Annotated in this window: 97 protein-coding genes and 2 tRNA genes; 64 read left to right on the top strand and 35 right to left on the bottom strand. The window is 72.9% G+C overall.

Translation table 11 applies throughout. The features are described from left to right. Positions 1-77: 77 nt before the first annotated feature. From ACFY0O_RS21345 to ACFY0O_RS21325, 5 genes are read left to right on the top strand one after another with little or no spacing between them, the layout of a single operon-like run. Positions 78-1,820 (top strand): lipid II flippase MurJ, encoded by a 1,743-nt coding sequence (locus ACFY0O_RS21345; RefSeq protein ID WP_388948643.1) that lies wholly within the window; start codon positions 78-80, stop codon positions 1,818-1,820. After that, on the top strand, positions 1,810-2,592 hold the full coding sequence (locus tag ACFY0O_RS21340) for a polysaccharide deacetylase family protein (protein WP_388948641.1): 783 nt from the start codon (positions 1,810-1,812) through the stop codon (positions 2,590-2,592). The genes ACFY0O_RS21345 and ACFY0O_RS21340 overlap by 11 nt, the downstream gene beginning before the upstream one ends. Continuing rightward, complete coding sequence (locus ACFY0O_RS21335; RefSeq protein WP_388948638.1) at positions 2,589-3,749, top strand: glycosyltransferase; 1,161 nt, start codon at positions 2,589-2,591, stop codon at positions 3,747-3,749. Before ACFY0O_RS21340 ends, ACFY0O_RS21335 begins: the two co-directional genes overlap by 4 nt. A 51-nt stretch (positions 3,750-3,800) precedes the next feature. Next, the gene (locus ACFY0O_RS21330) at positions 3,801-4,556 is read left to right on the top strand and encodes a lipopolysaccharide biosynthesis protein (protein WP_388948635.1); all 756 of its coding nucleotides are present in this window, start codon (positions 3,801-3,803) and stop codon (positions 4,554-4,556) included. Further along, positions 4,553-5,695: a GNAT family N-acetyltransferase gene (locus ACFY0O_RS21325; RefSeq protein ID WP_388948633.1), complete on the top strand. Its 1,143-nt coding sequence runs from the start codon at positions 4,553-4,555 to the stop codon at positions 5,693-5,695. Before ACFY0O_RS21330 ends, ACFY0O_RS21325 begins: the two co-directional genes overlap by 4 nt. A gap of 5 nt (positions 5,696-5,700) precedes the next feature. On the opposite strand, the gene ACFY0O_RS21320 is transcribed toward ACFY0O_RS21325, so the two are convergent. Beyond that, a complete protein-coding gene (locus tag ACFY0O_RS21320) occupies positions 5,701-7,167 on the bottom strand; it encodes a glycoside hydrolase family 26 protein (protein ID WP_388948630.1) in 1,467 nt (488 codons plus the stop codon). A gap of 292 nt (positions 7,168-7,459) precedes the next feature. Between ACFY0O_RS21320 and ACFY0O_RS21315 the strand changes: the two genes are divergently transcribed. From ACFY0O_RS21315 to ACFY0O_RS21295, 5 genes are all read left to right on the top strand, one after another. Continuing rightward, a complete protein-coding gene (locus tag ACFY0O_RS21315) occupies positions 7,460-8,710 on the top strand; it encodes an ATP-grasp domain-containing protein (RefSeq protein WP_388948627.1) in 1,251 nt (416 codons plus the stop codon). 162 nt (positions 8,711-8,872) lie between these two features. Further along, a complete protein-coding gene (locus ACFY0O_RS21310) occupies positions 8,873-10,135 on the top strand; it encodes an NAD(P)-binding domain-containing protein (protein ID WP_358897266.1) in 1,263 nt (420 codons plus the stop codon). Positions 10,136-10,147: 12 nt separating this feature from the next. Beyond that, positions 10,148-10,474, top strand: a complete 327-nt coding sequence (locus tag ACFY0O_RS21305; protein ID WP_388948625.1) for a hypothetical protein — start codon at positions 10,148-10,150, stop codon at positions 10,472-10,474. A 14-nt stretch (positions 10,475-10,488) separates the two neighbouring features. Next, entirely contained in the window at positions 10,489-12,576 is a 2,088-nt protein-coding gene (locus tag ACFY0O_RS21300; protein WP_388948622.1) for a SpoIIE family protein phosphatase, read from the top strand. A gap of 113 nt (positions 12,577-12,689) precedes the next feature. After that, positions 12,690-12,866 carry a hypothetical protein gene (locus ACFY0O_RS21295; RefSeq protein ID WP_388948619.1) on the top strand — a complete coding sequence of 59 codons (177 nt, stop codon included), beginning with the start codon at positions 12,690-12,692 and terminating at the stop codon, positions 12,864-12,866. Between the two features lie 39 nt (positions 12,867-12,905). Here ACFY0O_RS21295 and ACFY0O_RS21290 read toward each other — a convergent pair whose 3' ends face one another. Further along, entirely contained in the window at positions 12,906-13,346 is a 441-nt protein-coding gene (locus tag ACFY0O_RS21290) for a DUF6299 family protein (protein ID WP_388948616.1), read from the bottom strand. Positions 13,347-13,533: 187 nt separating this feature from the next. Here ACFY0O_RS21290 and ACFY0O_RS21285 point away from each other — a divergent pair, with 187 nt between their 5' ends. Beyond that, positions 13,534-14,145: a DUF4352 domain-containing protein gene (locus tag ACFY0O_RS21285; RefSeq protein ID WP_388948613.1), complete on the top strand. Its 612-nt coding sequence runs from the start codon at positions 13,534-13,536 to the stop codon at positions 14,143-14,145. Positions 14,146-14,202: 57 nt separating this feature from the next. Then, positions 14,203-14,697, top strand: coding sequence for a DUF5949 family protein (locus ACFY0O_RS21280; protein WP_388948612.1), 495 nt, complete (start codon positions 14,203-14,205; stop codon positions 14,695-14,697). 80 nt (positions 14,698-14,777) lie between these two features. Here ACFY0O_RS21280 and ACFY0O_RS21275 read toward each other — a convergent pair whose 3' ends face one another. Next, complete coding sequence (locus ACFY0O_RS21275; RefSeq protein WP_388948609.1) at positions 14,778-16,034, bottom strand: cytochrome P450; 1,257 nt, start codon at positions 16,032-16,034, stop codon at positions 14,778-14,780. Positions 16,035-16,127: 93 nt separating this feature from the next. Then, positions 16,128-17,297: a low temperature requirement protein A gene (locus ACFY0O_RS21270; RefSeq protein WP_388948607.1), complete on the bottom strand. Its 1,170-nt coding sequence runs from the start codon at positions 17,295-17,297 to the stop codon at positions 16,128-16,130. Between the two features lie 220 nt (positions 17,298-17,517). Between ACFY0O_RS21270 and ACFY0O_RS21265 the strand changes: the two genes are divergently transcribed. From ACFY0O_RS21265 to ACFY0O_RS21220, 10 genes are all read left to right on the top strand, one after another. After that, the gene (locus tag ACFY0O_RS21265) at positions 17,518-18,924 is read left to right on the top strand and encodes an MFS transporter (RefSeq protein WP_388948604.1); all 1,407 of its coding nucleotides are present in this window, start codon (positions 17,518-17,520) and stop codon (positions 18,922-18,924) included. 329 nt (positions 18,925-19,253) lie between these two features. Next, entirely contained in the window at positions 19,254-21,524 is a 2,271-nt protein-coding gene (gene pflB / locus ACFY0O_RS21260) for a formate C-acetyltransferase (RefSeq protein WP_388948602.1), read from the top strand. A 158-nt stretch (positions 21,525-21,682) separates the two neighbouring features. Beyond that, positions 21,683-22,519: a pyruvate formate-lyase-activating protein gene (pflA, locus tag ACFY0O_RS21255; RefSeq protein ID WP_388948599.1), complete on the top strand. Its 837-nt coding sequence runs from the start codon at positions 21,683-21,685 to the stop codon at positions 22,517-22,519. A gap of 67 nt (positions 22,520-22,586) precedes the next feature. Beyond that, positions 22,587-23,687 carry an MFS transporter gene (locus tag ACFY0O_RS21250; RefSeq protein WP_388948597.1) on the top strand — a complete coding sequence of 367 codons (1,101 nt, stop codon included), beginning with the start codon at positions 22,587-22,589 and terminating at the stop codon, positions 23,685-23,687. After that, positions 23,684-26,002 (top strand): molybdopterin oxidoreductase family protein, encoded by a 2,319-nt coding sequence (locus tag ACFY0O_RS21245; protein WP_388948595.1) that lies wholly within the window; start codon positions 23,684-23,686, stop codon positions 26,000-26,002. Before ACFY0O_RS21250 ends, ACFY0O_RS21245 begins: the two co-directional genes overlap by 4 nt. Positions 26,003-26,009: 7 nt before the next feature. Then, a complete protein-coding gene (locus ACFY0O_RS21240; protein WP_045946573.1) occupies positions 26,010-26,609 on the top strand; it encodes a 4Fe-4S dicluster domain-containing protein in 600 nt (199 codons plus the stop codon). Beyond that, complete coding sequence (locus ACFY0O_RS21235; protein WP_388948592.1) at positions 26,606-27,271, top strand: ubiquinol-cytochrome c reductase iron-sulfur subunit; 666 nt, start codon at positions 26,606-26,608, stop codon at positions 27,269-27,271. Before ACFY0O_RS21240 ends, ACFY0O_RS21235 begins: the two co-directional genes overlap by 4 nt. Next, a complete protein-coding gene (locus tag ACFY0O_RS21230) occupies positions 27,268-27,636 on the top strand; it encodes a hypothetical protein (protein ID WP_358894622.1) in 369 nt (122 codons plus the stop codon). The genes ACFY0O_RS21235 and ACFY0O_RS21230 overlap by 4 nt, the downstream gene beginning before the upstream one ends. A 2-nt stretch (positions 27,637-27,638) precedes the next feature. Further along, a complete protein-coding gene (locus ACFY0O_RS21225; RefSeq protein ID WP_388948589.1) occupies positions 27,639-29,066 on the top strand; it encodes a NarK family nitrate/nitrite MFS transporter in 1,428 nt (475 codons plus the stop codon). A gap of 109 nt (positions 29,067-29,175) precedes the next feature. Beyond that, complete coding sequence (locus ACFY0O_RS21220; protein ID WP_388948587.1) at positions 29,176-29,403, top strand: hypothetical protein; 228 nt, start codon at positions 29,176-29,178, stop codon at positions 29,401-29,403. Between the two features lie 13 nt (positions 29,404-29,416). Here the strand turns inward: ACFY0O_RS21220 and mscL are convergent, their stop codons facing one another. From mscL to ACFY0O_RS21185, 7 genes are all read right to left on the bottom strand, one after another. Beyond that, positions 29,417-29,917 carry a large conductance mechanosensitive channel protein MscL gene (mscL, locus tag ACFY0O_RS21215; RefSeq protein WP_388948585.1) on the bottom strand — a complete coding sequence of 167 codons (501 nt, stop codon included), beginning with the start codon at positions 29,915-29,917 and terminating at the stop codon, positions 29,417-29,419. 123 nt (positions 29,918-30,040) lie between these two features. Then, positions 30,041-30,493: a hypothetical protein gene (locus tag ACFY0O_RS21210; protein WP_388948583.1), complete on the bottom strand. Its 453-nt coding sequence runs from the start codon at positions 30,491-30,493 to the stop codon at positions 30,041-30,043. A gap of 277 nt (positions 30,494-30,770) precedes the next feature. After that, positions 30,771-31,328, bottom strand: a complete 558-nt coding sequence (locus ACFY0O_RS21205; RefSeq protein ID WP_388948581.1) for a carboxymuconolactone decarboxylase family protein — start codon at positions 31,326-31,328, stop codon at positions 30,771-30,773. 145 nt (positions 31,329-31,473) lie between these two features. Beyond that, positions 31,474-32,307, bottom strand: coding sequence for an S-methyl-5'-thioadenosine phosphorylase (locus ACFY0O_RS21200; RefSeq protein WP_358894616.1), 834 nt, complete (start codon positions 32,305-32,307; stop codon positions 31,474-31,476). A 77-nt stretch (positions 32,308-32,384) separates the two neighbouring features. Further along, positions 32,385-32,696, bottom strand: coding sequence for an FmdB family zinc ribbon protein (locus ACFY0O_RS21195; RefSeq protein ID WP_344151301.1), 312 nt, complete (start codon positions 32,694-32,696; stop codon positions 32,385-32,387). Between the two features lie 67 nt (positions 32,697-32,763). Next, positions 32,764-34,095: an MFS transporter gene (locus ACFY0O_RS21190; RefSeq protein WP_388948579.1), complete on the bottom strand. Its 1,332-nt coding sequence runs from the start codon at positions 34,093-34,095 to the stop codon at positions 32,764-32,766. 416 nt (positions 34,096-34,511) lie between these two features. After that, a complete protein-coding gene (locus ACFY0O_RS21185) occupies positions 34,512-35,972 on the bottom strand; it encodes a potassium/proton antiporter (protein ID WP_388948577.1) in 1,461 nt (486 codons plus the stop codon). A 281-nt stretch (positions 35,973-36,253) separates the two neighbouring features. On the opposite strand from ACFY0O_RS21185, the gene ACFY0O_RS21180 reads away from it, so the two are divergent. After that, positions 36,254-39,157, top strand: coding sequence for a penicillin acylase family protein (locus tag ACFY0O_RS21180; protein WP_388948575.1), 2,904 nt, complete (start codon positions 36,254-36,256; stop codon positions 39,155-39,157). On the opposite strand, the gene ACFY0O_RS21175 is transcribed toward ACFY0O_RS21180, so the two are convergent. Next, on the bottom strand, positions 39,158-39,784 hold the full coding sequence (locus tag ACFY0O_RS21175) for a 5-formyltetrahydrofolate cyclo-ligase (RefSeq protein WP_388948572.1): 627 nt from the start codon (positions 39,782-39,784) through the stop codon (positions 39,158-39,160). It lies immediately after the preceding gene. Between the two features lie 94 nt (positions 39,785-39,878). Here ACFY0O_RS21175 and galU point away from each other — a divergent pair, with 94 nt between their 5' ends. The 7 genes from galU (at position 39,879) to ACFY0O_RS21140 (ending at position 45,424) form a co-directional block, all read left to right on the top strand. After that, on the top strand, positions 39,879-40,781 hold the full coding sequence (gene galU, locus ACFY0O_RS21170; RefSeq protein WP_358894612.1) for a UTP--glucose-1-phosphate uridylyltransferase GalU: 903 nt from the start codon (positions 39,879-39,881) through the stop codon (positions 40,779-40,781). A gap of 4 nt (positions 40,782-40,785) precedes the next feature. Beyond that, positions 40,786-42,129 carry a gephyrin-like molybdotransferase Glp gene (gene glp / locus ACFY0O_RS21165; RefSeq protein ID WP_388948569.1) on the top strand — a complete coding sequence of 448 codons (1,344 nt, stop codon included), beginning with the start codon at positions 40,786-40,788 and terminating at the stop codon, positions 42,127-42,129. A 181-nt stretch (positions 42,130-42,310) separates the two neighbouring features. Then, positions 42,311-42,790: a cyclic pyranopterin monophosphate synthase MoaC gene (moaC, locus tag ACFY0O_RS21160; RefSeq protein WP_079427710.1), complete on the top strand. Its 480-nt coding sequence runs from the start codon at positions 42,311-42,313 to the stop codon at positions 42,788-42,790. A 104-nt stretch (positions 42,791-42,894) separates the two neighbouring features. Further along, a complete protein-coding gene (locus ACFY0O_RS21155) occupies positions 42,895-43,395 on the top strand; it encodes a molybdenum cofactor biosynthesis protein B (RefSeq protein ID WP_388948895.1) in 501 nt (166 codons plus the stop codon). Positions 43,396-43,412: 17 nt separating this feature from the next. Next, on the top strand, positions 43,413-44,033 hold the full coding sequence (locus ACFY0O_RS21150; RefSeq protein ID WP_388948566.1) for a GNAT family N-acetyltransferase: 621 nt from the start codon (positions 43,413-43,415) through the stop codon (positions 44,031-44,033). Positions 44,034-44,187: 154 nt separating this feature from the next. Beyond that, positions 44,188-45,222 (top strand): hypothetical protein, encoded by a 1,035-nt coding sequence (locus ACFY0O_RS21145; protein WP_388948564.1) that lies wholly within the window; start codon positions 44,188-44,190, stop codon positions 45,220-45,222. Between the two features lie 128 nt (positions 45,223-45,350). Next, positions 45,351-45,424: transfer RNA gene (locus tag ACFY0O_RS21140), tRNA-Ala, on the top strand. Here the strand turns inward: ACFY0O_RS21140 and ACFY0O_RS21135 are convergent. Beyond that, complete coding sequence (locus ACFY0O_RS21135) at positions 45,406-45,630, bottom strand: hypothetical protein (protein ID WP_388948561.1); 225 nt, start codon at positions 45,628-45,630, stop codon at positions 45,406-45,408. The genes ACFY0O_RS21140 and ACFY0O_RS21135 overlap by 19 nt on opposite strands. Before the next feature lie 187 nt (positions 45,631-45,817). After that, positions 45,818-46,384 (bottom strand): hypothetical protein, encoded by a 567-nt coding sequence (locus ACFY0O_RS21130; RefSeq protein ID WP_388948560.1) that lies wholly within the window; start codon positions 46,382-46,384, stop codon positions 45,818-45,820. Between the two features lie 94 nt (positions 46,385-46,478). Here ACFY0O_RS21130 and ACFY0O_RS21125 point away from each other — a divergent pair, with 94 nt between their 5' ends. After that, complete coding sequence (locus tag ACFY0O_RS21125; RefSeq protein ID WP_388948557.1) at positions 46,479-47,816, top strand: CoA transferase; 1,338 nt, start codon at positions 46,479-46,481, stop codon at positions 47,814-47,816. A 230-nt stretch (positions 47,817-48,046) separates the two neighbouring features. Here ACFY0O_RS21125 and ACFY0O_RS21120 read toward each other — a convergent pair whose 3' ends face one another. Beyond that, entirely contained in the window at positions 48,047-48,556 is a 510-nt protein-coding gene (locus tag ACFY0O_RS21120) for a GNAT family N-acetyltransferase (protein ID WP_388948555.1), read from the bottom strand. A gap of 38 nt (positions 48,557-48,594) precedes the next feature. Here ACFY0O_RS21120 and ACFY0O_RS21115 point away from each other — a divergent pair, with 38 nt between their 5' ends. Further along, complete coding sequence (locus ACFY0O_RS21115; RefSeq protein WP_388948553.1) at positions 48,595-49,398, top strand: exodeoxyribonuclease III; 804 nt, start codon at positions 48,595-48,597, stop codon at positions 49,396-49,398. On the opposite strand, the gene ACFY0O_RS21110 is transcribed toward ACFY0O_RS21115, so the two are convergent. Next, positions 49,380-50,087: a MerR family transcriptional regulator gene (locus ACFY0O_RS21110; RefSeq protein ID WP_388948551.1), complete on the bottom strand. Its 708-nt coding sequence runs from the start codon at positions 50,085-50,087 to the stop codon at positions 49,380-49,382. The two genes, ACFY0O_RS21115 and ACFY0O_RS21110, sit on opposite strands and share 19 nt — an antisense overlap. Before the next feature lie 221 nt (positions 50,088-50,308). Between ACFY0O_RS21110 and ACFY0O_RS21105 the strand changes: the two genes are divergently transcribed. From ACFY0O_RS21105 to ACFY0O_RS21090, 4 genes are all read left to right on the top strand, one after another. Then, positions 50,309-51,940, top strand: coding sequence for a flavin-containing monooxygenase (locus ACFY0O_RS21105; protein ID WP_388948892.1), 1,632 nt, complete (start codon positions 50,309-50,311; stop codon positions 51,938-51,940). Further along, entirely contained in the window at positions 51,937-52,890 is a 954-nt protein-coding gene (locus ACFY0O_RS21100; protein ID WP_388948548.1) for an alpha/beta fold hydrolase, read from the top strand. Before ACFY0O_RS21105 ends, ACFY0O_RS21100 begins: the two co-directional genes overlap by 4 nt. Next, a complete protein-coding gene (locus tag ACFY0O_RS21095; protein WP_388948545.1) occupies positions 52,887-53,774 on the top strand; it encodes an SDR family oxidoreductase in 888 nt (295 codons plus the stop codon). The genes ACFY0O_RS21100 and ACFY0O_RS21095 overlap by 4 nt, the downstream gene beginning before the upstream one ends. 102 nt (positions 53,775-53,876) lie before the next feature. Further along, positions 53,877-54,056, top strand: a complete 180-nt coding sequence (locus ACFY0O_RS21090; protein ID WP_388948543.1) for a hypothetical protein — start codon at positions 53,877-53,879, stop codon at positions 54,054-54,056. Positions 54,057-54,242: 186 nt separating this feature from the next. Here ACFY0O_RS21090 and ACFY0O_RS21085 read toward each other — a convergent pair whose 3' ends face one another. Next, on the bottom strand, positions 54,243-57,506 hold the full coding sequence (locus ACFY0O_RS21085) for a S41 family peptidase (protein WP_388948541.1): 3,264 nt from the start codon (positions 57,504-57,506) through the stop codon (positions 54,243-54,245). Between the two features lie 246 nt (positions 57,507-57,752). On the opposite strand from ACFY0O_RS21085, the gene ACFY0O_RS21080 reads away from it, so the two are divergent. Continuing rightward, entirely contained in the window at positions 57,753-58,331 is a 579-nt protein-coding gene (locus ACFY0O_RS21080; protein ID WP_388948890.1) for a TetR/AcrR family transcriptional regulator, read from the top strand. Positions 58,332-58,468: 137 nt separating this feature from the next. Next, positions 58,469-60,679 (top strand): MMPL family transporter, encoded by a 2,211-nt coding sequence (locus tag ACFY0O_RS21075; RefSeq protein ID WP_388948539.1) that lies wholly within the window; start codon positions 58,469-58,471, stop codon positions 60,677-60,679. Positions 60,680-60,785: 106 nt separating this feature from the next. Here the strand turns inward: ACFY0O_RS21075 and ACFY0O_RS21070 are convergent, their stop codons facing one another. Then, the gene (locus tag ACFY0O_RS21070) at positions 60,786-61,217 is read right to left on the bottom strand and encodes an SsgA family sporulation/cell division regulator (RefSeq protein WP_388948536.1); all 432 of its coding nucleotides are present in this window, start codon (positions 61,215-61,217) and stop codon (positions 60,786-60,788) included. A gap of 176 nt (positions 61,218-61,393) precedes the next feature. On the opposite strand from ACFY0O_RS21070, the gene ACFY0O_RS21065 reads away from it, so the two are divergent. The 4 genes from ACFY0O_RS21065 to ACFY0O_RS21050 are packed head-to-tail and all read left to right on the top strand — an operon-like array spanning position 61,394 to position 65,192. Continuing rightward, positions 61,394-62,449: an energy-coupling factor ABC transporter permease gene (locus ACFY0O_RS21065; protein ID WP_388948533.1), complete on the top strand. Its 1,056-nt coding sequence runs from the start codon at positions 61,394-61,396 to the stop codon at positions 62,447-62,449. 1 nt (position 62,450) lies between these two features. After that, positions 62,451-63,212: a cobalt ECF transporter T component CbiQ gene (gene cbiQ / locus ACFY0O_RS21060; protein ID WP_388948531.1), complete on the top strand. Its 762-nt coding sequence runs from the start codon at positions 62,451-62,453 to the stop codon at positions 63,210-63,212. Continuing rightward, complete coding sequence (locus ACFY0O_RS21055; protein ID WP_388948528.1) at positions 63,200-64,006, top strand: energy-coupling factor ABC transporter ATP-binding protein; 807 nt, start codon at positions 63,200-63,202, stop codon at positions 64,004-64,006. Before cbiQ ends, ACFY0O_RS21055 begins: the two co-directional genes overlap by 13 nt. A gap of 28 nt (positions 64,007-64,034) precedes the next feature. Further along, positions 64,035-65,192 (top strand): serine hydrolase domain-containing protein, encoded by a 1,158-nt coding sequence (locus ACFY0O_RS21050; protein ID WP_388948526.1) that lies wholly within the window; start codon positions 64,035-64,037, stop codon positions 65,190-65,192. Between the two features lie 37 nt (positions 65,193-65,229). On the opposite strand, the gene ACFY0O_RS21045 is transcribed toward ACFY0O_RS21050, so the two are convergent. From ACFY0O_RS21045 to ACFY0O_RS21035, 3 genes are all read right to left on the bottom strand, one after another. Continuing rightward, a complete protein-coding gene (locus ACFY0O_RS21045; RefSeq protein WP_388948523.1) occupies positions 65,230-65,709 on the bottom strand; it encodes a YbaK/EbsC family protein in 480 nt (159 codons plus the stop codon). Positions 65,710-65,870: 161 nt separating this feature from the next. Beyond that, positions 65,871-67,517 carry a penicillin-binding transpeptidase domain-containing protein gene (locus ACFY0O_RS21040; RefSeq protein ID WP_388948521.1) on the bottom strand — a complete coding sequence of 549 codons (1,647 nt, stop codon included), beginning with the start codon at positions 67,515-67,517 and terminating at the stop codon, positions 65,871-65,873. A gap of 81 nt (positions 67,518-67,598) precedes the next feature. Further along, positions 67,599-69,365: a dolichyl-phosphate-mannose--protein mannosyltransferase gene (locus ACFY0O_RS21035; protein WP_388948518.1), complete on the bottom strand. Its 1,767-nt coding sequence runs from the start codon at positions 69,363-69,365 to the stop codon at positions 67,599-67,601. A 68-nt stretch (positions 69,366-69,433) separates the two neighbouring features. On the opposite strand from ACFY0O_RS21035, the gene rsmI reads away from it, so the two are divergent. The 13 genes from rsmI (at position 69,434) to ACFY0O_RS20970 (ending at position 86,254) form a co-directional block, all read left to right on the top strand. Further along, positions 69,434-70,330 carry a 16S rRNA (cytidine(1402)-2'-O)-methyltransferase gene (gene rsmI / locus ACFY0O_RS21030; RefSeq protein ID WP_358894591.1) on the top strand — a complete coding sequence of 299 codons (897 nt, stop codon included), beginning with the start codon at positions 69,434-69,436 and terminating at the stop codon, positions 70,328-70,330. 161 nt (positions 70,331-70,491) lie between these two features. Beyond that, positions 70,492-70,983, top strand: a complete 492-nt coding sequence (locus ACFY0O_RS21025) for a hypothetical protein (protein WP_388948515.1) — start codon at positions 70,492-70,494, stop codon at positions 70,981-70,983. Between the two features lie 9 nt (positions 70,984-70,992). Then, positions 70,993-71,889, top strand: coding sequence for a TatD family hydrolase (locus tag ACFY0O_RS21020; protein WP_388948512.1), 897 nt, complete (start codon positions 70,993-70,995; stop codon positions 71,887-71,889). Positions 71,890-72,745: 856 nt separating this feature from the next. Continuing rightward, a complete protein-coding gene (locus ACFY0O_RS21015; protein ID WP_388948887.1) occupies positions 72,746-74,056 on the top strand; it encodes a ubiquitin-like domain-containing protein in 1,311 nt (436 codons plus the stop codon). After that, a complete protein-coding gene (rsmA, locus tag ACFY0O_RS21010) occupies positions 74,053-74,979 on the top strand; it encodes a 16S rRNA (adenine(1518)-N(6)/adenine(1519)-N(6))-dimethyltransferase RsmA (RefSeq protein WP_388948510.1) in 927 nt (308 codons plus the stop codon). The genes ACFY0O_RS21015 and rsmA overlap by 4 nt, the downstream gene beginning before the upstream one ends. Further along, a complete protein-coding gene (locus ACFY0O_RS21005) occupies positions 74,976-75,899 on the top strand; it encodes a 4-(cytidine 5'-diphospho)-2-C-methyl-D-erythritol kinase (protein ID WP_388948507.1) in 924 nt (307 codons plus the stop codon). Before rsmA ends, ACFY0O_RS21005 begins: the two co-directional genes overlap by 4 nt. 345 nt (positions 75,900-76,244) lie before the next feature. Then, on the top strand, positions 76,245-77,567 hold the full coding sequence (locus ACFY0O_RS21000) for an acyltransferase family protein (protein WP_388948504.1): 1,323 nt from the start codon (positions 76,245-76,247) through the stop codon (positions 77,565-77,567). Between the two features lie 28 nt (positions 77,568-77,595). Continuing rightward, positions 77,596-79,395: an ABC-F family ATP-binding cassette domain-containing protein gene (locus ACFY0O_RS20995; RefSeq protein ID WP_358894586.1), complete on the top strand. Its 1,800-nt coding sequence runs from the start codon at positions 77,596-77,598 to the stop codon at positions 79,393-79,395. A gap of 177 nt (positions 79,396-79,572) precedes the next feature. Next, positions 79,573-81,192 carry a PQQ-binding-like beta-propeller repeat protein gene (locus tag ACFY0O_RS20990; protein WP_388948501.1) on the top strand — a complete coding sequence of 540 codons (1,620 nt, stop codon included), beginning with the start codon at positions 79,573-79,575 and terminating at the stop codon, positions 81,190-81,192. A gap of 41 nt (positions 81,193-81,233) precedes the next feature. Beyond that, entirely contained in the window at positions 81,234-82,949 is a 1,716-nt protein-coding gene (locus ACFY0O_RS20985; RefSeq protein WP_388948498.1) for a PQQ-binding-like beta-propeller repeat protein, read from the top strand. Positions 82,950-83,069: 120 nt separating this feature from the next. Further along, a complete protein-coding gene (locus ACFY0O_RS20980) occupies positions 83,070-83,798 on the top strand; it encodes a response regulator transcription factor (protein WP_388948884.1) in 729 nt (242 codons plus the stop codon). Between the two features lie 97 nt (positions 83,799-83,895). After that, on the top strand, positions 83,896-84,855 hold the full coding sequence (gene galE / locus ACFY0O_RS20975; protein WP_388948497.1) for a UDP-glucose 4-epimerase GalE: 960 nt from the start codon (positions 83,896-83,898) through the stop codon (positions 84,853-84,855). Between the two features lie 511 nt (positions 84,856-85,366). Further along, positions 85,367-86,254: a DNA-binding response regulator gene (locus ACFY0O_RS20970; protein WP_388948495.1), complete on the top strand. Its 888-nt coding sequence runs from the start codon at positions 85,367-85,369 to the stop codon at positions 86,252-86,254. On the opposite strand, the gene ACFY0O_RS20965 is transcribed toward ACFY0O_RS20970, so the two are convergent. Continuing rightward, positions 86,213-86,710: a MarR family winged helix-turn-helix transcriptional regulator gene (locus tag ACFY0O_RS20965; RefSeq protein WP_388948493.1), complete on the bottom strand. Its 498-nt coding sequence runs from the start codon at positions 86,708-86,710 to the stop codon at positions 86,213-86,215. The two genes, ACFY0O_RS20970 and ACFY0O_RS20965, sit on opposite strands and share 42 nt — an antisense overlap. A 145-nt stretch (positions 86,711-86,855) precedes the next feature. Between ACFY0O_RS20965 and ACFY0O_RS20960 the strand changes: the two genes are divergently transcribed. Beyond that, positions 86,856-87,725 (top strand): trans-aconitate 2-methyltransferase, encoded by an 870-nt coding sequence (locus tag ACFY0O_RS20960; RefSeq protein WP_388948491.1) that lies wholly within the window; start codon positions 86,856-86,858, stop codon positions 87,723-87,725. Positions 87,726-87,727: 2 nt separating this feature from the next. Then, positions 87,728-88,096, top strand: coding sequence for a VOC family protein (locus tag ACFY0O_RS20955; RefSeq protein WP_388948881.1), 369 nt, complete (start codon positions 87,728-87,730; stop codon positions 88,094-88,096). Between the two features lie 86 nt (positions 88,097-88,182). Here ACFY0O_RS20955 and ACFY0O_RS20950 read toward each other — a convergent pair whose 3' ends face one another. Both ACFY0O_RS20950 and ACFY0O_RS20945 read right to left on the bottom strand, forming a co-directional pair. Then, positions 88,183-88,857 carry a TetR/AcrR family transcriptional regulator gene (locus tag ACFY0O_RS20950; RefSeq protein ID WP_125603004.1) on the bottom strand — a complete coding sequence of 225 codons (675 nt, stop codon included), beginning with the start codon at positions 88,855-88,857 and terminating at the stop codon, positions 88,183-88,185. Beyond that, a complete protein-coding gene (locus ACFY0O_RS20945) occupies positions 88,854-89,834 on the bottom strand; it encodes an acyl-CoA desaturase (protein WP_388948487.1) in 981 nt (326 codons plus the stop codon). The genes ACFY0O_RS20950 and ACFY0O_RS20945 overlap by 4 nt, the downstream gene beginning before the upstream one ends. Positions 89,835-90,274: 440 nt before the next feature. Between ACFY0O_RS20945 and ppc the strand changes: the two genes are divergently transcribed. After that, a complete protein-coding gene (ppc, locus tag ACFY0O_RS20940; protein WP_388948879.1) occupies positions 90,275-92,968 on the top strand; it encodes a phosphoenolpyruvate carboxylase in 2,694 nt (897 codons plus the stop codon). A gap of 73 nt (positions 92,969-93,041) precedes the next feature. Here the strand turns inward: ppc and pth are convergent, their stop codons facing one another. From pth to ACFY0O_RS20910, 6 genes are all read right to left on the bottom strand, one after another. Next, entirely contained in the window at positions 93,042-93,632 is a 591-nt protein-coding gene (gene pth, locus ACFY0O_RS20935; RefSeq protein WP_388948484.1) for an aminoacyl-tRNA hydrolase, read from the bottom strand. A gap of 126 nt (positions 93,633-93,758) precedes the next feature. Beyond that, positions 93,759-94,343 carry a 50S ribosomal protein L25/general stress protein Ctc gene (locus ACFY0O_RS20930; protein WP_388948481.1) on the bottom strand — a complete coding sequence of 195 codons (585 nt, stop codon included), beginning with the start codon at positions 94,341-94,343 and terminating at the stop codon, positions 93,759-93,761. Between the two features lie 189 nt (positions 94,344-94,532). Next, the gene (locus ACFY0O_RS20925; protein WP_042815924.1) at positions 94,533-95,510 is read right to left on the bottom strand and encodes a ribose-phosphate diphosphokinase; all 978 of its coding nucleotides are present in this window, start codon (positions 95,508-95,510) and stop codon (positions 94,533-94,535) included. A gap of 134 nt (positions 95,511-95,644) precedes the next feature. After that, on the bottom strand, positions 95,645-97,093 hold the full coding sequence (gene glmU / locus ACFY0O_RS20920) for a bifunctional UDP-N-acetylglucosamine diphosphorylase/glucosamine-1-phosphate N-acetyltransferase GlmU (protein WP_388948478.1): 1,449 nt from the start codon (positions 97,091-97,093) through the stop codon (positions 95,645-95,647). Positions 97,094-97,215: 122 nt separating this feature from the next. After that, positions 97,216-97,286, bottom strand: a tRNA-Gln gene (locus ACFY0O_RS20915). Positions 97,287-97,297: 11 nt separating this feature from the next. Beyond that, positions 97,298-98,158, bottom strand: coding sequence for a hypothetical protein (locus tag ACFY0O_RS20910; protein ID WP_388948475.1), 861 nt, complete (start codon positions 98,156-98,158; stop codon positions 97,298-97,300). Between the two features lie 131 nt (positions 98,159-98,289). Here ACFY0O_RS20910 and ACFY0O_RS20905 point away from each other — a divergent pair, with 131 nt between their 5' ends. Next, positions 98,290-99,564 (top strand): sensor histidine kinase, encoded by a 1,275-nt coding sequence (locus ACFY0O_RS20905; protein ID WP_388948473.1) that lies wholly within the window; start codon positions 98,290-98,292, stop codon positions 99,562-99,564. 33 nt (positions 99,565-99,597) lie between these two features. On the opposite strand, the gene ACFY0O_RS20900 is transcribed toward ACFY0O_RS20905, so the two are convergent. Next, positions 99,598-100,137: an SUKH-3 domain-containing protein gene (locus ACFY0O_RS20900; protein ID WP_388948470.1), complete on the bottom strand. Its 540-nt coding sequence runs from the start codon at positions 100,135-100,137 to the stop codon at positions 99,598-99,600. A gap of 5 nt (positions 100,138-100,142) precedes the next feature. Continuing rightward, positions 100,143-100,724, bottom strand: coding sequence for a YwqJ-related putative deaminase (locus ACFY0O_RS20895; RefSeq protein ID WP_388948468.1), 582 nt, complete (start codon positions 100,722-100,724; stop codon positions 100,143-100,145). Between the two features lie 229 nt (positions 100,725-100,953). Between ACFY0O_RS20895 and ACFY0O_RS20890 the strand changes: the two genes are divergently transcribed. From ACFY0O_RS20890 to ACFY0O_RS20880, 3 genes are all read left to right on the top strand, one after another. After that, a complete protein-coding gene (locus ACFY0O_RS20890; RefSeq protein ID WP_358894570.1) occupies positions 100,954-101,967 on the top strand; it encodes an SMI1/KNR4 family protein in 1,014 nt (337 codons plus the stop codon). Positions 101,968-101,974: 7 nt separating this feature from the next. Next, positions 101,975-104,599, top strand: coding sequence for an SUKH-4 family immunity protein (locus ACFY0O_RS20885; RefSeq protein ID WP_388948465.1), 2,625 nt, complete (start codon positions 101,975-101,977; stop codon positions 104,597-104,599). Positions 104,600-104,743: 144 nt separating this feature from the next. Then, entirely contained in the window at positions 104,744-105,631 is an 888-nt protein-coding gene (locus ACFY0O_RS20880) for a cellulose-binding protein (RefSeq protein WP_388948463.1), read from the top strand. A 264-nt stretch (positions 105,632-105,895) separates the two neighbouring features. On the opposite strand, the gene ACFY0O_RS20875 is transcribed toward ACFY0O_RS20880, so the two are convergent. Both ACFY0O_RS20875 and ACFY0O_RS20870 read right to left on the bottom strand, forming a co-directional pair. Then, positions 105,896-106,726: a hypothetical protein gene (locus ACFY0O_RS20875; RefSeq protein ID WP_388948460.1), complete on the bottom strand. Its 831-nt coding sequence runs from the start codon at positions 106,724-106,726 to the stop codon at positions 105,896-105,898. 75 nt (positions 106,727-106,801) lie between these two features. After that, positions 106,802-108,391 (bottom strand): MFS transporter, encoded by a 1,590-nt coding sequence (locus ACFY0O_RS20870; protein ID WP_388948457.1) that lies wholly within the window; start codon positions 108,389-108,391, stop codon positions 106,802-106,804. A 387-nt stretch (positions 108,392-108,778) separates the two neighbouring features. On the opposite strand from ACFY0O_RS20870, the gene ACFY0O_RS20865 reads away from it, so the two are divergent. Both ACFY0O_RS20865 and ACFY0O_RS20860 read left to right on the top strand, forming a co-directional pair. Next, on the top strand, positions 108,779-109,555 hold the full coding sequence (locus tag ACFY0O_RS20865) for an ABC transporter ATP-binding protein (protein ID WP_388948454.1): 777 nt from the start codon (positions 108,779-108,781) through the stop codon (positions 109,553-109,555). Then, positions 109,552-112,125: an ABC transporter permease gene (locus tag ACFY0O_RS20860; RefSeq protein ID WP_388948451.1), complete on the top strand. Its 2,574-nt coding sequence runs from the start codon at positions 109,552-109,554 to the stop codon at positions 112,123-112,125. Before ACFY0O_RS20865 ends, ACFY0O_RS20860 begins: the two co-directional genes overlap by 4 nt. A gap of 458 nt (positions 112,126-112,583) precedes the next feature. On the opposite strand, the gene ACFY0O_RS20855 is transcribed toward ACFY0O_RS20860, so the two are convergent. Further along, entirely contained in the window at positions 112,584-114,050 is a 1,467-nt protein-coding gene (locus ACFY0O_RS20855; protein ID WP_388948448.1) for a DUF2079 domain-containing protein, read from the bottom strand. Positions 114,051-114,125: the final 75 nt, after the last annotated feature.

The following is a 114,125-nucleotide window of genomic DNA, read 5'->3' as shown; positions in this document are numbered from 1 at the left end:
CCGCCGGGGCGGCTGGCCCCGGTCCGTCCGGACCCGGTGCCGCCCGGGAGGACGCCGGGCGTCGGGCGGGGGCGGCCGTGCCCGCGCGGCGGCGTGGGGCCGCCGGGCAGCCGGGGCCCGGGAGCCCCGCGCGGCGGCGTGGGACCGGCGGGCAGTCGGGGCCCGGGAGGCCGAGCGGCAGCGGTACGGCTCCGCTCGGACGGTTCCTCGCCAAGGCCGCCGCCGTCACCGCCGGACTCACCGCCGCCGGAGCCCTGTTCGGCCTCGTCCGCGACCAGACCATCGCGCACCTCTTCGGCGCCGGCCACGACAGCGACGCCTTCCTCATCTCCTGGACCGTCCCCGAGATGGCCTCGACCCTGCTGATCGAGGACGCCATGGCCCTGCTGATGGTGCCCGCCTTCAGCCACGCCCTGGCCCGGCGCGCCGCCAGCCGCGCCGGGCTCACGCGCAAGGAGGCCCGCGCGGCCGACCCCGTACGCCTGCTCGTCGGGGCCACCCTGCCGCGCCTGATGGTCTTCCTCGCCGCCGTAGCCTCCGTCCTCGTCCTCGCCGCGCCCCTGGTCGTCGGCGTCCTGGCGCCCGGCCTGCCCGATCCGGAACTCGCCGTCCAGTGCACCCGGATGACCGCCCTGACCGTCCTCACCTTCGGCGTCGCCGGATACTTCAGCGCAGCCCTGCGCGCCCACCGGTCCTTCCTGCCGCCCGCCGCGATCTACGTCTCGTACAACGTCGGCATCATCGGCACCATGGTCGCCCTCCACACCCTGTGGGGCGTGCGGGCCGCCGCCGCCGGGGTCGCCGTCGGCGGACTGCTGATGGTCCTCGTCCAGCTGCCCGCGTTCATCCGCAACGTCGGCTTCGGACCGCCCCGCCCCCGGCGGGCCCCGCGCAGCCAGCGCGACCGCGACCGGCCCACCCTCATCGCCTTCGCGATGATCGCGCCCGTCATCTCCTTCGCCGTCTTCCGCCAGTCCCAGGTCCTCGTCGAACGGTTCCTCGCCGCCTCCCTGCCCCCCGGCGCCATCTCGCACCTCAACTACGCGCAGAAGGTCGCGCAGATGCCGATGGTGCTCTCCCTGATGATCTGCACCGTCACCTTCCCCGTCGTCGCCCAGGCCATGGCCGGCGGTGAACGCGAGAAGGCCCGCCGGCGCGTCGAACAGGACCTCGCCCTCGCCTCCCTCGCCGTCCTCCTCGGCACCGCCCTGGTCATCGGCTACGCCCCGCAGATCATCGAAGTCCTCTTCGAACGCGGCGCCTTCACCCACCAGGACACCGTCACCACCGCCTCCGTCATGCGCGTCTACGGCCTCGGCCTGCTCGGCCACTGCCTCGTCGGCGCCCTGTCCCGGCCCTTCTTCTCGACCGCCCGGCCCACCTGGTTCCCGGCGCTCGCGATGGGCGCCGGGCTGTTCGTCAACATCGCCGCCGGAGCCCTCTTCGTCGGCTGGTGGGGCACCTACGGCATCGCCGCCGCCAACGCCGCCGGCATCACCGCCACCGCCGCGTTGCTCCTCACCGGCATCGGCTCCCGCATCATCGCCGTCCAGGCCCGCCGCGTGGCCGTCAGCATCGGCCGGCTCGCCGTCGCGGCCGCCTCCGCCTGCGCCACCGGCTGGCTCGCCGGCCCGATGATCCCCGACCCGCTGCTCAGCGCCGCCCTCGGCTGCCTGCTCGTCCCCGCCATGTTCGGGGCCACCGGCATGGCCATGAGGGCCATCGAGATCACCGCCCTGCCCGGCCAGATCGCCCAGCTCGCCGCCCAGACCGCCGTCCAGATCACCCAGCTCACCCAGAGGTTCCGCAATGCCCGCTGACACCGACACGGCGCCCGCCGCCGTGACGGCCCACGCCCGCCGGACCGCATCGCCGTGGGTCCTGATGTACCACTCCGTCGCCGAGTTCACCGACCCCGCCGAAGACCCCTACGGGATCACCGTCACCCCCGGCGCCCTGGAAGCCCAGCTGCTGTGGCTGGGCTCCCGCGGGCTGCGCGGGGTGTCCGTCGGCGAACTCCTGCGCGCCCGCGCGAACGGCCGCGACCACGGCCTCGTCGGCCTCACCTTCGACGACGGCTACACCGACTTCCTCACCCGGGCCCTGCCCCTGCTGCGCCGCCACGCCTTCACCGCCACCCTCTTCGTCCTGCCCGGCCGGCTCGGCGTCGACAACGTCTGGGACCCGCTCGGCCCCCGCAAGTCCCTCCTCACCGCCGAGCAGATCCGCGAGGTCGCCGCCGCCGGGCAGGAGATCGGCTCCCACGGACTGCTCCACCAGGACCTCACCGCCGCTCCCGACGACGTCCTCCAGCAGGAACTGCGCGGCAGCCGCGAACTCCTGCGCGAGATCACCGGCACCCTCCCCGACGGCTTCTGCTACCCCTACGGCCACCTCGACGCCCGCGTCGTCGACGCCACCCGCGCCGCCGGCTACGGGTACGCCTGCGCGATCTCCCCCGGCCGCCTCGCCGGCCGCCACGCCCTGCCCCGCACGCACGTCAGCCAGGCCGACGGAGCCGCCCGGATGCGGATCAAGGAGCTGCGGCACCGGGCGCGCGAGCTGCGGCGGAAGGTGCCGGTGCTGCGGTGAAGGCCCTCCACGTCATCACCGGACTCGGAGTCGGCGGCGCGGAGCAGCAACTGCGGCTGCTGCTGCGCCACATGCCGATGCAGTGCGACGTCCTGACCCTCACCAACCCGGGTCCGGTCGCGGAGGGGCTGCGCGCCGACGGGGTCCGCGTGGTCCACCTGGGCATGCGCGGCAACCGCGACCTGGGCGCGCTGCCCAGGCTCGTCCGGTTCATCCGGCGCGGCCGCTACGACCTCGTCCACACCCACCTGTACCGGGCCTGCGTCTACGGCCGTCTCGCCGCCCGGATCGCCGGTGTCGGCGCGACGGTGGCCACCGAACACTCCCTGGGCGAGGCCGAGATCGAGGGCCGCCCGCTGTCGCGCGGGGTCCGCTCCCTCTACCTGGCCAGCGAACGCCTCGGCGCCGCGACCGTCGCCGTGTCGGACACGGTCGCCGCCCGGCTGGAGGGCTGGGGGGTGCCGGCCGCCCGGGTGCACGTGGTCCCGAACGGGATCGAGGCCGCCCGCTTCCGCTTCGACGAGGGCGTGCGCCGCGCCACCCGTGCCCGGACCGGGCTGCCCGAACGGGCCTTCGTGGTCGGCGGGGTCGGCCGGCTGGTGCCGGGCAAGCGGTTCGACGTCCTCGTGCGGGCCGTCGCCGCGCTGCCGGGGGCGCACCTGCTGCTGGCCGGGGACGGGCCGGAGCGGGCCGCGCTGCGGAGCCTGGCCGCCGAGCTGGGCGCGCAGTCGCGGATCCACCTGCTGGGGGAGCGGGACCCGCTGGGCGACGGCCCCGACGGGCGCACCCCGGGGATCGCCGCGCTACTGGCCGCCATGGACGTGTTCGTGTCCCCGTCGCGGGAGGAGGCGTTCGGGCTGGCCGTGGTCGAGGCGCTCGCGGCCGGGCTGCCCGTGCTGCACGTCACCTGCCCCGCCGTCGACGACCTCCCCGCGGCGCAGGCGCCGGGGGCGCGGCGGATCGGCACCGGCACCGCGGAACTGGTCGGCGCGCTGCGCGGGCACATGGAGGCGGGCGCGCGGCGGCTGCCGGCGCCGCCGGTGGTGCGGCGCTACGACATCGCGCGGAGCGCGCAGCGGCTGCTGGACGTGTACGGGCTCGCGCTGGCGGCGCCCGTGCCGGTGCCTGCGGCGCGGGCGGATTCCGTCGACGGCTGATCCCTCCTTTTCCACCGAGTCACCCCCTTCACCAGAAAGTGAGCACCGCTCATGACCGACACCGCCGACCACAAGAAGTCGGACCACAAGAAGTCGGACCACAAGAAGTCCGACAAGCCCGACCGCCGCTCCGGCAGGAAGCGCAGGCTCCTGCCGCCGCCCGCCTGGTGGCCGCTGCCCGCCTGCGCGCTGCTCGGACTGGCCGCGGGCGGCGCGTACGGGGTGCTCAAGGCGCCCGACTACGCGGCCACCAGCTACGTCGTCGCCGTGCCGAACGAGACCACCGAGCCGGCCACCGCCCAGGGCTTCGCCCAGGCCTACGGCCGCATCGCCACCAGCAGCTCCACCCTCGCCTACGCCCAGCCCCGCGCGGGCATCGGCGCCCAGCAGCTGCGCACCCGGGTCCGCGCCGAGACCTCCCCCGACTCCCCGATGATCGCGATCACCGGCACCTCCAAGAGCCCCTCCGAGGCCGCCGACATCGCCAACGCCGTCGCCGACGCCCTCTCGCTGAGCAGCAACCAGGCCGCCAAGAACACCGGCGTGCAGCTGCTCCTGTTCAGCCAGGCCGTCGCGCCGACCGAGCCCGCCTCCCCGTCCGCCGCGATCAGCGCCGCCGTCGGACTGTGCGCCGGCGGGCTGCTCGGCGGGCTGTGGCTGCTGGCCCGGCCCGGCCGCCGCCGGCCCGAGGAGCAGGAGGCGGCGGAGCGCCCGGTGGTGGAGGAGTACGCCTCCCTGCCCGCCCAGGGCGAGCACGCCGAGCTCGCCGAGCGCTCCGAGACCAAGGAGAAGGAGTCCGTGCGATGACGAAGGGCTCCACCGGGGCCCTGACGGTGACGCTGTGCCGGGACTCCCGGCAGTTCGCGGCGCTGGAGGAGTCCTGGAACCGGTTGGTCCGGGAGTGTCCCACCGCCACCCCCTTCCAGAGCCACGCCTGGCTGCACTCGTGGTGGCTGTCGTACGGCAAGGACGGGCGGCTGCGGATCCTGCTCGTGCGGCGCGGGCAGGACCTCGTGGGGGCGGCCGCGCTGATGCTCGTGCACCGGCCGCTGCCGCGGCTGGTGCCGCTGGGCGGGCCGATCACCGACTACTTCGACGTCCTCGTGGCGCGGGAGCACGCCGAGCAGGTCGTGCCCGCCCTGGCGCAGGGGCTGCACCGGGCCGCCCGCAGCGCCGTGGTCGACCTGCGCGAGGTACGGCCCGGGGCGGCCGCCGACGCCGTGTTCGAGGCCTGGCCGGGGGTGTCGAGCCGGCTGACCGACTCCACCTGCATGGAGCTGCCCGCGCTCCCGTTCGACCAGCTCGTCAAGCGGATGCCGGCCTCCGGTGCCCAGCGGGTGCGGGCCAAGCTGCGCAAGACCGACGCCGCCGGGATCGAGGAGCACGAGGTCACCGAGGAGGAGGTGCCGCAGGCCGTACGGACCCTGCTGCGGCTGCACGAGAAGCAGTGGCGCGGCCGCGGGGTGACCCCCGAACACCTGCGGCCCCGCTTCGCCGAGCACCTGACCCGGGCCACCCGGCGGATGGTGCGGGCGGGGGAGGGCCGGCTGACGGAGTTCCGGCTGGACGGGGAGGTGGTGGCGTCCAACGTCACCCTGCTGTCCGCGGCGCTGAGCGGCGGCTACCTGTACGGGGCGGACCCGGACCTGCGGGAGCGGAAGGTCGACGTCGCGACGCTGCTGCTGCGCTACGAGGCCGGGCGGGCGCTGGAGGAGGGCCGGCCGGTGGTGAGCTTCCTGCGCGGCAACGAGCCGTACAAGAACCACTGGCGTCCGGAGACGGTCGTCAACCAGCGCCTGCTGTTGTCCACGCACGCGCTCGCGCCCCTGCTGCGGCTGCACGAGTCGCAGGTCACGGGGCGCGAGCGGGCGGTGGGGGCGCTGCGCGAGGCGCTGCCGGCCGCCCGGGACTGGCGGGCGCGGCTGAACGAACTGCGGGTGCGATGACCCGGCTAGAAGGGCCAGAACCCGGAGTCCCCGCCCCAGCCGCCGAAGGTGATGCAGACCGACTGCTTGCCCATCAGCTTCGAGAGCCAGTCGCCGAAGTCGAGCGGCAGGCACCACTGCTTGCTGTTGACGGGCTGCTGGGGCTGCGGCTTCGGTTCGGGCTTCGGCGTCGGCTGCGGCTTGGGCTCCGGCTTCGGCTGCGGCTTCGGCGGCTGGGACGCGGACGGGGCGGGCCGGGTGGGCAGGGGCTGGGGCTCGGGTGCGACCGGGGTCGGCTTCGGGGTCGGGGTGGGGGACGGGGACGCCTCGGGGGTGGGTGTGGGCGTGGGGACCTGCGGGGTCGGGACCTGGGGGGTGGGGATGGCCGGCGTGGGGACGACGGACGTCGGGACCACCGGGGTCGGGACCACCGGGGTCGGGACCACGGGCGTGGGCACCACGGGGGTCGGGACCACCGGGGTCGGGACCACGGGGGTCGGGACCACCACCGGGCCCTGGTCGGTCAGTGCGTCGCGGAAGGCCTTGGAGGACATCGGGTTCTGCTTGCACTGCCAGACGCCGTGCGGGCAGTAGTCGGTGATGGTGTGGTACAGCGGGTGGTGCTGGTCGATCCACTGGAGCATGCGCCGCACGTACTCCGGGTTGTCCCCGTTGCGGAACAGCCCCCACTCCGGGAACGAGATCCGCTTGCCGTGTGCTTTCGCGAAGTCGACGTGCTGCTGGAGTCCGTACGGCTGCCTGACGTGGTCGTCGAAGGTCCGGCCGGGGCCCTGGTCGTACGAATCCATGCCGATGACGTCGACCACGTCGTCGCCCGGGTAGCACTCGGTCCACGGGATCGCGTCGGTCCCCCGGTTGGGCGTGAAATCGAACTTGAAGCGCTGCCCGGGGACGGAGCGCATCGTGTTGACGACCCGGTTCCAGTACGCCTTCCAGTGCTCCGGGTCGGGGCCGCAGCGGTGCGTGTACGTGGTGCCGTTCATCTCCCAGCCGAGCACGACCACCGTGTCCGGGACGCCCAGCTCCACCAGCCGCTCGGCCAGCGCCCGGAAGTGCCGGTCGTACTCGCCCCGCGCGCCCGCCCGGATCAGCTGGGCCACCTGCCAGTCGGGCACCCGGCCCTCGTTGCGGGCCTGCATGGGGACGTTGAGGACGAACATCCGGTCGTCCTCGGCCCGCCGCCAGCGCGCCCAGTCCTCCAGGAACGGGACGCGGCCCTCGATGCCGGCCCAGGAGTCGCCCGGCAGGTAGGTGTGCCCGACCCGGATCTCCCGGCCGCCCAGCCAGCGCGACAGGAAGGGGATGCGGGCGACGCCGGCCGCCCCGTAGTCGAGATAGGCGCCGAACGCGGTGTCGGAGCCCTTGGCCGGATCGTCGTCCGGCGGCGCCGCGAGCGCGGCGCCGGTGGCGAGCAGCCCGGCCGTGACCGTACCGACGCAGGTGCTCACCAGGCGGTGGTGTGGTCTGGGCATGTCGTCTCCCGAGCTCTGCCGAACCGGTGTGCTTGCCACAGACGTTAGACATCACATCTGACGAACGGCCTGTCAGGTGGCCGCCGCCTAGGCCATTCGCAGCTGCGCATCCATCCTGTTTGGTCCGACTAGGTGAAAGTCCGTTTGTATGTACGCGTTCGACGGCCAAGTGCCCGCAGTTCTGCTCAGACTCGATCGCAATCCGTTCCACCACGGAACCCTGGGCGCCGTCAGATCCCTCGGCCGCCGGGGCGTGGAGGTCCATGCCGTCGTCGAAGCCGGAGGAGGTCCCGTGGGTCGCTCGCGGTACCTGCGCGCCACGCACCCCGGGCCGGCCGGCGGACTGGACCCGGAGGCGCCCGAGGCGCTCCTGGAGTGCCTCGTCGGGGTGTCGGAGCGGATCGGCCGGCCCGCCGTGCTCGTCGCCATGGACGACCTGAGCGCCATCGCCGTGTCACGGGTGGCCCCGATGCTGACGGACCGATTCCGGATCCCCCATCAGCCGGACGACCTGCCCGCCCGGGTCGCGGACAAGGCGGAGCTGTCGCGGCTGTGCGCCCGCTGGGACGTCCCGCACCCGGAGACGGTCATCCCGCAGAGCGCGGCCGAGGCGGCCCGGGCCGCGTGGACGCTGGGGCTGCCGGTGGTCGCCAAGTGGAGCAGGCCGTGGCTGCTGCCCGCCGGGACCGGGCTGCGCAGCACCACGCTGGTGGACAGCGCCGCCGGGGCGCGGGAGCTGTACGCGCGCTCCGCCGAGGCCGGGAGCCCGCTGCTGCTCCAGCGCTTCCTGCCCGCCGGGCCCGACACCGACTGGTTCTTCCACGGGGCCTTCGGGCGGGGCGGGCGGCCGCTGCTGGCCGGGTCGGGCCGCAAGGAGCAGGCGTGGCCGGTCCGGGCGGGGCTGACGGCGGTGGGGCGGTGGCTGGCCGACCCGGCGGTGGAGGAGTCGGGGCTGCGGCTCGCCGAACGGCTCGGCTACCAGGGGATCCTGGACCTCGACTTCCGCCGCGACGAGCATGGCGAGGCCCGGCTGGTGGACTTCAACCCGCGGCCGGGGGCGCAGTTCCGGCTGTTCGCGGACGACGCGGGACTGGACGTGGTCCAGGCGATGTACCTGGACCTGACGGGGCAACGGGTCCCGGAGCCCGCGGGCGGTCCCGGGCGGGTCTTCGTGGCGGAGAACTACGCCCTGCTGGCGTCGGTGCGCGGGCGCTCGCTGCCGCGGCTGAGGGGCGCGGGCGCACGGGTGGAGGCCGCCTGGTTCGCCGCCGACGACCCCGCGCCGTTCCTGGCGATGCTCTGCGCCCTCCTGGGCCGGGGCCTGGGCAAGGGCGTGCGCCTCCTGCGCGGCGTCCCGGCCCAGGGGCGGCGCACCGTCCGCGCCGTGCGGGCCCCGCGCCAGCGCGGCGGCGGCGGGCGGGCGCGCGGGGACGGCCTCCCGGAGGCCGGCCCGGCGGTCGTCCGGCAGGGCGCGCCGGCGGTGCCCGCGCCCCCGGGGTCCCCGCAGGCACCCGCGGAACCGGACGAGCTGGTGTCGCGATGACCGGGCCACGGGCGCCCCGGCGACCGGGTGACGGGTGCCTCACGGGACCCGGGACGTAGTGGTGCACGCCGGGGTGACGGTGCTCCGGTGACCTGGTGACGGGCCGTCACGCTACGGCGTGGCGGTGGTCGTGCTGGAGGAAGAGGAGCGGCCGTGAGGCGGATGGACGATCTCGTGGTGGTCGGCGCGGGCCCGTACGGGCTGTCGATCGCCGCGCACGCGGCGGCGGCCGGGCTCGGCGTACGGGTGCTGGGCCGGCCCATGGCCTCCTGGCGCGACCACATGCCCGAGGGCATGTACCTCAAGTCCGAGCCCTGGTCCTCCAACCTCTCCGCCCCCGGCGGCCGCCACACCCTCGCCGAGTACTGCGCCGGCCTGGGCCTGGCCGCGGAGCACGGCAGCCCGCTGCCCATCGGCACCTTCAGCGCGTACGGGCTGTGGTTCGCCCGCCACGCCGGCCTGCCCGAGGTGGAGGAGGTCACCGTCACCGAGGTCGCCCCCGAGGGCGACGGCTTCCGGGTGAGCACCGCCGAGGGCCCGCCGCTCCTCACCCGCACCGTGGCCCTCGCCGTCGGGGTGATGCCGTTCACCCACTACCCCGAGGCCCTGCGCGACCTGCCCCCGGCCCACTACTCGCACAGCAGCGGCCACCGCGACCTGTCCCGCTTCGCCGGGCAGGACGTGGCCGTCCTCGGCGCCGGGCAGGCCGCGCTGGAGACCGCCGCCCTGCTGGCCGAGTCCGGGGCCCGGCCCTGCCTGGTGGCCCGGCGGTCCCGGCTGAACTGGAACACCGTCCCGCAGCCGCTGCGGCGACCGGCGCTGCGGGCCCTGCGCGACCCGCACAGCGGGCTCGGCACCGGCTGGCGGAGCTGGGTCTGGTCGGAGCTGCCCTGGGCGGTGCGCGGGCTGCCCGCGCCGACGCGGGAGCGGATCGCCGCCACGGCCCTGGGGCCGGCCGGGGCGTGGTGGCTGCGGGACCGCTTCGAGCGGCGGGTGCCCGCGCTCATGGGGCACCGGCTGCACCGGGCGGTGGCGGTGGGCGGCCGGACCCGGCTCGGGCTGACCACGGCCGCGGGGGAGTCCGTCGTCCTGGACACCGCGCACGTCATCGCCGCCACCGGCTTCACCCCGCGCCTCGCCCGGCTGGAGCTCCTCGACGCGGGGCTGCGGGGCGCGCTGGCGACCGTGGGGGAGGGGGACACCCCCGAGCTGAGCCCCGGTTTCGAGTCGTCGTGGCCGGGACTGTTCTTCGCGGGGCTGCTGACGGCTCCCTCATTCGGACCTTCCATGCGATTCGTGCACGGTGCGGGCTTCACGGCGGGGAGACTGGTGAAGGGAGTCCGCAAACGCCTCGGCGTGCGGGGCCCGGCCGGTCCGGGCGTCCGCCGGACATCCGGAGACGTAGCTACGCTGAGATCCACCTGAGAGGGGTCCGCGATGGACGCGGAGCGAGCACAGGGCGGCCGTGGCTGGGTGCGCATCCCCGCCAGCCGGGGAGAGCAGCCCCCGCCGGCGGCCACGGGCAAGCCGCACGGGCAGGGACAGCACGGGGCGTACGGCGGCGGCCAGAACGGCGCGTACGGCTCGGGTCAGGGCGGCGCGTACGGCTCAGGCCGCCACGGCTCCGGACCGTACGCCGGGGACCCGGCGGAGATCTACCTCTCCCTCGTCAAGCGCTGGCGGGAGGCCGGGCGCACCCTTCCGGGGCATCCTGACGAGGAGTGGGAGCGGCTGATCTCGCAGCCGTGCTGGCCCGGCCGTTAGGTGGTGTGTGTCTGGTGGCAGCGGCGGAGCGGGACGGCCGGGGGCAGGGCGCGCCCCGCCCCCTGACGGGCCCCGGGGAGCGGCTCGCGCTCAACGGCATGGGCAGCTTCGAATGGGACCTGGACAGCGGCACCCTCGTCCTGGACGAGGCCGGGCTGTCGGTCTTCGACTTGGAGCCCGACGAGTTCGACCACACCCCCCGGGGCCTCGGCCTGCGCATCCCGGCCGACGACTCGGCCCGCCTCCAGGACACCGTGGACGGAGTGCTCGGGGGCGGCGGGGAGACCTACGGCTCGTACTTCACCGTCCGCCGGCGCGACGGCCGCGACCAGTGGACCCACACCCAGGGCCGGATCCTGCGCGACGCCGACGGCAGGGCCCTGCGGATCGTCGGCATCGTCCGCGACGCCACCGCGGAGCTGGCCCACGCCACGGTGCTGCGGAAACTGGAGAACGCCCGCATCCAGCAGGCGGCCATCGTCCAGCGCACCACCGAGGCGCTGTCGCGGGCCGTGACCGTCGACGACGTGACGGCCGCCCTCACCGGCGCCGGCGCCCTGGAGCGGCTCGGGGCGGACGGGCTGGCCCTGGGCCTCGTCGAGAACGACGCCATCAAGATCATCGCGCTGAGCGGGGAATCCCTGGAGATCCTCGACGAACGCAAGTTCACCCGGCTGGACGGCTCCCTGCCCCTGTCGCAGGCCGTGATCACCCGCCAGGCGCGCTTCGTCACCTCCCTCACCACCCTCGCCGACGAGTTCCCCCTGCTGGCCGACTACCTGCGCCGCATCCGCTTCGACGCCGCCGCCTACCTGCCGCTGATCGCCCAGGCCCGGGCCATCGGCGGGCTCGTGCTCTTCTACCGGCGGCGCACCGAGTTCAGCCCCGAGGAGCAGAACCTGTGCCTGGGCCTGGCCGGCATCGTCGCCCAGTCCCTCCAGCGGGCCCTCCTCTTCGACCAGGAACGCGAGTTCGCCACCGGCCTCCAGGCCTCCATGCTCCCGCGCCGCATCCCCGAGATCAGCGGCGGGGAGATCGCCGTCCGCTACCACTCCGCGTGGAGCGGACGGGAGGTAGGCGGGGACTGGTACGACGTCATCTCCCTGCCGCGCGACCGCGTCGGGATCGTGGTGGGCGACGTACAGGGCCACGACACGCACGCCGCGGCCATCATGGGCCAGCTGCGCATCGCCCTGCGCGCCTACGCCGGCGAGGGGCATCCCCCGTCCACCGTCCTGGCCAGGGCCTCCCGCTTCCTCGCCGAACTCGACACCGAACGCTTCGCCACCTGTATGTACGCACAGGTGGACCTGGAGACCGGAGGCGTACGGGCGGTCCGCGCGGGCCACCTCGGCCCGCTGATCCGGCACACGGACGGCCGTACCGGCTGGCCCAACGTGCGCGGCGGCCTGCCGCTGGGGCTGGCCTCGGCGTTCGGGGAGGAGGAGTTCCCCGAGACCCGGCTGGACCTGGTGCCCGGCGAGACGCTCGTCCTGTGCACCGACGGCCTCGTCGAGGAGCCCGGCTCCACCATCACCGCCGGCATGGACGCGCTGGCCCACGCCGTGCGCAGCGGCCCGCAGAGCCCCGGGGAACTCGCCGACCACCTCTCCGACCGGCTCTGGGAGCGCTGGGGCTCCGGCGACGACGTCGCCCTGCTCGTCCTGCGGCGCGCCCCCGACCCGGGCACGCACCGCGCACCCCGGATCCACCAGTACGTCCACCAGGCCGACCCCGAAGGCCTCTCCGAGGCCCGCTACGCCCTGCGGCAGGCCCTGCGCGACTGGGGCATGGGCGAACTGGCCGACGACGTCGAGCTGGCGGCGGGGGAACTGCTGGTCAACGCACTGCTGCACACGGACGGCGGGGCCGTGCTGACCATGGAGGTGCTGCCGGAGCCGGTGCGGCGGATCCGGCTGTGGGTCAAGGACCGCTCCAGCGTGTGGCCGCGCCGGCGCACCCCCGGCGAGGCGGCGACCACGGGGCGCGGGCTGCTGCTGGTGGACGCGCTGGCCACGCACTGGGGGGTGGAGTCCCGGGGCGACGGCAAGGCCGTGTGGTGCGAGTTCGACGCGGACGGAGCCCCGCGCGGCACGGGGTGAGCGCGCAGCTCCGTGACCGGACGGTCACCCCGGGTTGTGGGGAGCGGGGAGCGGAGTCATGATTCGGCCATGAAACCGAAGCGTGGTCTTCCGCGCGGCCGTCGGAACGAGCCGTGCGCCGCCTGAGCAGGGGCACCGTCACGGGCATCGTGATAACGCTCCTGGTGCTGCTCCTGGCGGCCGGGGGGCACGCGGTCGTGGACCGGACGACCGGGCGGCCGCACAGCGGGCCCGGCTGCCAGGCGGTCGCGTTCATGTCGATGACGGGTGTCGCGCCGGAGTGCCGGTAGCGGCGGCTACCGGACCCCGCCCGCGGACCGTCATCCGCGCTACGGGTGGTCGACGACCACCTCGATGTCCTGCCGGTCCTGTGCGACCGTGCTGAGCGCACGCGGCATCAGCCCGGCCATGTGGATCTCCTGGAGCTCCGCGACGGCGCGCGCCGGGCCCTCGTGCAGGCCGGCCGTCAGCGGGCTCACGGCCTTCCAGTGGTGCTCCCGGCCGTCGCAGAACACCTCGCCGGCGCCGATGCTCAGCTGGTTGCCGTCCTGGACGACGGTGGCCTTGATCTGCACCGACCCCGACGTCGGGGAGAGCTCGCAGTGGTAGGTGCCGGAAAGGACGACCTCGCCCTGCCGGTTGACGTGGGCCTGCGGCCTCATGGAAATTCCCTGGTGGAAAACGGTGGCCAGGGCGGGCGTGGCGAAGAGGGCGGTCGCGGCCAGGGCGGAGAAGGCGGTCAGGGCCATTCGGCGGGCGGGGGTGCGCATTTTTCCTCCGGGTGGGTGGGGGCGGCGGGATTCCGCCGGAACGCATTGTGCTGGCAGTCGGCGGCCAACTCGCTCCGCGCGCTCGTGTCGGTGTGTGCAATTCCCCGCTCGGGCGCGTGAGACTGGCCGAAAGACATCTCCGGCAAACGCCACCTTCCCTTCCGCAGAACCCCGAAGGGGTCCCCGTATGCGTCAGACCGCCTCCGTCCTCGCCGCCGCCGTCCTCCTGCCCGCCCTGCTGCTGACCGCCACCGCCTGCCAGAGCGCCACCGAGGGGGCGGGGGCCGCCCCCGCCGCGGCGCCCGCCGTCCCCGTGGACGACGGTGCGCCCGGCGCCGACGAGGAGCCCGCCGGCCCGGACCGTGCGGCCGCGGCGGGCGCCGCGAAGGATGCCCATGTGGGTGACTCCGTACGGGTGCAAGGGCAGGCGGTGGGTCGACACCTCCAGGTGGTGCTCGGCGCGTTCGTGGACCCCGCGGTCAGCGTCGAACCCAACTACGCGCCGCCCGCCGGCAAGCGCTGGGTGGCCGCCTCCATGTCCTTCGTCAACGTCGGCGGGGCCTCGTACGGGGCACTCGGGCGCATGTGGGCGTACGACGGCGCGGGCAAGCGCCACCCGATGGTGCGCACCGGGGAACTGACCACCGGCAAACCACTCGTCTTCGATTCCCTGGCGGTCGGCGAGCGGGCCGAAGGATGGGTGGTGTTCGAAATCCCGGAAAACCAGCGCATTGTGCGGCTCCAGTACCAGGACGCGAACACGCGGCCGAATTCCGGAGGGGGATTCTGGGCCGTGTAGCCCGCCCGGGTGAAAGGCCGTGAAAGGCCCGGGCGGGAGAGCACTAAGGTGCGGCGCATGACTTCAACGCAAGCCGAAACAGACCGCTCCCTGCTCGGCACCCTTTCCGTTCTCGCCTGGATCGGTGACCCCTCCGAGGGGCACGACGTCCCGTACCTCATCGCCTACACCCTCGGCGACGGCCCGCAGGGCCGCGAGGGCAGCGAGGCGGCCGCCCGCGGGCTGCTGGAGGAGATCGGCCTGCAGATCGGCGACGTGGTCATGGACGGAACGCGCAACCCGCGCACCTTCCCCGTGCAGATCCTGCTGGCCGACGACCAGATCGCCCTGACCATGCCCGGGCTCAACGCCACCTGCACCGCGCCGCCCGAGTGGGTCGCCGCGGCCGGCGAAAGCGGCCAGGCCTACTTCCTGTTCGCCACCCGCGCCTGGCCCGAGGCCGTTCCCGGCCAGGTGGTGACACCAGAGCTGCTCCAGGGCTTCGCCGGGGACGAGGCGGTGCTGACCGGCAGCGCCCACTGCGTCCTCACGGTGCAGACCCTGCAGAAGTAGCCGCGGCGGCGGCCGCCGCGCTCCGGCCGCCGGGCTCCCAGCCTGCCCGACGGCCGGCCCCTTTTCCCGGGCCCCTCCGGTCAGGGCGCCTCGAAGGCGAACCGCAGCGAACGGACGCGGTTGTCGAAGTTGGACCCCGCCAGATCCGGCAGGCCCACCGCCCGCAGGCCCACGGGCCGGGTCAGCAGCTCACGGAACAGGGCCTTCATCTCCACCCGGGCCAGGTGCGCGCCCAGGCAGAAGTGCGGGCCCCCACCGCCGAAGCCCAGATGGGGATTGGGCGAGCGGGTGATGTCGAAACGGTCCGGGTCGGGGAAGACCGCCTCGTCGCGGTTGGCGGAGGCGTAGTACAGCACGACCTTGTCCCCCGGACCGAACGCGCGGCCGCCCAGGGAGTATTGGGCCGTCACCGTCCGGCGGAACTGGATGATCGGCGTCGAGTGCCGGATCATCTCGTCCACCGCCCCGTCCGCGTACTTCTCGAAGTCCGAGAGCAACAGGTCCCGTTGGTCCGGGAAGTCGGTCAGTAGGGTCAGCCCGTGCGTGATGGCGTTGCGGGTGGTCTCCACCCCCGCCACCATCAGCAAGCTGAAGAAGGCCCCCAACTGCCGGGCACCGAGCGCCTGCCCGTCCACGTTCGCGCAGACCAGAGCCGAGATCAGGTCGTCGGACGGGTTGCGGCGGCGCTCCCGCCCGATGCCCGCCACCATCCGCTGCATCCGCGCCAGCGCCCGCAGCCCCCGCCCCGGCATCCGCAGCCGCGACGCCAGCCCCCGCTCCACGCCGATGTTCTCCGAGGCGTGGTTGACCCGGTCGGCGATCTCCGCCCGGTAGCGCTCCGGGATCCCCATCATGTTGCAGATGACCTCCAGGGGCAGCCGGGAGGACACCGCCGAGACGAACTCGTCGGGCCGCCGCTCCAGGACGTCGTCCACGATCTCGGCCGCGACCGCGTGGATGTCCTCCTCCGCCGCCGCCAGCAGCCGCGGTGTGAACGCCCGCTGCACGATCTTCCGCAACTGCGCGTGGTCCGGGCCGTCCAGGTTCACCATCGAGTCCCCGAACAGGGCCCGCACCCACCGCGCCGGCTCCGGCGTGGTCACCCCGGGGGCGCTCGCGAACACCTTCGGCAGCCGGCTGGCCTCCTGCACGTCCGCGTGCCGCACGAGGGCCCAGTGCCCAACCCGGCCGCCGCCCTCCGGGACGAACACGGGGGAGTCCAGCGCGCGCAGCCGGGCGAAGGCCGCGAGACGGTCCGCGGGCGGCCGCTGCCAGAAGCCCGGCTCGGCCAGTTCCCCACCGGGGTCGGTCGCGAGTCTCTGTGAGGGAAGTGTCATCCGAGGTGCCTCTCTGCTGTCGCCCGTCGCGTGGCGTCCTGCGCTGGAGAACGGTGGCGGCGCCGCCCGGGTGACGGCCCCGGCGCCACGGCCTCAGACGGCGGCAGCCGCCGTACGCGCCGAGGTACGCGCCGAGAGGGCCGTCCCCGCCACCACCGCCGCCGTCGCGACCAGCCCCGCGTACAGCACGGCGTACGAACCCGCCCAGGTACAGGCGAGGATCGCCACCGCGGAGACCGGCAGCACCAGCTGCTGGGCAACACCGCTCTTGAAGTGCCGCGAGTGCAGCAGCCACACCGTCAGCAGGAACAGCGCCGCCGGCACGGTCACGGCCGCGTTCGCCGCCACCTGGGAGATGTGCGCCTTGCCGACCGCGTGCTCCACCGCCACCTCGATCCCCGCCCCGATCGCCGCACCCGAAGCGAAGATCAGCAGATGGCCGTAGCCCCACGGGATCGCCTCCCGGTTGGAGTTCAGCCGCTCGTGCATCGGCACCGCGAAGTAGATCCACCACGCGGCGAAGACGATCAGCAGCCCGCCCGCCGCGATCGGCAGCAGCACGGCCAGCGCCTCGTGCTCGTCGATCGCCGACTTCACCGCCACCGTGCTCGCGGCGATCGTCTCGCCCAGCACGATGATGGTGAACAGGCCGTACCGCTCCGCGATGTGATGGGCGTGCCACGGCGTCTGGTGCCCGCTCTCGGCCACCACCGGCACCAGCAGCTCCGCCACCACCAGCACCAGGAACAGCCAGCGCTTCCAGGCGTCCGGCGCGAACAGCAGCGCCACCCACCCCGCCTGGCACAGCAGCAGCCCGGCGGCGTACTTCAGCGCCGCGGCCCGAGCCGCCCCGCTCTCCCCGGCCGCCGCCCGCAGCCACTGCGCCGTCAGCGCCACCCGCATGATCAGGTAGCCGATGACGGCCACCGTCCAGTCGTTCGCGTCGAAGGCCCGGCTCACCCCGGCCGCGTAGACGAGCACCCCGGCGATCTGCACGAGGGTCGTGACCCGGTAGGGCACGTCGTCGCAGTCGTAGGCGGAGGCGAACCACGTGAAGTTCATCCACGCCCACCACACGCCGAAGAAGACGAATCCGTAGCCGGCCACCGCGCTGCCCGGATGCCCCTCCGCCAGCGCGTGCACCAGCCGCTGGCCGGCCTGCGCGATCGCGACGACGAAGCAGAGGTCGAAGAAGAGCTCCAGGGTCGTCGCGGTCCGGTGGACCTCGACGCGGCTGCGGGCGGTCATAGGTACGTACGTCATACCGCCCAGCACACCAGGGGCCGGCCGCCCCGCAGCCGAGGCGCGCGGCCCGCGGCCCCCGGGTACCCCGGGCGGACGCGGGCGACGGCGAACCGACCAACGCACCTCCCGCTCCGGGACCTTGTCCGGCCGCCCGCACGACGTTCGCCCCTGCCGCCCGCCACCCCCGCGGGCAGAGCCTGGAAGGGCCACGACCCTTCTCGACCGTCAGGACGACGCCATGAGCACGGCAACCCAGCAAGCGCCGGAGGTACTGGCCGACCCGGCGCAGTACCGCCCGGGCCGCACCATCACCCAGTGGACGCCCGAGGATCCGTCCTTCTGGCAGTCCACGGGCAGGAGGGTGGCCACCCGCAACCTGTGGATCGCGGTCCCGGCACTCCTGGTGGCCTTCGTGGTCTGGCAGGTCTGGAGCATCACGGCGACCAACCTCAAGGACGTCGGCTTCGGCTACTCCCAGTCGCAGCTGTTCTGGCTGACCGCCGTCCCGGGCATCACCGGCGGCACCGCCCGGATCTTCTACACCTTCCTCGGCCCCATGGTCGGGCAGCGCCGCTTCACGGCCCTGTCGACGCTGGTGCTGATCGTCCCGCTGCTGTGGCTCGGCTTCGCCGTGCAGGACCCGGGCACCTCCTACACCACGATGGTCGCGATCGCCGCGCTCTGCGGCATCGGAGGCGCGAACTTCTCCTCCTCCCTCGCCAACATCGGCTTCTTCTACCCCAAGCGGGAGAAGGGCAACGCGACCGGCATCAACGGAGGCCTCGGCAACCTGGGCGTCTCGGTCGTCCAGCTGCTGACCCCGATCCTGATCACCTCCTCGGTGCTGGCGATCGGCGCGGGGCAGAAGAAGGCGAACGGTTCGGAGATCTACCTCCAGAACGCGGCCTTCGTCTGGGTCCCCGTCGTGGTCGTGCTCGCGGCGGTCGCCTGGTTCGGGCAGAACGACCTCAAGGTCGCCTCCACCCCCTTCAGCCAGCAGAAGATCATCTTTCGGCGCAAGCACAACTGGCTGATGACCTGGCTCTACGTCGGAACCTTCGGCTCCTTCATCGGCTTCGCCGCCGCGCTGCCGCTGCTCATCAAGACCACCTTCCCGGCCTACTCGGTGGCCACCTACGCCTGGATGGGCCCGGCGCTGGGCGCGCTGGCCCGCTGGGCGGGCGGCTGGATCGCCGACCGGCTGGGCGGGGCGCGGGTGACGATCCTGTCCTTCGCGGGCATGGCCGCCTCGATCATCGGCGTGATCAACTTCCTGCCCGGCGGTTCGGGGACGGGTGATTTCCATGGCTTCTTCCTCTGCTTCCTGGCTGCGTTCTTCTTCTCCGGTGTCGGTAACGGCTCGACCTTCCGGCAGATCCCGGTGATCTTCCGGAGCCATCACCTGAAGGGGCTGACGGAGGGCACCCCGCAGTACGCGGCGGCCCTCAAGCAGGCGGAGATCGAGTCCGGCGCGGTGACCGGCTTCACCGCGGGGATCGCCGCCTACGGGTTCTTCTTCATCCCGGCGATGTTCGCCAACTTCGCCGTGACCAGTGCGATGTGGGGATTCGTGGGCTTCTACGCAAGCTGTGTGGTCGTGGCCTGGTGGTTCTACGCCCGGCCCGGCGCAGAAGCCCCCAGCTGACCCGCGCTCCCTTCCGCGCCGGCCCCGCTCCCACGTCTCCATGCTGCGCGGGGCCGCCGGGGAGGGGTGCCGCGATATCCACAGGGGCGGCGATAGATCGGATCATCGTCTTTTCGGGCGCCCCGTGGAGATACTTGTGAATACTTTCACAAGTGCGCGATGGGCCTTGGTCCCCTCCGAAAACCCCAGCTCAAGCGCAGTGAGGCAGGAGCCGGCCGCTCCAGCGGCAGGACCTTCGGGCCGGGAGTGAGGACCATCGCGGCACCAAATGATCGATCAAAAGGCGTGCAATGGAGACAAGCGATGAGGCGACTCGGAAGGTGCCGGCCATGACTGCCACCCCTGCGGAAACCACGATGCACACCGGAGCCTGGAACGGCTTCAAGGGCGGCCTGTGGCGCGACGCCATCGACGTCCGCGACTTCATCCAGCAGAACTACACCCCGTACGAGGGAGACGACTCCTTCCTCGCCGGCCCCACCGAACGCACCACCGCCGTGTGGAAGTCCCTCACCGACAAGTTCCCCCAGGAACGCGAGAAGGGCGTCTACGACATCGCCCACGACATCCCGTCGACGATCACCTCCCACGCCCCCGGCTACGTCGACCGCGACAAGGACCTGATCGTCGGCCTCCAGACGGACGCCCCCCTCAAGCGCGCCATCATGCCGAACGGCGGCTGGCGGATGGTCGCCGGCGCCCTGGACACCTACGGCTACCCCGTCTCCCCGGAACTGGCGAAGGTCTTCACCGAATACCGCAAGACCCACAACGCCGGCGTCTTCGACGCCTACACCCCCGACATCCGCGCCGCCCGCAAGGCCGGCGTGATCACCGGCCTCCCCGACGCCTACGGCCGCGGCCGCATCATCGGCGACTACCGCCGCGTCGCCCTCTACGGCGCCGACCGGCTCATCGCCGCCAAGAAGGAGGAGAAGGACGAGCTGAACGCATTCCCCGCAGCCGGCCGTTCGCTGGAGGAGACCATCCGCCTGCGCGAGGAACTCGCCGAACAGATCCGCGCCCTCGCCGAACTCAAGGCGATGGCCGCGTCCTACGGCCACGACATCTCCGGCCCGGCCGCCACCGGCCGCGAGGCCATCCAGTGGCTGTACTTCGCCTACCTGGCCGCCGTGAAGGAGCAGAACGGCGCAGCCATGTCGCTCGGCCGCACCTCCACCTTTGTCGACATATATCTTCAGCGCGACATCGAGACCGGCCTCCTCACCGAGGAAGCGGCCCAGGAACTCGTCGACGACTTCATCATCAAGCTCCGCATCGTCCGCTTCCTGCGCACCCCGGAGTACGACGCCCTGTTCTCCGGCGACCCCACCTGGGTCACCGAGTCCATCGCCGGCATGGGCGAGGACGGCCGCCCGCTCGTCACCCGCACCTCCTTCCGCTACCTGCAGACCCTCTACAACCTCGGCCCCGCCCCCGAACCCAACATGACCGTCTTCTGGTCACCCCGCCTGCCCCAGGGCTTCAAGGAGTTCTGCGCCCGCGTCTCCATCGACACCTCCTCCGTCCAGTACGAGTCCGACGAACTGATGCGCCCCCGCTTCGGCGACGACACCGCCATCGCCTGCTGCGTGTCGGCGATGCCCGTCGGCAAGCAGATGCAGTTCTTCGGCGCCCGCGTGAACCTCGCCAAGACCCTGCTCTACGCCCTCAACGGCGGCCGCGACGAGCTCTCCGGCGCCCAGGTCGGCCCGCGGACCGCCGCCCCGGCCCCCGGCGCACTCGACTACGACGAGGTCATGGAGCGGTTCGACGAACAGCTGGAATGGCTCGCCCAGACCTACGTCCACGCCCTGAACGTCATCCACTACATGCACGACCGGTACGCCTACGAGCGGATCGAGATGGCCCTCCACGACCGCGACGTCCGCCGCACCATGGCCTGCGGCATCGCCGGCCTCGCGGTCGCCGCCGACTCCCTGTCCGCCATCAAGCACGCCAAGGTCACCCCCGTACGCGACGAAACCGGCCTCGCCACCGACTACCTCGTCGAAGGCGACCACCCGGCCTACGGCAACAACGACGACCGCGTCGACGCCATCGCCGTCCGCCTGGTCGAGGAGTTCATGCGCAAGATCCGCAAGCACGAGACGTACCGCGGCGCCGAACACACCCAGTCCGTCCTGACCATCACCTCGAACGTGGTCTACGGCAAGAAGACGGGCAACACCCCCGACGGCCGCCGCGCCGGCGAGCCGTTCTCCCCGGGCGCCAACCCCATGAACGGCCGCGACACCCACGGCTACGTCACCTCGGCGCTGTCCGTCGCCAAGCTCCCCTACGGGGACGCCGAGGACGGCATCTCCCTCACCAACACGGTCACCCCCGACGGCCTCGGCCGCACCCCCGAGGAACGGATCCGCAACCTCGCCGGCGTGCTCGACGGCTACATGGCGGTCGACGGCTTCCACATGAACGTCAACGTCCTGAACCGCGACACCCTCATGGACGCCATGGAGCACCCGGAGAAGTACCCGCAGCTGACCATCCGCGTCAGCGGCTACGCGGTCAACTTCGTCCGCCTCACCCGCGACCAGCAGCTCGACGTCCTGAACCGCACCTTCCACGGCTCCCTCTGACCACCCGGCCCACCCACGGCCCGCCGACCCCACGGCCCGCCGACCCCACGGCCCGCCGACCCCATCGGCCGGCGGCCCGTGGGACCCCGGCCTCGGCCTCCCGGGCCCACGAGCCCCGCCTCCTTACCGGCCACCGGAACACGTCTGGAGTACCCGCCATGACCGTCCTCTTCGGTACGAGCCTCCCCGTCGGCCCCGCCGCAGCCGCCGGCGCGCCACCCGCCGGCTGCGGCCGCACCCCGGCCGCCGCCGTGACGCAGCGCCCCAGCGAGGGCTCCGTGCACTCCTGGGACCTCTCCACCGGCGTCGACGGACCCGGCACCCGCTTCGTGACCTTCCTCGCCGGCTGCCCGCTGACCTGCCTCTACTGCCACAACCCCGACACCATGCGCATGCGCAGCGGCACACGCACCTCCGCCGACGACGTCATCGCCGAAGCCCGCAAGTACACCCGCTTCATCTCCGCCTCGGGCGGCGGCGCCACCATCTCCGGCGGCGAACCGCTGCTCCAGCCCGTCTTCGCCGGTGAGCTCCTGCACCGCATGAAGCACGAGCTCGGCCTCCACACCGCCCTCGACACCTCCGGCTTCCTCGGCGCCCGCGCCGCCGACGCGCTGCTGCGCGACGTGGACCTCGTGCTGCTCGACATCAAGTCCTGGGACCGCGACACCTACCGGCACCTCACCGGCCGCCCGCTCGAACCCACCCTCGCCTTCGCCCGCCGCCTCGCCGGCCTCGGCAAGGAGGTGCACCTGCGCTTCGTACTGGTGCCCGGCCTCACCGACGCCCGTGACAACGTCGACGGCGTCGCCGCGTTCGCCGCCGGCCTCGGAAACGTCTCGAGGGTCGACGTGCTGCCCTTCCACAAACTGGGCGAGAGCAAGTGGGACGCCCTGGGCATGCCTTTCACCCTCCATGACACGCCCTCACCCACCGCCGGACAGGTGGCCGACGCCAAGGCGGTCTTCGCGGCCCGCGGACTGCACGCCATATGACCCGTCCGGAGCAACCATAAAGGCTGCATAACGGGCTGAAACGGTTCAAACCGCCTAGCGTGGTGCTGTGTCCGAGCCCACAGAAGTACGTGCCGCAGCCCCGCCGCCACCCCCCGGCGCGCCCGAGCCCCCGCCGCCGGCCGGCCGCTCCGTCACCGCACGGGCCACCCTGGCCGGCGCCGCCGTATCCGCTCTGCTCATCATCGCGATCGTGCTCGGCAGCCGGCTCCTGCGGGACTTCGACTCAGCCCTGCTGCCCTACGCCGTCGCCACCGTCTTCCTGGCCTTCGGCGTGGCCTACCGGTACACCGTCTGGGTCTCCGCCCCCGGCGCGCGCCGCCTCTTCAAGAAGGGCTTCGGCAGCTTCTTCTCAGCCGCCAACTTCAAGAAGGCGCCCACCGCCCTGCCCCGGATGATCGCCACCTACCTCGGCTTCCAGAAGTTCCTCGGTGCCCGTTCCCGCTCCCGCTGGGCCGCCCACCAGCTGATCTTCTGGGGCTGCCTGCTCGCCGCCGCGATCACCTTCCCCCTCACCTGGGGCTGGTTCACCTTCACCTCGGGCAGCGGCTCGGGCCCCGGCTACGAGATGCGCATCTGGGGCATCAAGGTCCTCGGTTTCAACTCGCTGAACATCCTCGGCTGGCTGATGTTCCACGGCCTGGACATCGCCGCCGTCCTCGTCATCCCGGGAGCCGGCTACTTCCTGTGGCGCCGGATGAAGGACCGCGGCGCCATCACCGGCCAGCGGTTCGCCTACGACCTGCTGCCGCTGATCTGCCTCATCGTGATCTCGGTGACGGGACTCCTGCTCACGTTCTCGTCGATCTTCCTGCACGGCGGAGGCTACGAGTTCCTCGCCATCCTCCACATGGTGTCGGTCGTCTTCACCCTCATCTACATCCCCTTCGGGAAGTTCTTCCACATCGTCCAGCGGCCGGCAGCCGTCGGCATGCAGCTGTTCAAGTACACCGCCCGCCAGGACGAGCAGATCTTCGCCTGCAAGCGCTGCGGCGAACCCATCGACACCACCCCGTACGTCGAAAACCTGCGCGGCACCATGCGCGACCTCCGCCTCGACTTCAACGCCTTCGTCGAGTACTGCCCCCGCTGCAAGCGGATCCTGCGCGGCAACGCCTACCTGACCCACGTCAAGAAGGGCTTCAAGTGACGGCGACGGACCCCGCGAAGCGGACCCCCCTGCCCCTCGACCCGGCCATCGCCCCGCCCGGCACCCGCAACTTCCGCGACGCCGGCGGCCTGCCCGCCGACCGCTGGCACGCCGACCAGAACGGCGAAACCCTCGTCCCCACCCACTGCTGCTTCTGCGGCGTGCAGTGCGGCATGTACCTGCGCGTCGACCACGGCGGCAAGGTCTTCGGAGTCGAACCCCGCAACCACGACATCAACCGGATGCGGATGTGCCCCAAGGGCCTCAACGCCTACCAGCAGGTCAACCACCCCGACCGGCTGACCGCGCCCCTGATGCGCCGCTCCCGCGACGAGGAGTTCCGGGAAGCCTCCTGGGACGAGGCCCTCGACTTCACCGTCTCCGAGATCCGCCGCATCCAGAGCACCTACGGCAACGACGCCTTCGGGCTGCTCGGCGGCGCCAGCCTGTTCTCCGAGAAGACCTACCTCGTCGGCAAGTTCGCCCGGGTCGCCCTCAAAACCAAGCACGTCGACTACAACGGCCGCCTCTGCATGGTCAGCGCCGCGGGCGCCAACAAACTCGCCTTCGGCATCGACCGCGCCGGCAACCCCTTCTCCGACATCCTGCTCACCGACTGCCTGCTCATCGCCGGGTCGAACGTCGGCGAGTGCTTCCCCGTGATGACCCAGTACCTGTGGGGCGCCCGCGACCGCGGAGCCACCCTCATCGTCGTCGACCCCCGCGAGACGGCCATCGCCCGCACAGCCGACATCCACGTCGCCCTCAAGCCGGGCACGGATGCCGCGTTCTTCAACTCCGTCCTGCACGTGATCGTCGCCGAAGGGCTCACCGACGACGCCTACCTCGCCGCACACACCACCGGCTGGGCCGAGGTCAAGAAGACCGTCGCCGACTACCCGCCCGCCCGCGCCGCCGAGATCTGCGGAATCCCCGCCGCCCAGATCACCCAGGTCGCCCGCGCCTTCGCGACCGCCGGCAAGGCCATGGCCTGGCACGCCCGCGGCATCGAACACCACTCCCAGGGCGTCGAGAACTGCCTGACCGTCATCAACCTGTGCGTCGCCACCGGCAACATCGGCAAACCGGGAGCCGGCTACGGCACCATCACCGGCCAGGGAAACGGGCAGGGCGGCCGCGAGCACGGCCAGAAATCCGACCTGCTCCCCGGCGGCCGCTCCATCACCAATCCGGAACACCGGGCACAGATCTGCCGCATCTGGGGCATCGAGGAGTGCGAACTCCCCGGCGCCGGGACCTCCATGATGGAGATGGTCTGGCAGATGCAGCGCAAGGAGATCCGCGGCCTCATCGGCATCTGCAACAACCCCTTCGTCTCCCTCCCCAACTACGCCGTGGTCAAGGCCGGCTACGACACCGCCGAATTCCACGCCCAGTTCGACTTCTTCCTCTCCGAGACCGCCGCGAACGCCCACGTCGTGTTCCCCGTCACCACCTGGGCCGAGGACGAAGGCGTCATGGCCAACGCCGAAGCCCGCGTCGTCAAACACAACAAGGCCCAGGAACCCCCCGCGGGCGTCCGCACCGACACCTGGGTCATCTGCGAACTCGCCCGACGCCTCGGCGCGGGCGACCACTTCGACTTCCCCGGCTCCCGCGAGGTCTTCGAAGAGCTGCGCATCGCCTCCGCGGGCACCGTCAACGACTACTACGGCATCACCTACGACCGCCTGGACGCCACCGGCGGCATCGCCTGGCCCTGCCCCACCACCGACCACCCCGGCACCCCACGCCTCTTCGAGGACGGCCGGACCTACCACCCCGACGGCAAGATCCACCTGCAGGCCGTGGAATGGCACCCGCCCATGGACCCCTACACCGAGGAATACCCCCTCTCCCTCACCACCGGCCGCACCGTCGCGCACTTCCTCTCCGGCAACCAGACCCGCCGCCTCGGAGCCCTCGTCGAACAGACACCCCGCCCCTGGGTCGAGGTCCACCCCTGCCACGGCTTCCACAGCGGCGACCCGGTGAGGGTGATCACCCGCCGGGGCAGCGAGGTGTTCCCCGCCCTCGTCACCGAGGCCATCCGCCCCGACACCGTCTTCATCCCCTACCACTGGCCGGTCCCGACAGCCGCGAACGCCCTGACCATCGACGCCCTCGACCCCCGCTCGAAGATCCCTGAGTACAAGGTCTGCGCCGCCCGCATCGAGTCGGCCGAACGCGTCGACGACGTCCCGGCACCCCCCACCCCGCCCGGCCAGCAGGCCTACCCGGAGGCCCAGGCCTCGCGCACCGACCCCCTGCCGCCCACGTCCCCGCAGGGCCGTGGCACCGCGGAGAGGAGCTGACGCCGCCATGATGGGCCGCACGATCTTCATCGACCCGGGCCGCTGCATCGGATGCCAGGCCTGCGTCTCCGCCTGCCGCGAATGCGACTCACACCGCGGCAAGTCGATGATCCACCTCGACTACAGCGACCCCGGCCAGTCCGTCGCCTCCCTGCCGACCGTCTGCATGCACTGCGAGGACCCGGTCGCCCCCTGCGCCGAGGTCTGCCCCGCGGACGCGATCCTGGTGACCGCCGACGGCGTCGTCCAACAGGCCGACACCACCCGCTGCATCGGCTGCGCCAACTGCGTCAACGCCTGCCCCTTCGGCGTCCCGAAGATCGACCTGCAGGCGAAGCTCCAGATGAAGTGCAACCTCTGCTACGACCGCACCGCCTACGGCCTGGCCCCCATGTGCGCCACCGTGTGCCCGACCGGCGCCCTCTTCTACGGAACCCTCGAAGAACTCCAGGCCGAGCGCCCAGGCGTCCAGGTCGCCGACTCCTTCGCCTTCGGCGACGTGGTCGTATCCACCGGCGTGGCCATGGTCGTACCCGCCGACAAGGTCCAGTGGCCCGTCCCCGGCGGCCTGCCCGTCGTCGAAGTCAACGGGGTGGATGTGCGATGAGCGTGACCGAACAGCCGGCGCCACAACCCGGCCAGGGCCCCGGCAGCGGCACCGACGGGGACGCCGCCGCAGCGCAGCTGCGCGACCGGATCAGCGCCGACTCCCTGACCACCCGCCGTGACTACCTGCGCATCGTCGCCACCGTCTCCGGCGGCCTCGCCATCGGCGGAGTCGGCGTGGCCGCCGGCATCCTCCACCGGCACGGCGACAGCGAACACCTGCCCGAAGCCAAGAAGGTCACCGACGCACTCGCCCCCGGCCAGTCCGTCGCGTTCCGCTTCCCCGGAGACGAGGACCGCGCCCTCGCCGTCCGGCTCGCCGACGGAAGCCTCGTCGGCTACTCCGCCGTCTGCACCCACCTGGCCTGCGCCGTCCTGTGGCGAGAGGACCGCGGCCCCGACGGCGAGCTGTACTGCCCCTGCCACGAAGGCGTCTTCGACGCCCGCACCGGCGAGGTCACCGCAGGACCGCCGCCCCGCCCCCTCCCCAGGATCTTCCTCACCGAACGTGCCGACGGCAGCGTCTGGGCCATCGCCACCGCCCGGTCGGGAGAGACCGCCAAGGAAGCCCTCTGCCGGCAGTTCGGCGACTCCCGCCCCGAGGCCGCACGGCGCCTGGGCTGCCCCGGTGCGGCCCGCGCCACCGAGAGCAGGCCGACATGAGCGACCCCCAGCTGCCCCCGCGCCCCGAATACCACCCCGGAAGCGCCCAGCCCCGGCTGAACCGCCCCGTGCGCGAGCGGTACCCGCAGATCCGCCCCACCAGCGGCTACGGCGACCCGCGGATCCGGCGCACCGGCCCCGGCCCGGGCGCCGGCACCGAACAGGAACCGGAGCGCTCCTCCAAGCTCAACGCCCGTCTCGTCCTCGCCCTCACGGTCGTCATCGGGCAGCTCTGGGCGCTGACCGTGACCGTCAACGAATGGATGAAGGGCAACACGGCCACCGCCTGGTGGGGAGCGGGATTCCTGATCCTCTCCTTCCTCGTCGTGATCGCCCTGTGGCTCCTCGACCCCAAGGACAGATGACCATGTCCCTTCCGACGCCCACCCCAACCGCGGTCCGCTCCCACCGGAAGGAGACCTACAAGCCGGGTGCCGTCATCGGCGACTGGCGACCCGAGGACGACGGCTTCTGGCAGACCACCGGCCGCAGGGTCGCCCAGCGCAACCTCTGGATCTCCATCCCGGCGCTGATGCTCGGCTTCGTGGTCTGGCAGGTCTGGTCGGTCACCGTGGTCAAGCTGAACGACGTCGGCTTCGGCTTCTCCAAGTCCCAGCTGTTCTGGCTGACCGCCATCCCCGGCATCACGGGAGGCACCTTCCGGATCCTGTACACCTTCATCGGCCCCATCCTCGGCGAGCGGAAGTTCACCGCCTTCAGCACGCTCGTCCTGGTCGCCCCCATGCTCTGGCTCGGCTTCGCGCTCCAGGACACCGGCACCCCCTACTGGGAACTGGCGCTCATCGCAGCCGTCTGCGGCATCGGAGGAGCCAACTTCGCCTCCTCCATGGCCAACATCGGCTTCTTCTTCCCCAAGCGCGAGAAGGGCAGCGCCAACGGCCTCAACGGCGGCCTCGGCAACCTCGGCGTGAGCGTCGTCCAGCTGGTCGCACCCCTGGTGATCACCGCCGCAGTGCTGGGCCCGCCGGCGGGCGGACCGCAGCACGACGCGAAGAAGAACACGGACATCTGGCTCCAGAACGGCGCCTTCCTCTGGGTGCCTCTCCTGGTCATCATGGCCCTGCTCGCCTGGTTCCTGATGAACGACCTCAAGGTGGCCGCGGCCCCCTTCAGCCAGCAGAAGGTCATCTTCACGCGCAAGCACAACTGGCTGATGACCTGGCTCTACGTCGGAACCTTCGGCTCCTTCATCGGGTTCGCCGCCGGCCTGCCCCTGCTCATCAAGAACAACTTCGAGGCGCAGGGATACCAAGCGACCACCTACGCCTGGATCGGCCCCTTCATCGGCGCGCTGATGCGCTGGGCGGGCGGCTGGCTCTCCGACCGGATCGGCGGCGCCAGGGTGACGATGCTGTCGTTCGTCGGCATGGCGGGCGCCCTGATCGTGGTGATCTTCGCGCTGCCGTCGGGCGGGGACCAGGGCAGCTTCTGGGCGTTCTTCGCCGGTTTCCTGGCGGCCTTCGCCTTCTCCGGACTGGGCAACGGGTCCACCTTCCGGCAGATTCCGGTGATCTTCCGGGAGCAGCACATGCGCCAGGCCGAGGGCCAGGGCCCCGAGGCGCAGGCAGCCGCGCTGAAGCAGTCGGAGATGGAGGCGGGCGCCGTCACCGGCTTCTCGTCCGCCATCGCGGCCTACGGCTTCTTCTTCATCCCCGCCATGTTCGCGGCGACCGCCGTCACCAACGCGCTGTGGATCTTCATCGGCTTCTACACGACCTGCCTCGCGGTCTGCTGGTGGTTCTACGCGCGCAAGGGTGCGGAAGCCCCCAGCTGACCCGGGCCAGGGCCGGGGTCGGGGCCGGAGCGGAGGCTGAAGCCGGGGCCCGGGCCGGGGCCCCGTTCCAGGCCGGGGCCCGAGGCCGGGGCGGCCGTACCCTTGAGCCATGAGCACCGCCCCCGCCTCCGACCCGCAGTCCCCCGACCCCGCAGCCGGGGCGAAGCCCGAGGCCGCCCCGGCCCAGAAGCCCAGGCCGAAGCTGGTCTTCGACGACCCGCTCGACCGGCAGTCCTCGGACGACACCGATCGGGGCTGGGGCGAACGGCCGCCCGCCGGCGGAAGCGCGGCCGACCTCGCCCGCTTCCTGGACGAGAAGCCCCCGCACCACATCTGATCCGCCGCGGCGGTCAGACCGCGTCGCGCGCCCCCGGAGTCCTGGCGTTCTCGCCGTGCCCGTTGCGCTGCGAGACCAGGGTGTCCCGGATCTCCTTGAGGACCTCGAGCTCGGTGATCTCGATGGTCTCCTTGACGCCTTCCCTGGCCTTGCGGCGCGCCTCCAGCCGGGACAGGTACTTCGCCATCGGCAGGACCATCAGGAAGTAGACGACGGCGGCGGTGATCAGGAAGCTGAGCGTCGCGTTCAGGACCGAGCCCCACATGATGTTCACGCCGGTCGGCTCGCCCTTGGCGTCCACCCCACAAGGTGCCTTCAGGCACGAGGTGTAGACATCCAGGTTTTTGGTGCCGATGGCGCCCACAAGCGGGCTGATGATGCCCTTCACGATCGAGTTCACGATGTTCGTGAACGCGGCGCCGATGACCACGGCCACGGCCAGGTCCACCACGTTGCCGCGCATCAGGAAGGCCTTGAAGCCCGCCAGGACGCTCTCCTTCTTCTTCTCGCTCACGACTGAGCCTCTCTTCGTCACTGCTGTACACGGAGCCAACGGTTCCGAAAGCTACGGCAGTGATGGCACGCCATGTCCAATCGGCGCCCACCCCAGAGCGACTTGACTGTGCGCCAGTGCGAATCAACACAACGCCACCGCCAGTCGTGCCACCGCTCCGGCCCCCACCAGGGCCCGCGCGGTGTCCCGGGGCACCGACAGCACCACCAGCGCCCCACCGTCCCCCAACCCCTTCTCCGGCGCCGGGACTTCGGCCACCCGAGCCCCCGCCGCCACCACCCTCGGCGGCCCCGTGCGCTCCGCCGCCACCACGTCGACGCGGTCCCCGGGCCGCAGCAGCCGGACCGTGGCGGCGTCCGCGATGCGCACGGGAGCCGACACCATCCGCACCGCAGCGGGTGACGGCTTCACCTCGGGCGGGGCCGCACCCCGGGAGGCCTGCGCGTCCGCTCCGCCCATGGCCAGGGCGGCCGCCACCACGGCCAGCCCGGCCGAAGCCGCCCGCCGCTTGCGGCGCAGGGCACGGCCGAGCCGCCCCCGGGCCCGGCCCACGCGCAGCGGCGGGAACGGGGGCACGGGGCGTGCCGGGCGGCAGACGGAGGAGGCGGAGGAACACGCGGAGGAGCCAGAGGAAGAAGCCGTGGGGGAAGCCGTTGACGCCGGGGATTCGGGACGGCCGGGAGAGGAAGCGGACATGCTGATCACCACCGAAGGGTTCGGGATACGGAGCCCGGGCCCAGCGCCCGGACCCTCCCACGATCCGCCTCGACGCCCGGCTCCGCCCGGGCCTGTGGATGATCCCCAGGTTGTGGACAAGTCGTTCACCCGCAGGGGTAGGGCCCCGCCCGACGGCTCAGGGCCGGCTCGGCACCCGGCAGGCCTCCGAGAACCCCTGGCTGGTCAGACCGAAGGCGCTGTTCACCCGCGAACGCCAGTTCTCGAGCGCGACCACGGCGGTGAGCTCGACGAACGCCGCCTCGCCCAGCCGGGCGATGAGCTCGGCCGCCATTTCATCGGTGACCGTCGGCGCCGTCTCGGTCATCGCCTCCGCGTACTCCATGACCAGCAGCTCCAGCTCGCTGAACACCTCCCGCTCCTCGCGCCACCGAGGCACCCGCTCGATCTTCTCCGGGGAGAGGCCCAGCTCGTGACCCTCCCAGTAGCCGAAGTCCATGCACCACGAGCAGTTGATCCGCGCGGCGCAGGCCATCACGGCGAGGTGCTTCAGCCCGGCGTCGAGCGCGTTCCACTTCGCCGCCCGCTGCTCCATCCGGACGTACGAGAGCAGCACGCGCGAGTTGTGACCGTAGGCCTGGCCGGGGTCGAGCACCTTGCCGTAGGTGCGACGCGAGTACCAGGCGCCGAGGCGCATCAGGAGGGTGCGGGGCGGAGTGAGCGAGATGCGCGGCATGACTGGCCTCTTCCGGAAGGGGGCCCTGCCGACCCCGTCGCCAGGGAGACAGGACAACCCCGCGGAACGTGACATGGTCCGGGGAATCGATTCCCCGGACGCCAGGCCCCGGCCCCGGCGCGGCTCCGCCCGGTCTGCAGCGTGCCTACGGCAGTTCGATGCCCAGGTCCCAGCCGTCGTGGGCGTGAGTGCACAGGCAGTCGCGGTCAGCGGTCGCGGGCAGGGCCGCCACGGCGTCGAAGAGGACCTCGCGCAGCCGGCTGACGTTCTCGCCGAACACCTTCAGGACCTCGGCGTGCGAGACCCCCTCGCCCGTCTCGGCACCCGCGTCCAGGTCCGTCACCAGCGCCATCGAGGTGTAGCAGAGCCCCAGCTCACGTGCGAGGACCGCCTCCGGATGCCCGGTCATGCCGACCACCGACCAGCCGGCCGCCGCATGCCACTGCGACTCCGCCCGCGTCGAGAACCGCGGGCCCTCGATGACGACCATGGTGCCGCCGTCCACCGGCTCCCACTCCCGTCCGCGCGCCGCCGAAAGCGCCACCGAGCGCCCCACCGGGCAGTACGGGTCGGCGAAGGTGGTGTGCACGACGTTCGGGACGCTCCCGTCCGGCAGCGGCTCCCCGTCGAAGAAGGTCTGCACGCGGGACTTGGTCCGGTCCACCAGCTGGTCCGGGACCAGCAGCGTGCCCGGCCCGTACTCCGTCCGCAGGCCGCCCACCGCGCACGGGCCCAGCACCTGCCGGACCCCGACCGAACGCAGCGCCCACAGGTTGGCACGGTAGTTGATCTTGTGTGGCGGGACGGTGTGGCTGCGCCCGTGCCGCGGCAGGAACGCCACCTGCCGGCCGGCCAGCTCACCCAGGTACAGGGAGTCGCTCGGAGGCCCGTAGGGGGTCTCGACCTGGACCTCGGAGACGTCTTCCAGGAAGGAGTAGAAGCCCGAGCCGCCGATTACACCGATCTCTGCGTTCACCATGCGGCCACCCTAACGGGGGACGCGCAAGGCCCCGCCGCCCAGGAGGGCGAACGGGGCCTTGCGCAAGAGGTGAGAGGTCAGGCGGCCGAGCTGGAGCTGCCGCCCGTGCTCGAGGAGGTCGAGGAGGACGCGGCGGCCGGGGCCGAAGCGGTCGACGTCGTCGTGGACGACGAGGACGAGGGCTTCGACGCGGGCGTGCTGCTCGACGACGCGCCACGGCTGTCGTTCCGGTAGAAACCGGAGCCCTTGAACACGATGCCGACCGCGGAGAACACCTTCTTCAGGCGTCCGTCGCAGCTCGGGCACACGGTCAGCGCTTCGTCGGTGAACTTCTGCACGGCCTCAAGGCCCTCACCGCACTCGGTGCACTGGTACTGGTAGGTCGGCACGAATTTCCTCCTGGCACTCTGACTCGATGAGTGCTAACGACGCTCCATGGTGACGTATTCCGGCGGATCAGTCCACCGTCACGGGCGTGCGGTGACCGATCCCACGCTCGTTCGCGCGCTCCCGGTCGGCCGGGTCCGCCGTGGCGGCGGCCGGCGCGGAGGAGTTCACGATGCGGCTCGGGGCCTTCGGCGCGAGCTTCGCGCGCAGGGCCAGCAGCGTGACCAGCGCCAGCGCGGTGGCGGCCAGCGGCACCAGGAAGCCGTACGAGGAACCGTGCGCGTCCGTCAGACGGCCGGCCACGATCACGGCGACGGCCTGCCCGAAGGCGACCGCACCGGTCAGCCAGGTGAACGCCTCGGTGCGGGAAGCGGCCGGAACCAGCTGCTCGATCATGGTGTAGCCGGTGATCAGCGCCGGGGCGATGCACAGACCGACGACCAGGCCGACCGCGCCCATCAGCACGGCCGAGTTCACGGCCCACAGGACCGAGGCGGCGGCGGTCAGACCGACGTAGCCCAGGATCAGGCGGCGGCGGGGACCGATCTTCCAGGCGACGGCGCCCATGGTGATGCCGGCGATCATGTTGCCGGCCGCGAAGACGCCGTACAGCAGGCCGTTGGCACCCGGGTTGCCGATCTCGCCGGCGAAGGCCGTCAGGGACACCTGCATGCCGCCGAAGACGGCGCCGATCCCGAGGAAGGCGACGATCAGGACGCGCAGGCCGGCGAAGGACAGGGCCGAGGCGTGCTTCTCGCCGTGGGCCGCCTTCGCGGCGGTCTTCGGCTCGGTGGAGCGCTGCGCGGCGAAGAACAGCCCGCCCAGCAGCGTCAGGGCCGCCTCGGTGACCAGGCCGGCCGCCGGGTGGACGCCGGTGCACAGGGCGGTGGCCAGCACCGGGCCGACGACGAAGGTGAACTCGTCGGTGACGGACTCGAACGCGGCGGCCGTCGGCAGCAGCGGGGAGCCCTCCAGCTTGGCCGCCCAGCGGGTCCGGACCATGGGGCCGACCTGCGGGACGGAGGCGCCGGCCGGGACGGCGGCCAGCGCGAGCGCCCACAGCGGGGCGCCGAGCAGGGCCAGCGCGGTCAGAGCGGAGACCGCGGTGGCGTGGGTCAGGACGACCGGCACGAGGACGGCGCTCTGGCCGCGGCGGTCGGTGAGCTTGCCCATGACCGGGGCGAACAGGGCCATGGAGACGCCGGTGACGGCGGAGACGATGCCCGCGTCGCCATAGGAGCCGGTGGCGTGCTGGACGAGCAGCAGGATGCTGATGGTCAGCATGCCGAACGGCAGACGGGCGGCGAAGCCGGGGAGGACGAAGGAGAGGGCGCCGGGCGTGCGCAGGAGCTGCCCGTAGCCGGGTCGGACGGACGTGTCGGTCGTGACCGCGGATGTCACGGCCTGGCCTTTCCGCTGCCTGGTAGAGCGTCCCCGTCTGCGGACGGCCGGCCGCTTTGTGAGCGGCCGCACCCGTACATGTGGGAGCCCCGAGAGCTGTCCTCTTGCGCAGAACCGAGTGATACCTGGGCGCCCACTGCGGGAGGGTGCCACGGCCGCTTTGCGGTCGCGCCAGCTCTGCGTCAGGCAGAGTTGGTTCGATCTGGTGTGCCTTCATCGTACAGGGGAATCCCCTACCACGCCCTGTGATTACGGTGACAAGGCATGTCTTCACCTGCGATTAACTGGAACTTCGCATTCCCCACCCGTCGAAATGGGGGCAAGGTCAGGCGCAAGCCACCGAAAATGGCCCAATTAGAATGACGCTCTAACCGAAAACCGCTGCTCGGACGCCCTCCGTCGCGGTCCTCCGGTACCTAGAGTGACGTTCCGCCACTGGTACCCAGCCACCCCGCGAGCTTGCCCCCGCGCGCCACCGCCCGCAGCCGGGCCTCCGCCGCGTCCCGCACCGGATCCGTGGCCACCACCAGCAGCTCGTCCCCTCGGCGCAGCACCGTCGACGGCGCCGGCACGAAACTCTTGGCGTCCCGGACCACCAGCGTCACCGACGCCCCGGCCGGCAGCCGCAGCTCCCCGACCTCGACACCGTGCATCCGCGACGCCTCGGGTATCGCGAAGGACAACAGGTGACCGCGCAGCTTCTCCAGCGGCGCCGACTCGATGCCCAGGTCGGCGGCGGCCTCACCGGTGTCGCGCAGGTTCAGCTTCCGCGCCAGCCACGGCAGGGTGGGCCCCTGCACCAGCGTGTAGACGACGACCAGTACGAAGACGATGTTGAACACCCGGTCGCTGCCCTCGATCCCGGTCACCATCGGGATCGTCGCCAGGATGATCGGCACGGCGCCGCGCAGCCCCGCCCACGACATCAGCACCTGCTCCTGCCACGCGACCCGGAACGGCAGGAGGCTGACGAACACCTCCAGCGGCCGCGCCACCATCGTCAGCACCAGTCCGATGATCACCGCGGGCCAGAAGTCGCCCGCCAGCTCGTGCGGCGTCACCAGCAGGCCGAGCAGCACGAACATGCCGATCTGCGCGATCCAGCCCAGCCCGTCCGCGAACCCGCGCGTGGCCGGCCAGTGCGGCAGCTTCGCGTTGCCGAGCACCATCGCCGCCAGGTACACCGCGAGGAAGCCGGAGCCGTGCGCCATCGCACCGGCCGCGTACGCGGACACCGCGATCGCCATCACCGCGATCGGGTACAGGCCGGAGGCCGGCAGGGCCACGTGCCGCAGCCCGTACGCCCCCAGGAAGCCCACCGCCAGTCCTATCGCCGCGCCGATCGCCAGCTCCAGCGCGATCTTTCCGACCAGCACGTACCAGTTGTCCACCGGCCCGACCGTCGCGAAGGCCACCACCAGGATGACGACGGGTGCGTCGTTGAAGCCGGACTCCGCCTCCAGCACCCCCGTCACGCGGGACGGGAGGGGGACCTTGCGCAGTACCGAGAAGACCGCCGCGGCGTCGGTCGAGGAGACGACCGCGCCGATCAGCAGCGCCTGCCGCCATTCGAGTCCGACGAGGTAGTGCGCGCCGGCCGCGGTGACGCCGACGCTGACCGCGACGCCGACCAGCGACAGGACGACCGCCTGTGGCAGGGCCGGCTTGATCTCTTTCCACTTCGTGCCCAGACCGCCCTCGGCGAGGATGACGACGAGCGCGGCGTAACCGATGACCTGTGTCAGCTCGGCGTTGTCGAATACGACGTTGCCGATGCCGTCCTGGCCTATCGCGATGCCTATGCCGAGGTAGATGAGCAGGCTGGGGAGGCCGCTGCGTGAAGAGATGCGTACCGCCGCTACCGCGACGAGCAGCACGAGCGAGCAGACCAGCAGGAGCTCATTGAGCGTGTGGACAGTCAGTGGGCGGCCCTTTCCTCAAAGCGCGCCCGGCGGAACGTTCCACCGGCGGCGTATTCGGCAAGTGCTTCGTTACCTTACCTAATCTTTGACGGACTCTTTACGTGATACCCACATTGTGAAACGGCAGTTCGCCCCTGTCCTACGGACCTTGACCCCTGGCGGATCAACGAAGGCGGTCCTGCGCCTATGGTTGCTCCCAGCACTCCCAGGACCACCCTGCCCCTCGAAGGACAGCGATGCCCGCCAAAGAATCCGGACCTTCCGTCAAGAAGAAGGGACGACGCGCACGCCTGCTCGTGCTCGTCTTGGTCCTGGCGCTCTTGGCGGGCCTCGGCTACGGCGCGTACTGGAGCGTGGACACCGTGCGCGCTTCGTTCCCGCAGACCACCGGCTCCCTGAAGGTCCCCGGCCTGACCGGGACCGTCGACGTCAAGCGTGACGAGCACGGGATCCCGCAGCTCTACGCCGACAACGACGAGGACCTCTTCCGCGCGCAGGGCTTCGTCCACGCGCAGGACCGGTTCTGGGAGATGGACGTACGCCGGCACATGACCTCCGGCCGCCTCTCGGAGATGTTCGGCTCCGGCCAGGTCGAGACCGACGCCTTCCTGCGCACCCTCGGCTGGCGCCAGGTCGCGCAGGAGGAGTACGACAAGAAGCTCTCGCCCGAGACGAAGAAGTACCTCCAGGCCTACGCCGACGGGGTCAACGCGTGGCTGAAGGGCAAGTCCGGCAAGGACCTCTCCGTCGAGCACGCCGCCCTGAAGATCACCGACGGCTACAAGCCCGAGAAGTGGACGCCGGTCGACTCGGTGGCCTGGCTCAAGGCGATGGCCTGGGACCTGCGCGGCAACATGCAGGACGAGATCGACCGCTCGCTGATGTCGAACAAGCTCACGCAGGCGCAGATCGACGAGCTCTACCCGGCGTACCCCTTCGACCGGAACAAGCCGATCGTCGAGGGCGGCACCGTCGCGGGCGGCAAGTACGCGCCCCAGGGCACCTCCGGCACGGGCGCGACGGGCACGGGCACGACCGGCACGGGCACGGGTGCGACCGGCACCGGCTCCACCGCCGGCACGGGCACCGGCTCCACGACGGGCACCACCACCGGCACCGGCTCGCAGGCCACCCCCAACGGCGGCACCAACCCCGCCACCGGCCTCGCCGACAACGCGAGCGCCCAGGGCGCGACCGTCGGCCTGCGCACGCAGCTGACCGCCCTGTCCAAGACGCTGGACGACATCCCGGCCATCCTCGGCCCCAACGGCAGCGGCATCGGCTCCAACTCCTGGGTCGTCTCCGGCAGGTACACGACCACCGGCAAGCCGCTGCTCGCGAACGACCCGCACCTGTCCCCGCAGCTGCCCTCGGTCTGGTACCAGATGGGCCTGCACTGCCGCGCCGTCTCGGCCAAGTGCCAGTACGACGTCGCCGGCTTCACCTTCTCCGGCATGCCCGGCGTGGTCATCGGCCACAACGCCGACATCGCCTGGGGCATGACCAACCTCGGCGCCGACGTCACCGACCTCTACCTGGAGCAGGTCCGTCCCGAGGGCTACGTCTACGACAACAAGGTCGTCCCCTTCACCATCCGTGAAGAGGAGATCAAGGTCGCGGGCGGCAAGAGCAAGAAGATCACCGTCCGCACCACCAACAACGGACCGCTGATCTCCGACCGCAGCGACGAGCTCGAGACCGTCGGCTCCCGCGCCCCCGTCCCCAGCTCGGCCCCCGACCGCGGCACCGGCTACGCCGTCGCCCTGCGCTGGACCGCACTGGACCCGGGCAAGTCGATGGACGCCGTCTTCAAGCTCGACCGTGCCAAGGACTTCCCGAGCTTCCGGGCCGCAGCCGCGGACTTCGAGGTCCCGTCGCAGAACCTGATCTACGCCGACAACAAGGGCCCCAACGGCAACATCGGCTACCAGGCCCCGGGCCGCATCCCGCTCCGCGGCCAGGGCGACGGCCGCATGCCGGCCCCCGGCTGGGACCCCAAGTACGCCTGGAAGGGCGGCCGCGACGGCAACGCCGGCTACATCCCGCAGAACGAGCTGCCCTGGGAGCTCAACCCGCAGCGCGGCTACATCGTCACCGCCAACCAGCCCGTCACCGAGTCCGGCACCGGCGCGGGCAAGTACCCGTACGTCCTGACCGCCGACTGGGGCTACGGCGCCCGCAGCCAGCGGATCAACGACCTCATCGAGGCGAAGATCAAGGACAGCGGCAAGATCTCCACCGACGACATGCGCACCATGCAGATGGACAACAGCAGCGAGATCGCCGCGCTGCTGACCCCGATGCTGGCCAAGATCCCGGTCTCCGACCCGGACGTGCGTTCGGCGCAGAAGCTGCTGGAGGGCTGGAACTACACCCAGGAGAACGACTCGGCGGCGGCCGCCTACTTCAACGCCGTCTGGCGCAACATCCTCAAGCTGGCGTTCGGCGACAAGATGCCGAAGGACCTGCGCGTCACCGACAGCTGTATGAACGTCATCGAGGAGGGCACCGGCCCCAACGACGACCTCGCCAAGACGGTCCGCGAGTGCGGCACCCGCGGCGCCGACTCCGCGCAGCCCGACGGCGGCGACCGCTGGTTCGAGGTGGTCCGCCGCCTGGTCAAGGACGAGAAGTCGCCGTGGTGGACCGCCACCCCGAAGACCGTCCACGACAAGCCCATCAAGACCCGCGACGAGCTCTTCGCCCGGGCGATGGAGGACGCGCGCTGGGAGCTGACCGCCAAGCTCGGCAAGGACCAGTCGACCTGGAGCTGGGGCCGGCTGCACCAGCTCACGCTGAAGAACCAGACCATCGGCAAGGAGGGCCCGGGCTTCATGCGGTGGCTCCTCAACCGCGGCCCGTGGAACCTGGGCGGCGGCGAGGCCACCGTCAACGCCACCGGCTGGAACGCCTCCAGCGGCTACGACGTCACCTGGGTCCCGTCGATGCGCATGGTCGTCAACCTCAACGACCTCGACAAGTCGCGCTGGATCAACCTGACCGGCGCCTCGGGTCACGCCTACGACAGCAACTACACCGACCAGACGACGCTGTGGGCCAAGGGCGAACTGCTGGACTGGCCGTTCGGAAAGGACGCCGTCGACAAGTCGACAGTGGACACGCTGACGCTCAAGCCGTGATCACGGCCTGAAGCGCACCACCCCCGACGGGGTGGCGACCGCCCGGACGGGGTGGTCGTGCGGTTCCTCCGGGACCCGCGCGACCACCTCTTCGTCGTAGAGGAGCACCACCAGCGCCGGATGCGCCCCGGCCCGCTCCAGCCGTGCCAGCACCCGGTCGTACGAGCCCCCGCCGCGCCCGAGCCGCATCCCGCGCCGGTCCACCGCCAGCCCGGGCAGCAGCACCGCGTCCGCGCCGGTGACCGCCTGCGGGCCCAGCGGCGGACCGGACGGCTCCAGCAGCCGCATCTTCCCCCGGTGCGCCGCCTCGGCGAGGCTGCCCGGGCCCTCGTACACCGCCCAGTCGAGGTCGTTGTCCGGCAGGAGCAGGGGCAGCAGCACCCGCTTCCCGGCGTCCCTCAGCGCGTCGAGCAGCTCGCGGGTGCCCGGTTCCGCGCCGACGGAGACGTACGCGGCCACCGTGCGCGCGCCGGCCAGCTCGGGCAGCGCCAGCGCCGAGCGGGCGAGCGCGCCGGCGGCCGTGCGGCGGGCCTCGGGGGACAAGGCGCGGCGGGCGGCGAGGAGTTCTTTGCGGAGGGCGGCCTTCTCGGGAGGGAAGGGGAGGTTTCCGGACAGGCTCTCTACCACAGTTGGGTCACAATTCCTTTTCTATCGGGACAGAGTTGGATCTATTCACCGGAATCTGGTCGGGTGTTCGGTACGACCCACTATCGTTCTGCCCATGACTCAGTCGCACCCCGTGATCAAGAAGGCCGTCATTCCGGCTGCGGGCCTCGGTACCCGGTTCCTCCCCGCCACCAAGGCGACCCCCAAGGAAATGCTGCCGGTCGTGGACAAGCCGGCCATCCAGTACGTGGTCGAGGAGGCCGTCTCGGCCGGACTCGACGACGTCCTCATGATCACAGGACGTAACAAGCGTGCGCTCGAGGACCACTTCGACCGCAACTACGAGCTGGAGTCCGCCCTGATCGCCAAGGGCGACGACGACCGGCTGAAGAAGGTCCAGGAGTCCAGCGACCTCGCCACCATGCACTACGTCCGCCAGGGCGACCCCCGGGGCCTGGGCCACGCCGTGCTGTGCGCCGAGCCCCACGTCGGCGAGGAGCCCTTCGCCGTCCTCCTCGGCGACGACCTCATCGACCCGCGCGACCCCCTCCTGCGCCGGATGGTCGAGGTCTACGAGAAGACCGGCGGCACCGTCATCGCCCTGATGGAGGTCGACCCCGCCAACGTCCACCTCTACGGCTGCGCCGCCGTCGAGACGACCGGCGAGGACGACGTCGTCCGCATCACCGGCCTCGTCGAGAAGCCGGAGCCCGCCGAGGCGCCCAGCAACTACGCGGTCATCGGACGCTACGTCCTGGACCCCGCGATCTTCGGCATACTGCGGGAGACCGAGCCGGGCCGCGGTGGGGAGATCCAGCTCACCGACGCCCTGCAGAAGCTGGCCGCCGACGAGAACGTGGGCGGCCCGGTGCACGGCGTGGTCTTCCGCGGCCGCCGCTACGACACCGGGGACCGGGGGGACTACCTGCGGGCCATCGTCCGACTCGCCTGCGAGCGTGAGGACCTGGGCCCGGAGTTCCGCACCTGGCTTCACCGTTACGTCACGGAGGAGATGTAGCACCTTGAGCAGCAGAGCACCGCAGGACACCGGCCACCACCGCCTGTGGTCGGTGGACGAGCACCTCGCGGACGTCCTCGCCGCCGTCCGGCCGCTGGAGCCCATCGAGCTCCAGCTGCTCGACGCCCAGGGCTGTGTCCTGGTCGAGGACGTCACCGTGCCCGTCGCCCTCCCGCCCTTCGACAACAGCTCCATGGACGGGTACGCCGTCCGCACGGCCGACGTCCAGGGCGCGAGCGAGGAGTTCCCCGCGGTGCTCACGGTCGTCGGGGACGTCGCGGCCGGCAGCGGCGAGCTGCCGACCGTCGGCCCCGGCCAAGCTGCCCGCATCATGACCGGCGCCCCCCTGCCGCCCGGAGCGGAAGCCGTCGTACCGGTCGAATGGACCGACGGCGGCACGGGCGGCGGCGCCGCCTCCGGCATGACCCCGGCCAGCGCCGCGCCCGAGGGCGCGGCCGGCGAGGTACGGGTCCACCGCCCGGCCGAGGCCCGCGCGCACGTGCGCGCCCGCGGCAGCGACGTGCAGGCAGGCGACCTGGCGCTGGCCGCCGGCACCGTCCTCGGCCCGCCGCAGATCGCGCTGCTCGCGGCGATCGGCCGCGGCACGGTGCGGGTCCGGCCGCGCCCGCGCGTGGTCGTCCTGTCCACCGGCAGCGAGCTGGTCCAGCCGGGTGAGGCACTGGCCGCCGGGACGATCTACGACTCCAACAGCTTCGCCCTGGCCGCCGCCGCCCGGGACGCCGGCGCCATCGCCTACCGCGTCGGCGCGGTCGCCGACGACGCCGACACCCTGCGCGCCGCCATCGAGGACCAGCTGATCCGCGCCGACCTGCTGGTCACCACGGGCGGGGTCAGCGTCGGCGCGTACGACGTGGTCAAGGAGGCCCTGACCGCGGCCGGCAGCGGCGACGGCGAGGAGCCGCAGGCGGGCGGGGTGGACTTCCGCAAGCTCGCGATGCAGCCCGGCAAGCCGCAGGGCTTCGGCACGGTCGGCCCCGACCACACCCCGCTGCTGGCCCTGCCCGGCAATCCGGTGTCCTCGTACGTCTCCTTCGAGCTGTTCGTGCGCCCCGCCATCCGTGCCCTGATGGGGCTGCCGGCCTCGCAGGTCAGCCGGCCGAGCGTGCGGGCCGTGCTGAAGGCCGACGCGCCGCTGGGCTCCCCGGCCGCCCGCCGGCAGTTCCTGCGCGGGAAGTACGACCCCGACGCGGGCACGGTCAGCCCGGTCGGCGGATCGGGCTCACACCTGATCGCGGCGCTGGCGCACGCCGATTCCCTGATCGTCGTACCGGAAGACGTCACCTCGGTGGAGCCGGGCACCGAACTGGAAGTCGTCCTGCTCGGGTAGAGGGGCCCGCCCTGGCCGCCGCCCGGCCACCCGGCGGTCCCGTCCGGGCGGCCGCCCGCCGGGTCGGCGGCCCTGTTTCGGCCAGTGGTCCTGCCCGGCTGGGTACCGCCCGGTGCGGGTAGCGTGTTGCATCACACAGGCCCCGGCGTTTCGGGGCCCGGAGCGGGAGCGGCACGTAGACATGAGTACGCAGAGCAGGCTGACGCACATCGACGAGGCCGGCGCGGCCCGGATGGTCGACGTATCGACAAAGGACGTCACCACCCGCACGGCGCGCGCCAGCGGCCGCGTCCTGGTCTCGTCCCGGGTGATCGAGCTGCTGCGCGGCGAGGGCGTGCCGAAGGGCGACGCCCTCGCCACCGCGCGGATCGCCGGGATCATGGGGGCCAAGAAGACCCCCGACCTGATCCCGCTCTGCCACCCGCTGGCGGTCTCCGGGGTCAAGGTGGACCTGAAGGTCGCCGACGACGCCGTCGAGATCCTCGCCACCGTCAAGACCACCGACCGCACCGGCGTCGAGATGGAGGCGCTGACCGCGGTCGCGGTCGCCGGACTCACCGTGATCGACATGGTGAAGGCCGTCGACAAGGGCGCGGTCATCACCGACGTCCGGGTGGAGGAGAAGACGGGCGGCAAGTCCGGCGACTGGAGCCGTTCGTGACGCCCCCGCGCGGCGGCGAGGTCCACAGCCACGTGCCGCCCGTCCCCGTCCCCACCGCCGCCGCGGCCGGGCAGGGCGCTGCGCCGGCCGCCGGGGCGCCGGCGCTGCGCGGCCTGGTGGTCACCGCCTCCAACCGTGCCTCGCAGGGCGTGTACGCGGACAAGGGCGGCCCGCTGCTGGCCGAGGCGCTGGAGCAGCTGGGCTTCACGGTGGACGGCCCGCGCGTCGTCCCGGACGGGGACCCCGTCGAGGAGGCGCTCCGCGAGGGCGTGACCGCCGGGTACGACGTCATCCTCACCACGGGCGGCACCGGCATCTCGCCGACCGACCGGACCCCCGACGCGACCGCACGCGTGCTCGACTACGAGATCCCGGGCATCCCGCAGGCCATCCGTGCCGAGGGCCTCGCCAAGGTGCCGACCGCCGCGCTGTCGCGGGGCCTGGCGGGCGTGGCGGGCCGCACGCTGATCGTGAACCTGCCCGGTTCCACGGGCGGCGTGAAGGACGGCCTCGCGGTGCTGGCGCGGATCCTGCCGCACGCCGTCGACCAGATCCGCGGCGGCGACCACCCCAGACCGGACGCGGCGGCCGGGAGCCCGAGCTGAACGGCCCGTCCTGGCCCGTGGTGCTGACGGACGGCGACGTCACGCTGCGGCCGATAAAACTGCGCGACCAGCGCGCCTGGCGCGAGGTCAACCGCCGCAACCGCGACTGGCTGCGGCCGTGGGAGGCCACGATCCCGCCGCCGGCGCCGTGGGGGCCGGTGATCCACCGGCCGACGTACCGGCAGATGGTCCGCCACCTGCGGGCGGAGGCGAACGCGGGCCGGATGCTGCCCTTCGTCATCGAGTACCAGGGACGGCTGGTCGGCCAGCTGACGGTCGCCGGCATCACGTGGGGGTCGATGTGCGCCGCCCATGTGGGCTACTGGGTGGACCGGGACGTGGCGGGGCGCGGGGTGATGCCGACGGCCGTCGCGCTCGCGGTAGACCACTGCTTCATGAGGGTCGGACTGCACCGCATGGAGGTGTGCATCCGCCCGGAGAACGGCCCGAGCCGCCGCGTGGTGGAGAAGCTGGGCTTCCGGGAGGAGGGGCTGCGGCCGCGTTATCTACATATCGACGGGGCGTGGCGCGACCACCTGGTCTTTGCGCTCACCGCCGAGGAGGTACCGGAGGGGCTGCTGCGGCGGTGGAAGCGGGTGCGGAAGAGGGAAAGCCCGCCGCCTGCGACCGCTCCGTAAAGCAGGTAATCGCAAAAGCGTTCGAATTGCTGGTTGATTCGCCCATAAGCCGATCCGAAGAATCACAAAAAAAGTCGGTGATATCAGCCGGATCGTGCGACACACCGGCCCAATTGGCTGATCCCCTCGGCCGCGCCCCTCTACGGTGTGGGGTGTGAGCAGCAGCGGCCTCATCTACGCAGTCATCGTCGGGGCCTGGGCCGCCTACTTGGTGCCCATGTGGCTCCGGAGGCAGGACGAGCTGAACGAAGCGCGTCCGACGGAACGCTTCTCCACTGCCATCCGGCTGCTTTCCGGCCGGGCGGGAATGGAGCGGCGTTACGCCAAGGGGCTGCGTGAGCGCGGTGAAGTCCAGGCGGAGGCCCAGCCCCACGCGGACCCGGAAGCGGCGACGGAAACGGTGAATTCCGTGGACGCCGACGCCCGGGCCTTCGGCGTGCCCCCGACCAGGGCCGAGCCGAGATCCGCCGAGGTCGAACGGGTCGAACGGGTCCGGCGCCAGCAGCGCCTCCAGGTCCTCGCACGCCGCCGGCGCACCACGGCCCTGCTCTTCCTCGCCTTCAGCGGCGGCGCGATCGCCGCGGCCGTCGGCGGGCTGCGCTACCTGTGGGTGCCGGCCGTGCCGGCGCTGCTGCTGAGCGCGTACATCGTGCACCTGCGCGTCCAGGAACGCCGGCGCTACGAGTTCACCATGGACCGGCGTCGCGCCGAGGCGGCCGCCCGCGCCCTGCGCGAAAGCCGCTCCCGCCACCGCGACCAGGGCCCCGAGCCGGCCGGCGGCGCCGAGCCGGACCCCGCGCCGCCGGTGTCCCCGCAGGAGGCGGGGCGCCGTGCGCTCGTCGAGCAGACCGACCACGCCGAGTGGGTCGACCAGCAGCGCGAGCGCGAGCGTGGTCCGGCGCGCGGCGACAGCTGGGAACCGGTACCGGTGCCGCTGCCGACGTACGTGACCGCCCCGGTCGCGCCGCGCGCCACCGGGCCCGTCAACCCGGACGGCTGGAGCGCCACCCGTTCGAGCACCGCCGAGCCCACGAACCCGCGCCTGCGGGCCCAGCCGGGCCCCGCCCCGGCGAAGGCGGACGCGCAGCCCCACCCGGCCACCCCGCGCCCGCGCGGCCGCGACGCCGGCCGCACCCCGCTCTTCGACCAGTACGAGAGCGACGAACGACCCCGCGCCGCGAACGAGTGACGTCCCCGGCTCCCGGCGTGTGACCTGCGCGGACCCCGCCGCAGGCGGTGCGCGGCGCCCGCGGGCCGTGGCCCGGGAACGCGTTTTGGAGCAGCGGCGCCGGGATGCTAATGTTTCACACGTCGCAAGGGCCTGTGGCGCAGTCTGGTAGCGCACCTCGTTCGCATCGAGGGGGTCTGGGGTTCAAATCCCCACAGGTCCACAGACAACAGTTCTTGAGTAGCTCTCAGGAATCGTCACGAGATCCCGTTCCGCCGGAAGGCGGGGCGGGATCTCGGCGTTTCCGGGAACGAATCCCTGCAACGAGACCATCCGGTACTGCTCGATCCCCTCGCCGGTCGTACCGAGACGGTGGAAGGCGTCCAACACGTCCTGCCGGGCGGCAGCCGAGCCGTCGTCCTTCAGCACGATCAGCCGGATCGTGCAGTTCTGACACGGCCGGACCATCCCCCCCGGCCCAGAGGGCGCCGGCCGTCGGGCTCGGCCTCGACGACGTCCCCGCAGGCGACGCCACGGACGAACCACGGGACCGGATCCGGACGGGGGCGCAGGAGAAGGACACCGGCCGGGGGACGTGGGGTGCTCGTGGGAGTCGTCACGAGATCCCGCTCGGCGGCCGGGCCGGTGCGGTGGCAGCCGCGTTGCCGACCAGCTGGTGCAGTGCGGTCGCGGAGCCGGGCGTCAGCCGGTAGATGCCGTGGAGGCTGACCGAACGGACCAGCCTGCCCTCCTCGACGTACTTCAGGGTCCGTTCGCCGCGGCGGCGTGAGGTGTAGGTCAGCCGTTCCAGCAGGTCCGGTGCGACGGTCGTGCCGAAGGAGAGCGGGGAGCCCGGTGGGCCCGTCAGCACCTCCGTGACACAGCCGGCCTTCAGCGGCCGCCAGTCCAGCAGTTTCGCGTAGTCGTCGTCGTGGAGTGCGGCGCCCGCGTCCTCGTAGGGGATGATCCGGGACACCTCCATGGCGCCCAGCACGTAGAGCCGGGCGCCCAGGGCCCGCACCGGGTAGATCCGGTCGCCGGGCTGCACGCCTGCCCGGCGGAAGCTCGGGAGCGACTGGTGCGGTCCGCCGAACAGCATCGTCAACCGCTGGCCGGCGTAACCGGAACGCTCGAGGTGGCGGCACAGCTGGTTGGTCCACATCGTCGTGTACGAGTTCGACATGACCGGAAGGTAACCGTGCCCACTGACAGGGGCCCTGACGGTTCAGGGGATCCCGCACGCCTGCCCTGAGGGTCCGTCACGCCACACTGGGGGCATGACGAGCGAGGACGGCGCCACGGCGCAAGCATGGGAGGCACTCGGCGGGGCGGATGGGCTTGCCGGGCGGGTGGGGTATCGGGGGCCGAGCGGTCTGGAGGGGCCGCTTCCGGTGCGGGAGCTGGCGCGGGCCGCTGTAGGGGTGTGCGCCCTGGCTGCGGCCGAGCTGGCCGCCGTACGGGCCGGGGGGACGGCGTGGGATGCGGCGCCCGTGGTGGTGGACGAGGGGGCCGTGGCGACGGCGTTCGTCAGTGAGCGACACCTGCGGGTGGCGGGGCGTGCGCCGGTGAGTTTCGCGCCGTTGTCGGGCTTCTGGCGGGCGGCCGACGGGTGGGTGCGCACCCACGCCAACTACCCGCACCACGAGGCGGCCCTCGTACGCGCCCTCGGCGTGCCCGCGACCGCGGACGCGGTACGCGGGGCGCTCGCGGAGCGGGGGGCCGTGGAGGCGCAGGAACTCGTCTACGGGCACGGCGGGCTGGCGGTCGCGGTGGCGGCCGAGTACGGGGAGCCGCAGCCGCTGGTGGAGTGGATACGAGGTGACGGGCGCGGCAGACGGGTGCAGGGGCCGGCGGCCGTGGCGGAGCCCGGGCGGCTTCCGGCGGCGGGGGTGCGGGTGCTGGACCTGACCCGGGTCATCGCCGGCCCGGTCGCCACCCGCACGCTCGGCGTGCTCGGGGCCGATGTGCTGCGCGTCGACGCGCCGGGGCTGCCGGAGGCGGACGACGCGTACGCGGACACCGGGTTCGGGAAGCGGTCGGCGCTCCTGGACCTCGCGCGTTCCGAGGACCGCGCGGTGCTGGAGGGGCTGCTCGACGGGGCCGACGTGGTGGTGACCGGATACCGGCCGGGGGCGCTGGAGCGGTTCGGGCTGGGCGGGGAGGAGTTGCTGGAGCGGCGGCCGGGGCTGGTGGTGGCCGAGCTGTGCGCGTGGGGGTGGCGGGGGCCGTGGGCCGCGCGGCGGGGGTTCGACTCGCTGGTGCAGGCGGGGTACGGGATCGCCGCGCGGTGCGCCGGGGAGGACGGTATGCCCGGGGTGCTGCCGGCGCAGGCGCTGGACCACGGGACGGGGTACCTGGTCGCGGCGGGTGTCCTCAGGGCGCTGGCGGAAGGCGGCGGGGGGCTGCTGCGGTTCTCCCTGGCCGGGACGGCGTCGTGGCTGCTGAGGGAGGTACCGGGGGCGGGTGCCGGGACACCGGGGTACGGGGCGGAGCCGTGGCTGCGGGAGGCGGACTCCGGGTACGGGGCGCTGCGGCACGCCGCGAGCCCCTTCGGGGAATGGCGGCGGGGGCCGTCGCGGTGGGGGAGCGACCGGGCGGTGTGGCTGCCGCGGTAGGGGGGACGGAGGGGAGCCGGCGTTGGGTGCGGGGTGCCCGATGACGGGTGCTGGACGGTGGTGGGTGCGGGATGCGGGTGGGGTGCTGGGCAGAGGCGGGTCCCCGCCCCGCCCTTCACCTGTTCCGGCCCCGCGCCTTGAGCGTCGGTGGGGCTCGGTGATGTGCGGCGTCGAGCCCGGGAGCGGTCGAAGGGTGGACGGGTGGGGACCGGCGCCGGGCGGCCGGGGTGTCAGGCCGGTGTGCGCGGGGGCGGGAGGAGCTTGGCCATGCAGCGGCTCGATTCGTAGTCGCGGTAGTAGCCGAACTTCTCGGACAGCGCGTAGCCCGACGACAGGTACAGCGCGATCGCCTCGGGCTGCCGGTCGCCCGTCTCCAGGACCATCCGCCGGCGTCCGGCCGCCGCCGCGTCGGCCTCCAGCTCGGCCAGGATGCGGCGGGCCAGCCCCAGGCCGCGGGCCTCGGGGATCACGTACATGCGCTTGACCTCGGCGTCGCCGTCCGAGTAGCCCTCGTCGTTGTGATCCTGCGCACGCCAGGCGCCGCTCGCCACCGGGGTGTCCGAGGCGTCGTACGCGAGCAGGTAGAGCCCGGACGGCGGGAGGAACATCGCCGGGTCGAGGTAAGTGGCGTCGCCCTCGCCGTCGTAGCGCTCCTGGTATTCGAGCTGGACCTGGGCGTCGAGTTTCAGCGCGTCCGGGTGGTCGTACGGTACGGCGCGCAGGTGTATCCCGTGAGACATCAGAACATCGTACGGAAGGCTGCGGTTATGGTGCTGGGATGCTCACCGTGACCTCCGTGAATGTGAATGGGATCCGCGCCGCCGCGAAGAAGGGCTTCGTCGAGTGGCTCGCCGGATCCGATGCCGACGTCGTGTGCCTGCAGGAGGTACGGGCGGAGGAAGCGCAGATTCCGGTGGAGGCCCGGGAGCCCGAGGGCTGGCACACCGTGTTCGCGCCGGCCGCCGCGAAGGGCCGGGCCGGCGTCGCCCTGTATACGCGGAAGTCACCTGAACGGGTGCAGGTGGGCTTCGGCAGTGACGAGTTCGACGCGAGCGGGCGGTACGTCGAGATCGACCTGCCCGGGGTCACCGTGGCCAGCCTGTACCTGCCCTCCGGCGAGGCCGGGACGGAGAAGCAGGAGGAGAAGTACCGCTTCATGGCGGAGTTCCACACCTACCTCCAGGCGCTGAAGGTCCGGGCGGCCGCCGACGGCCGGGAGGTGGTGGTGTGCGGTGACTGGAACATCTGCCACCAGGAGGTCGACCTGAAGAACTGGAAGACCAACCGCAAGAACGCCGGGTTCCTGCCCGAAGAGCGCGAATGGCTCGGGAAGGTGTACTCGGAGGCCGGCTACGTCGACGTCGTGCGCGTGCTGCACCCCGACGCGGAGGGCCCGTACTCCTGGTGGTCCTACCGCGGGCGGGCCTTCGACAACGACGCCGGCTGGCGCATCGACCTCCAGGTCGCGACCCCGGGGCTGGCCGCCAGGGCCGTCAAGGCGTTCGTCGAGCGGGCCGAGACGCACCCGGAGCGGTGGTCCGACCACGCGCCGGTGACCGTCGTCTACGAGCTCGGCGTCTGAGGCGGCTGAGAGGCCTGGGGCGGCTGCGGGGTCCGCGGCGGTCCGGGGTGGCGGCTCTGGTGGAGGCGGTCCATCGCCATCGTGAGTTCAGCCTCGACCACGTGCTTGGCCAGGGGGCGCAGCCTGCCGACGGCCTCCTCCCCGATGTGGGCGGAGATCAGCTCGGTGAACAGTGCCGCCAGCGTGTCAGCGTGCTCGCGCACCCGCCGGCCCGTCTCCAGTACCGCCGCCAGCGGTACGCCCTCGCGGACCAGGGCCGAGGAGACGTCGAGCAGGCGCCGGCTGACGTGCACGATCTCCTCGCCGTCGGGAGCGAGGTAGCCGAGGTCGAGCGCGGCCGCCAGGTTCTCCGGGGTGACCTCGCCCTCGAAGTAGTCGGCCAGTGCCTCCGGCGACAGCCGGACGGGAGTCTCGTCCGTCCACCCGATGCCGAGCAGCTCGCCGAGCTGGCCGACGTCGCGGCCCTTCTCGAAGGCGGCGGTGAGTTCCGCGATGCCGCCGAGGGTGTGACCGCGTTCGAGCAGGGCGGCGATGGTGCGCAGCCGGGCCAGGTGCTGGTCGTCGTACCAGGCGATCCGGCCCTCGCGGCGGGGCGGCGGGAGCAGCTTGCGCTCGCGGTAGAAGCGCAGGGTGCGCACCGGGATGCCCGCGGCCTCCGCCAGCTCCTGCGTCCGGTACTCGCGCGTCACAGCCGCCTCCGCCTCCCACGTCCCCCGCGTCTCCACATGCGCAGCCTAGGGCGTACCCGCAGTAACTTTCCGGGCGCGACCCCTACCCATGGGTACGGAGCTGCTCTACCCTCCCGATTGTGCCAGTGATTGCTGGCAGTGTTGCGGTGCACGTGTGTGATGGCGTGGCTTGACGTGGCTGGGACGGACTGCGGAAGCGGGAGGCGGCGGGCATGAGCGGCATGGACGGCAGGGGCGGGCGCGGGCACGGGCGTGAGCGCGGGCGTGAGCACGTACGGGTGGCGGTGATCGGGTCCGGCTTCGGCGGGCTCGGGGCGGCCGTGCGGCTGCGGCGCGAGGGGATCACGGACTTCGTCGTGCTGGAGCGGGCCGACTCCGTCGGCGGCACCTGGCGCGACAACAGCTATCCCGGGTGCGCCTGCGACGTCCCCTCGCACCTGTACTCCTTCTCCTTCGCCCCCAACCCCGACTGGCCGCGCACCTTCTCCGGGCAGCCGGCCATCCGCGCCTACCTGGAACACGTCGCCGACACCTTCGGGCTGCGCCCGCACATCCGCTTCGGCCACGAGGTCCTGATGATGCGCTGGGACACCGAGGAACTGCGGTGGGAGATCGACACCTCGGCGGGCTCCTTCACCGCCGACGTCGTGGTCTCGGCGACCGGGCCGCTGTCCGACCCGAAGATGCCGGAGATCCCGGGGCTGGACGAGTTCCCCGGCAAGGTGTTCCACTCCGCGCGCTGGGACCACGACTACGACCTGACCGGCAAGCGGGTCGCCGTGATCGGTACGGGCGCCTCCGCGATCCAGATCGTGCCGGCCATCGCCCCGAAGACGGCCCGTCTGACCCTCTTCCAGCGCACCCCTCCGTGGGTCATGCCGCGCACCGACCGGGCGATCAGCTCCCTCGAACGCCGGCTGCACCGCCAGCTGCCGTTCACCCAGGCCGCCCGGCGCGGGTTGCTGTGGGGGATCCGGGAGCTGCAGGTCAGCGCCTTCACCAAGCGGCCGAACCAGCTCGGGCTGATCGAATCGCTGGCCAAGGCCAATATGGCGCGCTCCATCAAGGACCCGGCGCTGCGGGCCAAGCTGACGCCCTCGTACCGGATCGGCTGCAAGCGGATCCTGCTGTCCAGCGAGTACTACCCGGCCCTCGCCCGGCCCGACGTGGACCTGGTCGCCTCCGGGCTGAAGGAGGTGCGGGGCTCGGTGCTGGTCGCCGCGGACGGGACCGAGACGGAGGTCGACGCGATCATCTTCGGCACCGGGTTCCACGTCACCGACATGCCGATCGCCGACCGGGTGGTCGGCGCGGACGGGCAGACGCTCGCGGACGCGTGGAAGGACGGGATGCAGGCGCTGCGCGGGGCGACGGCCGCCGGCTTCCCGAACTGGATGACGATCATCGGGCCGAACACCGGCCTCGGCAACAGCTCGATGATCCTGATGATCGAGTCCCAGCTGAACTACATGGCGGACTACCTGCGCCAGCTGTCCCTCCTCGGCGGAGGCGGCCGGGGCGGGCGCACCGCGCTGGCCGTGCGCCCGTCCGCCGTCAACCAGTGGAACCGGCACGTGCAGACGCGGATGGAGCGGACGGTGTGGAACACCGGCGGCTGCACCAGCTGGTACCTGGACGCACAGGGACGCAACACGACCGTCTGGCCGGGCACGACGGGTGAGTTCCGGCGTGCGACGTTGACGGTCGACCTGGCCGAGTACGAGGTCGTACGGGTACGGGGGCGCGAGGGGGCAGCCCAGCGGGTCCCGGCCACCGCCACCGCGACCGCCGCGGCCGCTCCCGCCTCGGCCGCGGCCGCCGAGCCGGCTTCCGCCGGGGAGGGCGCGGCGTGAGCCGGCCGCCGTACGTCACCGCCGGGCGGTACGCGCCGCCGGTCGCCGGCCGTGAACTGACCGCCGTCTCCGCCGACGGGTCCCGGCTGCACGTCGAGGTGCACGGACCCGACGGCGCGCCGGCCGTCGTCCTCTCCCACGGCTGGACCTGCTCCACCGCCTTCTGGGCCGCACAGATACGGGAGCTGTCCCGCGACCACCGGGTCATCGCCTACGACCAGCGGGGCCACGGCCGCAGCCCGGCCGCCGCCGCGTACAGCACCGCCGCCCTCGCCGACGACCTGGTCGCCGTGCTCGACGCCACCCTCGCCCCCGGCGAGCGGGCCGTCCTCGCCGGGCACTCCATGGGCGGTATGACCGTCATGGCCGCCGCTGACCGGCCGCGGTTCGCCGAGCACGCCGCGGCCGTCCTGCTGTGCAGCACCGGCAGCTCGCGGCTGGTCGCGGAGGCGACCGTGCTGCCGCTGCGGCCGGGGCGCGCGCGGACCCGTATCACCCAGGGGCTGCTGGGCTCGCCCGCCCCGCTCGGGCCCGTCACCCCCGCCACCCGGGCGGTGCTCAAGTACGCGACCATGGGCCCCGGCTCCGCACCCGAACGGGTGGAAGCCTGCGCCCGGATCGTGCACGCCTGTCCCGCCGGGGTGCGCCGCGCCTGGTCGCACGTGCTGGCCGGGCTCGACCTGGACGCCGCGGTGGCGCGGCTGACCGTGCCCACCGCCGTCATCGTGGGCCGTGACGACCGGCTGACCCCCGTCGTGCACGCCCGCGGGATCGCGGCCGCGCTCCCGCACTGCGTGGGGCTGACCGAGCTCACCGGAATGGGGCATATGACCCCTGTTGAGGCGCCCGAAGCGGTGAGTTCCGCCCTGCGTGAGTTGACGTCCCGGTACCTGACCGCGCCGGCGGCGACGACCACCACCTCCACGACCGAGAAGGAGAAGACGCCGTGAGTGCTCGCAGGAGTCTGGAAGGCCAGGTCGCCGTCGTCACCGGCGCCGCCCGCGGGGTCGGCGAGCTGCTCGCCCGCAAGCTGTCCGCGCGCGGCGCGAAGGTCGCGCTCGTCGGCCTGGAGCCGGAGGCGCTCAAGGAGGTCTCCGAGCGGCTGCACACCGACAGCGACCACTGGTACGCCGACGTCACCGACCACGAGGCGATGGCCCGGGTCGCACAGGAGGTCAAGCAGCGCTTCGGCAAGGTCGACATCGTCGTGGCCAACGCGGGGGTCGCCTCCGGCGGCCCGTTCGCGGACTCCGACCCGGAGGCGTGGCGGCGGGTGATCGAGGTCAACCTGATCGGCGGCGCCGTCACCGCCCGCGCCTTCCTGCCCGTGCTCATGGAGAGCCGCGGCTACTTCCTGCAGATCGCCTCCCTCGCCGCGATCACCCCGGCGCCGATGATGACGGCGTACTGCGCCTCCAAGTCCGGGGTCGAGGCCTTCGCGCACTGCCTGCGCGCCGAGGTCGGCTACAAGGGGGTCAAGGTGGGTGTCGGCTACCTCTCCTGGACGGACACCGACATGGTCCGCGGCGCCGACCAGCACGACGTGATGCGCGAACTGCGCGGACGCCTGCCCTGGCCGGCGAACCGGACCTACCCGCTGGGCCCGGCCGTGGACCGGATCGTCGCCGGGATCGAGCGGCGGTCGGCGCACGTGTACGCGCAGTGGTGGCTGCGCGGGACGCAGGGCGTGCGCGGTTACCTGCCGGCGGTCATCGCGGCCGGGGGGCAGCGCGAGATGAAGCGGTTCGAACCCCGACTGGCCGGAGTCCCCAAGGGGCTGGTGGGTGCGGGCGGGGCCGCCGACGAGCAGGAACGCGCGCAGAGCCGCCGCTGAGCCGTGCGCGGACCAGCGCCCCGCTGATCAAAATGCGGCATTTATTCCCGCGTGTCAGTCTGGTCGAGGCCCAACCACCAACACCCCTCAGGGAGTGCACGCATGGGTATCAAGGACCAGTTCCAGGACAAGGCGCAGGAACTCAAGGACAAGGCGCAGAAGGCCCAGCAGGGCGCGAAGGAGCAGGCCTCCTCGCGTTCCCAGCAGGCCAAGGCGAAGAAGTCGCAGACGCAGCAGCAGAAGGACGGCGTCCGTGACGAGATCGACGACAGCTGGGACTGACCCCGCCCCGGTGGGAACTCCCCGGGCCTGACTGCCACCAGGCCCGCCGCGCACAGCGCCGAGGGGCGCGACCCGTACTGCCGACGGGTCGCGCCCCTTCTGCCGGATCCGGACCGGGACCCGGACCCGGACCGGGACCCGGACCCGGACCTGGACCTGGACCGGGGCCAGGGCCGGCCGCGGGGACTACGGCCGCGGCGGCAGCTTCGGGCGGCGGCCGTCCGGGACGTCGGTGTAGCCGGGCGGGATCGCGGCCGGGTCCTGCTCCAGCAGCTCCAGTGCCAGGTAGACCGCGTCGTCCAGCTGGGCGTGCCGGCCCTCCGCCCAGTCGAGGGGCGTGCGCATGATCTCCAGGTCCGGTTCCACGCCGTGGTTCTCCACCGACCACCCGTACTCCGGGAACCACGCCGCGTTCATCGGCACGGTGATGACCGTGCCGTCGCCGAGGGTGTGACGGCCGGTCATGCCGACCACCCCGCCCCAGGTGCGCTGGCCGACGACCGGGCCCAGGCCGAGCAGTTTGAACGCGGCGGTGATCATGTCCCCGTCGGAGGAGGTGGCCTCGTCGGCCAGCGCCACGATGGGGCCGCGCGGCGCGTTGGAGGCGTAACTCACCGGCTGCGCGTCACGCGTCAGGTCCCAGCCCAGAATCGATCGGGTGAGTTTTTCGACGACGAGTTCACTGATGTGCCCGCCGGCGTTGCCGCGCACGTCGACGATCAGGGCGGGCCGGGACATCTCCATGCGCAGGTCGCGGTTGAACTGCGCCCAGCCCGAGCCGCCCATGTCGGGGATGTGCAGGTAGCCGCAGCGGCCGCCGCTGACCTCGCGGACCACGGCGCGGCGCTTGGACACCCAGTCCTGGTAGCGCAGCGGCCGTTCGTCGACGAGCGGTACGACCGCCACGCGCCGTGAGCGGCCCTCGCCCTCGGCCGGGGTGAACGTCAGTTCCACCGTCGTGCCCCCGGCCGCCGCGAGCAGCGGGTAGGGGCCGGCGACCGGGTCCACGGGCCGGCCGTCGACATGGGTGAGCACCGCGCCGTCGCGGATTCCGGTGCCGGCCAGCGGGGAGCGGGCCTTGGAGTCGGAGGACTCGCCGGGCAGGATCCGTGCGACCACCCAGCCCTCCTCCCGGCGCACCAGGTTGGCGCCGAGCAGGCCGATCGCCCGCTGGTAGTGCGGCGGGCCCTCGTTGCGGCGGGCAGGGGAGACGTAGGCGTGCGAGGTGCCGAGTTCGCCGAGCACCTCGCGCAGCAGGTCGGCGAACTCGTCGGGGGAGGCGACCCGTTCGACCAGGGGCCGGTACTGGGTCAGCACCCCGTCCCAGTCGATGCCGCACATGTTCGGTTCCCAGAAGTACGCGCGGATGAGCCGGCCCGCCTCCTCGTAGGCCTGCCGCCACTCGGCGGCCGGGTCCACCTCGTGCAGGATGCGCCGCAGGTCGAGGTAGACGGTGGAGTCGCCGTCACCCGATTCGGTGGCCGGCACGGCGCGAAGGTCACCGTCGTCGTTGACGACCAGCCGGCTGCCGTCGCCGCTGACCGCGAACCAGTCCAGCCCGGAGGCCAGTTCCGTCTTGCGGGCCTTGGTCATGTCGAAGTGCTCCAGCGTCGGCTTGCCGCTGGTGTCGGCCGGGTTGGCGAAGGTCTCGCCGAGCGCGCCCGAGATGGGCCAGCGCAGCCACACCAGTCCGCCGCCGTGCACGGGTTGCAGGGCCGAGTACTTCGAGGCGGTCACGGGGAACGGGGTGACCCGGCTCTCCAGGCCCTCCACCTCCACGATCACCGTTCCGTCGCCCTCGCCGGGCTCCCCCTCGACGGGGTCGAGCCCGCCCGCCGCCGGGCGGCCGTCGGGGGAGAAGGCGAACGGGGACGGGGTGGCGGAGGACAGCGGCACCAGGTACGGGCGGCAGCCCAGCGGGAACGACAGGTCGCCGGTGTGGACGTCGTACACCGGGTCGAATCCGCGCCACGACAGGAAGGCGAGGTAGCGGCCGTCGCGGGTGAAGACCGGGTTCTCGTCCTCGAAGCGGCCGTTGGTGACGTCGACGACGACGTGCGCGCCCGGTCCGGAGATCTTCGCCATCTTGATCTGCCGCAGCGAGCGCCCGATGCCGGGGTGCGACCAGGTCAGCCAGCAGCCGTCGGGGGAGAAGGCGAGGTCGGTGACGGGCCCGTTGATGGACCGGATCAGCTCGGTGACCTCCCCGTTGGACTCCTCCGTCGCGTCGAGGAGCAGCAGCCGTCCGTCGTTGGAGGCGATGGCGAGCCGCTCGCCCGCAGGGTCGGACAGCAGCTCGGTGACGCGGCCCAGCTCGCCCGAGGCGAGCCGGCGCGGCTCGCGCTCGCCGGAGGCGCGGGGGAGGTAGGCGATCTCGACGGCGTCCTCGCCCTCGGCGTCGGTCACGTACGCGACCTGGCCGCCGCTGCCGAGCATCTCCGGGAGGCGGACGCGCACGCCCGGGGTGTCGGCGATGGTGCGGGCGGGTCCGTCGCGGTGGGTGAGCCAGTAGAGGCTGCCGCGGATGACGACGGCGCTGGCCCGGCCGGTGGTGTCCACGGACAGCGAGTCGACGTTGCTGGCGGCCGGCACCTGGTACGTACGTCGTCCCGCGCGCGGGCCGCCGAGCCGGACGTCGAGCTTGCGCGGGGAGGCGTCCGGGTCGAGGGATTCCACCAGCCACAGGTCGCCGGCGCACTGGTAGACGACGCGGGAGCCGTCGCTGGAGGCGTGGCGGGCGTAGAACTCGTCGTGGTCGGTGTGGCGGCGCAGGCCGGTGCCGTCGGGGAGGCAGGAGTAGAGGTTGCCGACGCCCTCGTGGTCGGAGAGGAAGGCGATGCGGCCGCCGACGAACATGGGCGCGTCGAGGTGGCCCTCGACGTCCTCCAGCAGGCGCTTGCCGTGCAGCCACAGCCGGCCGGTGGCGCCGCCGCGGTAGCGCTTCCAGGCGGCGGGCTCGTGCGGGGGCTTGCCGGTCAGCAGCAGGGTGCGGTGCTCGCCGTCGACGTCGGCGACCTGGATGTCGGAGACCGGTCCCCAGGGCAGGCGGCCGCCGGGGCTGCCGTCGGTGGGCAGTTTGTAGGCCCAGGAGTAGTACGAGAACGGCTGTCCGTGGGAGGAGACGGCGAGGACGTTGCCGTCGGGGTCCCAGCCGCAGACGCGGGTGTCGGTGGAGCCCCAGTAGCTGAGCCGGCGTGCCGGACCGCCGTCCACGGGGGCGAGGTGGATCTCGGGGTCCAGGCTGCGCCATGTGGTGAAGGCGATGTGCCGCCCGTCGGGGGAGAAGCGGGGGTGGCCGACCCGGGTGCGGTCGACGGTGATGCGCCAGGCCCGGCCGGGGGTGTGGCCCGCCGGGACCAGGGGCGCGACCCAGAGATCGTCCTCGGTGGCGAAACACAGCAGTTCGTCGTGCAGGTGCGGATAGCGGAGGTACGCGACGTCGTGACTCACCCCCCAATGCTTTCCGTGCAAGGGGGGCCCGGCAACTCGTACAGGTGCTCCACCGGTGCTCCGCCGGGGATCGGCGGGGGCTCGGGCGCGGGATCCGTAGGGTGCGAGTCGTGTGACCGACGCCACCGTCGTAGCGAAACGGAACGGTTTCGTTTCGTTAAGCGCCGGGGTAGGCTTCAGGTGTACGAAACCGTTTCGTTCGGATGGGTGGTCGTGATGAAGGGAAGCTGCCGGGTCACCGACGCGATGTCGGCACGGCGCAGCCGGATCACCCCCGAGCGGGAAGCCGAACTGCACGAGGCGGTCCTCGACCTCCTCCGCGAGGTCGGCTACGAGGCGCTGACCATGGACGCGGTCGCCGCCCGTACGAAGTCCAGCAAGGCCACCCTCTACCGCCAGTGGGGGAGCAAGCCGGAACTGGTCGCGAAGGCCCTTCGGTGTACCCAGCCGGTCTCCGTGGGGGAGATCGACACGGGCACCCTGCGCGGGGACTTCGCCCGCCTGGTCGCGCACTCCGACGACGCGCAGATGGCCAAGGACACCGCTCTCATGCGGGGTCTGGCCCATGCCGTCCACGCGAGCCCGGAGCTGCACCGGGCGCTGCGCGACCTGCTGGTCGACCCGGAGATCAACGGTCTCCAGGCCATGCTCCGGCGCGCGGTGGAGCGGGGTGAGGTCAGCCCGGACTGTCCGGCGCTGGACTTCGTGCCGCACGTGCTGATCGGGGCGTTCATCGCACTTCCGCTGATCGAGGACCGGTCCGTCGACCGGGCGTTCCTCACCCAGTTCATCGACGCCGTCGTCTTCCCCGCCCTCGGCGTCTGATCCCCACAAGAACCGCCTGCTGCTCCTGACACGCCGCTCTCGTCGTCGGGCCGGCTTTCCACGCCCTGATCCGCCCATGGCCCACGGCCGTATGGGCGCAGGATCCATCCCACGACCTGAAACGGGAGAACCACGACGTGGCCACCTTCCTCTACCGGCTCGGGCGCGGCGCCTTCAGGCGCCGCGGCCTCGTCGCCCTCATATGGGTGGCGCTGCTGGTCGCCGCCGGCTTCGGCGCGGCGACGGCTGCCGCGCCGACCTCCGGCTCGTTCTCGATCCCCGGCACCGAGGCCCAGAAGGCTTTCGACCTGCTGGACAAGAAGTTCCCGGGCATGTCCGCCGACGGCGCGACCGCCCGCATCGTCGTCAAGGCGCCGGCCGGCGCCAAGGTCACCGACCAGGGCCCCAAGTCCGAGGTCGAGAAGCTCATCTCCGGTCTGAAGCAGGGCGAGGGCGCCGCGCAGGTCGCCACCGTCGACGACCCGTACCAGATGCGGGCGGTGAGCCAGGACGGCTCCACCACCTACATCACGGTGAAGTACAAGGTCAGCGGCATGGAGCTGAAGGACGTCACGCGTGACGCCCTCAAGGACTCCGGGCATGGCGCGCAGCAGGCCGGCCTCCAGGTGGAGATCGGCGGCGACGCGCTGATGGAGGCTCCCGAGACCGGCTCCGGCGAGGCCATCGGCATCCTGATCGCCGGCATCGTCCTGGTCATCACCTTCGGCTCGCTGGTCGCGGCGGGGCTGCCGCTGCTGACCGCGCTGATCGGCGTCGGGATCGGCGTCTCCTCGATCACCGCGCTCGCCAACGTGCTGGACCTCGGCTCCACCACCTCCACCCTCGCGATGATGATCGGCCTGGCGGTCGGCATCGACTACGCGCTGTTCATCGTCTCCCGCTACCGCGCGGAGCTGGCCGAGGGCCGTGAGCGCGACGAGGCTGCGGGCCGGGCTGCCGGAACCGCCGGTTCCGCTGTCGTGTTCGCCGGTCTGACCGTGGTCATCGCCCTGGTGGGCCTGGCCGTCGTCAACATCCCGATGCTGACGAAGATGGGTGTGGCGGCCGCCGGAACGGTGGTCATCGCGGTGCTCGTCGCCCTGACGCTGGTCCCGGCGATCCTCGGCTTCGCGGGCAAGAAGGTGCTGCCGGCCGGCAAGAAGAGCAAGCTCTTCGGCAAGGGCCGCCCGGCCGGCGCCGAGGTCAAGCCCAACGGCGGCACCCGCTGGGCCCGCTTCGTGCTGCGCCGCCCGGTCGTGGTGCTGCTGGCCGGTGTGATCGGTCTCGGCGCCATCGCGGTGCCGGCGAGCAAGCTGGAGATGGGCCTGCCGGACGACGGCTCCAAGCCCGTCTCCACCAGCCAGCGCAAGGCGTACGACCTGCTGTCCGAGGGCTTCGGCCCGGGCTTCAACGGTCCGCTGATGGTGGTCGTGGACGGCGACAAGGCGCTCGCCGACCAGACGGCCGACCGGATCAAGAAGCTGGACGGCGTGGTCGCGGTGACCCCGCCGCACCAGAACGAGGCCAAGGACGCCGCGGTCATCAGCGTGATCCCGAAGGAGCGCCCGTCCTCGACGCAGACCGAGGACCTGGTCCACAAGATCCGCGAGGGCAACGGGAACGACGTGTTCGTCACCGGCGCGACGGCGATGAACATCGACTTCTCGCAGAAGATGAACGACGCGCTGCTGCCCTACCTGGCGCTGGTGGTCGGCCTGGCGTTCCTGCTGCTGATGCTGGTGTTCCGCTCGATCCTGGTTCCGCTCAAGGCGGCGCTCGGGTTCCTGCTGTCGGTGGTCGCCGCCCTCGGCGCGGTCGTCGCGGTCTTCCAGTGGGGCTGGCTCGGCTCGGTCTTCGGGGTGGAGCAGACCGGTCCGATCATGTCGATGATGCCGATCTTCATGGTGGGTGTCGTGTTCGGCCTGGCGATGGACTACGAGGTCTTCCTCGTCACCCGGATGAGGGAGGCGTACGTCCACGGCGAGCGCCCGGGGCAGGCGGTCGTGACCGGCTTCCAGTTCAGTGCGCGGGTGGTCGTCGCCGCCGCCGTCATCATGATCGCCGTCTTCTCCGGCTTCCTGGGCGCCAGCGACGCGATGGTCAAGATGATCGGCTTCGGCCTGGCCGTCGCCGTCCTGTTCGACGCGTTCGTGGTGCGCATGGCGATCGTGCCGGCGGTGCTGGCGCTCCTCGGCCACAAGGCCTGGTGGCTGCCGCGCTGGCTGGACCGGATCCTGCCCAACGTGGACGTGGAGGGCGAGAGCCTGCGCAAGCACCTCGGGGAGACCGCGGCGGAGGCCGGGTCCCCGGAGGACCCCGACAAGCGGCGCGAGCTGGTCAACGCCTGACCCGATCGGCTGCCCGCCCGTCCGGCTCATGCCTGGCGGCGAGTGTGAAGCATGTGAATGTCGGCCCCGCATCTGGAACCCCCAGGTGCGGGGCCGGCCGCGTTCGCTACGCCGTACGGGTGGCCACGGCGCGCGCTGCGGTGCCGTCGGGTCTGCCGCCGCCGGGGGTGGAGTACGTGCGGCGCAGGAAGCGGCGCAGGACGGCGCTGTCGAACTGGATGACGGCGACACCCTCGGGGGAGTGGAACTCGACCACCGCCTGAACCCGGCCGCAGGGCCAGACCCGTACGTCCCCGGTCCCGGTCGGCGCGAGCAGCCCGGCCTCCAGAAGGGCGCGGGGGAAGGCCCACTCGTTGTCGGTGCCCTCGGGGGTCACCTCGGCGGGGAAGACGATCCGGACGGCCAGCGGCTCGGCGGGGGTGAACCGCAGGGCGACCGGGATCGCGCGGTAAAGGGGGTCGTCGCTGATCACGCGGGCGCTGACCCGCTCCTCGACGACCGCGGCGGTGGCTGGTGGATTCTCGGCGGTGGCTGACATCGACCGGACTCCTCGAATCGGAACATTCACGTCCGTTTGTTCGTCCAGCCTCGCACATTCCCACGAAACCGCACGTATGTATTTGTGAGGCGGCAGCTCTTGCCAATCATTTGCAAGTGGGCACTACTCTTGAACGGTTGAACACTCCTGTGAGGAAGAGGAAGCGGAGCCGCTCCATGCACGTGCCCGACGGATTCATCGACGCACCCGTCTCGGTGGCCGCAGGAGTGGCGGCCACCGCCGCCGTCGCGGTCAGCCTGCGCGGCGCCCGCCGCGAGCTCGACGAACGCACCGCACCGCTGGCCGGCCTCGTCGCCGCCTTCATCTTCGCCGTTCAGATGCTGAACTTCCCCGTCGCCGCCGGCACCAGCGGCCACCTCCTCGGCGGCGCGCTCGCGGCGATACTCGTCGGCCCCTACACCGGCGTGCTCTGCGTGTCCGTCGTCCTGCTGATGCAGGGCATCCTCTTCGCTGACGGCGGCCTGACCGCGCTCGGCGTCAACATCCTGAACATGGCCGTGGTGACCGTCCTCGTCTCCTACGCCGTCTTCCGCCTCCTGCTCAAGGTCCTGCCGTCGGGCCGGCGCTCGGTCACCGTCGCCGCCTTCGCCGGAGCCCTGCTCTCGGTCCCGGGCGCGGCCGTCATGTTCACCCTCCTCTACGCCCTCGGCGGCACCACCGACGTCCCGATCGGCAAGGTCTTCACCGCCATGGTCGGCGTCCACGTCCTCATCGGCATCGGAGAAGCCCTGATCACCGCCGCGACCGTGGGCGCCGTGATCGCCGTACGGCCCGACCTGGTGCACGGCGCGCGCGGGCTGGCCGCCCCGCTGAAGCTGCGCGTCGGCGGCGAGCTCGTCGACGCCCCCGCCGCGGCCCCCGTCCCGGCCGCCGCCCGCTCCACCCGCAAGCTCTGGCTGAGCGGGCTGGTCACCGCCCTCGTGCTCGCCGGATTCGTCTCCTTCTACGCCTCCAGCAGCCCGGACGGCCTCGAGAAGGTGGCCGCCGACAAGGGCATCGACGCCAAGACCCGGGACCACGCCACCGCCGACTCCCCGCTCGCCGACTACGGCGTCAAGGACGTGGACGACGCCCGCCTGTCCGGCGGCCTCGCCGGAGTCATCGGCGTGGGCGCGACCGTGGCCGTCGGCACCGGGATCTTCTGGGTGGTGCGCCGGCGCCGCGCCCAGGACCTGACCGCGACCTCGACGGCCGCCCCGTCGGCGAGCTGACGTGGGAGCCGGTCACGCGCACAAGCTCTACCGGCACGGGCACTCGCCGGTGCACGAGCTGCCGCCGCACTGCAAGATCGCCGCAACCGCCGCGTTCGTGATCGTCGTCGTGTCGACACCGCGCGAGGCGATGTGGGCGTTCGCCCTGTACGCCGTCCTCCTCGCCGCGGTCGCGGCCGCGGCCCGGGTCCCCGCGGGGTTCCTGCTGCGGCGGCTGCTGATCGAGGTGCCGTTCGTGCTGTTCGCCGTGCTCATGCCCTTCGTGTCGCAGGGCGAGCGGGTGGACGTGCTCGGCATGTCGCTGAGCGTCTCCGGGCTGTGGGGCGCCTGGAACGTACTGGCCAAGGGCACCCTCGGCGTCGCCGCCTCCGTGCTCCTCGCCTCGACCACCGAACTGCGCGCGCTGCTGCTGGGCCTCCAGCGGCTGAAACTCCCGCCGCTGCTCGTGCAGATCGCCTCCTTCATGATCCGCTACGGGGACGTCATCACCGGCGAACTGCGCCGGATGTCCATCGCCCGGCGCTCGCGCGGCTTCGAGGCGCGCGGCGTCCAGCACTGGGGGGTGCTCGCCAAGACCGCGGGCGCCCTCTTCATCCGCTCCTACGAACGCGGCGAGCGGGTCTACCTCGCGATGGTCAGCCGCGGCTACGCCGGCTCGATGCCGGTGATCGACGACGTGACGGCCACCCGCGCCCAGTGGGCGTACGCGGCCGTGCTCCCGGTGACGGCGCTCGCCGTCTGTCTGATGGGATGGGCGCTGTGAACGCCTCCTCTGCCTCTCATGCATCTGCTGCGCCCGCTGACATCAGCCTCGCGCCTTCGCTGGAGGTGTCCGGGGTCGCGTACGCCTACCCGGACGGGCACCAGGCCCTCTTCGGCGTCGACCTCACCGTCGGGCGCGGCGAGCGCGTCGCCCTCCTCGGCCCCAACGGCGCCGGGAAGACCACCCTCGTCCTGCACCTCAACGGCATCCTGGGCGGCGGCGTCGGCTCCGTCACCGTGGCCGGGCTGCCCGTGGAGAAGCGCAACCTCGCCGAGATCCGGCGGCGGGTCGGCATCGTCTTCCAGGACCCCGACGACCAGCTGTTCATGCCGACCGTGCGCGAGGACGTGGCCTTCGGCCCCGCGGCCGCCGGCCTGCGCGGCGCTGAACTGGAGACGCGCGTCCGCGAGGCCCTCGAACAGGTCGGCATGGCCGGCTTCGCCGACCGCCCGCCGCACCACCTGTCCTTCGGGCAGCGCCGCCGGGTGGCGGTGGCGACCGTACTGGCCATGCGGCCCGAGATCCTCGTCCTGGACGAGCCCTCCTCCAACCTCGACCCCGCCTCGCGGCGCGAGCTCGCCGACATCCTGCGGGGGCTGGACGTCACCGTCCTGATGGTGACGCACGACCTGCCGTACGCCCTGGAGCTCTGCCCGCGGTCGGTGATCCTCAGCGAGGGGGTCATCGCGGCCGACGGACGCACCCGGGACCTGCTGTGCGACGAGGAGCTGATGGGGGCGCACCGGCTGGAGCTGCCGTTCGGGTTCGACCCGCGGTCGGTGGCCGCGGCATAAGGGCGGGGCCGGGGTTGTTGGTGTGCTCGTGAACATCCAGGGTGTGGTGACCGAGGGCTTCGAGCCCGTACGCGAGGCCTTCGCGCGCAACTTCGAGGTCCTCGGGGACCGGGGCGCGGCCGTGACCGTGTACCGGGACGGCCGCAAGATCGTCGACCTGTGGGGCGGAACCAAGGACGCGAACGGCACCGAGCCCTGGGCCGAGGACACCGCGACGATCGTGCGGTCGGCGACCAAGGGCGTGGCCGCGGCGGTCCCCCTGCTGCTGCAGCAGCGCGGACTGCTGGACCTGGACGCGCCCGTGAGCGCGTACTGGCCGGAGTTCAAGGCGGGCGGCAAGGAGCGGACCCTGGTCCGCCATCTGCTCGCCCACCAGGCCGGCGTACCCGCGCTGGACCGGGGGCTGACGGTGGCCGAGGCCGCGGACGGGGTGTCCGGGGCGAGGGCCGTCGCCGCGCAGCAGGCGTTCTGGGAGCCCGGCAGTGCGCACGGCTACCACGCGCAGACCTTCAGCTGGCTGGTGTCCGAGCTGGTGCTGCGGGTCACGGGGCGGACCGTCGGCGGGATCCTGGCCGAGGAGATGGCCGAGCCGCTGGGGCTGGACTTCTGGATCGGCCTGCCGGAGGGCGAGGCGCACCGGGTGGGCCGGGTGGCGCCGGTCGAGCCCCCGCCGGGTGCGGGGCTGCTGAAGACGCGGCCGAGGAGAAACGTTTCGGAGGCGTACGCCGACCCGGAGTCCCTCACCCGCCGTGCCTTCGCCGCCATCGACCCGGCGCCCGACGAGAACGACCCCGTCTACCAGGCGGCGGAGCTCCCCGGCTCGGCCGGCATCGGCACGGCGCGCGCCCTGGCCCGCTTCTACGCCGCGACGATCGGGGTGGTGGAGGACGGGGCCCGTATCTTCACGCCCGCGACCACGGCGCTGGCGGGCACGGAGTTCGCCGCGGGCCCCGACCGGGTGCTGGTCGTGGGTACCCGGTTCGGGCCGGGCTACATGCTGCACGGGCCGGCGTCCCCGCTGCTGTCCCCGGCCTCCTTCGGCCACCCGGGCCGCGGCGGGTCGCTGGCCTTCGCGGACCCGGAGGCGGGCATCGGCTTCGGTTACGTCACCAACGCGCACGCCAAGTCGGTGACCGCCGACCCGCGCGCGCAGGCGCTGGTGCGGGCGCTGCGCGCCTGCCTTTAGCGATTTGTTTGTTTGTCGGTTTTGCCGGCAGCCGCGGTCACTTCCGCTCGCGTACGTCGGCCAGCTCGGCCGCGGCGTGGGTGACGAGCTCGCGCGGGGGCATGGGGAACACGGTGTGCGGGGTGCCGGCCGCGGCCCAGACGACGTCGTGCCGCAGGAGGGCCCGGTCCGCCAGGACGCGGGTGCGGGTGCGGTGGCCGAAGGGCGGGACGCCGCCGATGGCGTAGCCGGTGGTCTCGCGGACGAGTGCCGCGTCGGCGCGGGTGACTTGCGCGGCGGCCAGTTGACGCCGCACCGCGTCGACGTCGACGCGCGAGGCGCCGTCCATGAGGACCAGGACCGGGACGCCGTCCGCCGCGAAGATCAGTGACTTCACGATCTGGCTGAGCTCGCAGCCGATCGCCGCGGCGGCGTCGGCGGCCGTGCGGGTGCCTTCGGGGAAGGCCCGGATGGCGAGGTCGAGGCCGAGTTCGGAGAGGGCCTGGGCGAAGAGGGGGTGCGGGGTGCTCGTCGTCATGCGGGGACGCTAGCGCTGTGCGGGGCCGGGGGCGAGGTGTTTTATCCCGGCCCCGTTCCGGCCCAGGCCTGCCCCGCGCCGGCCTGACCCGTTCCGCCTTGTCTCGTTCCGTTCCGGGGTGGGGGTCGCGGCCCGGGCCGGCCGGCCGGTGGTGGGCGGGGTCAGGAGGCGTTGAGGACGCGTGCCACGATCGGGCCCGCCGCGTCCGCGCCGTGGCCGCCGCCCTCGACCATGGCCGCCGCCACGTCGCCGTGGAAGCCGGTGAACCAGCTGTCCGGGGCCGTCGCGCCGTCGACCTCCGCCGAGCCGGTCTTCGCGCCCTTGTCGGAGCCGCCGACCGCGGCCATCGCCTTCGCCGCCGTGCCGCTCGTCGCCGTCTGCCGCATCATCCGCACCAGCTGCGCCGACACCCCTGACCCCAGCGACCGCGGGGCCGTCGCCAGGGTGCGGCCGTCCAGGGAGGCCTTGACCAGCACCGGCTGGCGGAACACCCCGGTGCGGGCGGTCGCCGTGATGGAGGCCATGTTCAGCGGGTTCATCTGGATCGCGCCCTGGCCGATGTACTCGGCGGCTGCCGCCGAACCCGAGGTCACCGGAACGGTGCCGTCCTGCGAGGGGATGCCCGTCTTCCAGTCCAGCCCGATGCCGAAGGCCTCCTTGGCCACCCTCGGCAGCGCGCCGTTGTCCTTCACGTCGTCGATCAGGCTGATGAAGGCCGTGTTGCAGGACCTGGCGAAGCTGGTCGAGAAGGGCTGGCCCTGGAGGGAGAAGCCGTCCTGGTTGCGGAAGACCTTGCCGTCCCAGGTGGCGCTCGGCGGGCACGCCGCCGGGCGGTCGGCGGCGACCAGGCCCTTCTCCAGCAGCATCGCCGCCGTCACGATCTTCATCGTCGAGCCGGGTGCGCGCCGGCCCAGCATCGCCGCGTTGAAGCCGTCCTGCCGGTGGTTGGCCACCGCCAGGATGTCGCCCGTACTCGGCTGGACCGCGACGACCGAGGCCTCGGCGTACTGCGCCACCGCCTTCTCCGCCGCCGCCTGCACGTCGGCGTCGAGGACGGTCTGCAGCTGCCCCGGCTTGCCCTCGACCAGCGTCGTCAGCGTCCGCTTGGGGGCGTCGGCGGTGGCCGGCTCGATCCACACCTCGACGCCGGGGGTGCCGCCCGCCTTCTGCCCGTAGGTCTTGCGCAGCCCGTCCAGAACCGGCCGCAGCGAAGGGAACTGTTCCGGTGTCAGCTCCTTGCCGTTGCGGTCGACGGCCTTGACCGGCGGGCTGGCCGGGGTGCCCGCGCGCAGCCGTTCGTCCTTCTGCAGCTGCGGGTGGATCACCGCGGGCTGCCAGTCGACGAGCGGTTTGCCGCTGCTGGGGCCGCGGACGACGGTCAGCTGGGAGTCGTAGGCGAACGGCCTGGTCGTCCCCTCGTGGGTGATCTCGGCCTCGACCTTGAAGGGCACGGTGGTGCCGTTCGGGGTGCCGGGCGTGATGACCGCCTTGGAGACGAGCGCCTTGGACCGGAAGTCGGCCACCGCCGGCTGCGCCGCCTGCGCGTTGTTCGTCAGGTCGGCGGCCGTGCGGGCGTCGCCGGACGCCCAGGCGGCCAGGAACGCCTGGGCGACCTGGGCCGCCTCCTGGTCGGTGACCGGCCCGCTCGCCCGCTGCGCGGTCACCGCGCCGGGGCCCCCGGCCCCGCTCTTGCCGTCACCGCCGTGGCCGCCGCTGTCACCCACCAGGGTGACCACCCCGTACGCCGCACCGCCGGCCATCGCGAGGAACACCCCGCCGACGATGGCACCCTTCGCCGCCCCGTTCACTTGCGTCCCCTCCCCAGGAGCCCCAGCCCTCTGAACACGTTCAAAGGTTCTGTGTCGGACACCTTACGCGGGGTTAACGGCTCAGATCCACGTATCCAGCCACATCCGGCCACGCCACGAGTCCATGGGCAGGGTCTGGCCGGTGTAAATAGGCCAGAAATAGATGAAGTTCCAGACGATCAGCAGCACCAGCACGCCCGCCCCGACCGCCCCGACCGTCCGCCGCCGCTCCGAGGAGCCCGACGGCCCCAGCAGGGCCCCGATCATCATCGCCACCGCCAGGCACAGGTAGGGGACGAAGACCACCGCGTAGAAGTAGAAGATCGTCCGCTCCTGGTAGTTGAACCAGGGCAGCAGGCCGGCGCCCAGCGCGCACGCGATCGCACCCGCCCGCCAGTCGCGCCGGAAGAACCACCGCCACAGCACGTACAGCAGCGCGACGCAGCCCGCCCACCACAGCAGCGGCGTGCCCAGGGCCAGCACCTCGCGCGCGCACTTGCCCGCCTCCGTCGCCGGGCAGCCGTCGGAGCCGGGCGAGGGGGACTCGTAGAAGTAGGACACCGGCCGGCCCAGGACCAGCCAGCTCCACGGGTTGGACTGGTAGGTGTGGCCGGAGGTCAGGCCCACGTGGAACTTGTAGACCTCCGTCTCGTAGTGCCACAGGCTGCGCAGCCACTCCGGCAGGAAGGCCAGCGAGCTGTGCTGGTCGTTCTTGGCCGCCCAGTCGCGGAAGTAGCCGCCCCTGCCGTCGTCCGGGCTCAGGATCCAGCCGAGCCAGGAGGCCAGGTACACGGCGATCGCCACCGGCACCGTCGACAGGAAGCCCGGCAGCGCGTCGCGCCGCAGCATCGCCGCGTACGGGGCTCCCGCGCCGGCGGTGCGGCGCGCGGCCGCGTCCCACAGCACGGTGAGGACCCCGAAGAAGGCCAGCACCACCAGGCCGTTCCACTTGGTGCCGAACGCCAGGCCCAGGCAGACGCCGGCCAGCAGCCGGTACGGGCGCCAGCCCAGCCGCAGGGTCTCCGCGACGGCGGCGTCCGGGCGGGTGCGGCCCTCCTCGTCGACCGGGAGTGCGGCCGCGAGGCGGGCCCGCGCCCGGTCGCGGTCGATGAGCAGCGCGCCGAAGGCGGCCAGGATGAAGAACATCAGGACCAGGTCGAGCAGGGCGGTGCGGCTCATCACCAGGTGCAGACCGTCGACCGCGAGCAGCGCGCCCGCGAGACAGCCGAGGAAGGTGGAGCGGAAGAGGCGCCGGCCGATGCGGCAGAGCATCAGGACGGACAGGGTGCCGAGCAGCGCGGTCATGAACCGCCAGCCGAACGGGCCGAAGCCGAACATCCACTCGCCGAGCCCGATCACCCATTTGCCGACCGGCGGGTGCACGACGTAACCGGGGTCGGTCGGCAGCGGTACCGCGCCGGGATCCAGCAGAATCGACTTGTCGACATCCTTGGGCCAGCTGGCTTCGTAGCCCTGCCGGATCGTGGCCCACGCGTCCTTGGCGTAGTACGTCTCGTCGAATATCACCGCCTTCGGGCTGCCCAGGTGCGTGAACCGCAGCACCCCCGCCACGAGCGTGACCAGCAGCGGTCCCGCCCACGCCATGACCCGCTGCCAGAGGTGCCGGGCCGTCTCCGGGATCCCGAGCGCCGCCCACAGCGGGGCGGACGGCTGGGCGTACGGGGGCACGAGGCGGGTGCGGACATCGGCCGCCGGGGCGGCCGGCAGGTAGCCGAACCCCCGCAGGCGGCGCAGCCACACGGGCGGCTCGTGCTCGGAGCCGCGTCCGCCCGGCTGGACGGGCGGGGCCCCCGCGGGGCTGGGCGGCGGCGTCGCGGTACTGGTCACCGGGTCATCGTAGGGAACGCCCCTGTGCGAGCCCCAGTCCCCACGAGCCCCAATGAGAGGATGGGCCGGTGACAGCAGACCAGCCGCGCGGCCCCCAATCCCCCTCCTCCGACGGTGTACTCGTCCTCGCCGGGACCCCGATCGGCGATCTGGCCGACGCTCCGCCCCGGCTCGCCGCCGAGCTGGAACGGGCCGACGTGATCGCCGCCGAGGACACCCGGCGGCTGCGCCGGCTCACCCAGGGGCTCGGCGTGCACACCACCGGCCGGGTCCTGTCGTACTTCGAGGGCAACGAGTCCGCCCGCACCCCCGAGCTGGTCGAAGCCCTGGAGCAGGGGCGGCGGGTGCTGCTGGTGACCGACGCCGGAATGCCCTCCGTCTCCGACCCCGGCTACCGGCTGGTCGCCGCCGCCGTGGAGAAGGACATCAAGGTCACGGCCGTGCCCGGGCCCTCCGCCGTCCTCACGGCGCTCGCGCTCTCCGGGCTCCCGGTGGACCGCTTCTGCTTCGAGGGCTTCCTGCCGCGCAAGGCCGGCGAGCGCCTCGGGAGGCTCCGCGAGGTCGAGGGCGAGCGGCGCACCCTCGTCTACTTCGAGGCCCCGCACCGGCTCGACGACACCCTGGCGGCCATGGCCGAGGTGTTCGGCGCCGACCGGCGGGCCGCCGTGTGCCGGGAGCTGACCAAGACCTACGAGGAGGTCAAGCGCGGCGGGCTCGGCGCGCTGGCCGAGTGGGCGGCCGAGGGGGTGCGCGGCGAGATCACGGTCGTCGTCGAGGGCGCGCCGGCCGCCGGGCCCGCCGATCTGGACGACGAGGAGCTGGTGCGCAGGGTGCGGGTGCGCGAGGAGGCGGGGGAGCGGCGCAAGGAGGCCATCGCGGCGGTCGCCGCCGAGGCCGGCGTACCCAAGCGCGAGGTCTTCGACGCGGTGGTCGCGGCAAAGAATGCGGCACAGAAGATGCCGTAGATCGGTAAAGAGCTAACCTGAAAAGCAAAGCTCAGACCGCGCACCGGCCGCTTTGAGACATGACTGGCCCAAAGAGAGTCCAACACTGGACAGGGCCTGATGCGCTCCCGCCCGAAGAGGCGTCCACTGGCAATGGCACCAGTGGAACAAGAGGAGCTGGCATGAGTGAGATCGCAGACACCCCGGTACCCGTCCCCGCCGCAGGTCCTGCCGCCGTTTCCACCCCCGACGTGCAGACCGTGCACGAGGCCTACTCCTTCGCGTGCATGAAGTGCGGGTACGGCTGGGAGCAGTCCTACGCGATTGAGCACCACACCGACGGCAAGGGCCAGCCGTTCATCATGTACAAGGTGAACGGCGAGCGGGTGCCCTCCCCGCTGTCGAACCCCACCTGCCTGAACTGCGGCGGGCACGTCGTACGGATCATGCGGGCCGGCACGGTCTCCCAGGTGAACGCCACCATCGACCGGCTCTACCACCACCGCATCGCCCCCGGGATCGCCGGGCCGGTACCGGCCGGCGAGAACCCGCCGCGGCCCCCGAGGCAGCGCAGGCCCTCGCACGACTCCCCGGGACCGGTGGCGGTCAACGAGCCCGGCAGCCCGCGCCCGGGCCTGCTCTCCCGCCTGCTGGGGCGGCTGCGCCGGTCATAAGATCGGCCCATGAGCCCTAGCCCTTCCGCCTCCTCCGCCGCCGCCAAGGACGCCCCGCCCCCGCTGCCCGAACCGCTGCGGGTGGCGGTGGCCGACTCGCACACCCACCTCGACATGCAGTCCGGCACGGTCGAGGAGGGGCTGGCGAAGGCCGCCTCGGTGGGCGTGACCACGGTCGTGCAGGTGGGCTGCGACGTGAAGGGCTCCCGCTGGGCCGCCGAGACCGCGGCGGCCCACCCGAACGTCCACGCCGCGGTGGCGCTGCACCCGAACGAGGCCCCCCGCATCGTCCTCGGGGACCCCGACGGCTGGTCACGGCAGGGAGCCCGGGCCGGCGGCGGCGAGGGCGCGCTGGACGACGCCCTCGCCGAGATCGAGGCGCTGGCCGCCCTCGGCCACGTCAAGGCGGTCGGCGAGACCGGGCTGGACTACTTCCGCACCGGACCGGAGGGCATGGCCGCGCAGGAGCGTTCCTTCCGGGCCCACATCGAGATCGCCAAGCGGCAGGGCAAGGCGCTCGTCATCCACGACCGCGACGCCCACGCCGACGTGCTGCGCGTGCTGCGCGAGGAGGGCGCGCCCGAGCGGACCGTCTTCCACTGCTACTCCGGGGACGCCGAGATGGCCCGGGAGTGCGCCGCCGCCGGGTACTACATGTCCTTCGCCGGCACGGTCACCTTCAAGAACGCGGCACCGCTGCGCGAGGCGCTGGCGGTGGCCCCGCTGGAACTGGTCCTGGTGGAGACGGACGCCCCGTACCTCACGCCGGCGCCGTACCGCGGGCGGCCCAACGCGCCGTACCTGATCCCGCTGACGGTGCGGGCGATGGCGGCGGTGCGCGGCATCGACGAGGACGCCATGGCCACGGCCCTCGCCGCCAACACGGCCCGCGCCTTCGACTACTGACCGGCCGGCTCACTCCGTCGTCTGCACAGAGATACAAGGACATGTCGCCATGGCGATGTGCCGACATTTCGGTACGGCTGTGGCGACACCTTCGGTACACCCGTTCGTTCGACACGCTGGGTAGTCGAACGGCTTTGGTGCGTGACGGCCGCTCCCGCTAGGGTGCCGTGCCCGAACCAGCCGGGGCCGGACCAGTGGAGCGAGCGACGTGAGCGATACGCAGGGCAGTCACCGCCGTGTCTCCTGGCCGGGGGCCGAGCCGGACGCCGGCCCGGCCCCGGACCCGGCTTCGGACCCGGCCCGGTACCCGGACGACCTGGACCCGGGCCGGGGTGCCGGCCCCGAGCCCGGGGTCCCCGCCCCCCGGGCCGAGGGCAGGCGGGCCGACGGCCGGCGCGGCGCCCGCCGCCGGGCGGCCGGGGCCGAACGGGCCGGAGCCGGCCCGGGCGGCGACCCCGGGAGCGCGGGCCCGGGCAGCGCCGGTCAGCCCGGCGGCCGGACCGGCGGCACCGGCAGGCGCCGCGCCGGAGCTGCCCCCGCCGACGCCCCCGGCCCCGCCGACGAGCCCGCCCCGGCCGCCTCCCGCCGGGCCGCAGGAGGCGGGCGCCGCCGGGCCGCGGGACCGGCCCCGGCTGAACCGCCACCCCACGCCGCCGCACCCCCGGCCGCCGGACTCCCGGGCGCGGCCCCCGCCGAGGGCCGCCGCCCCGCCGGCCGCCGCCGCGCCACCGCCGCGCCCGCCCCCGCAGCCGCCCCCGACGGCCCCCCGGCCACCGGCCGCCGCAGGGCCCCCGGCGCCCCGTACGACGACGGCCCCGCCCCGGATCCGGGCCCCGGGCGGCGCCGCGCCCCCGGGGTGCCGGCCGACGGCGGGGCCGACGCGGAGGCCGGTGCCGGTGCCGGTGTCGGTGTCGGTCGGTGGAGGGGGGGCGACGCCGTTCCCGCCCCCGCGGGGCCCACCGGGCGCCGCCGGGCCGCCGCCCCCCGCCCCCTGGACGCGGCCGGACCGGGCGCCGACGCCGCCCCCGGCCGGCGCCGCCGCGGCCGTACCGGCGGGGCGCAGGGCGTCGCCGTCCGGGACAACTGGCGGCGCATCGTCCCGCAGGCCCTCGTCGTGGCCTTCCTCGCCGGCGGCACCACCGCCTTCGTCGCCGCCGACAAGTCCGTCCACCTCACCGTCGACGGCGAACCCCGCACCCTCCACACCTTCGCCGGCAACGTCGAGGGCCTCCTGGCCGCCGAAGGCCTCGGCGTCGGCCCCCACGACCTCGTCGCCCCCGCCCGAGACTCCTCCCTCCAGGACGGCGAAGAGGTCGTCGTCCGCTACGGCCGCCCCCTGAGCCTGACCCTCGACGGCACCAGCCGCCGCCTGTGGACCACCGCCCGCACCGTCGACGCCGCCCTGCGCCAGCTCGGCGTCCGCGTGGAGGGCGCCTACCTCTCCGCTCCGCCCACCGCCCCCGTCCCCCGCACCGGACTCACCCTCAGCGTGCGCACCGAACGCGGCGTCACCTTCATGGCCGACGGCCGCGAACGCACCATCCGCACCAACGCCGCCACCGTCCAGGAGGCCCTCGACCAGGCCGGCATCACCCTGCGCGGCGAGGACACCACCTCCGTCCCCCCGAACTCCTTCCCGCGCGACGGCCAGACCGTCACCGTCCTGCGCATCACCGGCACCCGGGAGGTCCGCGAGGAGCGCATCCCGTACACGACCGAACGCGTCGAGGACGACACCCTCTTCGCCGGCACCGAGGTCGTCGAGCGCGCCGGACGCCCCGGCGCGCGCCGGGTCACGTACGGGCTGCGCACCGTCAACGGGGTCCGCCAGCCCGCCCGCAAGATCGCCGAGGAGGTCGTCCGCGAGCCCGTCAGCCAGCTCGTCAAGGTCGGCACGAAGCCGCTGCCGAACTCCGTCGCCGGCGCCGACCACCTCGACTGGGGCGCGCTCGCCCAGTGCGAGTCCGGCGGCCGGCCCGCCGCCACCGACGCCTCGGGCACCTACGGGGGCCTCTACCAGTTCGACGTGACCACCTGGCAGGCCCTCGGCGGCAGCGGCCGCCCGCAGGACGCCCCGGCCGGGGAGCAGACGTTCCGGGCGAAGAAGCTCTACGTGCAGCGGGGGGCGAGTCCGTGGCCGCACTGCGGCCGTAGGCTTTACCGGTGAGCACCGCAGAGCAGCAGCAGCCCCACGGGACCCCCCAGGCCTCCGAGGCCCCTTCCGACGCCCTCCTCGGCCCGGCCGACATCCGAGAGCTGGCCGCCGCCCTCGGCGTGCGCCCGACGAAGCAGAAGGGCCAGAACTTCGTCATCGACGCCAACACGGTCCGCCGGATCGTGCGCACCGCCGAGGTCCGCCCCGAGGACGTGGTCGTCGAGGTCGGCCCGGGCCTCGGTTCGCTGACGCTCGCCCTGCTGGAGGCCGCCGACCGGGTCGTCGCCGTCGAGATCGACGACATCCTCGCCGCCGCGCTGCCCGCCACCATCGAGGCGCGGATGCCGCGCAAGAAGGACCGGTTCGCGCTGGTCCACTCCGACGCCATGCTCGTCACCGAGCTGCCGGGGCCCGCGCCGACCGCGCTCGTCGCGAACCTGCCGTACAACGTGGCCGTGCCGGTGCTGCTGACCATGCTCGACCGCTTCCCCAGCATCGAGCGGACCCTCGTGATGGTCCAGGCGGAGGTCGCCGACCGGCTCGCCGCCCGCCCCGGCAACAAGGTGTACGGGGTCCCCTCCGTCAAGGCCAACTGGTACGCGGACGTCAAGCGCGCCGGATCCATCGGCCGCAACGTCTTCTGGCCCGCCCCGAACGTCGACTCCGGGCTCGTCTCCCTCGTCCGCCGCTCCGAGCCGATCGCGACCAGCGCCTCCAAGGCCGAGGTCTTCGCGGTGGTCGACGCCGCGTTCGCGCAGCGGCGCAAGGGCCTGCGCTCCGCGCTCGCCGGCTGGGCCGGCTCGGCGGCCGCCGCCGAGGCCGCGCTCGTCGCCGCCGGGATCAGCCCGCTGGCCCGCGGCGAGTCCCTGACGGTGGAGGAGTTCGCGGCGATCGCCGAGCACAAGCCGGCCCACGCGCAGAAGCCCGCGCTGTGAGCGCCGCGCCGCGCACGGCGGTGACCGTACGGGTCCCCGCGAAGGTCAACGTGCAGCTGGCGGTGGGCGCCGCCCGACCCGACGGCTTCCACGACCTGGCCAACGTCTTCCTCGCCGTCTCCCTCTACGACGAGGTCACCGCGACCGCGACCGACGGCGACGGGCCCACCGTCAGCTGCGCGGGCCCCGACAGCGACCAGGTGCCGCTGGACCGGACCAACCTCGCCGCCCGGGCCGCCGAGATCCTCGCCGCCCGGGCCGGGCTCACTCCCGCCGTCCACCTGCACATCGCCAAGAACATCCCCGTCGCGGGCGGCATGGCCGGCGGCAGCGCGGACGGCGCGGCGGCGCTGCTGGCGTGCGACGCGCTGTGGGGGCTCGGCACCCCGCGCGAGGAACTGCTGGAGATCTGCGCGGAGCTCGGCAGCGACGTCCCGTTCAGCCTGGTGGGCGGCGCGGCGCTGGGCACCGGGCGCGGGGAGGTGCTCACCCCGGTCGAGGCGGGCGGCTTCCACTGGGTGTTCGCCGTCGCGCACGGCGGGCTGTCGACACCGGCCGTGTTCCGCGAGTTCGACCGGCTGACGGGGGGCACGGACGTACCGGTGCCGCAGGCCTCGGCGGAGCTGCTCGCCGCCCTCGCGTCGGGCGACCCGGACGCGTTGGCGGCGGTGCTGCCGCGGTCCAACGGGCTCCAGCCGGCGGCGCTGTCGCTGCGGCCGGAGCTGGCGCGGACGCTGGAGGCGGGGGTCGGGGCCGGGGCCCTGGCCGGGCTGGTGTCGGGGTCCGGGCCGACGACGGCGTTCCTGGTGCGGGACGCGGGGGCCGCGGTCAAGGTCGCGGCGGAGCTGGAGGCCTCCGGCACGTGCCGGGCGACCCGGGTCACCGCCTCGCCTGCGGCGGGGGCCACGGTCCTGGCGTAGCCGGGCCCGCCGGGGTGCGGGTGGTGCCGCTGCGCGGAGCCGTCTCCCCACCCCGCCCTTCGCCCGTTCCCTGGGGGGCTCCGCCCCCAGACCCCCGCGCCTCAAACTCCCCCAGCTACCGCTGGGAGGGGCCCCAGGCGGGGCTGGATTCGGCGCGGCTGATCTGTCGCCTGCGGGCAGCCACGGAACCGGGTCAGGGGCGGAGCCCCTGGGAACGGTGGAAGGGCGGGTAGGGGACCGGCCCCGCGCAGCGGCCCCCCCTCCCCGGCCGGGGCCCACTACTCAGGCCGGGGATGAGTAGTCGCGCCCTGTTCCGTGCGGCCGCGGCCCGCGAGCGTAGGGGGCATGACAGCCAGCGCACGCGCCCTCGCCGATGCCACCCCCGCCACGCGGGACCGGTACGTGGACCTGCTCCGGGTCGCCTCCCTCGGGACCGTCGTCCTCGGCCACTGGCTGATGGCCGCCGTCAGCGCCGACGGCATAGGGAACCTGCTCGCCCTCCTGCCCGGTCTCCAGGTGCTCACCTGGGGGCTCCAGGTCATGCCCGTCTTCTTCTTCGTCGGCGGCTTCAGCCACGCCCTCTCCTACCGCTCCCTGGAGCGCCGTGCCGCCGGCCGGCCCGTGTACGCCGTCTTCCTGCGCGCCCGGCTGCGCCGCCTGCTGCGGCCCACCCTGGTGTTCGTCCTCGTCTGGGCCGCCCTCGCCCTCGCCGTGCAGCTCGCCGGCGCGGACCGCGGTCCGCTGGCCGGGGCCGCCCTGCGGATGGTGACGCAGCCGCTGTGGTTCATCGGGATCTACCTCGCCATGGTGGCCCTCACCCCGCCCCTGCTGCGCGCCCACGCCCGCTGGGGATGGGGCGCCTTCGCCGCGCTCGCCGGTGCCGCCGCCCTGGTCGACACGGCCCGCTTCGCCCTGCACCTGCCGTACGCCGAGTTCCTGAACTTCGCCTTCGTCTGGCTCGCCGTCCACCAGCTCGGCTTCCTGCGCGCCGACGGCCGCATCCGCCGCCCCGCCCTCCTCGGCGGCGCCGGCCTGGCCGGGGCGGTGCTCCTCGTCGCCGCCGGGCCGTACCCGCTGTCGATGGTCGGGATGCCCGGCGAGAAGGTGTCCAACATGGCCCCGCCCACCCTCGCCCTGCTCTGCCACGGCATGTGGCTGGTCGGCGCCGTCCAGCTGTCGGCCCGCCCCGCCGCCGCCCTCCTCGCCCGGCCCCGCGTCTGGCGCGCGGTGGTCGCCGCCAACGGGGTCGCCATGACCGCGTTCCTCTGGCACCTCACCGCCATGCTCGGCGTGTACGCCGCCCAGCTCGCCCTCGGCCTCGCGCTGCCCGAGCCGGCCACCGCCGCCTGGTGGGCGCAGGTCCCGGTCAGGCTCCTGCTCGGCGCCGGGCTCACCGTCCTCCTCGTGGCCGGCTTCCGCCGCTTCGAGGCGCCCTCCCCGGCGGACACCGCCTCCGGCAGCGGCCCCGCCGCCGCCATCGGCACCACCCTGTCCCTCCTCGGGATCCTCGGCCTGTCCAGCACCGGCCTCGGCGGCCTCCTGGAGGGGCACACCGCCGTCCTCGTCGCCCTCCCGGTCACCGCGCCCGCCGCCATCGGCATGGCCCTGGCGGGCGCCTGGCTGGTGGAACGGTCGGTGTCGGCGCGGAGGGTTAGGCTGAGGGGCTGATCCACACCCTTTCCCTGGAGCGCGTCTGATGGCCGTCAACCTGGTCAATGTCGAGGCAGTCAGCAAGGTGTACGGCACCCGTGCCCTGCTCGACGGCATCTCCCTCGGCGTATCCGAGGGCGACCGGATCGGTGTGGTCGGCCGCAACGGTGACGGCAAGACCACCCTCATCCGGATGCTCGCCAAGCTGGAGGAGCCCGACAGCGGCCGGGTCACCCAGAGCGGCGGCACGCGGATGGGCGTCCTCACCCAGCACGACTCCCTCGACCCCTCGGCCACCGTCCGGCACGAGATCATCGGTGACATGGCCGACCACGAGTGGGCCGGCAACGCCAAGATCCGCGACGTGCTCACGGGCCTCTTCGGCGGCCTGGACCTGCCCGGCTTCGGCCAGGGCCTGGACACCGTCATCGGCCCGCTCTCCGGCGGCGAGCGCCGCCGCATCGCCCTCGCCAAGCTGCTCATCGCCGAGCAGGACCTCCTCGTCCTCGACGAGCCCACCAACCACCTCGACGTCGAGGGCATCTCCTGGCTGGCCGGGCACCTCCAGGCCCGCCGCAGCGCCCTCGTCTGCGTCACGCACGACCGGTGGTTCCTCGACCAGGTCTGCACCCGCATGTGGGACGTCCAGCGCGGCTCCGTCTACGAGTACGAGGGCGGCTACAGCGACTACGTCTTCGCCCGCGCCGAGCGCGAGCGGATCGCCGCCACCGAAGAGGTCAAGCGGCAGAACCTGATGCGCAAGGAGCTGGCCTGGCTGCGCCGCGGCGCCCCGGCCCGCACCTCCAAGCCCCGCTACCGCATCGAGGCCGCCAACGAGCTGATCGCCGACGTGCCGGAGCCGCGCGACAAGTCGGAGCTGATGCGCTTCGCCAACGCCCGCCTCGGCAAGACCGTCTTCGACCTTGAGGACGTCACCGTCACGGCCGGCCCCAAGACCCTCCTCAAGCACCTCACCTGGCACCTGGGCCCCGGCGACCGCGTCGGCCTGGTCGGTGTCAACGGCGCGGGCAAGACCTCCCTGCTGCGGGCCCTCGCCGAGGCCGCCCGCACCCAGGGCGAGACGCAGCCCGCCTCCGGCGAGATCACCGTCGGCAAGACCGTCCGCCTGGCCTACCTCTCCCAGGAGGTCGGCGAGCTCGACCCGTCGCTGCGCGTCCTGGAGGCCGTCCAGCGCGTCCGCGACCGCGTCGACCTCGGCAAGGGCCGGGAGATGACGGCCGGCCAGCTGTGCGAGCAGTTCGGGTTCACCAAGGAGAAGCAGTGGACGCCCGTCGGCGACCTCTCCGGCGGTGAGCGGCGCCGCCTGCAGATCCTGCGCCTGCTGATGGACGAGCCCAACGTCCTCTTCCTCGACGAGCCCACCAACGACCTCGACATCGAGACCCTCACCCAGCTGGAGGACCTCCTCGACGGCTGGCCCGGCTCGATGATCGTCATCTCCCACGACCGGTTCTTCATCGAGCGCACCACCGACACGGTGATGGCCCTGCTCGGCGACGCCAGCCTGCGGATGCTGCCGCGCGGCCTGGACGAGTACCTGGAGCGCCGCCGGCGGATGATCGAGGCGGCCGCCCCGGCGCCCGCCCCCGTCGCCGCGGCCAGGTCGACGTCCTCCGGAGACTCCCGCGCCGCGAAGAAGGAACTCCAGAAGATCGAGCGGCAGCTCAACAAGATGTCCGACCGCGAGTCGAACCTGCACGCCCAGATCGCCGAGCACTCCACCGACTACGACAAGGTCGCCAAGCTCGACGCGGAGCTGCGCGAACTCATCTCCGAGCGGGACGAATTGGAGATGCGCTGGCTGGAACTGGCCGAGGAGGCCTGAGCCCCGAGGCCCCGCAAGGCCGATAACAGGCGCGTCACGGGCCGGTCCGCCCTTGGGAACAGGGGTGCGACCGGCCCGTTGCGTACCGGCCACCAGTGATAGAAAGGGTCGGTTCTTTTCGATCTCCTCCGGGCCCCGCCCGGTTCACCGACCGCCTGAAGCCGAAGGTATGCGCTGATGACCGAGCCGCCCCAGCCGCCGCCGAACCAGCCGCCGCCGCCTTCCGGTTACGGCCACCTGCCCGGGCCGCCCCAGCCGGGATACGGCTACCCGCCGCCCGGCGGCAACCCGTACGCCCAGCAGCCGCCGACCGTCCCCCAGCCCCTGGCCCAGCCCGGCGGCCACGGCTTCCCGCCGCCGGGCGCGCCCGCGGGCCCGCCGTCCGGCGGCCGCCGCAAGGGAGCGGTCCTCGTCGCGGCGGCCGTCGCGGGCGTCCTCGTCCTGGGCGCCGGCGCCTGGTTCGCCTTCGGCACCGGCGACGGCCCCCGCAAGCCCGCCGCGCAGGCCTCCACCCCCGCCGATCCCAAGCCCGCCGGCTCCCCGTCCGTGGACAAGGGCGACGGCAGCGGCAACGGCGCCCCCGAGCAGACCGACCTCAACGCGGGCCGCAAGCCCGGCGAGGACAAGGCGCTCTGGCTCAAGACCGTCAAGATGCAGGGCTCCGACCTCGGCATCGCCACCAAGGGCCTGTGGGTGGTCGGCGACACCGTCGCCAAGACCATCGGCACCACCGTCGTCGGCTACGGCGTGACCGACGGCAAGGAGAAGTGGAAGATCGACACCCGCGCGGAGATCTGCGGGCTCGCCGCCCAGGCCACCGCCGACGGCAAGGCGGTCGTCGTCGTCAAGGACGGCACCGGCTCCAACGCGGAGTGCAACCAGCTCAAGCAGATCGACCTCAAGGCCGGCAAGGAGGGCTGGACCAAGGAGGTCGCCAAGGAGAACATGTTCGACGGCGGCGGCAGCGCGGCCCTGAGCCTCACCGGCGACACCGTCGTCGTCAACCGGCTCGGCGGCACCAGCGCCTACCGCGTCACCACCGGCGACAAGCTCTTCTCCGGCAACGTCCCCGAAGGCTGCCACCCCACCCAGTACGCCGCCGGCCGCGGCAAGGTCCTCGCCATCGCCCTGTGCATGGACGCCGACCACACCGTCGAGGTCCAGGACGCCGACCCGGTCACCGGCAAGAAGAGCTGGGCCTACCGCCTTCCCAAGGGCTGGCAGGTCAACGGCGTCTACTCCGTCTCCCCGGCCGTCCTCGACATCGGCAACCGCGAGACCAAGGAACGCGCCGTCATCGCCCTGACCGCGGACGGCAAGAAGCGCTCCAGCATGGCCGCCGAGGGCTCCTTCGTGGTCAACTGCGGCACCAGCACCCTCGACGACCTCCAGGGCTGCGGCGACTCCGCCGTCGACGGCGACACCCTCTACCTGACGACCGACGGCAAGGTCGGCGACAACAACGAGATCGTCGCCTTCGACCTCGCCGGCGGCAAGGCCAAGTGGCGCCGGGCCGCCGGGGAGAAGCGGGGCCTGACCCCGCTGAAGGCCGCGAACGGACAGCTGATCGCCTACCACACCGGCGCCCTGGACCAGCCCGGCGAGGTCGTCTCGATCCCGGCGGCCGGCGGCACGCCCACGACGCTGCTGCGCCTGCCCTCGGGACCGGCCGCGAAGATCGAAGGCTCCTTCATGTTCTCCCAGAGGGCCTACGAGGACGGCCGCTTCTTCCTGTCCGTGACCACGCTGATGGCCAACAGCACGGACGAGAAGCTCCTGATGGCATTCGGCAAGTGAACGCGTCCACCGAGCCGCCCACCGAGAGGCAGTAGCAGCAGATGACCACCCCGCCGCCCCCCAGCCAGCCGCCGTCCGGCGGATTCGGCGGCCCCCCGCCGCCGCCCGGCCCGCCGCCGGGGCAGCCCCCGGCCGCCCCGCCGCCGCCCGGCACCCCGCCGCAGCCCCCGCAGGCCGCCACCCAGCCCGCCCAGCCCCCCGTGCCGCCGCCCGGCGGGCAGCCCGGCTACGGGTACCCGCAGCAGCAGCCCGGCTACGGCTACCCGCAGCAGCCGCCCCAGCCGAGCACCCTCCAGGCCCCCGCCCCGGCGCGGCCCGCCGCGGGCGGCGGCTCCCACGACCTGCGCAACCAGCTGCTGATCGTCGGCGCGGCCGTCCTCGCGATGGCCCTCATCATCGGCGGCGGCTTCTGGTACACCTCCGGCGACAGCGGAGGCGGCGACAACCCGTCCGCCGCCGCGAGCGGCTCGCCCGACCCCAAGGCCCCCGCCCTGGCCGGCGCCGAGAAGGTCCCGGCGAACCCCAAGTCGAAGCCGCTGGCCAGCGCGACCACCCAGGTGCCCGGCTCCGACGTGATCGGCGTCGACGGCTCCTGGCTGACCGACACCACCTACGTCAAGTCCGACATCGGCAAGGTCGTCGGCTACAACCTCGTCGACGGCGGCAAGAAGTGGGAACTCCCGCTCGGCGCCAACGTCTGCGGAGCCACCCGGCACGTCAGCGACAACAAGACCGCCATCCTCTTCCAGGAGGGCCCGGCCACCGCCGACAAGAAGTACCCGCAGTGCACCCAGGCCGGCGTCATCGACCTGAACACCGGCAAGCTGGTCTGGTCCGCCACCGCCAAGTCCGCCACCGGCGGCGACAAGCCAGTGGCCTTCACCGAGGTCACCATCAGCGGCCAGACCGTCGCCGCCGGCGGCCTCTACGGCGGCGCCGCCTGGAACCTCGCCGACGGCAAGCCCCTGTGGACCCCCAAGACCGACGCCCAGGGCTGCTACGACCTCGGCTACGCGGGCGGCGAGGCCCTCGCCGTGCTCCGCAAGTGCGGCGGCAGCTCCGACGAGACCCTCTACGCGCAGGCCCTCGACCCCACGAGCGGCGCGCCCAAGTACTCGTACAAGCTGTCCGCGGGCATCGAGTGGGCCGGGATCATCTCCACCAAGCCCCTCGTCATCGCCGCCAACGTCGGCAACACCGCGAAGAACGCCACCAACGTCAGCGACCTCTTCGTCCTCGACGACGCCGGCCAGCTCAAGACCCGCATCGGCCTGTCCTCCGGCAGCTACGCGCCCCGCTGCCCGGCCACCGAGGTCGAGCAGTGCACCAACATGGTGGTCGGCAACGGCAAGGTCTACCTGCCGACGTACGAGCACCAGGGCTCCTCGCCCACCGGCCGCACCAACGAGATCGTCTCCTTCGACCTCGAGACCGGCAAGGCCACCAGTGACCGCGCCGACGCGGGCGAGAAGTACGTCATGTACCCGCTGCGCATGGACGGGTCGAACGTCATCGCCTACAAGGTGCCCCCGTACGACGGCGGCGGGCAGGTCGTCAGCCTCGACGGCAAGACGCTGAAGGAGACCCTCCTGATGCAGAACCCGGCCGCCAGCCGGAGCCAGGAGGCCGGCTTCTCCCCGGTCCGCTCCGAGCTCCGCTACCACAACGGCCGGCTGTTCATGTCCGAGAGCCTGGCCAGCAAGCCGTACTCGGACAAGGAGAAGGACTACCTGTTCATCTCCTTCGCCGCGAACTGACACGGCGCGAAAGCCCCCGGCCGGTGCCCACCGATCGGGGGCTTTCGCACGGTAACCCCCGCGCCCCGTCGAACAAGCGTGTAGCTTGCCGGGTCAGAAGGATCTGGGGTGGGAGCCTTGATGGGCGTACGCGTCATGGTGGTCGACGAGCACCGTCTGCTGGCCGAGGCGCTCGCCTCGGCCCTGAAACTGCGCGGGCACCGGGTGCTCGCGGCGGCCGCTCCGGCGGCCGGAGCCGCCGAACTGGTCATCAGCCGCGCCCCGGAGGTGTGCCTGTTCGGCACCGCCACCCCCGCGGAGCCCGGGGTCTTCGAACCGGTCGTCCGGATCAAGCGCGAGCGCCCGCAGATCGCCGTAGTCGTCCTCGGCCCGGTGCCCAGCCCCCGCGGGATCGCCGCCGCCTTCGCCGCCGGCGCCTCGGGCTACGTACGCCAGGACGAACGCATCGAGGGCGTCGAGCGGGCCCTGGCCAAGGCCCGCGCCGGGGAGGTCGCCATCTCCCCGCAGCTGCTCCAGAGCGCCTTCGCCGAACTCCTCAACCCCGCCGCGCAGCCCGACGACGAGGGCACCCGGCTGCTGCGGCTGCTGACCCCGCGCGAGGTGGAGGTGCTGGTGCGGGTCGCCGAGGGCGAGGACACCCGGCTGATCGCGGCCGGCATGGCCATCGCACCGAGCACGGCACGCACCCACGTCCAGCGGGTCCTGATGAAGCTGGGCGTCGGCTCCCGGCTGGAGGCGGCCGCGCTGGCCGCCCGCACCGGACTGCTCGACCGGGCCGCGCCGCCCGCGCCGCCCGTACCGCGGGAGCCGCAGGGGGCGCAGGACCGGCCGCAGCCGGCCGGGGCCTGAGCCGCCCCACGCGGCCGATTTCCCCGGAAGCCCGGAATCCGGTAAGCCAGACACCAGCACGCGCACCCGCGTGCGTCCGCGAGAGCTAGGAGTACGAGTGAGCAAGTACCTGGTCACCGGTGGTGCGGGATACGTCGGCAGCGTCGTCGCCGCCCATCTCCTGGAGGCCGGACACGAGGTCACCGTCCTCGACGACCTCTCCACCGGCTTCGGTGAGGGCGTCCCCGCCGGCGCCACCCTCGTCAACGGCCGCATCCAGGACGCCGCCCTGCACCTGGACCCCTCCTACGACGCCGTCCTGCACTTCGCGGCCTCCTCCCAGGTCGGGGAGTCCGTCGTGGACCCCGGCAAGTACTGGGACAACAACGTCGGCGGCACCCTCGCCCTGCTCACCGCCATGCGCGAGGCAGGCGTGCGCACCCTCGTCTTCTCCTCCACCGCCGCCACCTACGGGGAGCCCACCGAGGGCGCGCTCACGGAGACCTCCGTGACCGCCCCCACCAACCCCTACGGCGCCTCCAAGCTGGCCGTCGACCACATGATCGCGGGGGAGTGCGCGGCGCACGGCCTCGCGGCGGTCTCCCTGCGCTACTTCAACGTGGCGGGCGCCTACAAGGAGTTCGGCGAGCGCCACGACCCCGAGACCCACCTGATCCCGCTGGTGCTCCAGGTCGCCCTGGGGGAGCGCGAGTCGATCTCGGTGTTCGGGGAGGACTACCCGACCCCCGACGGCACCTGCGTGCGCGACTACATCCACGTCGCCGACCTCGCCGAGGCCCACCTCGCCGCGCTGCGCGAAGCCGTCCCGGGCGAGCACCTGGTCTGCAACCTCGGCAACGGCAGCGGCTTCTCGGTGCGCGAGGTCATCGAGACGGTCCGCAAGGTCACCGGCCACGAGATCCCCGAGGTGGTGGCCCCGCGCCGGGCCGGCGACCCGGCGGTCCTGGTCGCCTCCGCGCGCACGGCGCACGAGCGCCTGGGCTGGACGCCGTCCCGCTCGGACCTCACCGGCATCGTGACGGACGCCTGGAACTTCGCCCGCAGGCAGCGCTCCTGACCCTCCGGAGGCCCGGGGGGTGCGCGCCCCCTGAGCCCCCCGTGCGCCGGCCCTCCGGTGCCGCGCCGCGCCCCCCGCACCGTCCGGTGCGGGGGGCGCACGCGTATGCGGTGTGCGCGGTGGACGGGCGCCCTGCGCGGGCGCCCGGCGTGCGTACGCCGGGTGAAACGGTCCCCGTGCAACTGCCGGGGGCACGCGCCGGGGAGGGATTCCCGCTCCCGGGCTTCCGGACAGGTGAAATCCGGCCACCGGGAAGGTCGTTGCGGAGCCCGCGACCCGAAAATCGCTCGGAAAACTTCTGCTATTCGGCCAACCACGGAACGCGGCCCGCCCTACGCTGATGAGTGACGCCGGTGGGGGCCGGTGTTGATTCAGGGGTCGAGACACGCCGGGTGCGGCGTCCGGTCCCGGGTAGGTGCACAGAAGTCGCGGCGGCGGCCGCGGCGGCCGGTGGGCCACCCGGCCGGGCGTCGTACCCGTAGTCGTCCGTTCCCCGACCCTTGGGGGTTTTGTGGTTCGCATCCGGGTCCTGGTGGTCGACGACCACCGCATCTTCGCCGAATCTCTCGCAGCCGCGCTCGCGGCCGAGCCGGACGTGGACGTGTCCGCGGCCGGCAGCGGCCCCGCGGCCCAGCGCTGCCTGGAACGCGCGGCCGCCGAAGGCCGCCGTTTCGACGTGCTGCTCGTCGACGCCGACCTCGGCGCGGCCGGACCGCCGCCGGGCGCACCGCCCGTGGCCCCGCCCGCCGCCGGCCCGCCCGCCCCGGGCCCGCCGGGGACGCCCGGACCGCCCGGTACGGCCGGCGGCGCGGGTGTCGGCGGTGTCGGCGCGGTACTGCCCGTGCCCGGTCAGCGGGCGCCGGGTGCCCCGTCCCCGCCGCCGGCGGACGGGATCGCGCTGGTCGCCGGGGTGCGCACCGCCCACCCCGGCGTCCGCACGGTGGTCCTGGCCGAGCGGGACGACCCGCGCCGCGCGGCCCTGGCCCTGCAGGCGGGGGCGTCGGGGTGGGTGGCGAAGGACTGTTCGCTGTCGCGGCTGCTCGCCGTGATCCGGGGGGTGCTGCGCGAGGAGACCCACCTGGCGCCCGCCCTGCTCACCGGGGTGCTGCGGGAGCTGACGGCCGCCCGCAAGCACCGCACCGACAGCGAACGGCTCGTGGAGTCCCTCACCCCGCGCGAGCACGAGGTGCTGCGCTGCATGGTGGCGGGGCTGGGCCGCAAGGACGTGGCGGCGCGCCTGTTCCTGTCCCCGCACACGGTCCGCACCCACATGCAGAACGTGCTGGGCAAGCTCGGGGTGCACTCCACCCTGGCGGCGGTCGCGATGGCCCGGCGGGCCGGCGTGCGGCCCGCGGAGCTATCCGGGGATGTTGTCGAACGGAGCGGTCAACTGGCGTAGCAGGCCCGCCAGGTCGATGCGCTCGGCCGAGGAGAGCTGGGCCAGGATCGCCCGTTCCTGGGCCAGCAGCCCCGCGAGGGACTGGTCGGCGCGGTCGCGCCCCTCGGGGGTCAGGCGGACCAGGACGCCGCGCCGGTCGCTGGGATCCGGCAGCCGTTCGACGAGGCCCTTCTTGGCGAGCCGGTCGATGCGGTTGGTCATGGTGCCGGAGGTGACGAGCGTCTGGGTGAGCAGCTGCCCGGGGGAGAGCTGGTACGGGGCCCCGGCGCGCCGCAGCGAGGTCAGGACGTCGAACTCCCACGGCTCCAGGCCGTGCTCGGAGAAGGCCAGCCTGCGGGCGCGGTCGAGGTGGCGCGCGAGCCGGCTGACGCGGCTGAGCACTTCGAGCGGTTCCACGTCGAGGTCAGGGCGCTCTCGCCGCCATGCCGCGACCAGTCGGTCGACCTCGTCCTCCATGCCGATCAGTGTACGGGGTCTGTCGACATGAAGTCTCTTCAATTCAAGAATCTTGACATCGAGATATATTCTGGCTGAGCATGGGCATGGAGGGGGCCGGAACGGCTTCCGCTTCCGTTCGCCCCACCAGTAGGGAGGCTCGAACATGCATTCCGATACCGCGCCGGCCGTGCGCCCCCACGCCATGGACGGCTCCAGCCCCTCCGCACCCGTCTGGGACCCCCACCAATACCTGCGGCACGCGGGCCACCGAACGCGCCCCTTCCTCGACCTGCTGGCCCGCATACCCGAACTCCCCACCGGCCCGGCCGCCCGCATCGCCGACCTGGGCTGCGGCCCCGGCAACGTCACCGCGCTCCTCGCCGACCGCTGGCCCGAGGCTCACATCACCGGCTTCGACCTCTCCCCCGACATGCTCCGCCTCGCCGACGCCGAACACGCCGGACCCACCCCCGGCGGCGGCCGCCTCGACTTCCGCCCCGGCGACATCACCACCTGGATGCCCGAAGAGACCTACGACCTGATCGTCTCCAACGCCGCCCTCCAGTGGGTCCCCAGCCACCCCGGCTCCTTCGCCGCCTGGATCAACGGCCTGCGCCCCGGCGGAACCTTCGCCTTCCAGATCCCCGCCAACTTCACCGCCCCCAGCCACCGCCTCCTCGCCGAACTCTGCGACACCCCGCGCTGGCGCGAACGCCTCGGCGGACACGGCGCCCGCTACGTCCACATCCTCGAACCCGCCGAATACCTCGCCCGGTTCACCGAACTCGGCTGCGCCGTCGACGTCTGGGAGACCACCTACCACCAGATGCTCCAGGGCCCCGACCCCGTCCTCGACTGGGTCAAGGGAACCGCCCTGCGCCCCGTCCTCACCGTCCTCGGCGACGACCGCGACTCCGCCGAACGCTTCCTCGCCGAATACCGCGAAGCCCTGCGCCTGGCCTACCCCAGCGGCCCCAGGGGCACCGTGTTCCCCTTCCGCCGCATCTTCGCCATCGCACGCAAGGAGGCATGACGATGCTGAGCGCAGTCGACCACGTACAGCTCGCCGCACCCCCCGGATCGGAGGACCGGCTCCGCGCCTACTACCAAGGCGTCCTGGGCATGACCGAGATCTCCAAACCCCCCGTCCTCGCCGCGCGGGGGGGCTGCTGGTTCGCCGCGGGCGCGGTACAGCTGCACCTGGGGGTGGAGGAGGACTTCCGGCCCGCCCGCAAGGCGCATCCCGGACTGCGGGTCACCGGCATCGAGGAGTACGCCGGCAGACTCCGCGACCGCGGAGCGGACGTCGTATGGGACGACAATCTGCCGGGCCACCGGCGCTTCTACTCGCACGACCCCGTCGGCAACCGGCTGGAGTTCCTCGAACCCCTCCCCGGCCACTGAGCACACCCGCCCGCCGGCCCCGCACACGACGGCGCCCCGCCACCGGAAACCCGGTGGCGGGGCGCCGCCCCGCCCTGCGGCGGGGCTCAGCTCTTGCGGTGGCCCACCAGCCGCGGCCGGGCCTCCAGGTTCTCCAGCCCGTGCCAGGCCAGGTTCACCAGGTGCGCCGCCACCTCCGCCTTCTTCGGCCGCCGCGTCTCCAGCCACCACTGACCCGTCAGCGCCACCATCCCCACCAGCGCCTGCGCGTACAGCGGCGCCAGCTTCGGATCGAACCCCCGCGCCTTGAACTCCAGGCCCAGGATGTCCTCCACCTGCGTGGCGATGTCACTGATCAGCGAAGCGAACGTCCCCGTCGACTGCGCCACGGGAGAGTCCCGCACCAGGATCCGGAAACCGTCCGTGTAGTTCTCGATGTAGTCCAGCAGCGCGAACGCCGCCTGCTCCAGCAGCTCCCGCGGATGCCCGGCCGTCAGCGCGCCCGTCACCCCGTCCAGCAGCTGGCGCATCTCACGGTCCACGACGACCGCGTACAGGCCCTCCTTGCCGCCGAAGTGCTCGTACACCACCGGCTTGGACACCCCGGCCTTGGCCGCGATCTCCTCCACCGACGTGCCCTCGAACCCCTTCTCGGCGAACAGGGCGCGGCCGATGTCCAGCAGTTGCTGGCGCCGTTCGGCGCCCGTCATCCGGACCCGGCGTCCCCGCCGGGGCTTGTCACTGCTGGTACTGCTGCCGTCGATCGCCACGTCCCCCATCATGCCGCGTTCGGGCTCTTGTCCTTGCGCCGGGCGTCGATCCTCGCCCCCGACGGCCAGCGCACGTCCGAGGCCCAGCCGGCCAGCTCGAACCACCTGATCAGCCGCGCACTGGAGTCCACCTGCCCGCGCAGCACACCGTGCCGCGCCGACGTCGGATCCGCGTGGTGCAGGTTGTGCCAGGACTCCCCGCACGACAGCACCGCCAGCCACCACACGTTGCCGCTGCGGTCCCGCGAACGGAACGGCCGCTTGCCCACCGCGTGACAGATCGAATTGATCGACCACGTCACGTGGTGCAGCAGCGCCACCCGCACCAGCGAACCCCAGAAGAACGCCGTGAACGTGCCCCACCACGACATCGTCACCAGACCCCCCACCAGCGGCGGGATCGCCAGCGACACCGCCGTCCACCAGACGAAGTCACGGCTGATCCGCCGGATCGCCGGGTCCCCGATCAGATCCGGGGCGTACTTCTGCTGGTCCGTCTGCTCCTCGTCGAACAGCCAGCCGATGTGCGCCCACCACAGGCCCTTCATCAGCGCCGGCACGCTCTCCCCGAACCGCCACGGCGAATGCGGGTCGCCCTCGTGATCGGAGAACTTGTGGTGCTTGCGGTGGTCGGCCACCCAACGCACCAGCGGCCCCTCCACCGCCATGGACCCCATCACCGCCAGCACGATCCGCAGCGGACGCTTCGCCTTGAAGGAACCGTGCGTGAAGTGGCGGTGGAAGCCGATGGTGATCCCGTGGCACGCCAGGAAGTACATGAACACCATCAGGCCGAGGTCCAGCCAGCTCACCCCCCAGCCCCAGGCCAGCGGCACCGCCGCCAGCAGCGCCAGGAAGGGCACGGTGATGAACAGCAGGAGCGCCACCTGCTCCGCGGAACGCTTCTGCTCGCCGCCGCGCGTCGCGGACGGCACTGGGCTACCGGAAGACGCCGAAGCGCCCTCCATCAGATCGGGACTGACAGTCATCAGGGATCCCCTGGGGGGTGAGAAGCCGGCAGGTGCCCCGGTCACGGCCCCAGACCTACGGATCCGTAACCTACGGCAACGTAAGTATGGCAAAACCCTCCCGCCCGGCAAGAGGAGCGCGCCCTCGCCACCCCGCCCGGCACCCCCGCGGCCCCCCCGCACACGCCGCCCCGCCAGCACACCGGCACGCTCTGCCAGGGCACAGGGAGGCGCCGCCTATCCTGGTGTCGTCGGACAGCGCGGTCCGCACGGGCAGCCCGGGCTGCGCACCCCATCGGCACCGCCGCACGCGCACCCCCGGGAGCCCACAGCCCAGTAGCGCTCGAACACTGCAAGGAGCCGCACCTGTGAGCAGTGCTGACCAGGCCCCCCAGGCCCCCGTCACCCAGCCCGCCGCCCCGTCCGACCGCAAGGACGCCGCCCAGAGCGCCAACGCGGAGCTGCGCGCCGACATCCGCCGCCTCGGCGACCTCCTCGGCGAGACCCTCGTACGCCAGGAGGGCCAGGACCTCCTCGACCTCGTCGAACGCGTCCGCGCACTGACCCGCACCGACGGCGAGGCCGCCGCCGCGCTGCTGGGCGACACCGACCTGGAGACCGCCGCCAAGCTCGTGCGGGCCTTCTCCACCTACTTCCACCTCGCGAACATCACCGAGCAGGTCCACCGCGGCAAGGAGCTGCGCGCCCACCGCGCCGCCGAGGGCAGCCTCCTCGCCCGCACCGCCGACATGCTCAAGGACGCCGACCCCGAGCACCTGCGCGAGACGGTCAAGAACCTCAACGTCCGCCCCGTCTTCACCGCACACCCCACCGAGGCCGCCCGCCGCAGCGTCCTCAACAAGCTCCGCCGCATCGCCGCCCTCCTCGAAGAGCCCGTCACCGGAGCCGGCGAACGCCGCCGCCACGACCTGCGCCTCGCCGAGAACATCGACCTCGTCTGGCAGACCGACGAACTGCGCGTCGTCCGCCCCGAGCCCACCGACGAGGCCCGCAACGCCATCTACTACCTCGACGAGCTCCACGCCGACGCCGTCGGCGACGTCCTGGAGGACCTCGCCGCCGAACTCCAGCGCGTCGGCGTCGAACTCCCCGCCGGCACCCGCCCGCTCACCTTCGGCACCTGGATCGGCGGCGACCGCGACGGCAACCCCAACGTGACCCCCGAGGTCACCCGGGACGTCCTGATCCTCCAGCACGAGCACGGCATCACCGACGCCCTCGAACTCATCGACTTCCTGCGCGGACTGCTCTCCAACTCCATCCGCTACACCGGCGCCACCGAGGAACTCCTCACCTCCCTCCAGGCCGACCTCGAACGCCTGCCCGAGATCAGCCCCCGCTACAAGCGCCTCAACGCCGAAGAGCCCTACCGCCTCAAGGCCACCTGCGTCCGCCAGAAGCTCCTCAACACCCGCGAGCGCCTCGCCAAGGGCACCCCCCACGAGGAAGGCCGCGACTACCTCGGCACCGCCGAGCTCCTCACCGACCTCACCCTCATCCAGACCTCCCTGCGCGAACACCGCGGCGCCCTGTTCGCCGACGGCCGCATGGACCGCACCATCCGCACCCTGGCCGCCTTCGGCCTGCAGCTCGCCACCATGGACGTCCGCGAACACGCCGACGCCCACCACCACGCCCTCGGCCAGCTCTTCGACCGCCTCGGCGAGGAATCCTGGCGCTACGCCGACATGCCCCGCGACTACCGGCAGAAGCTCCTCGCCAAGGAACTCCGCTCCCGCCGCCCCCTCGCACCCACCCCCGCACCCCTCGACCCGGCCGGCCAGAAGACCCTCGGCGTCTTCTCCGCCATCAAGGACGCCTTCGAGAAGTTCGGCCCCGAGGTCATCGAGTCCTACATCATCTCGATGTGCCAGGGCGCCGACGACGTCTTCGCCGCCGCCGTCCTCGCCCGCGAAGCCGGCCTCCTCGACCTCCACGCCGGCTGGGCCAAGATCGGCATCGTGCCCCTCCTGGAGACCACCGACGAGCTCCGGGCCGCCGACGTCATCCTCGACGAGATGCTCGCCGACCCCTCCTACCGCCGCCTGGTCTCCCTGCGCGGCGACGTCCAGGAGGTCATGCTCGGCTACTCCGACTCCAGCAAGTTCGGCGGCATCACCACCAGCCAGTGGGAGATCCACCGCGCCCAGCGCCGGCTGCGCGACGTCGCCCACCGCCACGGCGTGCGCCTGCGCCTCTTCCACGGCCGCGGCGGCACCGTCGGCCGCGGCGGCGGCCCCTCCCACGACGCGATCCTCGCCCAGCCCTGGGGCACCCTCGAAGGCGAGATCAAGGTCACCGAACAGGGCGAGGTCATCTCCGACAAGTACCTCGTGCCGTCCCTGGCCCGCGAGAACCTGGAACTGACCGTCGCGGCCACCCTCCAGGCCTCCGCCCTGCACACCGCGCCCCGCCAGTCCCCCGACGCCCTCACCCGCTGGGACGCGGCCATGGACATCGTCTCCGACGCCGCCCACGCCGCCTACCGCGAACTCGTCGAGGACCCCGACCTGCCCGCCTACTTCTTCGCGGCCACCCCCGTCGACCAGCTCGCCGACCTCCACCTCGGCTCCCGGCCCTCCCGCCGCCCCGACTCCGGCGCCGGCCTCGACGGCCTGCGCGCCATCCCGTGGGTCTTCGGCTGGACCCAGTCCCGCCAGATCGTCCCCGGCTGGTACGGCGTCGGCTCCGGCCTCAAGGCCCTGCGCGAGTCCGGCCAGGACGACGCCCTCGGCGAGATGGGCCAGAAGTGGCACTTCTTCCGCAACTTCCTCTCCAACGTCGAGATGACCCTGGCCAAGACCGACCTGCGCATCGCCCGCCACTACGTCGACACCCTGGTCCCCGACCGCCTCAAGCACGTCTTCGCCCGCATCGAGGCCGAACACGAACTCACGGTCCGCGAGGTCCTGCGCATCACCGGGGGCGAGAAGCTCCTCGACTCCCAGCCCGTCCTCCAGCAGACCTTCGCCGTCCGCGACGCCTACCTGGACCCCATCTCCTACCTCCAGGTCTCCCTCCTGGCCCGCCAGCGCGCCGCCGCCGCCCGCGGCGAGACCCCCGACCCGCTCCTCGCCCGAGCCCTCCTCCTCACCGTCAACGGCGTCGCCGCCGGCCTGCGCAACACCGGCTGACCCCCGCCAGGACACAGGGAAGCCCCCGCCGAACCGGCGGGGGCTTCCCTGTGTCCTGCGGCGGATCGGCCGATCAGGAGTTGTAGGCGGACTGCGCCCGCTCCAGACCCTCCTGGACCAGGCACTCCACCGCGTCCGCCGACCGGTCCACGAACCAGCCCAGCTCCTTGCGCTCCGTCGAGGAGAAGTCCTTCAGCACGAAGTCCGCCACCTGCATCCGCCCCGGCGGCCGGCCGATCCCGCACCGCACCCGGTGGTAGTCCGCACCCATCGCCTTCGTCATCGACTTCAGCCCGTTGTGGCCGTTGTCCCCGCCGCCCAGCTTCAGCCGCAGCGTCGCGTAGTCGATGTCCAGCTCGTCGTGGACCGCCACGATCCGCTCCACCGGCACCTTGTAGAAGTCCCGCAGCGCCGCCACCGGACCACCCGACAGGTTCATGAACGACATCGGCTTCGCGATCACCACGCGCCGGTTCAGCGGCCCGGGCGGACCCATCCGGCCCTCGACCACCTGCGCCCGCGCCTTGTGCGCCTTGAACTTCCCGCCGATCCGCTCCGCCAGCAGGTCGGCCACCATGAAACCGATGTTGTGGCGGTTGCCGGCGTACTCCGCCCCCGGGTTACCGAGACCGACGATCAGCCACGGCGCCGTGCCGTCCGACATCAAAAGCTCCTCAATCCTCAATCCTCGATCCTCGATCCCGTGACCGAGAACGAGAACGACCGCCGTCCCGCTCCAGTGGAGCCGGACGGCGGTCGGTCAGCAACTGCTGAGGGGGAGGGGCGAGGCTCAGGCCTCGTCGCCCTCGGCCGCCTCGGCGGCCGGCTCCTCGGCCTGCGGGGCGACGACCTGCAGAACGGCGGTCTCACCGTCGACGGCCAGCGTGGTGCCGGCCGGCAGGACCAGGTCGGAGGCGTGCACCGTGGCACCGGCCTCCAGGCCCGCGATGGAAACGGTGACCTCGGTCGGGATGTGGGTCGCCTCGGCCTCGACGGAGATCGTCGACAGCAGGGTCTCCAGCAGGTTGCCGCCCGGGGCCAGGTCGCCCTCGGTCACGACCGGAACCTCGACCGTGACCTTCTCGCCCTTCTGGACGATCAGGAAGTCGACGTGCAGGATGTTGCGCTTCAGGGGGTGGCGCTGAACGGCCTTCGGGATGACCAACTCGGTGCCGGCGCCCTCGATGTCCAGGGAGAGCAGGACGTTCGGGGTCTTCAGGGCCATCATCAGCGCGTGGGCCTCGACGCCGACGTGCTTCGGGTCGGTGCCGTGGCCGTAGATGACACCCGGGGTCAGGGCGTCACGACGGGACTGGCGGGCAGAGCCCTTGCCGAAGGTGTCGCGGGGCTTCGCGGAAAGCTTGATCTCGGACATGTTCACTCCTCGTGGGGTGACGAAACGGACAGAGGTCACCCGGCCGGAACGGCCTGCTACGAAGAGCGCGTCGATAACGGAGCACCCGCACCCGAAAAACGGATACGGCCTCCCTCGCCGAGCAACTCGTCGAGTGTACCCGGCGGGGAGGCCGCCCCCAAAAGGATCTAGCGCAGGGCCCTCAGGCCCTTACTGCTGCTCCTCGAACAGGCTCGTCACCGAACCGTCCTCGAACACCTCGCGCACCGCGCGGGCGATCATCGGGGCGATCGACAGGACCGTGATCTTGTCGAGCTCCAGGTCCGAGGGGTCGGGCAGGGTGTTCGTGAAGACGAACTCGCTGACCTTCGAGTTCTTCAGGCGGTCGGCCGCCGGGCCCGACAGGATGCCGTGCGTCGCCGTCACGATCACGTCCTCCGCACCGTGCGCGAACAGCGCGTCGGCCGCGGCGCAGATCGTGCCACCCGTGTCGATCATGTCGTCGACCAGGACGCAGACGCGGCCCTTGACCTCGCCGACCACCTCGTGGACCGTCACCTGGTTGGCGACGTCCTTGTCGCGGCGCTTGTGCACGATCGCCAGCGGCGCGTCCAGGCGGTCGCACCAGCGGTCGGCCACGCGGACGCGGCCGGCGTCCGGGGAGACGACCGTCAGCTTCGTGCGGTCCACCTTGGCGCCCACGTAGTCCGCGAGGACGTTCAGGGCCGACAGGTGGTCCACCGGACCGTCGAAGAAGCCCTGGATCTGGTCCGTGTGCAGGTCGACCGTCAGGATCCGGTCCGCACCGGAGGTCTTCAGCAGGTCCGCCACCAGACGCGCCGAGATCGGCTCGCGGCCCTTGTGCTTCTTGTCCTGACGGGCGTACCCGTACGACGGGATGATCACCGTGATGGAACGAGCCGACGCGCGCTTCAGCGCGTCGATCATGATGAGCTGCTCCATGATCCACTTGTTGATCGGAGCCGTGTGGCTCTGGATCAGGAAGCAGTCCGCGCCACGCGCCGACTCCTGGAAGCGGACGTAGATCTCGCCGTTCGCGAAGTCGAAAGCCTTGGTCGGCACCAGGCTGACCCCCAGCTGGTGCGCGACCTCCTCGGCCAGCTCGGGGTGGGCGCGGCCGGAGAAGAGCATCAGCTTCTTCTCGCCGGTCGTCTTGATCCCGGTCACAGCACTGTCTCCTCAGACGTGTGAAAAGCTGCTCGCCCCCGTGTACGTCCGTCCCGCACACGGTGAGCCAGCCGAATTGCGTGCACCTATCACGGTACGCCGTCCCGGGCGCACTCGTTTCCGGTCAGTTCACCTCAGTGGTGGCCGGAGTCCTTCTCGGACGAGGACTGCGCCGCCGTCGCGGCCGCGCTACCGGGCCGCTTGCGGGCCACCCAGCCCTCGATATTCCGCTGCTGACCGCGTGCCACGGCCAGCGCACCCGCCGGAACGTCCTTCGTGATCACCGATCCGGCAGCCGTGTAGGCGCCGTCCCCGATGGTGACCGGAGCCACAAACATGTTGTCCGAACCCGTCTTGCAATGTGAGCCGACGGTGGTGTGGTGCTTGTGCTCGCCGTCGTAGTTCACGAAGACGCTCGCGGCGCCGATGTTCGTGTACTCGCCGATGGTCGCGTCGCCGACGTAGGACAGGTGCGGGACCTTCGTCCCCTCGCCGATCGTCGCGTTCTTCATCTCGACGTACGTGCCGGCCTTCGCCTTCAGGCCCAGGTTCGTCCCCGGACGCAGGTACGCGAACGGGCCCACGGTGGCCTGGTCGCCGACGACCGCCCCGTCCGCCACCGTGTTGTCCACGCGGGCGCCCGCGCCCACCCGGGTGTCCTTCAGGCGGGTGTTCGGGCCGACCTCGGCCCCCTCGCCGATGTGGGTGTCACCCAGCAGCTGCGTGCCGGGGTGGATCAGGGCGTCCTGCCCGAAGGTGACCGTCACGTCGACGAACACGCTGCCCGGGTCCACGACCGTCACGCCCGCGAGCATCGCCCGCTCCAGCAGCCGCGCGTTCAGCAGCGCGCGGGCCTCGGCGAGCTGGACGCGGTTGTTGATCCCGAGGATCTGGCGGTGGTCGCCGCCGACCGCCGCGCCGACGCGGTGACCCGCCTCGCGCAGGATCCCGAGCACGTCGGTGAGGTACTCCTCGCCCTGGCTGTTGTCGGTGCGGACCTTGCCGAGGGCGTCGGCGAGGAGGGCGCCGTCGAAGGCGAAGACACCGGAGTTGATCTCGCGGATCGCGCGCTGCGCGTCGGTGGCGTCCTTGTGCTCGACGATGGCCGTCACGGCGCCGGTCCGCGGGTCGCGCACGATCCGGCCGTAGCCGGTGGAGTCGGGGACCTCGGCGGTCAGCACGGTGACGGCGTTGCCGTCGGCCTCGTGGGTGGCCGCGAGGGCGCGCAGGGTCTCGCCGGTGAGCAGCGGGGTGTCGCCGCAGACGACGATGACGGTCCCCTCGACCGTGCCGCCGAGCTCTTCGAGGGCCATCCGGACGGCGTGGCCGGTGCCGTTCTGCTCGTACTGGACGGCGGTGCGGACGCCGGCGTCGACGCCGGCGAGGTGGGCGGTCACCTGCTCGCGGGCGTGGCCCACGACGACCACGAGGTGGGCCGGGTCGAGCTCGCGGGAGGCGGCGACGACGTGACCGACGAGCGAGCGCCCGCAGATCTCGTGCAGAACCTTGGGCGTCGCGGACTTCATGCGGGTGCCCTCACCCGCTGCGAGTACGACGACGGCTGCCGGGCGGGTTGCGCTCACGGGTGTGCCCTTCGGCTTCGGGGGTGGACCCGTGAAGGATAGCGGGGGGTCACGGACCGAAAACGAGGCCGGGTCCCGACCTTGAGGTCAGGACCCGAAACTGAGCGACTGTGTTCTGTGAGCTCCCGGAGAAGGATTCGAACCCTCATTCAATGGACCAAAACCATTTGTCCTGCCCTTAGACGATCCGGGATGGTTCGCCCTCTATGTCCGATTTTGTTGATCGGAATCGGTCGCAGCCCCTACTATGCCGCACCACCAGCCTTCGATGCGACGGTACAGACCGGCGCTTTGCAGCACGCGGACGACGAGGCAACCGTAGTAGCTGTCGCCTGAGTTCTTTCGCGTCGTCTTGGGGTTGTGTCGCTTCAGGGTCGTCTTGAGGAAGCGCGAGGGGTCGGCACCTGTGAAGTCGACCCAGAAACGTTCCGCGCCCACGACGTCGGCCGTCTCGTGGATCATGAGGCCGAAGCGGAGCTGCGTCTCCTCGACGCCCAGGAGGCGCAGCCATGCGAGGTACACGCCAATCATGTCGGGGTCGCTGTTGACGAAGGTCGCTCGTTCGCGGCGTTCGTACGGCTTGTCCTTGCTCCCCTCTGACCAGTACAAAGCTACGCCCAGCAGGAACAGCTCTCGGTCCGACAGCGTGCCGATCTCGGCAGCTGCCTCCCGCTTGACCCGGCGCCGCTCCTCGTCACGCATGGAGAGCGTGCGTTCCCAGCCGCGCTTGGCGATCGCGGATGCCTCCTCGGGGGATCGCTGACGGTCCGGCTTGGGGAGGTCGCGGACCCAGAGGGAGATCGAGCTCTTCGAGCAGCCCAGTTCGAGCTGGATCTGGTCGTAGGTCAGGCCCTGGAGGCGGAGCTCCCTGGCGCGGTCGCGGAGGTCGTCCTTCGCGTTCGGGCGCTTCGTCCATTCAGGGGCCTGCTCACCTTCCAGGAGGCGGTTGAGGATGTCGTTGTTGTCGACCTGTAGCCGGTCGCGGATCTGGCGGCGGCTGAGGCCTTCGCGGCGGAGGGCCACGGCCTGGGTGCGGAGGCCCTCGAAGTCGGCGTATTTGCTCATGGGGCCAGGTTGGTCCGGAATGTGGGATTCAGGTCTCGGATCGCGGGTGATTCATTCGTACGTGCGATTACCCCGCGTTCGCCGGAATTGCGTTCGCGTCCGTGGTGAGGGGGCTGCGTACGCTGGGCGGTATGACCAGTACGGGGGATGAGCGCGACGGGGCCGGGCGGGACGGGCCCTGGTGGTGGGAGCGGCGGCGGGGGGCCGTGCTCGATGTGGGGCTGGGGGTGGTCTCGGCCGCCGAGTGCGCGGTGGAGGGGGTTCCGTTCGCGCACGAGGCCGGGCTGCCCGTGGTGCTCGGGGTGCTGTTCGGGGTCGTGGTGGGGGCCGTGCTCGTGGTGCGGCGGCGGTGGCCCGTCGCGGTGGTGCTGGTGGGGATCGCCGTGACCCCGGCGGCGATGGGGTTCCTGCTCGGGGTGGTGGGGCTGTACACGCTGGCCGCCTGTGAGGTGCCGCGGCGGATCACCGCCACGCTGGCGTCGATGGCGCTGGCCGGGACGTTCGTCGTGACCTATCTGCGGACCCGGGGCGACGTGGACGGGGAGGGCGCGCTGGTCTTCGTGCTGTCCGGGTTCATGGCGGTGGCGCTGACCGTGCCGCCGGTGCTGCTCGGCCTGTACGTGGGGGCGCGGCGCAGGCTGATGGAGAGCTTGCAGGAGCGGGCGGACTCGCTGGAGCGGGAGCTGTCGCTGCTGGCGGACCGGGCCGAGGAGCGGGCGGAGTGGGCGCGTCAGGAGGAGCGGACGCGGATCGCGCGGGAGATGCACGACGTGGTGGCGCACCGGGTGTCGCTGATGGTGGTGCACGCGGCGGCGTTGCAGGCGGTGCTGGGGAAGGACCCGGAGAAGGCGGCGCGGAACGCGGCGCTGGTGGGTGACATGGGGCGGCAGGCGTTGACGGAGCTGCGCCAGATGCTGGGGGTGCTGCGGGCGTCGGAGCAGCCGGTGCGGGCGGTGGCCGCGGTGGCGGACGTGGCGGCGCCGGTGGCGGTGGCGGCGGTCGAGGAGGGGCCTTCGCTGGCGGAGCTGGAGGCGCTCGTGGGGCAGTCGCGGGCGGCGGGGATGAGCGTGGAGATGGTGGTGCAGGGGGAGCGGGGCGAGCGGGGGGCGTATCCGGCGGAGGTGGAGCAGACGGCGTTCCGGGTGGTGCAGGAGGCGCTGACGAACTGCCACAAGCACGCTCCGGGTGCGCGGGTCGTCGTACGGCTGGCGCATCGGGAGGGGGAGGTGGCGATGCAGGTGGAGAACGGGCCGTGCGAGGGGGAGGCGCGGGGGGCGGATCTGCCCAGTGGGGGGAACGGTCTGGTGGGGATGCGGGAGCGGGTGCTGGGCCTGGGCGGGGTGTTCGTGTCGGGGCCGACGGACGGGGGCGGGTTCAAGGTGTCGGCGGTGCTGCCGTTCGGCTAGGCCGGTCGGTTCGGTGGTCCCGCCCCCGGGGGGTCAGGGGGCGGTGGCGAGGCGGGCGGGCTGGAGGCCGGTGAGGAGGAGGGTGAGGGCCTCGTCGAGGGTGTTGCCGAGGTACCAGTCGCCGGTGTGGTCGACGAGGTAGGTGCGGCCCTCGCGGTCGATGGCGAGGTGGGCGCCGCCGGTGGTGTCGGAGCCGAGGGGGCAGAGCTGGGTGGAGAGGGCCCGGCCGAGGTCGGCGAAGGTGCGGGCGAGGTGGAGGCCGGTGAGGGGGTCGAGGCGGACCGGGGTGGGGGCTATCTGGCGGCCGGGTCCGGGGGCGGTGACGGTGAGGCCGCCGAATTCCGCCCAGGCTTCGACGGCCGCGGGGAAGACGGTGTGGCGGTGGCCGGCCGGGGTGGTGTGGTCGCGCAGGACGTCGGCCCAGTACTCGGCCTGCTTGATGTCCCAGCGGCCGGGTTCCCAGCCGGCGGTGCGCAGGGCGGCGTCGACGCCGACGGGGAAGCGGGTGGCGGAGGAGCGGCCGTAGGAGGCCGCGGAGGCCGAGGCGGCGGAGGAGGGTGAGGAGGCGGTCATGGTGGCTACTCGGGGTGGGTGAGGTCGACGGGTCGGACGCCGAAGTGGTTGAGGAGCGCGTCGCAGGAGCGGCAGGGCGGTGCGTAGCTGCCGTGGAGGGGGTCGCCGTCCTCGCGGATGCGGCGGGCGGTGATCTTCGAGTGCTTCAGGGCGCGGCGGGCCTCGCTCGCCGTGAGGGGCTTGCGGGAGGCACGTCTGCTGCGGGCGCCTTCGACGGTGGTGAGGTGGCGGGAGAGGAGTATCGCCTCCGGGCAGCGGCCGGTGAAGCGTTCCCGCTGCCCGCTGGTGAGGGTGTCGAGGAAGTCCTGGACGAGCGGGTGCAGTACGGGTGGCTGGTCGCCCTTGCCGGCGGTGCCGGTGAGGGTTTCGCCGCGTACGGAGAGGGCGGCGGCGACGGTGGGCAGGATGCCGTCGCGGCGGAAGCGCAGGACGGGCGGGGTGTGGGGGCCCGCGGCGCTGCCCCAGCGCAGGCGGGGGTCGCCGGCGGGGCCGGGGTCGGTGTCCTGGGCGCGGCCCGTGCGGGGCGCCGTGTGCTGCGCTCCCGCCGTTCCCCCTGTGCCCGCCGTGTGCGTGGTCGCTGTCTGCATGGTCCCTCTTCCCTCCCGTGGCGGCGGTGCCGGCCGCTGTCGCGCACGCCCCCGTGCTGCGGGGACAGCCTGTCAAATGTCCGCTGTCACGTGGAAGCGGGGTCGAATATTCGTATCAATTCGGATGTTCCCGCCCCGTGCGCCCCCGTGGGGGTCGCGGGCGGCCGGGGGTCTTGCCGGAGCACATAGGCTGTGGTGAACCAGCCAGATCCAGCAGGGGGCCACCACCATGACGACAGGTCGGCTCGGGCAGCAGGCCGTGCCACCCAACGCCGCGTACGCGGGGCAGGTCGTGCATTTCCCGGACCCGGTCCGGGCCGCTCGGCATCCCCACGGCGTGCGGATGGACGGGGACGGTCATCCCGATTTCTCGCGGTACGCGCGTGCGGCGGTGGAGATCGCCGAGCCCCCGGAGGGTTTCGGCGCGGACGAGCTGCGGCTGACGGACTGCGTGTCCGCGAACGCGGCGATGCGCGCGGCGGGCCATCCGCTGTGGGACACGGTCGGGCCGGTGGCGACGCCGCACGGCTGGACCTGGCACCACGTGGCGGGTTCGCGGCGGATGGAGCTGGTCCCGGTCGAGGTGAAGGCGCTGCTGCGCCACCACGCGGGTCTCGCGACGGCTCCGGTGGACCACGAGAAGCGTGGCGGCCGGCCGTTGCAGGAGGTGCGGCCGGTGCACCTGGGGCTGCCGAAGACCCTGGTGTCGGTGTCGGAGACGCAGGTCCAGGGCGTCGAGGAGGATCTGGGGTACCGGCTTCCGGAGGCCTACCGTTCGTTCCTGAAGGCGGCCGGCGGCTGCGCGCCGGTGGGCGCGGGTCTGTTCGTGGAGCTGGGCATGCTGGTGGACCAGCCGTTCTTCACGGTGCGTGAGGAGGCGGCGGTCAACGACCTCGTCTACATCAACAAGTGTCTGCGGGACCACCTGACGAAGGACTACCTGTGCGTGGCCTTCGTGCAGGGCGGGCTGCTCGCGGTGAAGGTGCGGGGGGACCAGGTCGGTTCCGTCTGGTTCTCCCCGTACGACGACGCGCGCGACCGGGACGGCTGGTCGGTGCAGGAGCGCGTGGAGCGGCTGTTGCTGCCGTGCGGTGCCGATTTCGATGCCTTCCTGGAGCGGTTGGCGGGGAACCCGCCGGAGCTGGAGACGGTGGCCGGTCTGATGGTGGACGGCGGATTCGCGCGCTCGGTTGCAGTGTCGGGGTCGGTTCCGGTGGCTGGCACCGGCATGGGTGAGGGGTGAGCGCGTCGTGGTGACGTTCGCGCAGGCGCAGGAGCGCGCCGAGGAGTGGATCAACGGGGACGTGCCCGGGTACCAGCACCGTGAGGTGCGGGTGCGGGAGTTCGGGCTGGGCTTCGTGGTGTGGGCGGAGGACCGGGCCGGGGGTCCGGTGTCGGGTGGTGGCCGGCAGCGGCTGGTCATCGCGCGGGACAGCGGTGAGGTGACGCTGTGGCCGGGGCTGCCGGTGGGTGAGGTGATCCGGCGGTACGAGGAGGAGTACGGGGCCGCTGCGACGGCGGCGGCTTCGGAGGCTTCGGTTCCGCCGCCGCGGATCGATTCGGAGCAGACGTCGTTCATGCTGAGCCCGCCGGAGTGGCTGCAGGAGGCCGCGGACCGGGCGGGGATTCCGCCGGTGGTGGGGGCGGGGGCCGGTGCCGGGTCTGGCTCTGGCTCTGGTTCTGGTGTTTCCGGGGCTGTTGGTGCGGGTGCGGGTGCGGGTGCGGGTGCCGGTGTGCCGGATGCGGTGCCGTTGCGGCGTGAGGGCGAGGTCGCTTACGAGCCGACCGCGAACGACGGGGTGCCGGCCGGGTCCACGCCCTGGGCCGGTACGGATGTGAACCCGGGCGCCGACGACGGCTCCGTGCCGCTGCCCGCGACGGTGTTCGCGCCGGCGCTGTCGGGCTCCGACCTGGACGACGCGCCGGGGTCCGCCGGCCCGGGTGCGGAGGCCAGGACCACGCTGATGCCGGGTGGCAGCCAGCTGCCGAGGACCGCGATCGTTCCGGGGCTGGGGCTCCAGGCCGGGCCCGCGGGTGCGGGCGCCGCCGACGCGTCGGCGGGCGGGGCGCCGCAGGGTGGTGGCGGCCCGGTGCCGCCGCCGGTGCCGGCTGGGGCTCCGGGTGGGCCTGGTGCGCCGGGTGAGCCCGGTGGGCCTGGTGCGGCTGGGGGGTCGGCGCCGGCCGTGCCGCCCGTTCCGTCTGCGCCTTCCGGGCCCGGTGCGCCCGGTGCGCCCGGGGGTGGGGCCTATGCCGCGACGATGCTGGCCGCGCCGGGGACGGTTCCGCCGCCCGGGCCGCCCGGTGCGCCGACGCCGCCTTCCGTCCCGCCGGGTCCGCCCGGTGCGCCCTCCGCGCCCGGTTCCGGTTCGCTCGGGGGCGGGGCCTATGCCGCCACGATGCTGGCCGGTCCGGCGGTCGTGCAGCCGCCGCAGCCTCCGGGTCCCCCCGGCGCACCGCCCGCGCCTCCCGGTGCTCCCGCCGCGCCGGCGCCTCCCGGTGCGCCCGGCGGTTCGCTCGGGGGCGGGTTGCAGCACGCCGCGACGATGCTCGCGGGGCCGGCCGTCGTGCAGCCGCCCCAGCCGCCCGGGCCCCCGGGTGCGCCGGTGGCTCCGCCCGCGCCTCCCGGTGCGCCGGGTGCTCCCGGTGGGGCCGGGGGCTCGCCGGGGGGCGGGCTCGACCATGCCGCCACGATGCTGGCCGGTCCGGCCGTCGTGCAGCCGCCCGCCCCGCCGGGGCCGCCCGGTGCTCCCGGTGCGCCCGGGGCTCCTGGTGCGCCCGGCGGCGGTATGCAGCATGCCGCGACGATGCTGGCCGGCCCCGGTACCGTTCCGCCGCCCGGGCCGCCTTCCGCGCCGCCCGGCGGACCCGCGGCGCCGCCGCCGGCCGCCCCGTCCGGCGCGCCCACGGTCGGGCCGGGCTACCAGGCCGTGCTCCGCTACCGTGCGCCCGACGGCTCCGAGCAGCAGCTCATCCGCCGCTCGGCGCCCGGTACCCCGCACCCCGAGTGGCAGATCCTGTACGAGCTCCGTGCGATGAACGTGCCGCCGCAGCAGGTGCTGGAGCTGCACACCGAGCTGGCCTCGTGTGAGCTGCCCGGCGGTTACTGCGCCCGGATGATCCGGGAGACGTGGCCGCAGGTGCGGATCACGAGCGTGGCCCCGTACGGGACCGACCACGCCGGTCGTCAGCAGGGCATGCGGCACCTGCTCACCCATCAGGGTGAGCTGCACCAGGTGGCGGACGGTCCGGCGCGTCCGGCGCCGGTCCGCGCGCCGCTGCCGCAGGTCCCGCTCCAGCCGGCGATCCCGATGGACGCGATCGCGCAGGAGCTGGCGGGTGCCTTCGGGCCGCAGGGGATCTTCCGTTTCGACCAGCGGGCGGTGTCGCGCCAGGGCGTGCCGGAGATCGTGGCGCAGACGCTGATGTGGGCGGGTCTGCCCGTCGATTTCGGGCCGTTCTTCTGGGCGCAGGCCGTACCCGGGCAGCCGGTGCCGACGCTGGCCGAGCTGGCCGCGCAGCGGCAGGTGCAGCCGGCCTCGGACGCGGGTTCGTACCTGGTCGTCGGCAGCGACTTCGGCAAGGCGCTGTGCGTGCAGTACGGGACGGCGCACATCGTGGCGGTGCCGGTGGAGGGCGGTCCGGGCGGGGCGCCCGTGCCGCCGCAGTTCGTGAACTCGAGCCTGCCGCAGTTCGCGCGGTCGCTGGCGATGCTGGGTCACATGTGGCGGCTGCGGCAGCATCTGACGCCGGAGCAGGCGGGGCGTTGGACCGTCGATTTCCAGGCGAATCTGGCGGGGCTCGACAGTGCGGCGCTGGCTTCGCCGGAGAGCTGGTGGTCGGTGCTGCTGGAGCAGATGTGGGACGGACTGCTCTGATCGGGCCGCGTTGATGATCGGATGAATGGCCGGGCCGGGACCCTCGACGGGGGTCCCGGCCCGGCCATTCAGGCTTCTGGCCTCAAATGACGCATCCTTGACGGGAATCCCCGCGAGAGAGGCGCTTCCAGGATGAGTGCACCCATGTCACCTCACGGACCCCAGGGTTTCTCGACCGTGCGCGGTGGCCGCGGCTACCGGCCGGAGGACGTCGACCGGTACGTCACCCGGCTGGCCGGCAGCCGGGACGAGGCCTGGGAACGGGTGGCACGGCTGACCGTTCTGGCGCGGCGGATGGAGGAGGAGGCGGAGCGGCTGCGTGTGGCGGTGGCGGCGCTGGCTCCGCAGACGTACGACGAGTTGAGCGAGCGCGCCCGGCGGATCCTGTCGCTGGCCCAGGAGGAGGCGGAGGCCCTGCGGGCGGACGCGCGGGCGGACGCGGTGGAGGCGGCGGGCGCGGCCGAGGCGCACGCGGACCGGGTGGCGGAGCTGGCGCGGCACGACGCGGAGGCCGTGCGGGAGCAGACCGAGGTGCGGGCGCGGCAGGGGCTGTTGCGGGCGCAGCGGGAGGCGGACGAGGTGCGGGCGGCGGCGCGGGAGGAGGCCGCGGGGTGGCGGGCCGAGGCGCAGGCCGGGCTGGCGGAGGCGCGGCGGCGGTCGCAGGCGTTGCTCGCGGAGCGGGAGCAGGAGCAGGCCGAGCGGTGGGACGCGGCCGGGCGGGAGGCGGCGGCGCGGGAGGCGGAGCTGGAGGCGCGGCTCGCGGAGATGGAGCGGTACGCGCAGGGGCGGTTGGCGGAGGCGCGGCGGGGGTTCGCGGAGGCGGAGGAGTCGGCGCGGCACGGGCAGGAGGACGCGGAGGCGCGGGCGGCGGAGCTGGTGGCGCAGGCGCGGGTGCGGCAGGAGCGGGTGGGGCGGGAGACGGAGCGGATCCTGCGGGAGCACGCGGAGGCGCAGGAGGAGATGCGGGCGCACATGAACCACGTCCGCTCCAGCCTGGCGGCGTTGACGGGGCGGGCGCCGGCGGAGGGGTAGGCCGTTGCCCTGGCCGGGCGGGTGTGGGGTCGGCCTTTGCCCTGGCCGGGCGGGGTGGGGGTTGGCGGGGTCGGGGTCGGGGGTGGCCGGTGTCGGGGCCGGGGTGGGGTGTCGTCCGGGGCGGGCTTCGATGTTCGGCGCTCTGTGGGGGGTGGGGGTGGTGCGGCGGGGCATGGCGCCGAAGTCATCACGTTTTAGCCCCGGACGACACCCCACCCCGTCCCCGCCCCCGGCCGGAGCGACCCTGACCAGGGCGGACGGAAGCTAGCCGGCGGCGACCGGTGCGGGCACGTGGTGGTAGGGGTCGCTGCGCAGGCCGCGGGAGGTGACCACCACCGTGAACGGCGGTTTGGCGTCCGGCGGGAGGACGGCCGTGAGGGTGCCCGTCGCCGGGTCCTGGGCCGCCGGCACCGGGGTGTCGTCCACCGTGAGGCGGGGGTCGGTGAAGCCGCCGCCCTCGACGGTGAGGACGCCGTCGGGGGTGACGGCGGCGTGGGTGATGACGGGGTTGCCGCGGGTGGCCATCTTGTTCACCAGGTACGCCCCCGCCGGAGCGCCCGTCAGCGCCCAGATCTCGCCGGGGAGTTCCGGCAGCCCGGCGCCCACGTCGGAGAGGAAGAACAGGATGACGTAGAGCATCGTCACCGCGCTCAGGGCCACGTACTGGAGGTCCACGAGGTCGGTGCGGCCGCTGTCGTTGGCGATGAGCTCCCGCAGCGGCCGGCGCCCGGTCGCGGTGGGCTTGGCGGCCGGCTTGGCCAGGGTGCCGTGCTCCACCCGGATCCCGACGACCGTCTTCGCCGCGATCAGGGCGACGTAGGGGCCGCCGAGCAGCGGGAGGTAGACGGTGGTCAGGGCGGACAGCGGGCCGTGTGCGCCGCTGAACCAGCCGGTTCCGCCGCCCGCCGTCAGCCCGTAGCCGAGGATCGTGAGCAGCAGCCAGACCAGGACCACCGTCCAGGCCAGGGCCAGGGTGGTCGAGGTGGAGAGCCGGCCGTCGCGTCCGGTGACGAAGCCGGGCCTGCGGTACAGGCGCAGGATGACGGGGCCTGCCAGAGCGGCCAGTAACGCCAGGGCCAAGAGTGCGGATGTCATGTCGTCCCCCCGGGATGCGGTCCTGGGGAGAGCCTCACCCGAGCAAGGCGGGCATGACAAGTTGTCAAGCGGTCGTCATTCGTGTTCCGGCAGGACGGGGAAGCGCCTGGGCGCCACCAGCAGCAGCACCAGTAGCGCGGCGACACCCGCGAACGCCGCGCCGAGGAAGATGTGGTGCACCGCGGCCGCCACCGCCCCCCGCAGGTGCTCCGAGGCGGCACGCGAGAGGCTGCCCGGCGCGGCCAGGGCCCGTGACACGTCGTCCAGCCGGTGCGGCAGCCCCGGCAGGTGCCCCCGTCCCAGCCGGGCGGCGACGGTCGCGTTGGCCACCGCCCCCATCAGCGCGGCCCCCACCGCCTGCCCGACGGTGCGGCAGAACAGCACCGAGGCGGTGGTCGTACCGCGCTCGGCCCAGCCCACCGTGGACTGCACCCCGACCACCAGCGGCAGCTGGAACAGGCCCAGCGCCGCCCCCAGCAACAGCATGACCACCGCGGGCTGCCAGGCCGGCGCCGGATACGGCAGAAGGGTGAAGGCGAACAGCACCGCCGCGGCCAGCCCCATCCCCAGGGCGGCGGTGTCGCGGAAGCCGATGCGCCGGTACACGTGCTGGCAGACGGCGGCCGACAGCGGCCAGCTCAGGGTCATCAGTCCCGCCACCAGCCCCGCCCCCACGGGCCCGAGGCCGAGCACGGACTGCGCGTAGGTCGGCATGAACACCATCGGGGCGACCATCAGCAGCCCCAGCGCCCCCATCGCCAGGTTGACGGCCGCGATGGTCCGCCGGCGCCACACCCACCCGGGCAGGATCGGGTCCGCAGCCCTGCGCTCCACCCGCACCACCACCCCCGCCAGCACCGCGCTCGCGCCCAGCAGCCCCAGCGACGGCGCCGACAGCCACGGCCAGGCCACCCCGCCCTGCACCAGCGCGAACAGCAGCAGCCCGCCGCAGGCGAAGATCCCGAACGCCCCCGCCCAGTCGACGGGCCCGCGCCGGCCCGGGGAGCGCCGGGGTTCGACGAGGTGGCGGACGGTCAGCCACAGGGCCAGCCCTGCCATCGGCACGTTGACCAGGAAGGTCCAGCGCCAGCCCGCGTACCCGGCGATCACCCCGCCGAGGGCCGGGCCGATGAGCGCGCAGCTCGCCCACACGGTGGTCATCCGGGCCTGGATGCGCGGGCGGTCGCGCAGCGGGTAGAGGTCGGCGGCCAGGGTCTGCACGGTGCCCTGCAGGGCGCCGCCGCCCAGCCCCTGGACGATCCGGAAGGCGATCAGCGCGCCCATGTCCCAGGCGGACGCGCACAGCAGCGAGCCGACGAGGAACAGGGCGGTGCCGAAGACCAGGACCGGTTTGCGGCCGAAGGTGTCGCTGAGCTTGCCGTAGACGGGGAGGGTGACGGTCACGGCGAGGAGGTAGCCGGAGAACAGCCAGGAGAAGACCGAGAAGCCGCCGATGTCCCCGACGATCTGGGGGACGGCGGTCGAGACGATCGTGGTGTCGAGGGCGACCAGGGCCATGCAGAGCATCAGCGAGGCGACGACCTTCGCCGGCGGCCGGCCCTGGAGGGGTACGGCGGCCTCCGACTCCGTGGCGGAAACCTTTCTCCCGGAGGCGCCGGCCGGTCTTCCGCGGGCGGCCGCGCCCCCGCCCTCGTCCGTCTCCACCGGCTTCTCCCTTCGTCCGCGCAGACACCCTCTCACCGGGGTGCGCCGGGCGGAATCCCCATCTCACGCGGGGGTGGCCCGGGAGGTGCCCCCTACGTCCGGTCCGCCGGAGGGGGGAGGACCCCTAGGGGTCCCTCAGCATTTGGGCCCAGGGGACTTTCGTCCCGGCGGAGGAGGCCGAAGGGCCCGGCGCGTCTTTAACTGGTCCACATGGGCGGGGCCGCGGGGGCGGGGTGGGGTTAACCCCCGGCGGATACGGCGACGGGCACCAGGGTGCCGGACACCCCCCGTTCAGCAGACTTCACGACGGCGACGCACGCACGCACACACCGGTGGGCGGCGGCCCGCCCGCACCACACCAACAGGGGAGAAGCAGTGACAACGGCGATGACCGAGACCAGGCACGGAAGCGGCGGGGGACACGGCTCCGTGGCCGCGCGGGCGCGCCAGGTCGTCAAGGCGTACGGCTCCGGCGAGACCCGCGTCGTCGCCCTCGACCACGTGGACGTGGACATCCACCGCGGCCGGTTCACCGCGATCATGGGCCCTTCGGGCTCCGGCAAGTCCACCCTGATGCACTGCCTGGCCGGCCTGGACACGGTCACCAGCGGGCAGATCCATCTTGAGGACACCGAGATCACGGGCCTCAAGGACAAGAAGCTCACCCAGCTGCGCCGCGACCGGATCGGCTTCATCTTCCAGGCGTTCAACCTCCTCCCGACGCTGAACGCCCTGGAGAACATCACCCTCCCCATGGACATCGCGGGCCGCAAGGCCGACCCGCAGTGGCTGGACCGCGTGGTGCAGACCGTCGGCCTCGCCGGGCGCCTCAAGCACCGCCCGACCGAGCTGTCCGGCGGCCAGCAGCAGCGCGTGGCGGTCGCCCGCGCCCTCGCCGCCCGCCCGGCGATCATCTTCGGCGACGAGCCCACCGGAAACCTGGACTCGCGGGCCGGCGCCGAGGTGCTCGGCTTCCTGCGCCAGTCGGTGGACGAGCTCGCCCAGACCATCGTGATGGTCACCCACGACCCGGTCGCCGCCTCCTACGCGGACCGCGTCGTCTTCCTGGCCGACGGCCGCATCGTCGACGAGATGTACGCGCCCACCGCCGACCAGGTGCTGGACCGGATGAAGGACTTCGACGCGCGCGGGCGGACCTCGTGACCGTCATGAAGACCGCGCGGCGCAACTTCTTCGCGCACAAGGGCCGCATGGCGCTGTCCGCCGTCGCCGTGCTCCTCTCGGTCGCCTTCGTCTGCGGGACCCTGGTGTTCACCGACACCATGAACACCACCTTCGACAAGCTGTTCGCCGTCACCAGCTCCGACGTCACCGTCAGCCCCAAGGAGCCCGCCGAGGGCGAGGAGAACGCCAACCGGGGCCGCCCCCAGGTGCTGCCCGGCCCGGCCGTGGAGAAGGTGCGCGGCGCCGAGGGCGTGAAGTCCGCCGAGGGCGGCGTCCTGTCGACGGCCGTCACCGTCGTCAACGCCAAGAACGAGAACATGGGCTCGACCACCGGCGCCCCGACCATCGCGGGCAACTGGACCGACGGCGAGCTCAAGTCGATGAAGATCACCTCCGGTCGGGCCCCGCGCGGCCCGACCGAGATGATGGTCGACGCCGACACCGCCGACAAGCACCACCTGAAGCTCGGCGACGAGCTGCGCACCATCGCCATCACCGGTGACGTCCGGGCGAAGATCAGCGGCATCGCCTCCTTCACCGTCACCAACCCCGGCGCGGCCATCGTCTACTTCGACACCGCCACCGCCCAGGAGAAGCTGCTCGGCGCGCCCGGCACCTTCACCCACGTCAACGTCACCGCCAAGGACGGCGTCAGCGACGAGCAGCTGAAGAAGAACGTGGCCTCGGTCCTCGGGGCGGACACCTACAAGCTGCAGACCGCCAAGGAGGCCACGGCCGCCAACAAGAAGGACATGGGCTTCCTCGACGTCATGAAGTACGTGATGCTCGGGTTCGCCGGCATCGCCTTCCTCGTCGGCATCTTCCTGATCTTCAACACCTTCTCGATGCTGGTCGCCCAGCGCACCCGCGAGATCGGCCTGATGCGCGCCATCGGCTCCGACCGCGGGCAGATCAACCGCTCGGTGCTGCTGGAGGCCCTCCTGCTGGGCGTCGTCGGCTCCGCCGCCGGTGTCGCGGCGGGCGTGGGCCTGGCCGTCGGCCTGATGAAGCTCATGGGTGCGATGGGCATGCACCTGTCCACCGGCGACCTGACGGTCCGCTGGACGACCCCGGTCACCGGCCTGCTCCTGGGCACCGTCGTCACCGTCGTCGCCGCCTACGTCCCGGCCCGCCGGGCCGGCAAGGTCTCCCCCATGGCCGCCCTGCGCGACGCCGGCACCCCCGGCGACCGCAAGGCCGGCGCGGTCCGCGCGGTCCTCGGCCTGGTCCTCACCGGCGTCGGCGCCGCGGCCCTGTTCCTCGCCGCGGCCGCCGACAAGGCCTCCGCCGGTTCGCTGTGGCTGGCCGTCGGCGTCCTGTTCAGCCTGATCGGGTTCATCGTGATCGGCCCGCTGCTGGCGGGCGTCGTGGTCCGGCTGCTGGCCGCGCCCGTGCTGCGGCCCTTCGGCTCCGTCGGCCGGCTCGCCGAGCGCAACGCCCTGCGCAACCCGCGCCGTACGGGGGCCACGGCCGCCGCGCTGATGATCGGACTGGCGCTGGTCGCCTGCCTGTCGGTCGTCGGCTCCTCGATGGTGGCCTCGGCCACCGACGAGCTCGACCGCACCGTCGGCGCCGACTACATCGTCGCCTCCCAGGGCGGCCAGCCGCTGATGCCGCAGGCCGAACAGGCCATGCGCGGGGTCAAGGGCCTGGACCACGTCACCGCCTACCGCGAGGTCGAGGCCAAGATCACCGCCCCGGACGGCACCTCCGCCCAGGACCGGCTCAGCGCCACCGACCCCTCCTACGCCCAGGACGTCCGCCGCAAGACGAGCGCCGGGCAGCACCAGGACGCGTACGCGCCCGGCGCGATGGCCGTCGGCTCGGAGTACGCCGCCAAGCACCACGTGAAGGTCGGCGACGCACTGGGCGTGGCCTTCAACGGGGGCAAGACCGTCAAGCTGAGGGTCGCGGCGATCACCCTGGACGAGGGCAACCTCGACAAGGGCGTCAAGTACGTCAGCACCGCCACCGCCGAGGCGAACCTGCCGGCCGACCAGTTGCCGCGCCCGTTCATGCTGCTGGCCACGGCGCAGAAGGGGCAGGCCGACAGCGCGTACACGGCGCTCAAGGCGGCCATGGCCGAGTACCCGCAGTACAAGGTGCTCAACCAGACCGACTACAAGGAGGACCTCAGGGACCAGGTCGGGCAGCTGCTCAACATGGTGTACGGCCTCCTCGCCCTGGCGATCATCGTCGCGGTGCTGGGCGTCGTGAACACGCTGGCCCTCTCGGTGGTGGAGCGGACCCGTGAGATCGGGCTGATGCGCGCCATCGGCCTCTCGCGCCGCCAGCTGCGACGGATGATCCGCCTGGAGTCGGTGGTCATCGCCCTCTTCGGCGCCCTGCTGGGCCTGGGGCTGGGCATGGGCTGGGGCGCCACCGCGCAGCAGCTGCTCGCCCTCCAGGGCCTGAAGGTGCTGGAGATCCCGTGGGCGACGATCGTCGCGGTCTTCGCGGGCTCGGCCCTGGTGGGCCTGTTCGCCGCCCTGGTCCCGGCGTTCCGGGCGGGGCGGATGAACGTCCTGAACGCGATCGCCAGCGAGTAGCCTCCGGCGGTCGTTCGGGGAGCGCCGGGACCCTGCGGGGTCCCGGGCTCCCCGGGGGGTCCCGGGCTCCCTGCGGGGGAGGTACGGGAGCCCACGGGGAAACCGGGGTCCCACGGGGAAACCGGGCCCCCGGGTCCCACGGGGGAGTACGGGGCCCCCAGGGAAACCGGGCCCCCAGGGAAACCGGGCCCCACGGGGGAGTACGGGGCCCACGGGGGAGTACGGGGGAACACGTCGGCCTCGGGTCGTCCGCGAGGGCGGTTCGGGGCCGGCGTCGTGCGCGGCCTGGTGCGACGGGTCACGGCCATCCCCCGGCGGCTCCTCCGGGTGCCCGTCGGCCGGGGCGTTCGGGCCCTGCGGGGCCGGCCGTGGGCGTCGCCGGGCTGGAGCGCCGGGGCGCAGGGCCGGATCAGGGGGTGCTGGGCCGGGTCCCGGGGGGCCGGGGCGGGGTCCCGCCGCTACAGCTGCCGTTCCAGGAGGACCATGCCGGCCGCCTCGGCCACCAGGGCGAACCGTGCCCCCGGGTGCAGCTGTCCCGCGTACGCCAGGGGGTCGCCCGCCCAGCCGGAGGAGTTGTCGAAGACCAGGTAGGCCGGGCGCACCCCGCGCGTGCCGCCGAGCCAGAAGACCCGGCAGCGCGAGGTCAGCCGGGTCAGCGCCGGGTAGTCGGCCTCGACCGACATCCCGTCCGGGATCCGCGCCAGCAGCCGCTCGGCCGCTACGGCCCGCTTCGGCTTCTCGTACGCGGCCCGCTCCCCGAGCCGGGCCAGCGGCAGGCTGGTCGCGCTCAGCGCGAGCGCGGCGGCGAGCACGGCGCCGGGCAGCTGGTGGGCGTAAGAGCGCAGCCACGGCCGGGGGCTGCGCCGGGCGGTGTCGAGGGAGTCGGCCAGCGTCAGCGTCACCACCGGCATCAGCACGGCGCTGTAGTGGAAGGCGGTGGACCAGTAGTTCGGGTCGGCGGCGGTGAACCGCCAGCCCAGCGTCGGCAGCGCCACCCACAGCAGCGGGGAGCGCAGGGCCAGCAGGCCGCTGGTGGGGACGAGCACCCAGGCCAGGGTGGAGAGCTTGGTGCCGAGGCCGTGCAACGCGTCCCCGGGACCGCCGGCCTTCTGCCAGTAGGTGTAGCCGTCGGCGGCGAAGGCGGGGATCACCACCGTGAACACCAGCGCGGCCGCCGCCGCCGCGGCCACGGCCACCCCGAGGGCCAGCCGGGCCGCCCGCCGGTCGGTGCGCCGGGCCCGCCAGGCGACGACGAGCGCCAGCGCCGCCAGGGTGAGCCCCTGGTCCTCCTTGACCAGCAGCAGCGGCAGCCCCCAGGCCAAAGCCGCCCGAGGGCGGCCCGCCAGCAGTGCCTCCAGGGCGAAGGCGATCAGCGGTACGGCGAAGCAGATCTCGTGGAAGTCGAACTCGACTGCCCGCTGGATCCCCCAGGACAGCCCGTACGCCGCCCCGAGCGCGAGCCCCCGCGCCTGCCCCAGCAGCCGCGCCGAGGCCCGGGTCACGGGCAGGGCCGACAGCGCGAACAGCGCCGCCTGCGCCACCAGGAGGGTGACCGGGCCGGGGAAGACCCGGTAGAGCGGGGCGATCAGGGCGATGACGGGGCTGAAGTGGTCGCCGAGGACGAGGGCGCCCGGGCCCTTCAGGTCCACGACGGGCGCCTGGAGGTGGGCGTAGGCCCGGACGGCCTGCTCGAAGATGCCCAGGTCGTAGGAGGAGTCCTCCATCCGCCGGTGGCGGGTCACGGAGAGCGTGGCGTACGCGGCGAACAGCGCGGCGGTCAGCACGTACGGCGCCCGGGCCCGGGCCCACGCGGCGGCCCGGGCCCGCCGTGCGGGGCGCGCCACGCCGCCGGCGGTCGCGGCGGGGGCGGCCGGCGCCGTGCGGGGCGCGGTCGTGCCGTCGGGCGGGCGGGTGCGGGGGGACATCCGGACAGATTGTCATCCCGGTGCGGAACCGCTGCCTCCGCCCCCGGAGCCCATGCCGGAGCCGTACCGGACCGG

It is taken from the genome of Streptomyces sp. NPDC001594 (assembly GCF_042893675.1).
Lineage (GTDB): Bacteria > Actinomycetota > Actinomycetes > Streptomycetales > Streptomycetaceae > Streptomyces.
This window is presented reverse-complemented; position numbering and strand designations above follow the sequence as displayed.

What these genes read in the sequence shown, in the direction of transcription:
- ACFY0O_RS21340 (WP_388948641.1), top strand. Translation starts at nt 1,810, where the DNA reads ATGCCCGCTGACACCGACACGGCGCCCGCCGCCGTGACGGCCCACGCC.
- ACFY0O_RS21330 (WP_388948635.1), top strand. Translation starts at nt 3,801, where the DNA reads ATGACCGACACCGCCGACCACAAGAAGTCGGACCACAAGAAGTCGGAC.
- ACFY0O_RS21325 (WP_388948633.1), top strand. Translation starts at nt 4,553, where the DNA reads ATGACGAAGGGCTCCACCGGGGCCCTGACGGTGACGCTGTGCCGGGAC.
- ACFY0O_RS21320 (WP_388948630.1), bottom strand. Translation starts at nt 7,167, where the DNA reads ATGCCCAGACCACACCACCGCCTGGTGAGCACCTGCGTCGGTACGGTC.
- ACFY0O_RS21310 (WP_358897266.1), top strand. Translation starts at nt 8,873, where the DNA reads ATGGACGATCTCGTGGTGGTCGGCGCGGGCCCGTACGGGCTGTCGATC.
- ACFY0O_RS21305 (WP_388948625.1), top strand. Translation starts at nt 10,148, where the DNA reads ATGGACGCGGAGCGAGCACAGGGCGGCCGTGGCTGGGTGCGCATCCCC.
- ACFY0O_RS21290 (WP_388948616.1), bottom strand. Translation starts at nt 13,346, where the DNA reads ATGCGCACCCCCGCCCGCCGAATGGCCCTGACCGCCTTCTCCGCCCTG.
- ACFY0O_RS21285 (WP_388948613.1), top strand. Translation starts at nt 13,534, where the DNA reads ATGCGTCAGACCGCCTCCGTCCTCGCCGCCGCCGTCCTCCTGCCCGCC.
- ACFY0O_RS21280 (WP_388948612.1), top strand. Translation starts at nt 14,203, where the DNA reads ATGACTTCAACGCAAGCCGAAACAGACCGCTCCCTGCTCGGCACCCTT.
- ACFY0O_RS21275 (WP_388948609.1), bottom strand. Translation starts at nt 16,034, where the DNA reads ATGACACTTCCCTCACAGAGACTCGCGACCGACCCCGGTGGGGAACTG.
- ACFY0O_RS21270 (WP_388948607.1), bottom strand. Translation starts at nt 17,297, where the DNA reads ATGACGTACGTACCTATGACCGCCCGCAGCCGCGTCGAGGTCCACCGG.
- ACFY0O_RS21265 (WP_388948604.1), top strand. Translation starts at nt 17,518, where the DNA reads ATGAGCACGGCAACCCAGCAAGCGCCGGAGGTACTGGCCGACCCGGCG.
- pflB (WP_388948602.1), top strand. Translation starts at nt 19,254, where the DNA reads ATGACTGCCACCCCTGCGGAAACCACGATGCACACCGGAGCCTGGAAC.
- pflA (WP_388948599.1), top strand. Translation starts at nt 21,683, where the DNA reads ATGACCGTCCTCTTCGGTACGAGCCTCCCCGTCGGCCCCGCCGCAGCC.
- ACFY0O_RS21240 (WP_045946573.1), top strand. Translation starts at nt 26,010, where the DNA reads ATGATGGGCCGCACGATCTTCATCGACCCGGGCCGCTGCATCGGATGC.
- ACFY0O_RS21235 (WP_388948592.1), top strand. Translation starts at nt 26,606, where the DNA reads ATGAGCGTGACCGAACAGCCGGCGCCACAACCCGGCCAGGGCCCCGGC.
- ACFY0O_RS21230 (WP_358894622.1), top strand. Translation starts at nt 27,268, where the DNA reads ATGAGCGACCCCCAGCTGCCCCCGCGCCCCGAATACCACCCCGGAAGC.
- ACFY0O_RS21225 (WP_388948589.1), top strand. Translation starts at nt 27,639, where the DNA reads ATGTCCCTTCCGACGCCCACCCCAACCGCGGTCCGCTCCCACCGGAAG.
- ACFY0O_RS21220 (WP_388948587.1), top strand. Translation starts at nt 29,176, where the DNA reads ATGAGCACCGCCCCCGCCTCCGACCCGCAGTCCCCCGACCCCGCAGCC.
- ACFY0O_RS21205 (WP_388948581.1), bottom strand. Translation starts at nt 31,328, where the DNA reads ATGCCGCGCATCTCGCTCACTCCGCCCCGCACCCTCCTGATGCGCCTC.
- ACFY0O_RS21200 (WP_358894616.1), bottom strand. Translation starts at nt 32,307, where the DNA reads ATGGTGAACGCAGAGATCGGTGTAATCGGCGGCTCGGGCTTCTACTCC.
- ACFY0O_RS21180 (WP_388948575.1), top strand. Translation starts at nt 36,254, where the DNA reads ATGCCCGCCAAAGAATCCGGACCTTCCGTCAAGAAGAAGGGACGACGC.
- galU (WP_358894612.1), top strand. Translation starts at nt 39,879, where the DNA reads ATGACTCAGTCGCACCCCGTGATCAAGAAGGCCGTCATTCCGGCTGCG.
- moaC (WP_079427710.1), top strand. Translation starts at nt 42,311, where the DNA reads ATGAGTACGCAGAGCAGGCTGACGCACATCGACGAGGCCGGCGCGGCC.
- ACFY0O_RS21130 (WP_388948560.1), bottom strand. Translation starts at nt 46,384, where the DNA reads ATGTCGAACTCGTACACGACGATGTGGACCAACCAGCTGTGCCGCCAC.
- ACFY0O_RS21125 (WP_388948557.1), top strand. Translation starts at nt 46,479, where the DNA reads ATGACGAGCGAGGACGGCGCCACGGCGCAAGCATGGGAGGCACTCGGC.
- ACFY0O_RS21120 (WP_388948555.1), bottom strand. Translation starts at nt 48,556, where the DNA reads ATGTCTCACGGGATACACCTGCGCGCCGTACCGTACGACCACCCGGAC.
- ACFY0O_RS21115 (WP_388948553.1), top strand. Translation starts at nt 48,595, where the DNA reads ATGCTCACCGTGACCTCCGTGAATGTGAATGGGATCCGCGCCGCCGCG.
- ACFY0O_RS21105 (WP_388948892.1), top strand. Translation starts at nt 50,309, where the DNA reads ATGGACGGCAGGGGCGGGCGCGGGCACGGGCGTGAGCGCGGGCGTGAG.
- ACFY0O_RS21090 (WP_388948543.1), top strand. Translation starts at nt 53,877, where the DNA reads ATGGGTATCAAGGACCAGTTCCAGGACAAGGCGCAGGAACTCAAGGAC.
- ACFY0O_RS21080 (WP_388948890.1), top strand. Translation starts at nt 57,753, where the DNA reads ATGTCGGCACGGCGCAGCCGGATCACCCCCGAGCGGGAAGCCGAACTG.
- ACFY0O_RS21070 (WP_388948536.1), bottom strand. Translation starts at nt 61,217, where the DNA reads ATGTCAGCCACCGCCGAGAATCCACCAGCCACCGCCGCGGTCGTCGAG.
- ACFY0O_RS21065 (WP_388948533.1), top strand. Translation starts at nt 61,394, where the DNA reads ATGCACGTGCCCGACGGATTCATCGACGCACCCGTCTCGGTGGCCGCA.
- ACFY0O_RS21055 (WP_388948528.1), top strand. Translation starts at nt 63,200, where the DNA reads ATGGGCGCTGTGAACGCCTCCTCTGCCTCTCATGCATCTGCTGCGCCC.
- ACFY0O_RS21045 (WP_388948523.1), bottom strand. Translation starts at nt 65,709, where the DNA reads ATGACGACGAGCACCCCGCACCCCCTCTTCGCCCAGGCCCTCTCCGAA.
- ACFY0O_RS21025 (WP_388948515.1), top strand. Translation starts at nt 70,492, where the DNA reads ATGAGTGAGATCGCAGACACCCCGGTACCCGTCCCCGCCGCAGGTCCT.
- ACFY0O_RS21020 (WP_388948512.1), top strand. Translation starts at nt 70,993, where the DNA reads ATGAGCCCTAGCCCTTCCGCCTCCTCCGCCGCCGCCAAGGACGCCCCG.
- ACFY0O_RS21000 (WP_388948504.1), top strand. Translation starts at nt 76,245, where the DNA reads ATGACAGCCAGCGCACGCGCCCTCGCCGATGCCACCCCCGCCACGCGG.
- ACFY0O_RS20995 (WP_358894586.1), top strand. Translation starts at nt 77,596, where the DNA reads ATGGCCGTCAACCTGGTCAATGTCGAGGCAGTCAGCAAGGTGTACGGC.
- ACFY0O_RS20990 (WP_388948501.1), top strand. Translation starts at nt 79,573, where the DNA reads ATGACCGAGCCGCCCCAGCCGCCGCCGAACCAGCCGCCGCCGCCTTCC.
- ACFY0O_RS20985 (WP_388948498.1), top strand. Translation starts at nt 81,234, where the DNA reads ATGACCACCCCGCCGCCCCCCAGCCAGCCGCCGTCCGGCGGATTCGGC.
- ACFY0O_RS20980 (WP_388948884.1), top strand. Translation starts at nt 83,070, where the DNA reads ATGGGCGTACGCGTCATGGTGGTCGACGAGCACCGTCTGCTGGCCGAG.
- ACFY0O_RS20965 (WP_388948493.1), bottom strand. Translation starts at nt 86,710, where the DNA reads ATGGAGGACGAGGTCGACCGACTGGTCGCGGCATGGCGGCGAGAGCGC.
- ACFY0O_RS20960 (WP_388948491.1), top strand. Translation starts at nt 86,856, where the DNA reads ATGCATTCCGATACCGCGCCGGCCGTGCGCCCCCACGCCATGGACGGC.
- ACFY0O_RS20955 (WP_388948881.1), top strand. Translation starts at nt 87,728, where the DNA reads ATGCTGAGCGCAGTCGACCACGTACAGCTCGCCGCACCCCCCGGATCG.
- ACFY0O_RS20950 (WP_125603004.1), bottom strand. Translation starts at nt 88,857, where the DNA reads ATGATGGGGGACGTGGCGATCGACGGCAGCAGTACCAGCAGTGACAAG.
- ACFY0O_RS20945 (WP_388948487.1), bottom strand. Translation starts at nt 89,834, where the DNA reads ATGACTGTCAGTCCCGATCTGATGGAGGGCGCTTCGGCGTCTTCCGGT.
- pth (WP_388948484.1), bottom strand. Translation starts at nt 93,632, where the DNA reads ATGTCGGACGGCACGGCGCCGTGGCTGATCGTCGGTCTCGGTAACCCG.
- ACFY0O_RS20930 (WP_388948481.1), bottom strand. Translation starts at nt 94,343, where the DNA reads ATGTCCGAGATCAAGCTTTCCGCGAAGCCCCGCGACACCTTCGGCAAG.
- ACFY0O_RS20910 (WP_388948475.1), bottom strand. Translation starts at nt 98,158, where the DNA reads ATGAGCAAATACGCCGACTTCGAGGGCCTCCGCACCCAGGCCGTGGCC.
- ACFY0O_RS20905 (WP_388948473.1), top strand. Translation starts at nt 98,290, where the DNA reads ATGACCAGTACGGGGGATGAGCGCGACGGGGCCGGGCGGGACGGGCCC.
- ACFY0O_RS20900 (WP_388948470.1), bottom strand. Translation starts at nt 100,137, where the DNA reads ATGACCGCCTCCTCACCCTCCTCCGCCGCCTCGGCCTCCGCGGCCTCC.
- ACFY0O_RS20895 (WP_388948468.1), bottom strand. Translation starts at nt 100,724, where the DNA reads ATGCAGACAGCGACCACGCACACGGCGGGCACAGGGGGAACGGCGGGA.
- ACFY0O_RS20890 (WP_358894570.1), top strand. Translation starts at nt 100,954, where the DNA reads ATGACGACAGGTCGGCTCGGGCAGCAGGCCGTGCCACCCAACGCCGCG.
- ACFY0O_RS20880 (WP_388948463.1), top strand. Translation starts at nt 104,744, where the DNA reads ATGTCACCTCACGGACCCCAGGGTTTCTCGACCGTGCGCGGTGGCCGC.
- ACFY0O_RS20875 (WP_388948460.1), bottom strand. Translation starts at nt 106,726, where the DNA reads ATGACATCCGCACTCTTGGCCCTGGCGTTACTGGCCGCTCTGGCAGGC.
- ACFY0O_RS20865 (WP_388948454.1), top strand. Translation starts at nt 108,779, where the DNA reads ATGACCGAGACCAGGCACGGAAGCGGCGGGGGACACGGCTCCGTGGCC.
- ACFY0O_RS20855 (WP_388948448.1), bottom strand. Translation starts at nt 114,050, where the DNA reads ATGTCCCCCCGCACCCGCCCGCCCGACGGCACGACCGCGCCCCGCACG.